Here is a 96,634-nt window from a genome sequence, read left to right on the forward strand (position 1 = left end):
TGTACTCACTTAGCCTCCTTCCTTTTAAAGTTCAACTAGCTTTGGGACGCAACATTGGTCGTTTAGCTATGCGACTCATGAGAAAACGTCAAGTTACGATCAGACGCAATCTTGAGCTTTGCTTCCCTCATATGGAAGAATGCCAACGCGAAGCAATTCTAAAAGACAACATCGACAATACTGGCATCGCACTTTTTGAGACCGCAATGGCATGGTTTTGGTCAGATAAACGGGTAAACAAACACGTCACGATAAAAGGCATGGAGCATCTAGAGGCTTTAGAGAAGTCAGGCAAAGGTGCATTAATGTTGGCCGTACACTCAATGAATCTAGAGTTAGGTGCTCGAGCTTTTGGCATTAAAAAGTCTGGAACCGGTGTTTATCGCCCAAACAATAATCCGTGCTTTGATTATTTTCAGTATAAGGGACGCTCTCGCTCTAATCGTACACTGATTGATCGTAAAAACGTCAAAGCCATGCTTGAAGCACTTAAAACGGGTGAGCGAGTTTGGTATGCACCGGACCACGATTATGGTAACCGACGCTCGACATTTGCACCGTTATTTGCCGTTAAAAATGCTTGTACTACGACAGGTACAAGTTTGTTGGTTGATTCTACAGATTGCGCCATTGTGCCTTTTACGATGGTAAGAGGAAAAGACGGACACTATACCCTAACCATTAGTGCGCCCGTCGAAGGTTTCCCGAAAGAGGATCATCAACGCGCCGCCGCATTCGTGAATCAAATAGTTGAAACATCAATCATGGCAAGTCCGAGCCAGTATATGTGGCTTCATCGTCGGTTTAAAACTAGACCAGAGGGTGAGGACTGTTTGTACAAGCCTAGGCTCATCCCTAGCTTGGCATAACACATAGATAGCCTACAAAAAGCCCAAGGAACATACGAACCTTGGGCTTTTACTTTCTATTCTTTTCGCTTTATAAGTAGCGATCTTTTAGGTGAGCTTGAAAGTGTTTAGCATTCAGTGTTTCACCCGTGGCTTGTTTTACCAACTCATCAGTGGTGAATAAGCTACCTTTACTCCAGATGTTTTCCGAGAGCCAATTGAATATCGGAGCTAAGTCGCCAGAACGAATAACCGCATCTACATCGACGGTTTGTTTCATTGCTGCCATAAATTGTGCAGCGTACATCGCACCGAGCGTGTAGGACGGGAAATAGCCAAAACTTCCGTCTGTCTGGCGAACGCTGATACTTGATTTTAGAGGGTTTTATCATATATTGATAAGGAATTCTATATGCAGTAGGTGTAAGGAGAATAGTGGTTCGGCAATAGTATGAATTTTTCGTGTTACCCTATAGTTAGGTTTCACTTGATAGCATATTCAAGCGAATCGGTTAAGGCAGTAATTCATGGAAGAACTCAGTGCAATAGAGCATAAAATCTCAGAGCTTAAATTAGAGTTAGCACAACTTGAAAGCAAGAAGCTGAAGTTGTTAGCTACAAAAGGAACAGTGTCTTCTGCATGTAACAATGTAATGCCGCCTGAGCAAAAGGTCGAACTATTTCAGCGTTATTTCCGAGGAAACACAAACTGCTATGCTGTTCGCTGGCAAAATAAGCAAGGAAGATCTGGGTACTCGATCGCCTGTCACAACGAGTGGCAACAGGGCTTATGCAATAAACCCAAAATTAAATGTTTGGAGTGTCCTAACCAATCATTCAAGCTTCTCGACAAGAATGCTGTCTATGATCACCTATCAGGAAAGTCTGTGGTTGGTATTTATCCAATGGATTCTGAAGATCAGTGTTGGTTCCTGGCTGTAGATTTTGACAAGAAGGATTGGCAGGCGGCATCACTGGCTTATGCTGAAGCCTGTAAACGTAATGGCATAGATTTTTTACTTGAGCGTTCTCGTTCAGGAAATGGGGCGCATGTTTGGATCTTTTTTGAGCAGAAAATTGATGCTGCCATTGCCAGAAAACTAGGTTTTCTGTTGCTTGACCAAGCAATGCAAATTCACGGGACATTGTCTTTTGAATCTTATGACCGTTTGTTTCCCAATCAGGACTATTTACCTGCAGTCGGTATCGGGAACTTGATTGCGTTACCTTTGCAGAAATCCTCAAGATCGCAAGGGAACACAGAATTTGTTGATACGACATTTACTGCGTATAAAGATCAATGGCAGGTACTTGCCTCAACTAAAAAATTGGCTGCTACTTACAATTTCAAGGAAGCACCTAATAGAGAAACACCTTCTTTGGCACCATGGGAAAGGAATCTACCAGAAATCGCATCTATTTCAGGATGCCCACAATGTATTGAGGTAGTTTTAGCGAATAGGATTTATATTCCGATTGAGTCAATGCCAAACGCTTTGGTCGCTAGATTAAAGAAATTAGCCTCATTTTCAAATCCCAAATTCTTCAAAGCGCAGGGACTACGTCTGTCAACAAACGGAATACCCAGATACATATCATTGGCTGAAATTGATAGCGGATACCTCGTGTTACCAAGAGGGTGTATTGATGATGTGTGTGAGTTACTAGAACAGTCGAATATTAAATTGCTTCTTGTCGATAAGAGAAGGACAGGAGTGTCTCTTAAAGATATAAGTTTTAACGGTGAATTGCGGATAGAGCAGAAGAAAGCAGTGGATGCGGTTTTTAAATTTGATATCGGTGTTTTACATGCGCCCACGGCATTTGGAAAGACGGTTACAGCAATAGGCCTGTTATGTAAAAGAAAGGTCAATACCTTAATTCTTGTTCACAATAAGCAACTCGTAGACCAATGGCAGGAAAGGCTGAAGGCATTTACGACGAATGTTGAGATAGGAGTGATCACAGGATCCAAGAAAAAGCCAACGAAGTCTGTTGACGTCGCAACCTATCAAACCTTGCTTAACCGAAGCGATAATACGGTCAATCCTGTTGTCCATGAATACGGGCAGATAATCATCGACGAATGCCATCACCTGTCAGCGCCACAGTATGAAAAATTATTAGGAGAGGTTCACGCAAAATACGTACTTGGTATTAGTGCGACTCTGGAACGTAGAGACGGTCACCAGCCAATTATTTTCATGCAGGCGGGGAGGGTAAGGCATACGATTTCTTCGTCCAGTTCAGTGAAGTTTATTCAGTCCCTTCAAAAGAAGGAGGTTCTTTTCGAACCACCGCTTCAACTGGCAGCTCAAGATCCTCGGCCACATATCGCTGATGTGTATAGGTGGTTGATCGAGCATGAAAAGAGAAATCAGCTAATCATCAGTGACATTGAAGCCGAAGTGAAACAAGAGCGTGTTCCTATCGTTCTTACGGAACGCCGAGAGCATACGAAATTGCTGAGTGAAATGCTAACCCAGAGAGCTATTCAGAACGAGGTGCTTGTTGGTGCAATGAAAAAGAAAGATCGAGACGAGGTTAATGAAAAGCTGGCAACGACCCAAGTGTTGGTAGCGACTGGACGTTTTATTGGTGAAGGATTTGACCTACCTCGACTTGATACCTTAGTCCTGGCTTTGCCTGTATCCTGGAAAGGAGCGCTTGTTCAGTATGTCGGAAGGATACAGCGAGAGTATGACGGTAAGACGGAAATTCGTGTTATTGATTATGTGGATATGAAAATCCCAATGTTGGCAAGAATGTATACCAAGCGCAATCGTGGATACAAGGCGTTGGGTTTCGATGAAGGTGTGTTTGATTTACAAGAGAAACTGTTTACTGAGTAAAGCACAGTTATTTTTAGGTTTATTACGGTTAGGTGGGAGTATTTGATCTGGGAAGTTTGAGTTTAAAAACCATCAGGGAAGTAAAAAATAATTCAAAGCCTATAGAAATATAAATCAGTTAGGAGAGCAGGGACATTTTCTATTGCTTCAACTCTGGGGAAACTCCGATTAAGAAAGCCGATCATCGTGATCGGTTTTTCTATTTTCAACTTTAGAGAAATAAACAAACTCTTTTTCAAGAATTCAGTATATGGCGTAGCATTGTTGTAGGCTAATCACTGTACAAAATAACACCTATAAATATACATCGACTCAATGTACATTGTATTGGTGTATATTTGATCAATTGGGTTTCAAAATGGAAAGCGGGCTTCAGAAGATCTACCTTCATCACAGTTACTTTAAAGGAAAATTTACAGAAGTAGAGTGTGTTGGGCATACCAATAACATGGGAACGAATGGTGCTGGTAAATCGACCATGCTTAGCCTTATTCCTTTCTTCTATGGTAAAGAACCGAGTTCACTGGTAAACCGAGCTGGTGAGAAAAAAGCATTTGCTGATTTCTTATTACCATCAGTACGTTCCATGCTGATTTTTGAGTATCAGCGTTTGGGTGAACTCAAGTGTGTTGTCATGTACAAGTCGAAGAAATCGGTAGCTTATCGGTTTGTTGACTGCGGTGCTGAAGGAGGCTTGTTTCAACAACATCTTATGGATCAGTTAGCTAGCACTAACGATGTGCATGACTGGTTGAGACACGTCGTGTCTAAACATTTCTATGTAAGCAATCAGATTGGAAGCTCAATTGATTATCGAGCAGTTCTATTAAATGATAAAAAGCGCCTGCAAAAGAAACGTAAATCCCACCAATCTTTATCCTCAATGGCTTACCAGTTTTCACTTTGTTCAAATGATACTCAGATGCAGCATATCGATTCTTTGACAGCAGTAATGTTGAGACACGATAAACTACTCGCTCAATTTAAAACTATGGTGGTAGACAGCTTTTTATCTGACCAGATAGATATCGGAGATGCGCCTTTCCACAAAGACGATGCGGAGTATATCAACAGCCTTAATGTATTGGTTGAGATTGAAAAGCATAGTACTACGTTTAATGGTGCTTTGGATAAAGATGTAGAGCTAAAAGAACAATGGTCTTTACTTCTCGCCTATAAAAAACAGCTAGACCAGGCAGCTTCTGAAGTGGAATCAAACTTGATGACTACAGAATCTTTAATAACAGACTTGAAGATTCAAACAGGTGATCTGGAAGATGACTATAAAAGTAAAACAGCCGCATTAAGAGAACGTTATAACAACGAATCCAACGCCCTAGTGAGCAAGAGTAGCCTAATTCAGACGATATATGATGAAAGAGAGCGATGGGATGGAAAGGAGAACATTACAACCAAGATATCCCAGTACGAACAGTTGTCTGACTATGAAGAAAAAATGAACTGCGACAACGAACACTATAAGAGCTTATTAGAAGCAGTATCACAGCAGGCGGATGTTCACCAAAAAAAAGTTGATCAACTGGAAACTGATACAACGAACAAGTTAAGTAAGGCAAAGGACGAGTTATCTACATTAGAAAAATCAATGTATGAGCATTTGAGGCTTTCTCAGCAAAAACAAAATGATCGATCTGACGAAATGCATGTTCAAATTCGAGAATTTTTGAAAAACCGAGCTTCAGAAAAACAACGCATTAATGATGACATTCAAGCGCTCTATGATGATAAAACAAAAGCTTCCTCGTATTCTGAAGACGAGAGCAAAGACATTCATTCATATGAAAACCAAATTACTGAAATTGAAGAACAATTAGCAAAGAAAGTTACAGAGATATCGGAGAAACGAGAAGAACTTGATAGTGATATAAAGCTTCGAGACGGCAAATTAGATGAATTGCAATTCAAAAAGGATGCATTGGCTAAGGCCGAAGTAGAAAGAGAGAAAATCACTAGGCAGTTAAATCCTGAACCTGATAGTTTGCATGAATTTTTGAATGATACGAAAGACTCTTGGAGAAACACTATAGGGAAAGTGATTCGACCTGAGCTTCTTAGCCAGAAAAACTTAAATCCTCAATTACTTGATGGTAACGGTTCGCAAGCTTTGTATGGACTCGAAATAAACCTCAATCTTGTTGAACCGAACGAGTTTACTAAGTCTGAGAATCAGTTAAAGCAACAAAGAGACGTCCTCAAAAAAGATATTTTTAACTATGAAGAAGATGTCACGCGTATAAAAACAGAACTCGGAAAACTCAACAATCAGGTTTCTCAGTCTAAAACGGAGCTATCTCAACTACGAAGAGAAGAGGAAAGTTTAAAGGTTGAAAGGAAAGAGATAGGTCTATCAATAAACTCGAGAAAAATTGAAATACAGAAGACCATCAATTACAGAGTTGGGGAAATTGATAAACGTATTCAGCAGAGTAAATTAGAGCTAAAAGCTTACGACCATGAAACGGATGGTGGTGCCGAAAAGTTAGAAGAAGCTACTAGACAAGAGATACTTACTTTAAAAGCCAACGCTTCAGTGGAAGAAGCAGCAATTCAAGAGCAAATTGATCTGAAGGGTCAACTGATTAAAGAGATAATAGATACTGCGGATAATCAACGCAAAGAGTTTGAGAAAACCTTTGAGGCGATATTGAAAAACAGAGGTATCGATCCTTTGACTGAGCAAATTGCTAAAGAAAGATCGGCCAAGTCTAAGAGTGAGTATGAACTGATAAAAAGCTACGCACAGTTAATCAACGACTATCGTAGCTGGGAAAAATCGCTGTGGGTGCATATAGATAAGTATGAAAAAGAGGCAACTGAGCTTTCAGCATCAGTTGATCATCTATCTAGTCAGCTTGAAGAAAAAAAGAAAAAGCACCAAGAGCGGTTGAAAGAACTAGAGGTCAAGACTAGAGAACAGAAGGCAAAGCTAGAGCGGTTAGATAAGGAGCAGAAAAGCGTAAATCACGCTTATGAAGATGTTAATGATGCGCTTGAGAAAGTTCCTACTACACATGAATCAACCGAAATAAGAGACAATTTATCTTTAGAGCTGCTACTTGAACGACTAACAAAGAATATTAATAGGATTAAAGTATTACGCCGAAGCATCGCTGATGCAGTAAAGAAAGTGGGGGAAGTTTTAACAAGTATAGGTTCAAAGAATAAAATTTATGTTCTGTGGGAAAACATGGAACAAGACAGGAGTCAGCGTTCTATCCATGCTAGTTATACGGAAGATTTCTTTATTGAAGGTATCGATGATGTAAGACGTTTATTAGAGGTAGCCATCCCCGACATCAGGGAAGTTACCCTAGAGTCACTCAAAACGGTAGGTGAACGGTATGTGCGTTTCTACCATTCATTGGACACATTAAATAGAAAAGTGAGATCAATTTCTTCAACACTTGGTGAAGAGATAAATACAACAAATCACTTTGAAGCACTAAGTGACATTAACGTCGAGTTGGTATCAAAAGTCGATGAGTTTGATATATGGAAAGATTTAAAGGCGTTTAGCGAAGTCTGGTCTAAGTGGGTGGAGAGCGGTCGGAATGTACTTCCTAGCAAAGAATTTGTCACGATATTCCAAAGTACGACAGACTCTTTGCGTAGTTGTCAGATAAGTAGTGATATTGAGTCTTTAGTCGATATTGATATATCGATGAGAGAAAATGGTCGATCTGTAAACATAAGAACCGATGCAGACCTTAAAGGGCTTAGTAGTGAAGGTATCTCTACTCTGGCAGTGATTGTTGTATTCTGCGGCATGACTCGTTATTTATGTAAAGACAGTAATGTAAGGATACATTGGCCATTAGATGAACTTGGTAAAATTTCAGATGAAAATGTGATGATTCTATTCGAGCTGATGGATGAACATAACATCTCGCTGTTTTGTGCTCAGCCTAACCCATCTCCTGTATTACTCCGCTACTTTAACACCAAGAATTATGTGGACAAAAACCTAGGTATTAAACGTTATGTTTCAGTAAAAGGTGATAAGAAAAATCCTTTATTACCTGAAGAAGAGGATAAGTAATCATGAGCACCAGATTTGAAATTACGGTTGAATATCTACTTGATGAAAAAGTGATATGTGAAGTTTCTTATCCCGAAGCTTTTCGATTTCTCCAAGACTCTATAAATTGTTCCGACGTTAATGCATTTCTGCATCGAATTTCCAGACAAGTTGGAAAGACTAATGACAGTAAAGGCTACTATTGCTCATATGAGACATTAGAAGATCCAAAGAGGCGAAAAAGAGCGACTAAACAGTTCTCCCATATGCTAGTCGATCTAGAACCATTGCTTGATTGGCTTAGATTAGTGAGAAATGTAGACGCGGAATCTCGTCCAATAGAAGCGGGTGCAAGAATTTCAGAGTCAGAGTTACTATCGGCAATAGAAGAGTCTTCCTCTATGTCTGAATTGTTGAGTCAGATCGCTTCTAAATTTAGAAAAGTTTCAAGATCTCTTGAAACAAAAACTAAGCTGAGGTCTGTTCTGACTTACTTATCTGACAATGGATATCTACTGTCGGTTGGTAGTTCTGGTGCTGTGTATATAGCGACAGCCAAATGGTCTTTATTATTTGATCAATTAGAATTCATTCACTCATTTGAAGGCTACGAGTTACCAGATGATGAACCAGAATCTCAGCAGGAGCTGTTCTGATGGGACGTAAAGAAGATTCAAAATCAGCGATTCGTGCTCTAAGCAAGCATATCGAGGTAGTTGATGAAAGTTGCTATGTCACTGCTGGTCAAATTGATGACACACCTGAAAATGAATCTGCAATAACAGCCTTAGAAAAAAATCGATTAGCTTATTATGTCGACGACAACCTTGGTGTACAGGTTCACAGCAAAGTTAGGAGTCTGTTGGATCATGTTACTAGCAGATATAGATTCAGAGAAAAAGTAGGAGCATATTCAAGCCTTATTGAGGATTTAGAATTTAGTATAGAGAGCTATAAGAAATCGAAGATCAGGACACATACTTCTCACGAGCAATACTTTGATGAAATCAGAGAGATAGTCATGGAAATAATGGACATGCTTACAGATGCCTTAAGTATGTATCACCATATTGTTTCTGATGAATTTAGCGTCGTATCTGATATTGATGAACGTATAAGACAGACAACCCGCTGTAAAGATGAATGCTTTAAGCTCAGAACGACAATCAGCCACTTAAGTGTAGTAAAGATAAGAGAATGGGTTGGAACTGATTTACTGCTTGAACGACTACTAATGAAAGTCTTTAAAGCTCATCTTGATCGTAGTTTGAAAGACCTGGCAGCTACCAATCGCAAACTAAATAGTATGGTGGAGAAACTACAAAGAGACAAAGCAGTTCGTCGGTTAAACATGCTGATTGACATCTTCTCGAACAAGTTCAAAGAGCAACCTGGTTATCGACCCGATATATCAGGGATCATGGAGCTGCCTACTTGCGCCTCTCTTGCCGAAAGGCAACGTTTAGGGGGATATGTTGATACCAGTAGTGCAAGAGATGAAGAACTCCTCATGGATATTGCGCTGGATACTTTGGAAAAAGTTCAGCTAGAGCCAAATACTGAGCAACCAGAAGAAAATAATGAGGAAATCGCCGATGCAAGAGGAGAGACTCTGGAAAATGTTCTCGATCCTTTAACAGAAAATGTAGAGCTACTATTTCAGGCTATTACCGATGCATCCTACAAAGAAGATATTTCAGCAATGAATGCTTATGGAGTCCTCGGTGTTGAAGCTTTGCCCGAAGATTGGATGATTATGGTGATGAGCTATTATGAAGCACAGAAAAAATCTATTTCCAGATACGTAGTAGTCGAAGAGGTCAGAGATATTGTCCAGCCTTTTGACGGTACTTTGTATATCAAGGATATAATTTTCAGGAAAGGTAATCGTGAATAAAAAGGTTCTTAAACTTGCACTCCAAATAGTTAAGTCATCGAAAAGACAGCTTCCAGACAAACCTACTTATAGACATATTTGTGATGAAGTAGGTATAGGTGATTATCGGAGTGGCAAAATTCATTTAAGTTCGCATGAGTTGAGAAAACTGGAAACCTTTCTTGATGAAATGTTTGGTAAATCAGTAATGGATTTATCTCTTGAATTTCATAACCGCATGGATGCATCAAAAACAGTACCTAATGAAAAGTGGGCAAGAGGAGACGTATTTAAATCAATGATAAATATGTCGAGTCTTACTTCATCGATTCCGTTGATAGGTAATGAGGAAGTATCAACACCAGTTGGTACGGTAGTATCGGTAAGAAAAGGTCATTTGGATGTCGAACGTATAAAGCAGTTGATAATCTTAGAAAACGGAGAAGCCTTGGTTTACTGGGAGGAAGTCATTGACCGTATACCTTCTGAATATGAGGAGGCGGTAATGATCTATAAAGGGCATGGTGATAACCAGTCAGTTGTAATGGAAGTGATAGGTAGCATAAGCAGCTCAGCAAAAGTTGCTGTTTTCTTTGACTACGATGCAGCAGGTTTCGATATGGCTTTAAAAGTAGCAGAGGTAAGACCTGTCGATCTAATAGTACCGACAAGCTTATCTCCAGAAATACTAAAATTGAGTAAGCTTGATGAATTCTACAAGCAGCAGCCTCAGCTATTAAGGCGACTAAAGGATCCGCGCACGCCAGAGGTAGTTAGAGAGCACTTGATAAAAATTGAATCGGAATATTTGGCAATTACACAAGAGCACCTAGTTGTTCATAAAGCGCAATTGAAAGTGATCGAGAATCTGGAGATTAAGCAATGATTGGTGGTGGTCTCAGTACAAAAGAAGCTCGTTTTAGAGTTATCGAATTACTGGCTTATTGGGAAGGTGTGGTCAATGCATCTAAGCTAGCTGTGTTGTTTCAGGTAACAGTAAACAACATTACTAAGAGCTTAGCTGAATATCGAAAAGAATACCCAGACTCACTTTTTTACAATAAGAGTGCGAAAAGATTCGAACCAACTAGTGAGTTTCATCTTCACTACACTGACGGCTCATGGGAGGAGTATACAGCGTTCCTGAGGTTAAATAACGTGAGCTATTCTTCAACGCTATGGGGTGAAAATACCATTGATTTTGGACCTGCTATTTCGAGTTATGTTGCCCCGAAAGTGAGTCGTATTCTGACACAAGCAATAGCAAAAAAGCTTTCTATTCAAGTGACTTACCACTCCCTTAATCATCCAGAAGGAATGAAAAGAACATTACACCCAATAGGTCTGGCAAACAGTGGACTCAGATGGCATTGCCGAGCTTACGATGATTACAGAAAAGAATTTAGAGATTTCAATGTAAGCCGTATGAAGGATGTAGTTATTGTTGGCAATTCGCCTTGGACTGCTAAAGATGATGATTGCTGGATGCAGACAGTTACATTGAGAATTTCACCTCAACCAGCGCTTACAGATGAGCAGAAACGTGTAATCATGATGGATAAAGGGGAAGGAGACTTCTATGAGGTAACTATACGAGCTGCTATGGCGGAGTACTACTTACAATTTCACCTTATTGATAAACATGAACGACCAGATGAACCTACAGTTCGGCCGTTATACCTTGAGAACTTAAATGAAGTTAGTAAGTGGTTGTTCTAACCTAATTGAACAAATAGCAGCACTTGTGCTGCTCTAAATCTAGTTTGACGCTACGCTTGTTTACTTTAAAGGCAATGACTTTTAAAGTGTCCTGCATATTTCGGAGCATTCCGAACAGTCGTTTCCGCTGTGTTTCAAGCAAGTTTTCGACTGGTAGATGGCCTTCATGTCCGTCGCGACCGCCTTGTAGTCTTTCTACTGCACATATTTCATCGAGTTTGCACTATATGGATGTGAAGTAGAGCTGACTTTAAGTGTTAGGGAAAGCGTGTTTATGGCGTTAGTAAATACTTTTGACCCATCGACACGGGCGATGAGAATGTCTTTTCTACTTACATTTTGCATTAAATTACGGGCAGTAACGATGTATTGGTAGTCTTTCGAGCAAAACAATCTACCTCTTATTTTTGATTAGGACCCACGTGTTAAAGTTCTGAGGAAATCGCTTCGAAGTAGCTGGTATATTATAGCTACGCTGTGTATGAAGCCCATGAGATGGCATAACTGAACTTCAGCGCCAGTCTTGCAGATCAGGAGTTACCCTTGATGGTGTTATTGGCCAATGATGAAAACGTGGCTGATCAATCGTTGTGGATTTGTTTAATAAAAGTATTGACAGTCCTATTTATATAAGATAATTTCTAATGGCTTCCCGAGATGCCTCTCAGAAAGCTCTGAATAATATAATAAAAGTCATAATAATAAAAAAAGATAATAACGATAAAAACTACAGGCAAAACAAGCCAAACCGTTATTACATTACGACTCAATATATTTTTTGGAGGACCCATGAGAGAGTCAAACGTCATATTTTTAGTTCTAGAAGTTATAGTAAGTTTGCGAATCGATCGAGCTTGTTTAAATGCTCAATTATTTGAATTATCACTTCGAACCAGCATTAATTTAACTTTAAGCACCCCTGTCTACTTGTTTCAGCATCCCTTCGTTCTAACCAAGACGAATATGGAGGCTGTATAATGTTTAGACCTAGTCCAAATCCAGAAGTCTACTCTTACAGACGCTTTTCAAACATTGAGCAAGAAAAGGGTACCTCGTTGGCGCGTCAGGATAAATATGCCTACGAAATTGCTGAAAAATACGGCTTAACAGTTAATGAGGATCTTATTCTAACTGATAAAGGGTTGTCTGCATTTCATGCTGAGCACAAAACAAAAGGTGCATTCGGAGTATTTTTAAGTCTAGTCAAGTCTAATCACATCAAACCAGGTTCATTTTTAATTATCGAATCTTTAGACAGGATGAGCCGAGAGCAGGTTATACAAGCTCAGTCAACTCTTAATGAACTGGTGATGGCTGGCATCACCGTGATAACAGCAAGAGGGGATAAAGTCTTTAATCGTAAAACATTCAGTGCTGATCCAGTTGGAACAATGTTGTATGCCATTATTGAAATGCAACGCTCTCATGAAGAGTCATTGCGTAAACAAGGCTTTAGCATAGACTTCATTCACGAACAGGTAGCAAACTTCCGTAAGGGTGAGATAGCTGATGTGTCAGGAAGTCTACCATTTTGGTTATCCCGTAAGCCAAAGTCACACCCAAAGGAAAAAGCGGGCTTTGAACTTAATGAGCACCAATCGACAGCACTATTGATTGTGGAACTCTACTTAAAAGAGAACATGGGCTTAAACTCTATTAGTCGAGAGCTAGGAACTCGAGGCATCAAATCTCCAACGGGAAGGGATGTTTGGGGTGTTTCGACTATTACTAGTATTTTAGCGAACCCTTCACTATGTGGTAGAAAAGTATTTGAGATTAAGTATTTGAAAGAAGGGGAAACAGTTAAAGAGAAGTTCGAGCTTGATAACTATTATCCCCAACTTATTTCAGAAGAAGAATTTGAAACAATTCAGGCAGTTAAAAAGCGAAAGCATCAAGCTATGAGTGGTGATAAATCCGTTTCTCAAAAAAATGCGATTGTGTATTTATTGACCGATTATGGTAAGAAGTCTATTTGTGCTAAGTGTGGTAAGAGTATTGGTTCGCAACCTCAAAGGCAAAAGTATCGCATCAGAAGGCGATTACATTGTAGTACTCAAAAAGAAACTAAAACCTGTTGCAAAAGTATCATCCAAGATTACCTAGAAGATGCCTTCTTGATGTCAGTCTCCCGTCATATTGACTACGACTTGATAAATCAAGATGTGGATAGCAACACCAAACTAACCATTGATGAGAAAATCAAAGAGATTGACCAGAAAATGGATAACATCTTAGATACTTTAACTATTATTTCAGATGGTGAGAAAAGGGCTTCAGAGAAGGCGAAATACCAAGTCTTGCAAAATAAAAAAGAAGAACTGAAAAAGCAATCAAGTGAGTATGAAACATACACAATCAGTGCTGACTCGATCAAAGAGTTTATTAGTAAAGTACAAGCTGCTCGTAATTACCGTAATCGAGAAGCTCGCCTGCTAGTAAAAGATGTATTGGTCAAAGCAATTAAGAAGTTATCAGTACATATGGAACCAAAACCACTTTCCTATTACGGCTACGGAAACATTCATGGCAATGCTTTAGTAAACGTGATCGATGTTGAATTTTACTCGAGTCGTAATCTCTCGATATTTGTTACTAGTGAGAAAGACGCAGGCGAATTGCTGTTTACTCGGATTGATGATGATTTTGCTAATGATGCGCGAGGCAGTTACACAGAAGAACAACTTGCATACTGGAACCAGCATGGTTTCGAGGCGTTGCTTGAAAAGTTAGCTATGGATGATTCCAAAAGTGACAGCAGTGCTCCTGATAATGTGTGGTTAGGCTATGACATAGCGAGTGCTTTATCTCAAATAGTAGTTGATGAGCTTGTTGAAGAGCAAATAATATAAGGTAAGTAGTATATGGTGACGTCTTTCCCACCATTTTTTAAGCAATGTTTGAATGTATGCGCAACAGAAGTCATCATTGTAATCGGGGAGCATATCCCCGATTTTTTACAAAGTAGTGCTAGGCGAGTTGTCCTATCTGAGCTGAAGGACCTTGTTGCTTCTGTTCGTTATCATCAAGAGGGATACCGACAAGGCTATGAAAGATGGTTAAGTTCAATTTGTATTACGTGCCAATTATCTAGCATAGTTATTGAGAAAATATCGCACTACTTTAAATGTGATCTTCTAGATGGTAATGGTAACATCATTATTTCTAAAAGTGCTTCTCGAACACTACATCTTCTAAAGGGTTACAATGTCACCTTTGACATCAACCTTTTTAGTCTCGCAAAAGCACAATATTTAGGCAGTGATATTAAACAAGATCAGGTAGATATTGACGATAAAATTAGACTGTTTCACGAAGAAGTAAATAGTATTAGTCATTTGAGCAAGAGAAAATTTTCCTCTTTGATGAAGAAGTCTAACAAGGCGTACCTAGACAGTGTGATTGATGCATCATTAGACTTCGAACCATCGAAACATGGAATTAGAACCTATTATGACAAGCGATTTTCAGGCTTTTACTTGGGGAGTTTTATTACTCATCCGCTAAAGTTTGAATACCATCTGTATGATGGAAAAAGCAACACCCGCAAGCCGTTTCCTATGCCTGATATAACTCTATTGAAGGCAGGGACAGGGACGGGAAAAACAGAACTTGCTATCCAAATTCTACATTCGTTTCATCGTCAAAAAAAACGTACAGTCTTGATTTCTAACCTAAAATCTGTCATTGGTTCATTTAAACATCGAGTAGAAGATAGTGTTGCTAATCATTTGTTAGAGCAAGATACTACTGGCCCTGATGAACGAATAAAACAACTTAGTTTAGTTACCTCAGACGCACCATTAATTGCTTTGGAAACGTCGAATCACGTTGTGTCCACTTTAAAATCGATAACGAAACAAGTTATACAACATCGTATAAAATATGCAGACTTAGTTATTATTGATGAGGCAGAAAAAGTACTTGAAGCAGTGTATGCAACTGGGGAGAAGTACCTGACAAAAGCAGAAAAAGATACGATAAAAAACCTGCTCAGCGTGATTTTCTCTGGTCAGCAAAAGGTTATTTTGATGGATGCTGATTTGACCGACCATTTGACGACAACTGTTGTGAAAAAAGACTGTGGAGATAGACGGGTAGTCGCGGGTATCTTACCTCCAACAGCCGTGTGTGATAACGTTAGTAAAACAAATATTCAGGCAAAAATAGGGGAGTGGGGTCGGTATCAAGAGCATTTGCTTTCGAATGGCTTAAAGCCGAATACCAAAAACTTCATTGTGTGTGATAGCAAAAAGAGTATTGAGTCGTGGCTTATTAGTAGTGGTTATTTCATTTTTAATGGACAGAGAAAGGTCGCTGACTTTAAAGCAGCAATTGAAAATAAGATCTTAGCAATAGTGAAAGGAGATGATGATAAAAACTACCTTTTAGAGGAGCAAGATGCGTTTTTGAATGATCCGTCTAATGAAATTCAAAAATACGATACTGTTATTGTCAGTCCAATTCTGAAAGAAGGTTTTGATATAAATACTAAACATGCTGAAATAGTGACGGTGTTCGCTTCAGGGGTATTAACGCCCAAAGAGTTGATTCAGTTTGCTTCCCGACTCAGAACCGCAAAAAGAATGATATTCGGGTTACTTCAACCACCACCATTTCATTCAATTAGTTTTTATCGTCACGCTTATACCGAAGATGAACGTTTTGAGGCACGTTTAGCGAAACATCGACAGATACTTCTGGATAATTTGCATTATGCTCTCTATGAAACATTGCGGCGAAGTGGTTTTAAGATTGATGATAGTGATGAAGTATTACCCAAAGGCGATGTTGAATACACCTATAACCTTTCCCTAAAGCATGACTTTGATGCGACAGTCAAATCGATGCTCAGAGGTGAAGCTGATATTAGTATGCATAGCCAAGATGCTCGTAAACAAGCAGAGGCAGTAGAGGTACTAAGAAGAATATTACATCTAGCTAGTTTCTCTTTTGAGCCTACTAAAATACCAATTAAGTCAACAGGAAAACTGGAAGTAAGCATTGAATCAATTTTTTATGAACTGCTTGATAATTCATCTGTTGTTAATTATATCTTGCCTAAATCGCTAAAAATCACGACAGCATGGAAGAAATTTGGGATGCGTGGTATGGCAGCAAAGGTAAATAAACTGTTTCGTTTATTGGGGTTTGACGTACAAAGAACAAATAAAGGCAAAATGGTGAATGTTATTAAACGTGAAGAGGGAAGTGGAACCTAGACCTTTGGACACTTGAGTTGAGTGGTGTTGTTGACCAATTTAGCCTTGGATATGCGTGAAGCCATTAACCTGCGGTATATTAGCTCAGTCTCTGACGAACAGGCATACCAAGCACAGTGAGTTTGTTCAACCCCTTAAAGTTAACCAAAATTTCACCTAGTTGGCCATTGTCTTTTCTCAGCGTCACTTTCCCACTGAGCAGTTGCTTGTAACGATACATCGCAGTCCCAACTAGTGAGCGTTGGTGGTAACGGCTGTCCATTTTCCATTGTTCTAGTTGGTCTGACTGCTGGGCAATAACATATTCGTTTCTTGGGTGTTCGTCATCCCAGAGGGCAACAATCTTTCGAGGAGGGAGCACCGCATTCGCTCCCTTTTTGCCTATCACTTCATAGCAACCTCGTGTGTCATAGGCTCCATCTGTCTATACTTGTTCTATTTTATTGTGTAAAGGATTCAAGAGACCAGGCTGTACCTAGCTATTATGGACGCTATCTAGAGAAACTACGGAAGAGATGATGTCGTGGCTATCTGCGTCAAAGTGGACTTTGCGCCATCCGCGTCGGCCTTCACTGCCATACTTACGAACCATCCATTCTCCTTCACCAAAAATTTTAACACCAGTTGCGTCAATGAGCAGGTGTGCCACTGGACCTTTAGGAGTTTGGCAATATTCACATCGACTGTTCGTGTTCGCTTGCGTACGTTGGTGTAATTTGGCGAATGTAAGTCTACATGCAGCAGACCAAACAGCGAATCAATGCTTCCGCGGAATAACTGAACTCATTAAAGCCCAGTAAAGCGCGGAGTGGCAGGTTGAAAAGCCCTGCCAGCATCGGGGCAGTATCTATTCCTCTGTGTCCAGACGGAGAATCACAGTACCAATTGGCGATAGCATCGTCGTCCATCCAAAACGTCAGCGAACTTCAGTTTATGAGCGCTTGGTTGGATTCTTTCCAGTTGGTGATTTTTTCTCTTCGATTTCCCCATCTGTTTTTTCCTATACTCTGGTATCAAGGGATCAGAACGCTGGTTTACGGAAAGGTTCCATCGGTTTAGATCAAGCTCTTTAAGGTATGCCCGAAAATTGGATGTCAGTTCTTTCTCTGATAATCTTCATGTGTCCTACTTGATTGATAGTGCGTATCAAATGTGTGCATTAACCTTGTTTTACATATATATAGTGATTAATGCACACAGCTTTATTACTGGCTTAATAGAATAGCAGTATGCGTTAGCATACTGCTTTTACTACTTAACGGCTTTGATATGATGGACACTGCTTCCTTCTGGTGTCGTTGTAACAAACTTATGGTGGAGCCAGTGATAACAGAAGTAACAATTATTTCTATAGAAGTTACCGTGGTTCGATATTGCTAAAAACCTGTTCCAAGTATCTATGTTAGGAACTAACTGCCAAATCCTGTCTAAGCGCCAAGTTAAGAGACAAACTTTCTGATAATGTCTTTTAACTACAAGAGATAACTGTTTTTGCTATGGAGTCGTACAGGAGCTACTTGCGGAGTATTTTCTAGACTGGGAAAGAGGACATTCTCGAATTTTAGCGTTAGGTCGCCACAAGTTGTGCGGCTCCAAATAATTGAAGATGCTGTATGGTTATCATAAGCGTTCGATATTAGAGACGATACAGTAGTTAGGTGGGAAAGTAAGCCTAAGAAATTACAACCAATAGGTGAATGAGACTTACACTATGATAAGGATAGAAAAGCTTTTGGTGTTAGATGTGCCTGAAACTCAGTATATTAATTAAGGATTAGTCACGATGTGTGGGAGCATTTCTTCTTTATGAATGAAGTAAAGCCGACTAAATAATCTGAAGGTAAGATTGATATTTTTGTTGGCAATATTTTTATTTTATAAAAATAATATAATAATACTCCCATGTAAACTGTAAATGAGTGAAAATTAAAATCGGATTTATACGCTGATACTACAAACTAGAACGGTTAAAGTACTTATAGCGCACTCGATACAAAGCACGAAGAGATAAATAAAACAAAGGGATTAATATTGCATATATTTATAAAATAAAACATTGACTCTTTACTAAGAAGTGATTAATGTATTTCATAAGTTGGCTGATAATTGGTCCCCTACCGCTAACTAGACACTAAATGTATCGTTCTGATATCGGTGTTCTCAATAGATAATAACAGTATTAAGAAAAATAAAATTGCTTACAGCAAAGTTTAAACTTACTTAATTCTAACTCTCTATGGAGGACATTATGTACAATAGTGATACTACTGACTTCGATCTATCCAATCACCCTTTAACCTCATCAAATCTTGATTTACACATATTTAATGTTATTAGTAATGTTGGTGTTATTAATAATATTAATCGTAAAGAATATATATGTGATATTCCATTGGTAAAAGCAGTGCAATTGGCTCTATCACGTAAAAACCCAGACATGGGCTTAGATTGGGAGATTAGTGACAGCCTCTCAAAATATACCTCAAACATAACCGAATATAATGAACTAGAAAGCTATATTAGGCAAATCTATCTTGATACGAATTACTTGTGTTTCCTAGGAAATGATCTTAGCGGAGAACTTTCTGCTGTAAATGAGATTAAGCATATCTTGCTATATCATGGTAACAAACTCATTGTTGATGATGATTGTTTTTCTGCGTTTAAGTTTGGGTTAATCACCAAGAGTGGTTCTCATTCTTCTTGCTTATTCATAAATAGAACCTCTGATTTACAAAGCCATCATGTTAGAGGTGTCGACTATATATTCTGTCAAGTTGATGATTTCCTTATCCCTTTGCCAGAAGAAATAACCAATTGGGAATATAAGCCACATCTAAAAGTTGTCACAACTGCCGCATTAGTTTCTTGGCACGAGAAGAAGCTGTGTTGCTAGGGAGGGGAGCCGCTATGTATGGATATTCAGAAGTGTACTACTTTTGTGCGCTTAGATTTGTTTATCAACTTACACCAACGGAGAGGGTGTTACTGAGACAAAACCCGAGAGGTTCGCAGTTTAATAAAGAGTTGATTAAATGTTGTTTAATGATAGTTGATGGAAGAAAGAAGGTGTCGGATATGAGAATAAGTGATGGAAATTTGGAGAAACTTCTTGAGCGATTTAGTAAGAAGTCTTTGAGTACAGAAATTGGTAACTACATAATCGAGCGCGATAATGGGCGAGACATTACGATTGATTACGATGTTTACCAACTATATTTTCAAGATATAAAAAGTGATTTTGATTATCAAAACAGAAACATGAGCCATGGTACTACTTTATTAAACGTGAATATACCTTCGTACGGTGTTATGTCAAAGTTGAAAGTGAATGATAGATTAGAGATGATCCCGCACTCCTCTGCGTCATTAGCAGTCACGTTTTTGAAATCAAAACCCTCTTGGATTTTGAAAAGCTTCGATGCAATAAGATTTTCAAATTCAGAAAAAAGTAGCGCTCTTATAGGAAAATTCCTGACTTCTGATGGTTGTGAGACCAGATTTATTTTTAGCATTTATGCATCTCACGTTAAGAGTAATCGAGAAAACTTGGATGTAATATGCTTAATCGATGACCGTGAATACGAGGTTTGTATTCACGGACAAAAGCAAATGAATGCAATCTCAATAATTGATTTGTTAGTTTAAAGGCGACTTGCTGCTTAAGGTAGACAGGGCAGTATGATTCATCATACTGCTTTTTCTAGAGTAGCTTTGCTCCCGAAGTAACTGGTGTCGTTCTCTGACTGATCTAGGGCGAAGGTTTTTCCACTAATATGCACAATGTTTATACTTTAATTATACATAAACGCAGTGAAAATGAAGTTCTGGAATTTTTTTTTTGCTTTATTAAATGGTTTTTTCTGTTGACTTTGTGTTGGATGTGGTGGTAGCTTTTATTACGTTCCAGTGAGGAAACTCTATGGACTCAATAATAATATAACAACTTAGATAATAAAATAATAAGTTCGATGTGTGTTTCTAAAAAGTTCTTGAAACAGCATTGAAAGATACGTGCCAAAGTGGCTAAAAATTATCCGCTAAGTTTGGCGTTTGAACTAAGTTATCAAGTTCAAAAATGAGCTTGTATTATTAATTGGAGTCCATCATGGATATTTTTAACACAGAAAAACAGTTCACTTCTTTCCACCTAAATCTTGATTGGGATAGATTAGGCTCTCTATTAGAGTCTTCCGACGCCCATCTCATAGTCACATCTTACGACGGTATTCCACTCGATGATGATGTATCAGGTCAGTACCAGATAAGACTCTTTATGGATTTAGAGCTAGTTGCTATTTGTAATGTTGATGAATATAACGGCATTAGCGACGTAGAGCTGCATCCGTCATTTGTTAGTCATAGACAACTTATTACTCAACTTTTTTCTGGGTACTTGAATGCTCCAGAGTTTTTGTTCGAAATCAGTGAATTTAATGTTATCTCATTGATAGTACGACAAGCATTGCGAGATGGTCAATACGCAGTCCACACTCTTAATGGTGATGAAGTTCTTCTTCTACACGATTATGGATACATCGCTGCATTGAGTTTTTCCGCCGAAGGCCAAAAGGTATCATTTACATCTGAATTAGTCATTGGCAGCCCAATTTATAGTGACAAACTAACATCTGAAATCCTCGATTCGTTTGGTACAAAGGTTCACGGACTGACCAAGCAAGTTAAAGCAGGCCTTATAGAAAAGGTTAAGACTCTGAATGAAGATCTTCGTTTCGATCGTGTTCCTCGTGCCATGTTGATGACTAAAGAACCATTATTTGTATCGTCAATTTTCAAAGACGGTGAGGTATAAGATGGTGATCAACGAGCAAAAACTTACTCTGGTGAGAGGTATTCCAGGCTCTGGGAAGTCAACGCACGCTAAAACTTTAGATGCAAAGTTGGTTGAGGCTGATCAGTTTTTCATCGATAAAGATGGCCTATATCAATACGATAATGCTCAGATTAAGGATGCACATAACTGGTGCAAGTTTGAAACTAAGCGTCTCTTGAAAGCTGGTTTCAATGTTGTTGTTGCCAACACGTTCGTGAAAAATTGGGAAATGAAATTCTATCAAAACCTAGCGAATGACATGGGGCTGGCCTTTGAGGTCGTTGAAATGAAGGGGAATTATCAGAATGTACATGGTGTTCCTGATTCCGTTGTTGCACGCATGGCTTCTCAGTTTGAAACGCTTGACTCAAGCTTTGTAATTACAAAAAGAGGTTACGCAGCATGAGTAAGATTGAAGTAAGACTCAGTATATATTGAAAAAATGAATACGAAAGCCACGAGGCATTGGTATGGGGTGAGTGTTGAGAGTAGTGCTATCAAGTGGCAAGGTGAGCTTACGGTTCAGTTAGTGGATGGTGAGTTTGATTGTTACTGTCAAATTCATTCTTCCGATATCAGTCATGATGACTGCCTTTGGGATAATTACAAAGATACTGATGAATTAGGTATCTTTGACGAAGAACAAATGACCAGATTCTTTGAAGAAGTCGTCGCTGAAGCCGAGCAAGGCTTTTCGGATGAATGCACTCTTGATGAACTGTTCGAGGAAAGTTGTGAGTTGAAACTAAATGAATCGTCTACAAGTGCTGCTGGCTGTGGAATCGTGGGCGGCTTCCATTTAGAAAAATACACCGAAGCCGATGGAGATAAGGTTTTGCTCGTAGCAATCGACTCTGAAGCAAACGGTGATCACATGAACAATCGTACTAAAGTGTTTGATAATGAAGAAGAGTACGATTCTTTATGACCATACTATATCTCCGATCAGTTTTGCTTTGTATATGATAGCTTGCATACTTTGATACAAGTGTGGGTTAGCAAAGAAAGATATGAGCTATACCTTGATGGACTACTATAATAGGCTTCGGACACACCAAGCAAGTTATGGGCTGTTGCTAGTTCATGCTGAAAATTTGTTTAAATTAGTGCCTGGAATCTGTAGGCCACATCAAATGAGGGATATAGATAAAATCGGATTGGTTACCGATAACGATAAGGTACTTTAAGGTCAATGATTTTAGACCTATTTTGTAGTATCTGAGTTTATACGACACAAAATGTCGCAAATGACTTTATACTGAGATCAAGTTATTCAAGAACAGCATGTTAGATTGCATTTGTTGCAATTGATGCATATGACTGTCTTATGTAGCATGACGTATGGGAGTTATTGATTGAATGGTAGCGAATACCCCTCCTTATTTCTATCTGTGTCTGCGCTGTAAGTATGAATTTACACGCAAACAGAAATTTGTGTTTTTATGCCCTAGGTGTAGATCTTTTAAAATTATTCCGAACCCAAGAATCGTTAAATAGATATGGCTAGACAAGCGAGAACCCAAGATGCACTTGCTTTCGCATTTGAGCGATTCAAATGCATACCTAAGGCACTTCAGGTGACCGTGTGTAAATTTCTTGAGCAACAATATTAAAAGAGATATCGGAAGTATCCAACGCAACTTAGAAGTGTTGAGCGAGCATTTTGATTCTCTCAGAGACAATCGAACCAGATTTTACGTTTACTCTTGGAGGAAACAGAGAAACGGAACCTGAATTTCCATTTAAATCCGCCAAGAATCGAAGTGCAACCTTCATCTCCAAGTTCAATATCACTATTGTTTACTGAACCTCGAATTTTACAAGGCTAGACGAAAGTAGCGAACAGCAATGGAAATGCCCCTTGGCCTAGCTCACCAGAGGGTAACGATCGACCTGACATGTCGCTTTGATGGGAATGACAATGAACGTATCCTAGCGCTATATCGCATAGTAAAAGCTTTAGTATAAACTTTTGACTTTTAAATAAACTTAGTCAACATTATGCGTATGGGCGCTTCAGTTTTGGGGAGGGAGTTAAGTGTTGGCTGGAGTTTAAGGTTTCAAAAAGTGCAGGATTTCATTTACAGGAAACTCTTCTCTCGGAAGAACAACAGTTGGTAGAGAATGACCAGTAGTATGAAGTTAAAACATTGGTTATTGATTCCAAACAGTGCCGTTCATGGTTCAAAAGTTTTGGAAATGACCTATCTAATGTGAACATAAGTGTGGCTAGTAATATAAATAATTAAAGGTTCAAAATGTCTGAGGTTAACTTAATTGTTATTGGGAAAACGGGAGTAGGGAAAAGTAGCTTCTGTAATTATATATTTGGTGAAGAGTTATTTGAAAGGGGAGATGGTGCTCCTGTTACTGGTTGGAGTGACCATTTTAAGTATTATGATGTAGGCTATGAAAGCTTTAACTTAAGAGTTTTTGATACAGTTGGTATTGAAACAAATAATTTGTCTAAATGGAAAATAGAGCTTGATAACTTTATTGAATCTAGGTCAGAAAAAAGTTCAACTCCTAATGATTGGATTCATGGAGCTTTTTACATCATCAATGCTGCTTCTGCTAGAATAGAAAACCCTGAACTCGATGTCATTGCAGGATTTATTGAAAAAGATATACCTATACAAGTCGTTTTATCAAAATCAGATATAGCGACAGCGGAACAAAAAGAATCGCTGATAAAGCAATTAAATTTACATTTTGGTCATAAAGTTAGCATATCAGAAGTTTGTTCCGTACAAATGCGAACAAGAAGAGGAAAAAAAGAAAAATACGGAAAAGAAAAAACGCTTGACTTTATGTTGGAAAATATTGATTCGAAACTACGCATCAAAGTTGGACGTTATTTCCTTGATAAGTACATCGATAGTATTAGATATTTGAAAACAAAAATATCTACAACAATCAATGAGTCAGATATTGGTTTCATTTCATTAATTAAAGGTTTAATACAAGACGGAAGTGATTTGGACATGGGGGAAGTTTTTAACGTTGATCTGGATAGTTTTGATGAACTACCAAGTGAGTACGAAGACTTTTTAGGTAACCTGGACGAGTTTCTTTTTGGAATGGGGTTTGAAAGTGCAGAACCGCTTAGAACGTATTTAGATGATATCCATTGGAAGGTTGAACAATCACTAGATGACTCTTCCGAAAAAATAACTGATAAGCTTGAAAGTATAACCAGTGACTTTGAGAGGGATGGTTTTTTCAACAAAGTTTCTGCGACTTGGAATGTGGTGGCGGTATTGTCTGATTTAAAAGGATTTATCCAGAACATGATGACAGAAGTATTGACACCAATAGAAAATTATTTATTAGAAGAAAAAAGTAAGTTAATGGCGAGAAAATAATGAAAAATAGTGATTTTGAACGTGAGTTTGACAAACAAGTTAACGAGATTAAAAAACCTAACATTATGATCGTTGGTGGTACAGGTGTTGGTAAAAGTAGTTTAATTAATCAGGTGTTTGGTGAAGAGTTTGCAAAGGTAGGCTCTGGAGAGCCAGTGACCCGAGGGTGCCATAAGTATGAAAAAAATGGCGTGCCTGTTACCGTCTTTGACACTGAAGGTTATGAAATAATTGATGGTAAAGAAGACAATGGGAACTTCGAAGAAAAAGTATTGGCTGAGATTATAAAAAGAAAAAGTCAGTCTTTGAATGAGCATATTCACCTATTTTGGTACTGCATATCAATTTCTAATCACAGAATTACTGACTATGACTTGAAAAATATAAGGCTTTTAAGTGATACCAAGATAGGCGCAAATCTAGCCATTGTATTTACCCAATGTGATAATGATGAACTTGATAGCAACAATAATGGAATCACTAGCGCTAAGTTTAGGTCTATTCTTTCTAAAGAGGGAATACAAGCGCCCTGTTTTGAAACAATGGTAGGTCATGACAATGATACTTTACAACTCGATGAACTTTTAATTTGGAGTGAAGAAAGCTTGCCTGAAGAGTCCCTTAAAGAATCTTTTGTTGGAGCGCAGAAATCTAATCTACCGTTAAAACATAATCGAGTGATGAAAATAATACTTGCAGCTTCTGGCGCTGCTACAGCAGCCGCTGGTGCGAACCCTATCCCTGCTTCCGACTCTGTTATATTGATGCCAATTCAGATGACTATGGCTGTATCAATTGCAAATACTTATGGTTTTTCAAACCTGAAGAGCGCTACGATGGCTTTGATGAAAAGCCAAATTATCAGCTTGCTGGGCAAACAATTGGCGAGCAGCTTCCTAAAATTGATTCCTGGATTTGGTCAAATCATTAATGCTGGTGTCGCTGGCAGCCTTACTTTAGCTTTAGGGTATGGGCTAAAAGAGCTGTATACCAAGGCCTATCAGCATGTTTTAGAAACAGGTGAAAACCCAGATTGGTTAGAGCTGTTTTCTAGTCTTGATTTAACAAGTTTTATTAAAAAATAGCCCCGATTTCAGATAAGTAAGTGCGACATTCATGGAAAGGCGTAGAAGAGGAAGCCAACTGCTGAAAGTGGTACGCTCTTCTTGCCAAAGAAACAAGCAGTACTACCATGAATTATCAGCAGTTGACCGAGGGCAGAAGATACCAGATTTCTGCTCTTTTGGAACGGGGAATATCGGTTTCTGAAATAGCTAAAACAGTTCAGTGCCACCGCTGGACAGTATATCGGGAGCTTAAGCGAGGTCGTAAAGGCAACATTTATTGCCCAAATGAAGCCCAGCTGTTGTCGATTAAAAAGCGCAGAACAGCGCGTAAATACCGCATACCAAAGAAGCGTGTGGATTTTATCCGCCTTCTTTTAGAAACAGATTGGAGTCCTGAGCAGATTTCCAATGTATTAACGAAAGTTGGTGCCGCTGTCAGCCACGAGTGGGTCTATCGCTTTGTCGCACAAGATAAACGCATGGACGGTAAGTTATATCGCCACTTGAGGCAAGGACACAAGCGGTATCGTCGCGGTAAAAAAGAGAAAGCGCCAGAGATAAAGAATGCCGTTTCGATTGATGATAGGCCAAGCATCGTTGACGGTAAAGAGCGTTTGGTGACTGGGAAATCGACACTGTGCTAGGTAAGCATGGTACAGGTGCGATGGTGACTATTTTAGAGCGTAAAACTCGATTTTACGTAGTAAAGAAAGTGCCATCTAAGTCAGCGGATGATGTCACCAAAGCCACAATAGAGTTACTGATGCCTTATAAGAAATATGTCCATACCATTACGGCAGATAACGGACGAGAGTTTGCAAGTCATGAAACCATCGCAAAAGAATTAGAGGCTGATGTGTACTTTGCTCATCCTTATAGCTCTTGGGAGCGTGGTGCTAATGAGAATGCGAACGCTCTTTTAAGGCAGTATGTGAAGAAAGGAACTGACCTAACGACGGTGACGGACATCGATATAGAGTTCGCTTTATCTCGGATAAATTATCGTCCAAGAAAGTGTTTAGGCTTCAAGCAGCCAGCCATTGTATTTGAAGAAATGGCTTTGGTTGCTTGATATTGGAGAGTGTCGCACTTCGCAGTTGAATTCGGGGCTAATCACTAACAGTGTTAGTTACTCTTTATACGGTTTCTCTAAAAATTGCTAAGGTCTTTGTATAAGTTGATATTGCAAGTCTCTTGGGATAGCCCCATTTTAAAATGTTCTACAACTTCGGAACACCTAAAGTAACCGACAAACATCAACTTAAAGTCAATGAAATCAAGCCTTTTTTTGTACGTAGTTGAGATTATCCATGGGATTCATACTATCTTTTATTTGGGTATGGTATGAAACATTTTGGGTTAGACATCGGTTTAAGATATGATTCATCTGCTTTTGGGCGGGCATAACTCACTAGCGTTAATCTATGCACTTTCCTCAGTATTATTATATAAAGTGAAAAGCGCACAGATAATGAAACTATCGCTGAGTAGATAGCAGAAGCAGTATGGTTCTGCCATACTGCATTCCTAATGTTCAATATTCGCTTAATTGACCTTGTGATTTACAATTTAAAAAATCATATTATAGAATATGAAGCGATTTGATTTCATGATTTGTGAACTGTTATAGATTACATTTTCAATAAATGAAGCTTTCATCTCTTACGTTATATAAGGAATACTAGGCGCCAATATGAATGTATTAGAAAAAATATTATTTAACATCCGCAGTCTGAGGGTGTTTTCTCGAGATCTCACGTTAGATCAGCTCGAAGAGGCTCACAGTAAGTTAACAACAATTGTCGAAGAACGACGTGAGGAAGAGGAAGCTTTAAGAGCCGAGCAAGCAGAGAAAGAAGCAAAGCTCGCTACAATAGCAAAACAGATTAAAGAGCAGGGCATTGATGTTAATGAACTTGTCTCGGCACTTTCATCGAAAAAGGTCAAGAGTAAGGGAAAACGTCAGGCTCGATCTGCTAAGTATAAATACGTTGATGACAATGGTGTAGAAAAAACATGGACTGGTCAAGGTCGTACGCCATCTGTTATCCAAAAAGCACTTGATGGTGGTAAAACATTGGATTACTTTGCTCTTTAAATATACACATCGCTTTACAGCCATGGTTTCAGTATTGATGTCGCTGACATCTTCGTCTCAAATTATTGAGTTAGGTCTCTTAGAACTATCAATATTGTTATATCTGGAATATGACAATATTTAGCCTTAAACACTCATTCCCAACACTGGAAATGAGTGTTTATAGTTATGCATAAGGCTTCGCTATTTTTGTTTGAAAAAGCCTGACTTAGCATCCTCTATCGTGTAGACGCCATATGAATACCTAATAACCTACCAACTTCAGATGTTTTGTACTTCATGTGGCCAGATACAATATTAGACATATCTACATTGTGTAAACGGCTTTGATAGCCCTGACTGATTGGGCTTAATCCAATAGGGCTGTCTTTTTTCAGTGTTCCTACTGGATATAGTGTTTTCAGAACAAGATCGTTGGTAGAGTAGCAGTTGAATATATTAATTTTACTATGTTTTTGAAGTATATGACCCCATGAGTTTTCCTTTCCTACTGCGCCACCAAATAGCATAGCTCCCATGACTTTGTTTCTTGTTTGCTGACTTTGTAGACAATGAAAAATTACCCTAGAACCTAAAGAGTGACCCAATAAAATAAAACGTCCTTCCTGCTTGTCTATATGTTTGGCTAATCTTTCACCTGCGAGCTTCGCATTTTTCATGGCTTTACGCCATTCATAGAAACCTACAGCCGCCGTTGTACCCACAATATCTGCGGTAAGATAGGGAGAAACAGTTTTCGTTATTCTCATGGCTGTTGTACTTATCGAAGAACGCAGTCCTAGATTTCCAGTTCCAACAGTTTTTAATATTTTTTTGCTATTGCACGCATCCCAATCGTAGTGGTGGACTGTTGTTGATTGAAAGTCCCAATCTAGTACATTAAGCCAGTCGGTTATATCCGTATTTTTCTCTGATAAAAAACCGTTGATAACAATTACGTTGAGTGAATTACCACTTCGCACCTTGCGTAGTCTAATTGTCATAGATCTATCTCATCTTGCCATTCGATCAAATATTAACTTCAAAATTGGTTACAAAATACCCTGCTTAAGCTGGCGAGGTGAAAGAATTAATTCGATTACAATCTTGTATAGCGATGTTGACTATAATAGAGAGAATCGGCTTTAGAAACAGTCTAATCGGAAGGATAGGACACCTGAGAAGACTAGTTTGTTTAATAGTGATAATTCTGCATAATTAAGCTCTTAAAGTGCATTTAAAATCACCCAAAATGCACCTTCGAGGTTATAAAAGCTTAATGTCCAATTTCTGGATACCCCAAAGAACTAAATATCCATTCAATATCAACAATTTTAATCACTTCTAACACCAAGTAAATAAGCTTACATCGAACCATCATGGCCGACACTTGAGTCCAATAATGTTAACACGAACTTAGTACTCATAGAGTACGAATTTTTAGTATATTATTGAGTAATATAAGGTTATAACTAACCTCTATCCCATGTGGTACTGTGATTTCGATGTTGCAGAATGCTAGTGAGTGGTTTTTACCGTACAATGAAACTTTGTGTCCAAATTTAGAAACTCGCGAGTCCAGTAATTCGTAAGAACGCGACGTTATCTGCTTAGGCATTTGAAAATTTAGAGAGTGGTATGTTTAACACAATTAGAGAGAAACATGGACACCATGTGGAGAATCTTGAGTTAGCTCTGGCCGAATCTGTATTATTGGGCTTGTCACCGTCAATACCTGATTATCGAGCACTTACTAGCCAAGATATGGAAGTACTGTTTCAAATCATTGATAGCGTACAACCTAAGTTAAATTATGATCTTATGTCGGGTGCCTGTTTATATGTGCATTCACATTTAAAAGAAGCATTTGCTCGGCATGGCTATAAATCTGAGTTAGTTTTCGGAGATGTACTTGTTAATGGTGAACCGCATATGGGATGCGATTTAGATATGCTTAAAAAACAATTAAGTAATGGTATTGCAACTGCATCCCAGAAAGTTCATTGTTGGTTATTACTTGAAAGTGGGCAATTTTTTGATGCATCACTATTTAGGGATATAACTAATGGCATATACGCAGCAGAGCTTTATGGTTTTGGGAACTCTAGGCTAGACGAATTTCGCTTTGAGTATGAACCAATGCTGCTAGGTGCAGATTTCATTGCAAAAACTAACCCAAACCCGCAAGTGCATGTATAAATGCTCAAAAGGGATTCACAACTCGTGGTATTTTTACTATGTGATATAGTCAACACTCTCCTAGGCAAATATCTCCCACTAAGTTGAGTATCCCTTGTAATGAAGTGTATAGGGGCTGCCCGTAAATTTACTCACAGCACGCGCTTCACATACTGCTTTGTCAAATGTGCTAGAAGCAACATGGACGTCGCGAATATTATAGCCAACTGATTTAATTCTCACGTATTTCCCTCATAAACACGTAACGTCGCATAATTTAGACAAGCAACGCTACCATCAAGCCTAAACTACTGCATGAACTGAAAGGCTAGGAGTTGGAACTCACTCTTCAACGTTTGTATGAATCTGTTATAGACAATATGAGAGTTTAACCCTGATACATTGATTTAAGATTCGCACAATGTGCTCATTTAGCACTCTGTTGTTAGATTTTGTTTTTATTGAACGATTTCATTTTATGATAGAGTACATACTCATTTCATGTTGTGATTTTTAATTAGAATCCATGAAACCTTATTAAGAAGCGTTCCAAAGGAGATTGAATGAGTAACAATGTAGGAATTTTTGATAAGATTGTGATTTCAATGGCAATATTGAGCTTCATCGTGGCGTTCTTTAAAGCAGGTATCATGGCTGCTATTGGTAAGTTTTTTTTTGTAATCGCCTTTTTCTACGTAGCAAAGGTTTTGTGGTTTTGGATCATGGACAATAGGTAACATAGCAGAAACGAAGTTCAGGTCATTCCATGCTCTATGGCAGGACTAACAGTAAGAATAAATTAACAAAAAAGTAGTGAAGAAAATCGATATTACATTTGGTCCAGGGCCATATCGCAATTTTAAAGTTGGCTTCCTTTCGGCAAATTTAAAGCCTCATCGTAGAGATTGACAGCTCTTTTTGCGCTAGTGGTTTGCTCGTCTGTCGTTGGTTGAACCGATTAAGTGCGTATTTCGGTGATTGCGTTCACTCGGTTCCGCTGTTTTTCAAGGAAGTTTCTCCACTTTTTACAATCACGGCACCAAGCTTGGTTAAAACCTCCTCTTTGCTGGCTCCCTCGCGTGGGAATAGGGCAGTTGACCAATGGTCTTGGTTACCATTAACTGTATTTTTAAATATTTATTTTGAACGGAGTTAAAGATGAGGACACATAAATGTGTTCCGATGCTCAATGATTCTGATTGTGAAGAAAAATAGGAGAAGGCTGTTATGAGCATGTTACGATATAACCACACTAAAATTACTGACTCGCTTGCTAAGTATTCAGACGTATTTTTGCTAAAGATCTTAGCAGGAAAACAAGGCAGTAATGACTCTATGACTCCCCCCAACTCTTTAAAAAACATTTATTATATGACGGCGGCATGGAAATATCATCCGTGATGGTATGTGTACAGAGGAGAGTATTATCGAGGCACTTTCGCAATACCCTAGTGATCATATGATAATTTATAGCGTCAGTGGTGATCCATTTAAACTTCCTTTACACCATGCTGTCAGCTACGTGATCCATACAATGCGCCAACCAATATTGACTCCGACAGAAGAGAAAGAGTTCAAGGAGGTGCTGAAACTCGCAGGGAAGGCGAAGCCATTACCTAACAGTAACGCTACAAGCTAAATTTTGTTCCGTCTTGCTGTGAATGGTCAAACCATTTTAGAGTTATTCAAAACGCTTGGTAATTTAGGCTCAAATTGGCTTCTGTGTTTGAAGTATAATGTTTAAGGAAAAACGAATGAAATTTAAAATTACGGAAACGGTTTTTTCATATCCACAATCGTTGCTGGACGATTGGAAAAGTGGATGTAAAGATTGGATTCCTGAGTCCTTGTTTGTGCCTCAAGATGTACACAATCAACCAAACTACCACTTCGGAGAATACTATGCTCTAAAACAGTATTTAGAGCTAGGCTGGCATGGTACCGCATTTTATGCGTTGGGAGATTGGGAACCAAATAACCATAAATATAATCAAGGTCGAGCTATCGTAGCTAAGTACACTGACCCTATACGTTTGGCAATGTTCAAAGCTCTAAGGAAGGGATTAACGTCGGGAGAGCCAGACTTAATGCTTTACAAAGAGGATGGATCGGTTTTGTTTGTAGAAGTGAAAAAACAGTCGGATCGTATATCTAAATCACAGCTAATATGTATGGCTCAAATTAAGTCAATTTTAGGGTGTGATGTTGCAGTTGCATATTTGGCGGAAGATAACCAAGTTTATAAACCCAAGAGCTATGTCCTAGATATAATTGAGTTTCCGCATTCGTGGATAAAACGCAACTAACTGTTTGGTAGTTTCAGTTAAAGTCAGCTTTAGCTTTATGGTTCAATGGAATGGGGTTAGGTGGCCAGCGCTGTTCACCATGCTGATAAGTTATTTAAAAGCAGTGCAGACTAAACTTGGGTTTGTTCTTGGAAGATACGGAGCAAAAAGCCAGAGTATCGGTGTCACCTCTAGAAAAAGAGTACAAAATATGGTTGCGTAACGTCTCATTAAACCTGTTACTGGTTACGAATCAAGTGATTAATGTATTTGTTACATACTCAGTTTTGAACCATATTATGTATATTACTTAGTTAGTTTCTATACAATACGGTTAACGAAATATAAGGTTTTAACTGCAACATGAACTCGAATCTTAAAGATATTTTTGATAAAAGCCGTCAAGAACTCCTTGATATGGGTCTTAGAGGAAATACATTACTTAATGTCGGTAAGGGAGCCAAAATTCTAGACATTGTTGACGAAAAGTCTGAACAAGTGTTTAAGCATTTGGTTGAGGACTCAAAGACAATGTCATTTCTCCCAGCTCCCGATTCTCTAGAGAAAGAGAATAGCAATTCGATATCTTTAACTGATTTGACAGCTCATCTTGAAGAAACAAATGGTGATAAAAGGCACGCTGATAACGCTCTGCAAACTCAGTTATTTAGAAAATCACTTGATACTCGCCTACTAAAGCTGAGCACGGAAGCTATGACCTTTGTCCAAGAACAGGGTGTTGATCTACTTTATCTTGCTCTTGGTTTCGTTAAGTGGTTTGAAGATGATAATTCTGACAAACCGAGACATGCTCCCTTAGTACTTATCCCTGTTGAAATTTTCCGAGCTGATGCGGGTGATGCATACAAAATTCGCTACACAGAATCAGAACTAGGAACAAACCTTACCCTTGCCGCTAAGCTTAAAATGGAGTTCGGTATTGTCTTACCTGATTTTGAAGAAGGAGAAGAGGGTTATGATTTCCAAGGATACTTAAATTCAGTTGCGATTGCCATTTCAGGTGAACAGCGTTGGTCGGTAGAAAGCAATAAAATAGTATTAAGTTTCTTCTCTTTTGGTAAGTTTCAGATGTATCAGGACTTATCAGATGAAGTGTGGCCTGAAGGTAAAAAACCATCGGAAAATAGCTTAATTAAAAAGCTGTTTACGGAAGGTTTTGAACATGATGCAACTTTGCTCGATTCAACACCAATGGACGTTAACCGTGTGGAAGAAGTTCAACTGGTTTTAGATTCGGACTCGAGCCAAACAGAAGCCGTATTAGCTGCAAAGTCAGGGGCTAATCTTGTTATTCAAGGTCCTCCTGGTACAGGTAAATCACAAACTATCACAAACATCATCTCTCAGGCTTTAGCTGATAATAAAAAAGTGCTGTTTGTTGCTGAAAAAATGGCAGCGCTTGATGTTGTTAAACGCCGACTAGATAACTGCCATATTGGTGATTCAGTATTAGAGTTACACTCCCACAAAGCTAACAAGAAATCAGTACTTTCTTCATTAGAAAGTACACTGATGCAGCATGCTCCTGTCACTCCAGAGAGAAGTGACGATATAGACCGCTTGGTGTCTCTTCGTAATAAGTTGGATGATTACTGTCTGTCGGTGAATGAAAGTATTGCCAATACCGAAGTGAGTTATCATGATGCTCTAGGTTATAGCTCACAGCTTGAGCGAATCGTTACTGACGCTTTAATCGACTTAGATGAACTACCAAGTACCAACTTTGATTTAAATGTCTGGGATAAGAGTTATTACTTATCTGCTCTGGCGAAGATAACTGAGACTGTTGACTATTTAAGTGAGCACGATGCGCCAAGCCTCAATCTGTTTTCATCAACTACTCTTAAAGATTATTCGCCGTCTGATGATAAGGTGGCTCAAAAACTCGTCTCTGAATTAGAAGAAACACAGCAAGAAATTATTAACCAGGTTAAAGGCCTTCATACCTGCGCTGGTTATGTTTCACCTATCTATAATTACACAGACTGTATCTCGGTTTTAGAGGGTCTTTCTCTTATTGCAGATAGACCCGAGCTTGAAAGCGTTGATGTGAATTCTTCCGCTTGGGAGTCTAAAGGTGATGCGATACTCGAGTTCGCTCTTCAAGGTGCAACTCTACAAGATCAAAAGGCAGAGTTATCAGAATACTTTGTCGATAATGCTTTAGATTACGATTGGATGCCTGTCCGTGGCTCATTGCTAACGACTGGTCAGAAATGGTGGCGATTCTTATCAGGTGATTATCGAAGAGCGAAAAGTACTTATGCTGGCATGTGTAAGAATGGACTTGCTGGTGGTGCAAGTGAATGGATTGAAAAAATTGATACCGTATTGGAATATCGCTCGACTCAAAAGCGCTTCATCGATTCTGCACAACTAGCAATAGATACTATCGGTAGTCATTTTAAAAATGAGAGTACTGACTGGATCGCGATCTTAAAACCGCTTCAATGGGTTCACCAGTGCCATTCAGGAATTAAGTCTGGCTCACTCGATGCGAGTGCTGCACAGTACTTAGACCCTTCAAAGGAAATTGGATTTACCACAACAGAGCTTAACCATGTAAAAGAGTTAATCAGTAAGCGTGAAGGTGTGCTGAACGAATTAGCTTCATTACTTCAGCTAGATCTGACGAACTTTACTGACTGTTGTGACTCTTTATCTATTGATGATGTTGAGTTGTTGGGTAAAGATATTCAAAAATTCTACCCTCTAACTCGCTTTAACCGCTTAGGAGCTGAGTTAGACCGAATCGGACTTTCAAAATGGAAACAGGAGGCATTTACTTGGGCTAATGCGACAACACTTTTCCGTGACTGCTTCAAATATACGTTTTATCGCTCACTTGTTGAACATCAGTATGATTCAAGAGATGAAATCCGTTATTTCGATCGAGTTGAGCATGAAAAACAGATTGAGCAGTTCAGCTTCATAGACGGGCGGCTGTTCCACTTTGCTCAAGAGTCATTGGTTAAGCGGCTCTACGATAATTTGCCAAACCCATCAGCAAGAGGTGAAGTTGAAACTTTAAGACGTGAGTTCAATAAGAAGCGCCGTCAAATGCCAATCAGACGACTGCTTAATAAATCAGGTCGTGTGATCCAGCAGATCAAGCCCGTATTTATGATGAGTCCAATGTCGATAGCGACTTATTTAGAGCCAGGTGTGGTTGATTTCGATTTGGTAATCTTCGATGAAGCCTCACAGGTTAAAGTTGCTGATGCACTTGGGGCTATTATGCGTGGTAAGCAGGTTATCGTGGTTGGTGATACCAAGCAGATGCCGCCAACAAGTTTCTTCGGCAAACAATTAGTCTTAGATGATGAAGACGCAGAAGAAAGCCTCACTGCGGATATGGAAAGTATTCTGGGCATGTTCTTAGCGTCAGGTACAACAGAAAAGATGCTTAAATGGCATTACCGTAGCCGTCATGAGTCATTGATTGCAGTGTCTAACCAAGAGTTTTATGACAATAAGCTGATGATTTTCCCCTCATCGGGCATTAACCCTCATGCGAAAGGTTTGAGTTTTAACTACTTGCCGAATACTACATACGATCGTGGTGGCTCACGAAGTAATGTGGGAGAGGCGGCAGAGGTTGCAGAAGCTGTAATTAAACATGCTAAGACAACGCCAAATCAAACACTAGGTGTTGTTGCATTCAGCACAGCTCAGCGGGATGCAATCCTTTTGGAAGTTGAACGACTAAGAAAAGCGAACCGAGATCTTGAGGACTTCTTTGGAGAGCATGAGGAAGGGGAAGATTTCTTTGTTAAGAACCTTGAAAACGTCCAGGGTGACGAGCGTGACACCATCTATATCAGTATCGGCTATGGTAAGACGAACGAAGGTCGCTTGCCAGTGAGTTTCGGTCCACTAAACAGTGATGGCGGAGAACGGAGACTCAACGTTCTTATCTCACGTGCTCGTATGTGCATGGAGGTATTCAGTAACTTCAAAGGTGATGAGATGCCAACGACTGATGCATCTCCGTTTGGTGTTCGTGCGCTGAAGAACTTCTTACATTATGCTGAAACAGGTGATCTCGTTAAGCGAGAAGAGACAGGCAAAGCACCTGATTCACCTTTTGAAGAGGACGTTATTTCTTCAATTCACTCTCTAGGTTATCAAGTTCAACCGCAAGTAGGTTGTGCAGGTTTCTATATTGATATTGCAGTGAGAGATCCAAATAAACCTGGTCGCTATATGCTTGCGGTAGAGTGTGATGGCGCGACATACCATAGTTCAAAGAGCGCACGTGATAGAGATCGTATTCGTCAGAGTGTCCTTGAAGGACTTGGTTGGCGTTTTCACCGTATTTGGAGTACTGATTGGTTCCGCAGCCATCATAAAGAAACGGAAAGGCTAAATGATGCTATCAAGTCAGCTATTGCTTATTATGAAGCCTATGATTCAGAGTCTATTGTTGAAAAGACTGTAAAATCAAAGCCAAAAGCGGCGATTGAAAGGGTGGAAGTTGAACATCAGGCATCTGCTGCCGTTTACCAAGTTTTCCCTACAGAGCAGTTATACCTTGGATATGGCGATACGATCCCAGAAGCAAGCACGACTGCCCTAGCAGAGGATATTCTCAAAGTTGTAGAGCTTGAATCTCCAATTCACGTCAAACATCTAACTATTCGTCTTTTGTCTGCGGTGGGTAGCTCTCGAAGTGGTGCTCGGATAAATCGCTCGGTTCTAGATGGTATCGGTTTACTCAATCGGCAAGGTAAAGTTGAATTAGACGGAGAATTCATTATTGCTAAAAGCCAAGGTGAAATTACGATTCGTAATCGAGTTGAACTCCCATCAAACGAGCGCAAGTATGATTTGATCTATGATGGTGAAATCGCAAAAGCCGCAATAGAGACTGTTAAGGATACTTTCTCTATATCTAGCGATGACCTAGTTAAGTCGATTACGGAAGTACTCGGTTTTTCTAGCACAAGTAAAGCGATGAAAGATAGAACAGAAACAATACTGTCTGAGCAAGTTCAATTAGGTCATTTGGAAATAAAAGGCGACACCTACCAAGTTGCTTAGTACGAACTTAGCCATATTCCACTGAGTCATTGCTCAGTGGAACCCTTTGACCGTGTTTCTTATGCATAACAGCATCTTATGTTCAGCAATAGACTATCGGATTCATATAGTATTTACGGTATACTGATGAAACGAAGACAAACTGAGCGAGCGCACGGAATGGTCACCAGTATCAACAAAGCCAAGTTATATGAAACCGATATTATAACTAGGTTCATTCTGCCTGCGTTTAAAGAGTTAGTGACACTAGGCGACCAACATAAAGCTCGCTTAAAAGAGTTTCAAGCTACTCAACTGTATCTAACTGAAGTTATTATTGAGCAGGTGGCGTAATTATGGCAATTGTCTTCAATCAACCTCAAACCATTGCGCAGTTGTTAGAGCATAAACTCACGATTCCTTAGTACCAACGCCCATACAAATGGCAGCCTAAGCACGTCAATCAACTGATTGATGACATTTTTAACCATCGTGCTAAGCCATGTTATCGGCTTGGTACGGTGGTACTGCATCAAGACAAAGGTTCAGAAAGTGAAAAAAAAGATGATGCTCTCAACATCGTTGATGGTCAGCAGCGCCTGCTCACTTTAACGCTACTTTGTACCATTCTTGATGGGGCAGATAAAAGCATTTCATCGACTCTTCTTGAGCATAAGTTTGAATCCTCAGTCAGTATCGAAAACCTCAAGAATAATGCACAGATTATCTCTGAACGAGTAGCAGGTCTGCCTGCTACCGAAAAGCAGGAACTACTCAACTTTGTTCTTACTAAGTGTGAGCTTATCCAAGTTACGCTAGATGATCTGAGCGAAGCGTTCCAGTTCTTCGATTCGCAAAACGCTCGTGGTAAAACGCTTGCCCCTCATGACTTGCTAAAGGCTTACCACTTACGTGAAATGATGGACTCAACAGAGCAAACCGAACGTCTGCACCATGTAAGTTTGTGGGAACAGGGCGTTAACCCTGATGATGAGTCAGCAAACTTGCACACCATCTTGGGGGAATTCCTGTTCAGAATGCGTCGGTGGATTGACGGAGACTACGGCATTCAATTTAGTCGCCATAACATTGATGTGTTCAAAGGTATCAACCTAGACAGCACTCAATACGCTTATGTCGATGCAATGCTTGCGCTTGATTATGCGATTGAAACCTTTAATGCCGATCCTGCGCGTAAATGGGATAAGCAAACCAAGGGCTATCCATTCCAAGTTGATCAAGTGATGATCAACGGAAAACGGTTCTTTGAGTACATTCAGCACTATATGACCATCCACTCAAGTTTGTTTGTGGGCAAGGATGCAACGCTCGCTTCATTTGTAGAGGAACACACTAAGTACAGTGGCAGCAACCGTAAAGGAGACAGCTATGTGCGAAATCTATTCCTGTGTGCGGTGATGTACTACTACGATAAGTTCGGTGATGTGGAATTAGATAAAGCAGCACAGATCTGCTATCGCTGGGCGTATTTCTTACGTCTTGATTTGCAACGCATTGGCATGGAGTCGGTAGACAATTACGCCAAAACTCGTAGCGGGCTGTTCAGAGCAATTAGAAAAGCCGTTCACCCTCAACAGGTGTTGAACTTTCAGCCTCCTAATATCAAAGAGCCTAAGTTCAATAACGCTAAGGACGTGCAGGTATCAATTGAATCAATGAAATCGGGAAGTGCAAATGAGTGATTCGAACCAAGTAGAGCAGTTATCAGTTAAAGATCTTTTCGATAGCAAAACTCAATACGTGATTCCTATCTATCAGCGTAACTACGCTTGGGGTGCGCCTGAGATTGAGTAGCTTATCCAAGATATTAGTGACGCCGCTGGGCTTATTACTCAATCAGATGAAGCTGCTACCGCCCAACAAGCTAAGTATTATCTGGGTAGCCTCGTTGTTTATCAGCGTACAACTCATTCACACCAACCTAATGTGGTATACGAAACCATTGATGGACAGCAAAGGCATACAACGCTTTCTATCTTATTGGCATATCTAAAACATCGAGAAGTACTGGATACCGACGAACTCGAAGGGCTAGATATTAATTTAACCTTTGATAGTCGCCCAAAATCATCCAGAGCCTTAAATGATATCTATACAGGTAAAACCAATGGCGAGTCAGAAGAACCTAACATCCATGCTGCCTTTAACATTATTCAGCGTTACTTCAAAACCAAAGGGTTAGACGCAGACGATAAAACTAAGCAGTTTTTCGATTACCTGTTAGAAAGCGTTACCATACTAAGAGTTGTTGTTCCACCGCAAACCGATCTTAACCACTACTTTGAGATCATGAACAACCGTGGTGAGCAGTTGGAAAAGCATGAAGTATTGAAAGCGAAGTTCATGGGTACACTTTCTACTGATGAGGAAAGAAGCTGCTTTTCTACAATTTGGGATGCTTGCTCGAATATGAAGCGCTATACGCAGATGGGCTTTCAATCTGACTTGCGAAAAGAAGTATTCGGTGACGACTGGCAAACCATGCCACATAGCTTTGAAGCTATACAAAATAAGCACACGAGCAAGCTGCAAAAGCAAGATGCAATGACGCTACGAGAAATTATCGCCAACAAGACATCCAGCTCAAACAGTGATGATGAAGATCGAGAGAAAGAAGAGCGTTTTGGCACTGTTATCGACTTCTCAAACTTCTTGCTTCATGTTTTAAAACTTATGAAGACAGAAGAAAACGTTTCGTTAGATGACAAGAAGCTGATCGATTCATTTATTTCTAAAGACGATGGTTTGAGGGTTGGTGCCAAAGACTTTGTGTATCAACTGCTTAAGTACCGAATTCTATTTGATAGCTACATAATTAAGCCTGATCAACACGATGAAAAACGTAAGTGGAGTTTGTTAAGGCTCAATGCTTATAAAAACGGTAATAGTTTAAGTCCTGAGTATCCAAATGCCTTTAGTGACCATAACGAAAAGATTCGCATGATATTGGCAATGTTCCATGTATCGAATCCAGCATTAGTCTATAAGCGTTGGTTAAATGATGCGTTAAGGATATTAAATATCCTAGCTACTGACAATGAAAGGTTGGAAGTCGATGGTAGTACGTACTTGATAGATCTTGAAGCTCTGAGTGATAGCTACTTTGATGAAATTTGTGGTGGTTCGAAACTTGAGTTTAGGGAGGATAATGTTGGCGTCTTGCATCAAGGGACGGGCGTCCAAAACTTCGTGTTTAATCGACTAGACTACCTATTGTGGAAGCGTCTATCTGACGATGAGTCGTTTGATGGTATAGGTAAAAAAGAACTTGGGAAGCACTTTGATGATTTCCAGTTTTCATTCCGAACCTCTGTTGAACATTACTTCCCGCAAACCGATCCATCTGGCGCACGTAAGATGGACGATGTGGATCGATTTGGCAATCTCTGTCTTATTTCGCCAAGCAGTAACTCAAGGCTTAGTAATTACTCTCCGCAAGATAAGAAGACGTTCTATCAAGAGAACAATCGTGCAGAGAGCTTAAAGCAAGCAATTATGATGAGCTACCATAAGTGGGGGCCTGATGGAGTAGGGCGAAAAAATATCCTTAACCATGAAACTCATATGATCAAGACTCTTTGTAATCAGTAGTGTAATTTGTAAGAGCTAATCTTGAATTGAATACAGTTAAGCGGACTTCGTAACTGTGACTCGGTTCCGCTTCCATATAAGTTAATTCATGTTTTACTAAATTAAAAAAGATAACTCGAATTGCCCTTATTCCGTGCTGGCAACTAGGAAGGAATCCTTCGTAGTTGCTTAAATCACCTTTGCCTCAAAATGCGCTAGCTCCAGATCTATGACTAATCTCTCGCGCCAGTTCTTGACCTACTTTTCCTAATAGCAGATTATAAAACAAGTTGATCAAATGAAATTATACAGACAAAGTCATGGAACGAATTGAACCATTCAATGCACAAACTTTAGAGGCAGCTTGCCGAGTGCTTGCTGACACTGAAAGAGGCTTAACAGGAGCAGAGTTAGGATATTTAATTCAGGATTGCAAAATCCTTGATATCAGCCCAACGATGACCAAATGGAAGAGGTTGTTTAACGCTTTAGTCAGTGCTCAAAATACGTATCAAGTTGGTAACCATCTAATTATGTTTATTAATCGTGCATTGAATCCTGTTAACTATGCTCGTGATAAAGAAAAATTTGAATGGCGTCGGTCTGAGCTGAATGTGGTTCTGTCTTTCTCTGGTTTTCATGTCCGAGAGGATGGAAAAACTATCCGAACAGACAAAGAGACGACCCTTAAAGGAGCAAGAGAGAGAGCTGGAGCGCTAAGAGTAAAGCTTGAAGATAGAGGTGCTCACACTGAAGTGTTTAAGTATTGCCGTGCTGAATTACTCGATGAAAACTACTTTCATGCAGTTCTAGAAGCCATAAAAGGTATAGCGCAAAGAATTCGGGATATGTCCCTATTAACAACTGATGGTGCTGAACTCGTAAATACAGCATTTTCTGTTAAAAATCCTGTACTAAAAATCAACTCTTTAACTACAGAAACAGAAATAAGCGAACAGAAAGGCTTTAGCAATATGCTTGTTGGACTTTTTGGGGCAGTGCGCAACCCAGTTGCTCATGCACCCAAAATGTACTGGGTAATGAGCGAACAAGATGCTTTAGATGTTTTGTCTACCACATCATTCATTCATACATAGGAAATTGGATATTGCTGTGAAAGCATAAATTCACTTTGGACTCATAGAACAAAAATCCCCCGCCCACTATTGATACATTATTCTCTAGCGCCTAAATTCCCTTTGTATAGGTTCTTGAGTGGAGAAAAAGCTCTAAGATCATGATATAGTGAATAAAAATATATTCGAGTGTATTATGACTGTACAAGCAATCAAAATTACTAATTTACTATCATTCGATGAACTGGTCGTCAATAACTTGAATGATATGAACTGTATTGTTGGTAGGAACAATGTAGGTAAATCTAATTTACTTAAAGTCTTAAAGTTTTTTTACAACAAATTAGAAGGAAAAGAAGAGTTGCCGCCCAAGCTCAACTCAAACTATTCATATAAAGGTTCGATATCAATAACCTTTGATATGACTAGAATCTTTAGAATCGCTAGGAAGCAACCAACCAACACGTATTTCGCATTCATCATTAGAAAACTCGTTCCATTGCATAAACGAAGTATGTTTACATTGATGCGATACGATAACGACCATACTACTTATACGTTAACGTTGAATATATATAACGATGGAAAGGTAAAGTGGTCAACAAATGATAAGCAGACGCTAAATCTGATTTTATACCTTTTCCCTTTTTTCCATATTGAACCTAGGCATATGGATCTACATGAATGGGATAGCTTATGGGATCTTATATCACGATTGAAGTCATTCAATCTGTCAAAAATAGATGATCAAACTATAATTGACTTTTTTGACAAGTCCATTAACGCTGATGGTGAAAGTTCATATAAAAACTATATATCCGAACTAAATAGCACGATTTCTACCAAACCGAGCACACAAAAAGAAAAATTATTAAGCTATATTAAGGCGGGCTTAAAAGGATATCGATTTGAGATAGATGAAAATGATCTTAAATATCACTCAGATGGTACAAATTCATTTCATTTCATTAAGACGTTTTTAAAAATATTAATTACAATTTCGCGAAGGGAGTATATAACACCGTTTGTATTTATTGACGAACCTGAGCTTGGGCTTCATCCAAAAATGAATGAGGTGTTAATTCACGATATCTATAACAGCTATAAGTACAATAACGGTCGTGATCATAAAGTAACAAGACCAAGAGTGTTTTTGACTACGCATTCACCAAATATTGTAAAAGAGATAATCAAGAAATTTCGTGATTATCAACGAGTATTTTGTTTTCAAAAGAGAAGTGACTCAACAACATCGATTCATACTCTAAATTCAACGTATGATAGTGAAAGCTTTATTAACACATTTAGCGATAATGAAGCTAGATTATTTTTTAGTGATTATATTCTATTTGTTGAGGGGGAAAGCGAATTAGAAGTATTTGGCAATATGATGCTATCAGAGCACTTTCCACATCTAAGAAATATCGATATATATAAGAGTAGTAGTAATGTCATTGGGGAGAGAGTTAACCCTTCTTACTCTAACTCCGCGATCCCCTACATGTTTCTCTTTGATGCTGATAAGGCTATATCAGTTAAAGGTCAACCGAATAGTTTTGAATTGAAACTACAAAAAAACGGTAATTATTTTAACTTCTGGAAGAAGACTTTAGAGGCTGAGTTTAATAAATACAAACTCGGATTTAGTAAAAAACAAAAAGACAAAATGAAGAATGTTAAATATTTATTGTCGTGTGATAAAAAGAATCTTAAGGTTGATCCTACAAAACAAGATTTCTTAAAGGAAAGTGATTTTGATAAAATTTTTTCCGCCGTAAAAAAACGCTTATTGGAAAAAAATATCTACATTAATAGAACAACTTTGGAAGGATGTCTAATTCAGAAAAGCAGTGCTGAGATTCTATATGGTTGGTTAGACAAAAAGTATGGCACTAATACTCAATCAATTATAACTAGGATTAATAATAGTAAGTTCATAACCGAAGATATGTTAATTGATTATATACGAGTTATTTTCAATGGAAAGTCTAAAGCTCTTACTGACTATAGTCACTTTAATGTTGAAGCGTACAAACAAACCATGCAAAAAGGTAATAAAGTAAACGGAAACCTAAGATACACATCTAGACACGCTAAATTGCTAATGGGTTTACTAGAGCAAGCCACTGTTAAAAATAAAGATCTCGAGAAAACAGACGGATGGACAACTAACTTTATTAACTATGCCGTTGAATATATAGAAACTCAATCTTTGCATAAGAATCAGACATTTGGAAGTACCTTCAAGGTTTACTTCCCTGAGCTTTATGATATTATTCGTATGCTTCAACCCGATAGTAGAGGGGAGATATGAGTTTTCACGAGTATCTGAGGGCTTGCCCCTCCCTCTCTTTGTTTCTGGGAGTTCGTCTTCCAGTAACTTTGAGTACAGTCCCAATAGTTACTAATCTGGTCGCGCTGATTAATGTGTCTGATAGTACACACCTACGGTGTAATAGTGTTCTTTTGTATCGGGTTGAAGCAATATAATGAATAAAAAAGTTAGTGATGAATTCTTTAATAACGCCATTCTAAAAGGTAATGTAGCACTATTAGATGATTTTTCTACCAGTGTCATTGAACGAAAGTCTGGGGCTGATATATTTTTCGAGATATTAAAAGATTCTGATCACAAAATCGTAAATGATAGAATTACAAGGTTTGTTCTATCCAAGATTCCTGTAAACTCTTCTGCTTGCGGTTTTGTCCCTGGTAAGTCTTATTATGACTTTCTAAGACCACACATCAGTGGTTATTACTTTTTAAGACTCGATATAAAGAAGTTTTTCCACTCCATATCTGTGTTGGAAGTTAAAAACCTCCTGAGTCAGTACTTCAGTGATGACAAAAAAGGTGCAAAATACTCGGCATTAGACATTGCTTATATGTCTATTACTCACAAAGTTAATAATAATTTCGACGATGATGACATAAAAAAAAAGAAATACTTCCTATTGGCTTTTCATCTTCCCCTGTCGTTTCTAATATAATTTTTAGAAGAATCGATATTTTGATCCAGAAACTGTGTGAAGATAAAGGGATTGTATACAGTAGATATGCAGATGATATGCTTTTTTCATCGAGCAAGAGTCGATACCTCCATTCTGAGCAGTTTGAAAGAGACATCTCTATATTTGTCTCCACTCTTTCTCTTAAGTTAAAAAAAAGAAAAAGAAAGGCAGTAGAGAATACTATATCGCTTAATGGGTATGTAATTCAGAATACCAAGTTAAAGAAAAACCTGTTCTTTAATGTTTACAAACAAGATCCCATTGGTTCAATTAGACTCTCTGATAAAAAACTAAAACACTTAAAAAAACTATCTGCACTTTTAAGAAAAAATAGAGATTCTGTCTATATCATGGAGAGTATTTTTCAGTTGAACTATAACAAATTTAAAAGAACATACGGCGAAAACATAAACTTCTACATCCAGTACTCTGATGACCAGTTACAAAATAAGATAAAAGGTTATCGGTCATATTTGGTTTCCTTGATTAAATACAATGAAAAATACGGATGTGTAGCCAATAACTGTATTGTCAAAGTAAAAGAGTTAGTTCGTGTTTTCGAGTCCAATATAAAATAGTTAAAGATAAAGGCGCTAGCTTAATAGCTAACGCCTGTTGCAGTCCTTGTAGTGGTTCCGTAACATTGAACATGAGTATAGATGTTATCCATATATTTTTTCATCCGAGTCGAATGCATATTGATCCTATTCGTAACACGAAAATGTCCAGTTGTGAACTACAATACCAGCAGAGTGATTTGTACGATCTAGCCATAACTTTTCAGAGTTAATATGACGATCAGATGTCTAATTGTATTCCCATGCATGGGAATGAGGTAGCTTGCTTAAAATCAGCGGCACTTTATTTCGTTGAACATGCCGATTTGGTTGATTCTCATTAGTTGGAATGGCTTTATTCACCATTTCTCTTCGCTCCCACTGTCGGCTTTCAGTTCGATACTTTCTCCTTTCGGCACTATATGCATTTCCAGATTTAGCGATGATAAGATGCGAAATAGAGTCTGAATCCTGGTGGTCTCTGGATTAATCTCAAACTTGGAAATAGTGTCTTGTTTTAGACCCACGGGGTCGGCAGCCTTAGCTTGAGACAGGTTCTTGTGTTTTCTTTCGTCACGCAGATGTATTGCTAACTGCCTAGATGATGTTATCAACATAATAATTCCTCGTATTTACCCGCGATAGAGGGTAGTTTGTGCTTTACCCGCAGTCAAGGGTAAAAAGGAAAAACAGCCCCATCGGGGCTGTTGGTTCTATTCTACTTTTTGTTTGAGTTCTTCGATTTTTCTTCTTAATGCTACTGCTTTTATATCAGTTTTTGATGAGTCACGGTCACGAAGCTTTAGAGGGGTTAGCTTAGAAAAGACTTTAACGAATCTCATAAGGCTAGCTTTGTCTTCAAGGTTAAACTTACGCTTACTGCGCATATGCTCAACAGATTCTTTATCATCTTCTTTAAAGAGAAACTCGTTATAGTAAGTATCAGGCATTCTTGCTGCTCTGAGTCTGTTTTTCACTCTGTACAAAGCCTGATGGATTTCTTGTGCTTCAAGAACATCAATCTCATCTTCACCCTCTAGCTCGTCAAAAGCATCTGATGCTTGATGTATCAATGCAGCAATCTTGCAGACTTGCTCTTCTTTTGAATTAATAACAACGCTTTGCTTTTCATGCAGTTCTTCTTTTCTGTACTTTTTATATAACTCGTTAGCTGGTCTAAAGTGAGACATGATCTCGTCAAAGTTGTGCTCAGTAATTTCGTACTTTCCAGATTTCGCTTCTTCAGTGCCATATTTGGCAATGAGGTGTTTTATAGAACGCGGAGAGGAGGGGGCAGTGATCGGTAGCTTTATTAATGTTATATGTGTTGCGTTGCCGCTACTATTTATTAACTCAGGATCTCGGACAATAATGTAAAGTATCTTGCCACTTTTGTTTTTTTGAAATCGCGGTAGGGGAGATTTCTTTTGTTTTGGTGTTACTGTAACGTTATCAGTTAATTCATTATTTATTTTTTTAAAAATACTCATATTATTATCTTTTTATTATTATTTGTTGTTATATTTTAATTATAGCATTTAAATTTATAATATAAACTGTAATGTTATTGTTTGTATTAAATTCATCAGTTAATTTTTTATTTTTAAATGATGGTGAGTTTTTCTATTTATATTACAAAAATAAAAAAGAGAGCTTCAGCCCTCTTTTTTGCATTAATATGTATTTTCAGCGATATCTTTTGGTTTCTTCTTGATGTTGCGTCTTCTGTTCTGCTTTTTGTTGTCAGAAAAGATACCTTCGTTTTTATATGTTTTTTCTATTTGTTCAATGGCTTGGTTAATTGCTAGGTCTTGATCTTCATGTGCCGCGACAGGGGTTATTTTCAATTCCCAGTGGTTCTTCTTGCTTAGTTCGAAAAAGATTAGAAGCAGATGATAGAAGAATTTACTTAGCGATTTAGATGCCGAGTATATGCCTTGTTCCTGCTCATAAATTGCGTGAACGAAAGCTTTGTCGCGTTTTTTGATGCGCTTACCGTGATAGAGCCAGAAATCTATCGCATCTTCCATAGCTTTTTGATGTTGCTTTTTACACGAGGTAATGAAGAAGTTAAACATGTGTTTATCCCATTCCTCCATTTGTTTTTTACTTTATCAGCATGTGCCTCAGCATCTCTTCTTACTGTTTCAAATCTTTGCTCTGCAAAATCTTTTTGCGATTCAAACAATTCTCTAACTTCGTAATTTTCAATTTGTGACTCGTCATAGTTACTTATAATGTTTGCATCACTTGCTAGAACACCAGATTTTATCAAGCCGCCGAGGGTGAACTTGTTACCGCTCCTGAGCTTAGAAGCGGGTATGATGAAGTCATTGTATTTGTAAACAAGACCAACGAATTTTTCGTTGCTTCTGTCTTCTTTAAGTATTGTTTCGACGCCATTTCTTAACAGTGCTATTTGATAAAGAGCTAAGCTCGCTTTAGTAGTGTGCTCATCGCTTACACCTAGTTTCTCTAGATTTTTGGCTCTAGCTCGTACTAGCGCTGGCAGCTCTTTAATGCTTGACTCAACTAAGCGTCTCATCATCAACTTCACTGAGTGAGAGTACTTGTCAGAAACGACTGCTTCGCCCCTTGCTAGTATCTCTGATGAGTTTTCTAGCTGTATTAATCCAAACTCTTTTTCTTGTTCGCGCATGATTTCTTGTGCAGCTTCAACAGACATCCAGTTGCTGATGACTTTGTTTGTTTCCAAGTCTTGTGTTGATACAGTTATGTGTACGTGCTGAGAATCAGTATCTTCGTGTCTAAACGCGATGTAGCGTGCGTTTTCGTAACCTAGGTGATTCATAGTCTTTTTTACTGTTTTACGCCACTGCTTGTCTGTAAGTCGCTCTCCTTCGTCTATAGATATGACGAAGTGGCGGAAAGGGTGTTTGACTGTAGGGTTGTGCTTATAGCTGCTTTGCAGTTCAGTGATAGCATCGTGCCAGTCAGCGCCAGTAGCCAGTTCGCTCATCTCAACTGGAATGGATTCGATTTCATTAGCGCAGATGAAGAAGGAGTGTCCTTGGGATACTGGAGCATGTTTTGTTTTACCAGCTCCGTACTTCACTAGGTTGTCGGCGTCTTTTTGTTTAGCGCCATATTCCACGAGGTTCTGAGCGTCCTTAGCGGTTTGCTGACTTCTTGTGCATTCTAGTTCTGTAAATATCATTTTATTGTCTCTTTATTATTATCGTTAGTGAGAAAGTAATAAGAAATGGTAGATAAATCCGCCTTAAAAATAAGGCGGGAGTTTAGGCTTTATAATTCAGCTTCTTCTAGTATCTTTTGTTTGCATATCTCATCTAACTGACGCGAAGATAAGTACTTTAAAGCTAGTATTTTAGCTGTTGCTGATGAGTGAGAATCTATTGCTAGCTTGCGTATAATATTAACGATCTTCTCAAGTTCTTTAATGCCTCTACTCAGTTCAGCTATCTCAGCGCTGTCAGCATCCTCAAGATCTTCTGCAAGCACTTGCAGGGCTTTTGATAGCTCCTTGGTTTCTTTAAAGTAGTTTGAATACGCTTCGTCATTGTTTGGTCGTGGTTCGACTTGATTTAAAGCTACGTCTCTAAGAAAAGCAGCGTTAGAGCGGTAGTTGTAACTTTTCTTGTTAGCGATGAAGCGCTCGTGCTGTTCTGCTGTTATATGTGTTTTTAATGCAATATTGTATAAGTCTTTAGTTTCTTTGCGCTCTTCTTTGAATCCGTTTTTCACTGCATCGAGGATGCGAAATGATTCAGTAACAACATCATCGTTAAAGCTATCTGCATTATTTTTAGCGTAAATACTTTTTAAAATGCAATTACAAAAATGCGCATGAGAACTTAGCGTAAGTTTAGATGTGTTTGAAAAAGGTGGAAGTAGGGAAGGTACAACAACTTGTAATTCTTCTAAGCTGTAATCTGTTTTCTCAATAAGCGATCTTAGCTTATCTTTATTTTCTCTTTTAGTGTTGGATACTATTTCTCTTATTGCGTCATCTAGTTCTTCTTTTAATGATAAGTTCATTTTATTATTTCTCTTTTTATTATTATTTTATTTTTATTATCTATAGAGCAACAGCGTGCGACTTAGCGATAACTGCGAAGCATGTTAGCGCAACCGACTAGCGGGAGGCTAAAGCTACAAACGACCTATTTGGAACAAATAGGGAAGAGCAGTATCCGCTTGTTAATTTCTTTTTTCTTATATTATAACCATAAATACTATGAAATTATAGTTTATTTTTATTCTTTACTTTATATAATCAGGTTTAATTTGTTGGTTGTTTTAAAAGCTATCGCACTAATAAATATAAATATTTAGATTATTTAAAATGATAAAAGGTGATTTATTTTAAATTTTCAAATAACAAAGTAAATGCTATTTATATTTTTCATGCACTATTTATTATGCTATTTATTTTTTTGTAAATTAAATTGTTTTTCTTATGGGTGTCTATATTTTATGGTTTAACTTTTGGTTGAATGTAGGTATAAAAACCATAATTTTTAATGTTATCTTGATAAGATAATAATAAGTTTATTAACCGAGGGCTAATATGTTATTGGTTTGTTTATATGTTAAATCGTCTGTGTTGTTGGAGTTCTTTTCCTTATTGTAAACTTTTCTCGTTTAGACACATACATAGAAGAATCAGCCAGTTCAATCATATCCTGACTGGTTTTAGTTGGGTTATCAGAGTGCTTGTCGTATAAATAATATCCTGTTGAAACTGTAACTTTGATTTTTTGTGCATTGAAGCTCAGTGGGTTGGTTTGTTTAAGTAATTCATCTAGTGCCAAGCACCATTCATGTACTTGACTTTCTGTGTAATTTGGTAAGATCGCAATAAATTCGTCTCCTCCTAGACGGGATATGCAGTGTGCAGGCTTTTCCAATAATTTTAAAGTTGAACCAAAGAGTTTCAACGCCTCATCACCTAAGATATGACCACCATAATCATTGATTAATTTTAAATTATCCATATCCATAAATACTACAGCTATAGTATGAATCTCATTGTTTTTCAAAGACGAATCTATAGCGTTCAGGGCAGCTTCACGGCTCTTAAGCTTTGTTAGATAATCATGATTAAGTCGTGATTCAAGTTGCGTGATTTTTTGCATAAGTTCTTTGTTTTTTTGCTCTAAATGAAAAATCGTTTCTTGCAGCGTTTTCTCGTAGCGAGAGTTAACTCTGTCTTCGTGTCTCTCAATAGAATCAAATACCATCATTCACCCAACATCAGTTTTAACACAGGCGTTGAGAATACATAGTACTACGTCGTAATGTGTCGTATTTGTTTTGCTTATTATCCAACAGAAGTATCAATAACAGATTTTAATTTGCATAGAGAGCTGATCTAAACCTGAGCTATGTGGAGGTGATTCTTATTGTAATCCATATCGAGATATTGATTGATTTGCGTTCATGTGACTTTTTCTGTCTTCGTTTGTTGACCATTACGCCTAATGATAGTTCAAGAGGTAAATTCGCTTGTGGTTTAATAACGTATTGATACGTGTTGAATACTGAAGAATAGACAGTTTATCTGCTTAGAAAGGGCGATATCTTTTAGGGGAACTTTATCAACCTTGAGCTTGTCATCTGCGGCCAGTACTTTGGGTGGAGAGCAATCTTCGGGGCTTCAGCATCTAGCAGTTTCTCAACCAGCAACTTTTTGAGTCTGGCATTTCTTCTTTTAGTGTTTTTAGACGAGCTTCAGAGGGCATCCAGTGCAGCGTATGTAAACCATCCTAGATTCAAAGCTTGCCGCAAAGCGCTCGGGCTGAAATACCTTCTTTCGCTCCCTCTAAAATGGCAATGGTTTGCTTTTCATTGAGCGTTTTTTTTGGATATATGCACATTGCTCGATATTAACTGAATTAGATTAAGGGGACCTAGCCAGGTTATATACGACACATTATGTCAGAAGTTGATGTACTCTTCATTTTGTTGAATTGCCAGGCGAAGTGACGAACTCATAGTTGCATAAAAAGAACAAAAAGCGTATTAATATTTAGAATTATAAATAAAAAAATCAATGTGTTGTATGAAATTTATCCGTTTCACGCGTAGTGTTCACGAACCTCACAATGAGTCGGATATCTTTTGAATCATCATATTCTATACAAGTTGGATCAGATGGCTAAGCGAGCAAGCACCCAAGAATCTTTAGTAATTGCGTTTGAAATTTTGAAACGTATTCCTAAATTTCATCAAACTACAGCAAAAGAACTACATGAACAACTGTGTCAAATAGGTTTAGTACGTGATTTGCGAAGTGTCCAACGGACGTTGGAGATGCTTTGCGAACATTTTGATATTGTGCGCGATGATCGTAGTAAGCCATATGGTTATCGGTGGGATAGAAACAGTCAAAGTCTGGCGTTACAAAACCTAACACCTCAAGAAGCGCTACTGTTGGCATTGTCCCAAGAGTATTTGACGCATCTTCTACCTGCTAACTTACTTTCGTCACTTGATGGGTTCTTCCAAGAAGCTAAATACCAGCTTAATCCTAGCTTAATCAATAGTAAGGAGCGTCAGTGGTTAAAAAAAGTTGCTGTTGTTAGTGAAACTCAACCTTTACTTCCACCTAAAATTGACTCCTGTGTTTTTCAAGAAATTAGCAACGCGCTTTATCATAATCGTCTATTAAACATCGAGTACTATAATGCTCGACAAGAACATAAGTCAGGAATAGTGATGCCCTTGGGGTTAGCGCAACAAGGGCATAGACTTTACCTTGTTTGTCGTTTTGATGGATATGATAATGAGCGTAGTTTAGCCATTCATAGAATTACAAAAGCAGCTAGTTCGACGTTCACATTTGAGCGCCCCAAAACATTCAAGCTAAGTCAGTATGATGCTGATGGCAGATTTCGTTTTGGTGAAGGGGAGAAGTGCTCTCTGTCGTTCTCTATCACAAAGGAAGCTGGTTTCCATCTTACCGAAACACCATTGTCAACAGATCAAACTATTACTGAGTCAGACAAACATTATAACGTGTTTGCGACAGTAGTTCGTTCTAAGCAACTCCAGCATTGGTTAGATGGCTTCAAAGAAAATATTTGGGATGTGAATTTGGCAAGCATCGAAAATTAACATGTTATCCCAGAGCCTAAGCCTTATAAAAAACTGCGCAATAGCAGATGATTAGGTTTCGTTTTTAAAAACAACAATGTAAGAGTCGAAGCTTATCAATAGGCGGAATTGTTAAGTATTAGAAAAGAGAACAATATGTATACTAAACTAATATCTAAATGGAAAATTCCATCTGAATTGTCAGAAAAAGTCGGATTATTCGTGGAACCCAACAAAACATTTGACACTATTCTAGCGAGAGATGTGGAGCTGTTTAAAAAAGAAGCTAGTTCGTTTAGTCCTATACTTGAGCTACTAAATAGTTGCTATAGCACAGTTCAGAACGTCTTGTCAGCAGAACGTTGGGTCAGTTTAGATAATGAAATATATTTTGATAAGCGGGTAGTTGGCTTTTGGTTGATTAAGTCGCAGCCGAATTGCTTTAAAGATTATCACTCAGGAACAGAGTTAAGTTATGTCGAAGATGATATAAATAATATAATCCTTGATCCAGTTAATGAATGGTCAATTCCAAATTTAGCTGAACTAGACTCTTTGACTGAGTTAAGTAATGCTCCATTTAATACGTATAGTAAGCGACCTGTAAACTACCAGCATGCACTTTTTGATTACAATGACCTAGTGACTGGTTTTCATTTTGATAAAGAAAAAAGACATGATTGTTCCACTGGGAAAGCTTTACCATTTTTATCTTCAGATTTGAAAGAGATGTCAGATAGAGATCTGTTTATAGAAATTCTCCAGCGCGGTTTTAGGCTAGTAGAGCTAAAAAATAACGAAGATTATGAAACGCTATTAAAAATTTTCCATCTTGGGGATAAGAGCCTTTTCAACAAATATACAAATATTGCTGATGAAGTAATAGACAGGGCAGTAACACAGAAGGTAGTTAATTCGCTTCTTATTGAAGATACAATACGGGCCGATATTAGCCCTTACCATAAGAAAATCCTTGATGATACCGAGTTGGGTCATTGGTCATTGTGGCAAGATGAGCTAGATACTGATGCTTCTATTACCATCGATCTACCAACCAAACTCGTTGCACGAGATCCAAAGACAAGCATCAATGATGGTGTGGTATCAATTGACTTCGGTACAAAAAGCACAGTTGTTGTATATCAGAAAGATAACGTCAACATTCACCCGATGCGTATTGGTACTGGTGACCTTAGTAAAGAGATTGCTTCTCATCACTATGAAAACCCAACCATCATGGAGTTTATCAATCTAGAGTCATTTACGAGTGCCTATAATGCTAAAGCAAACAAACCTTATACTCGTTGGAAAGATCTAACAATATCTCACACTGCACAAAACTCAATGCAAGGTAGTGAGTCAAGCAAATTCAACACTTTCTTAGATGAAATTAAGCAGTGGGCGGGTGATAAAAACAGAAAGCTTAAGATCGTAGATCAGCATGGAAAGGTTATCGATTTACCTCCATTTCTTGAGTTGAAAGATGATGATTTCAATCCAATTGAAATCTATGCCTATTACTTAGGTTTGTATATTAATAACCTCAATAACGGTATCTTTATGGATTACATTCTCTCTTTCCCTGTTACGTATGAAATGCCAATTCGTGACAAGATTATCGAGAGTTTTGAAAAAGGTCTTAAGAAGTCGCTTCCTGCTGAACTTGGCGAAAAAACGATTAACCAGATCACGGTGACCAAAGGTGCAAGCGAACCTGCTGCTTATGCATTGACTGCTTTACAGCAGTACGGTTTTGATCCAGAAGGTGATGAGCGTGTGTTTTATGGCGTATTTGATTTCGGTGGTGGTACTACAGACTTTGATTTTGGCATCTACAGTGAACCAACAGATCCCAAAGATAAAAGACGCTTTGACTACGTGATTGAACACTTTGGTGCGGGTGGTGACAAGTTCTTAGGTGGTGAAAATCTATTGGAGCTTCTTGCTTTTGAAGTATTTAAAAAGAATAAGAGTGCTTTGCTTGAAAAAAGCATTCAGTTTGAAAAACATCCAGAGAGAGATGCGTTTGCAGGGAGTGAGCAGCTCCTAAGTAACTCCCAAGAAGCAAGAGTGAACACCAAGCAACTTTGTATTGCTTTACGTCCATTCTGGGAAGAGCATGAGGACTTTTCATTCGATGCGTCTGGTGAGCTTTCAGTGACTTTGACAGATATTAATGGTGTTCGACACTCTGCTTTTGCTCTAGATATTGATTTAGAAGAGCTGAATCAAATCTTGTCAGATCGTATTGAACGAGGAGTTGAGAATTTCTTTGATGCGTTACGTTTGGCATTTAGTAATAGTCGGTTAACATTAACAGATATCGATAATGTGAAAATTTTCCTTGCTGGTAATTCTAGTCAATCAAGCTTTGTAAATACTCTATTTAACAAACATATAGCTATACAGCACCAAGACATGGGTGTGTCTGAAGGTGAAAGCCGTTTTGAGCTGTTTGCTCCTTTAGGGACTGATAAGAGTGATGTTGAGAAGCCTACGGGTAAAACTGGCGTTGCATTTGGCCTTATCGAGTCTCGTGATGGTGGCAGCGTAAAAGTTGTCGATCATAATATTGCAGATGAAGATGTTCGCTTCAAATACTACCTAGGTGAAAGTCGTAAGAAAAAATTCAAGCCTCTAATCGATAGAGAGATGAAGTTAAATCAGTGGTATGACTTCATAGATGCTTATTATGACACGTTTGAAATCTTCTTTACGGAACAGCCAAGTTCAAGCACTGGTCAGATGTCGATAGGTGACAGTAGCATTAAAAAGAAAGTAGTTAAGCTTGATGTAACGAATGAAGAAGCTCTTGTTTATATTAAGTTAGTATCACCAACCGCAATCGAGTATGTCGTGGCAAATGAAGCAGATATTGTTAACGAGCAATACATAAACGAAATTCAACGTATTGAACTATAAGGTAAAAGAATGATTGTTCCTCCGACCCTGATCCCAAGTATTATTACAACAATTACCAAGATCGCATCTAGCATTGGTCCCATGATTGCCAAGTATGCCCCGATGGTCATTGAGGTTGTTGGTAAAAACTTGCCGAAAGTTGTCAATACAGTAGAGGCCATCAGCCTGGTAGCTGATGTATTAAAACCTAACGAACGTGCTGACGAGCTTGGCGCGAAGGCAATGGCAGCGGAAAAGACACCAGAAGATTTCGAACAGATCAATGATTACATCGATTATTTGCGAAATGATGTAATCATTGATGAAGAAAACCTTAGCACTGATGCTGTTGATGTAATAACACGTCAAGCTGTTGGTGTTGCAATTGCCGTAAAAGGTATGGGGCAAGCTTTGGAAGCAGATGTTTCGATTCCATTCTTAAACGCTATCAGTGAGCTTGATATCGATCCGAAAGTCGTTATTGCCCTTGTGAAATCTTATGAATCAAGTGGTTTAAATTCAGATGATGTTCAAAAGTATTTGGGTGATTCTTTGAGTATTGAGGATACTCACCGACATAGTAATGTATTCGTTAATGCTTATCAGACTGCCAATCCAACGATGAGTGTGGAAGAAGCAGAAGATGCTGTAATGGATTTACGCTAAGGATTTATGATGTCAGACAAAGCGTTAGCAGAACTAATTCGAACAGCAGAGCATAAAGTTGAATCCAGAGAATACTTAGAGAAACCAACCTGGCTTAATGACCATGACTTTACTTTATATCACATAAAAGAAGTCACTTTTGATGAAGACTCGCCGAGAAAAGAAGCGTTTGAGAATGTATTGAGTTCACTCAGCATTGAAGGGGTTGTATTCATCTATGTGCTATTAAGTGATGGTAAAAAGGTCAATTTCTTATTTGGTATAGCTAAGGATAAAAAATACAAAGGTGAATTAGTTCTTGATGTTGACGATATAGGCGAATCAATTCTAAAGCCCTCACTCGAAGGTAACTTTAGAGGTAGTGTTGTAAGGCGCCTAGATAAAGTAGAGCGTGTCGTAGTAAAAAGCACCATAGAGTCATATGCTCATATAGCAAAGTTAGACGGAGTACCGAGTGTTCATGAAGATAATGAACAATTTCAAGGGGTTGACCGCCTAGTTGATATTATGAATGGTGATAATTTCTGCTTGATGGTAATGGCAGATCCTCTATCTCTACGAGAAATCAATCAGATAGAGAGCCAGTTATATAGTATTTACAACAAGCTTTTGCCTCTATCGAAAAAAAGTGTTCAGGATGGCGATAATTTTTCAACGACTCAAGGCACGTCGGAAGGATCAACTGACACTACCTCAACAGGGGAAAATGACGGAATTAGTATTACTAAGAATACAGGGAAATCAGTAACAATAACTACTGGAACAAACAAAACTGGTAGCAGCGAGCAAACCTCACGAAGCGCTGCTGAAATTGACCATCATAAACATCAAAATGGTTCTGAAGCGAAAACTAAAGGGACAACGACTTCAAAATCAATTGCTAAAAATGTGGGTAGCAATACATCAAATCAAAAAGGCAGGTCATCAAGCGAGTCACGAGAGTATGGTGATAAATCAATACAAGAATGGCTTACCTATATTGATGAGGTATTATTGAAACGCGTACAGGTTGGAAAAAATAAAGGTCTTTATTTATCTAATGTTTACCTTTTTTCTGACTCGATAGCAAGTGTACTAAAACTTGGGAATACAGCTCGATCTATATTTTCTGGTGAGGACATAAATAAATCACCTTTAACGTTTAAGAACGTAGCCAATCCAAATGAGCTAAATGCGGTAAAGAATTTCCAATTCCCCATGCTTAAAAAAAATTATAAGGATTCGCTTGATGGAAGTATTAGCAATGAACAGCAACTAGATTTACTTTTTTCTAGAAAGCCATTTAATCGTTATTTGTGTAATTGGTTGTCGACTAATGAGTTGAGTGTAGTTGCAGGTTTGCCTCAAAAAGAGATAGTCGGCTTAACACTGAAAGAAGAAGTCGAGTTTGGTTTGAATGTGAGTTCAGATATCGAAAATGAAAACCAACTCTATCTAGGTAATCTAGTGAAAAGTGGTTTACATCAAAATATCGATGTCAATATAGACAAGAGAGATCTTGATAAGCACACCTTTATCGCTGGAGTTACGGGTAGTGGTAAGACAACGACTTGTCATCGTTTACTTGAGTCAGCAAAAATGCCATTCTTGGTAATAGAACCTGCAAAAACAGAGTATCGGGTATTAACCAAGAAGAACAAAAACATTCTTATTTTTACTCTTGGTAACGATAATATTGCCCCCTTCAGGTTGAATCCTTTTGAGTTCTTTCCGCACGAAAACATTACTTCTCGTGTTGATATGATCAAAGCAAGTATCGAATCTGCTTTTGATATGGAAGCGGCAATACCTCAGTTAATAGAAGCTTCAATCTATAGAAGCTACGAGAATAAAGGTTGGAATATTGCGACGTCTAAGAACAAGCGATTTGAAGATCCGTTCGCTCCAGGTGTTTATGCGTTCCCTACCTTGAGTGACCTGATTGCTATGACTGAACAAGTCGTTATGGAACAGGGATTTGATGACAGGCTGAAACAAGATTATATAGGCTCCATTAAGGCTAGATTGCAAGGTTTACTTATTGGTTCAAAAGGGCTAATGCTAGATACCCCTCGCTCTATTAACTTTAAAGACTTAGCGACTAAAAATGTGATTTTAGAGCTTGAAGAAATTCGCAATCCAAGTGAAAAGTCGCTTGTTATGGGCTTTGTGCTAGCTAACTTAAATGAAGCGATTAGAGCTAATTATTATGAGTATCAGAGTGAAGGAAAGAAGTTCCGTCACATTACTTTGATCGAAGAAGCGCACCGATTGCTATCGAAATTTGAACCAGGAGATAGCCAGAATAAGAAACAAGGTGTTGAAGCGTTTGCCGATATGTTGGCAGAGGTTCGTAAGTATGGCGAGTCACTCATTATCGTAGACCAAATTCCAAATAAACTCACACCAGAAGTGTTAAAAAATACCAACACAAAGATCATTCATAAGCTTTTCGCAAAAGATGACAAAGAAGCTGTGGGTAATACGATGGCTCTTTCTGATGAACAGAAAGACTTTCTATCCAACCTTGAACCTGGCCGAGTGATATTATCCAGTTCAGGTATGAGCAAACCGCTTCAAGTTCAGATCAAAGAACTTGTTAGTACGACCAATGAAAAAGATGTGTCTCCTAGCGACATTAGTCAACTTGCTCTTGCTTACTATGCAAAGAATTATAAGTCAGGTTTAATTCAGGGCTTAGAGCTATTAGAAGAGGAGCCTTCTATCGATGACGTGGAAAAGTTTCTTCATGGTGAAATTGCAGAAGCCTGGTATGACACGTTAGGCAAAGAAAAAGATAGACGCAGACTTATTCAATGTTTGGAGAAGTTTGGTTGGGAGTTTATGTATCAATATATTTCTTTATGTTGCTACAACCCAAGTAGTGCAAAAGATAAAGAGACCCGAGAAGGTACATTGTATGACTTCCTCTCATGCTTAAATGAAGATAGCGAAACTCGCATTTCAATATATCAGCGAGATGAATTCAGAAAAGATATCAAAGTGAGAGGCTAGGAATTATGGGTTTTTGGAGTAGCGTGAGCAGTTTTGTAAGTAGTGCCTGTAGTGCAATTGGTGGTGCTGTATCGAAAATAGGCTCAGGGATTGCCAATGTTGCGGCATCTATTGCTAGCTTAGGGATCAACCTAGCTGAAAAAGTAGGAGAGGCGGTAAAAAATGTGGGTATTTCTCTAGGTATTATCCGTCCTGAAGAGAACATGGAAGAACTTGGTGCGAAAGCAATGCTGAGTGAGAAGACTCCCGATGATTTTGCCTCAATAAGTGAATATATCGACCACTTAAGAAATGATGTGGTGATTGACAAAGAAAAATTCGACAACCTTAGTGATGCCGAGAAATTGGCGAGATCATCTATTGGTGCTTCTATCACCTTAAAAGGTATTAATGAGAAACTTGATACTGTTGTAAGTCCATCATTTATGGCAACAGTTGCCGCACTGGATTTAGAAACGAAAGAAATTATTGGTACGATTAAGGCGTATAAAGAGAAAAACCTCAATACTGATGACTACAGCTTGTATTTAAAAGATGAGTTGAGCATTGATGAGAGCCATAAGCATGCCAGCGCCCTAGTTGAAGCATATCAAAAACTTGAGCCTGAGCTTACGACTGAACAAATCGAAGACAAGGTTATGGAGTTAAAATTTTAAATGTCTGACTTTATCATTCAGGCAAAGAAGAATCGAGTTCAAGCAAACCGAGTAATTGGCGGTGAGCTTGAACCTATCTTATTTGCTGGTGAAATGACTGCTTCTCAAGAAAACTTCTGGGATATTTTCAAGCATAAGATTGAGTACGTTGATAATGAAACCTTAGCTTTAGTGATTATTTCGGACGATAAGAGCTTCCAGGTTGACTCTGATATAAGTATTTCAGATAGCTTTGTTAACTCTGTAAAAGAAATTGGTTGGCTTACAGAAGAGTTAATCTTTCCTGGGGCTTCTATAGCAAGTTATCCCCAAATTGAAACACCAATTCCATATACTGATCCTTCTTTTTCGTCTGTCGCATCTAGCATAAAAGCTATTGACACATCGGAGATGGAGGAACTCTCAGATGGAACGAGCCTCCAAGCTTTCTATCGAAAAAAAACCAGAGATTATGGACGTAGGTAAGTGCTATGGATATTAATATTCAAACCTTATTAAATGCTCTGGATGATGAAAAAGTACGAGCAAAGGTGCGAGAGATAGTTGTTGAAAAAAATGATTGCGTAGAGCCACCGTTAGAAACTGAGCAAGTATCCAGTTTTGATAATTCTGAATTAGAGTGTGTGAAAGATAGCCTACAAAAGGTTGAGAGTGAGAACGAAGACTTGAAACAATTTATTGATAAGTTAAAGTCTTTGCTTTGTATGGAGAAAGAAAAAGCTGGGGTTAGGGTTGAGCAACTTTCTGAACAAAATGGGGATAAGGATCTGTTGGTTGCGAAACTACAGGCTGATCTTAAACTACTAGCAGAGATGAAGGATCAGTTACAGAATGATGTGACCGAGTTAAACCAGAATCTTGAGTATTACAGAAATAATTTCCGTGATGATCTACAAGTTCTCGAGTTATATAGCCGATTGTCAGAGCAAACACTTCAGTCTTTATCTGGAATCTTTAAAGATACAACAGTTCAAGGTTTGATTTCTTGTGGGATTCAAGAGAAAAATATTTCTAATCTATGGGATTATGCGAAGAGTGAAACAGTCAACGGAAATAATGGTGATATAGCTAATGTGATTTCGCTATTCAATCTGTTATTTAAGCGTTTTACCTTAGCTTATCCTATGTTCGCACTTCAAGAGGTTAGCTCTGGGGACTCGTTTGACACTCAGTGTCACATAAAACATAGCTCTAGCCACAACACAAGTGGCTCTATCACCCAGATCATGCTTCATGGTTACGTTAATACCAAAACAGGTAAAGTTATTAAACCATCTGTCGTGAAGTTGTAGCTGGATGTTCAGAAATAGAAAAGCGACATTCATAGAATGTCGCTTCGATCTATATTATTGCTCAGTAATAAACGGATAAACAGGGTCACCCCATAGCTCACTACTACCATCCATCATAATCTTGATGATAACTGGTAGAACCTTTTCCAAGAGCACGGTGCAATCTCTTAATTGCTGTCTATTTGCAGAACTGCTATAAGTCGCACCACCGTGAATTATTTGATTACGCAGCGTGTAAAGGCGTGAGAATACGATAGAAAGCACTGACGCTGTGTTGTTATGCCCAAGTGCTGTATTAGCTGCGACCTTAGCTTTACTGCGAGCTTCTTTCCATTCTTGTTCACTAATGCGTCCCGCATGGTAGCTCCAATAGCTTTCAAGAATAAACTCGTTATCGAGCAGTGCTCGTATTACACCTGAGTAGTTTTGCCAGACAATTTCAGCTAACAAGTTATCAGAATCTAGTTCAACAAGGCGAGATAAAAACTCTTGGTACAAGCCACGCTCACCGTAGTTTGCTCTTTGTTCAAAATCTTGAGCGTAAGCTGAGTTGAAAGCTATCCAAAGGAAAGTAAATGTAGAATCATCATCTTCACATGCTTCCGCTTTCTTTAGCCAACTTAGAGAGCGATGCACACGAGTAGAAAGTGATTGCGAATAGCTATTTCGCTCACGACGGTGACGTTCTTTTAACGTATTAAAAGTAAGCATTTTGCCCTCTTTCTATTATTGTTTGTTGTTATTTTGTGAGTGTATTACTTTTACAAGTAGCGGCTTCTTAGGTGATCCTTATAGTGCTGTATATTAAGTGTTTCCCCTGTAGCTTGCTTGACTAGTTCATCTGTACTTAACAAGCTACCTTTACTCCAGATATTATCAGATAGCCAGATAAAAATTGGCGTAAGATCTCCTCTAAGGATTGCTCCATCTACATCTACTGATTGTTTCATAGCTGCCATAAATTGAGCAGCGTACATGGCTCCCAGCGTGTAGCTTGGAAAGTACCCAAAACTTCCATCTGTCCAATGGATATCTTGCATACAGCCATTTTTGAAGTTTCCTTCGGTTGATAGCCCCAAGTACGCTTTCATCTTTTCGTTCCAGAGTTCTGGTACATCTGTATGTTTGATGACGCCGTTCATGAGATCTCGCTCAATTTCATATCGAAGAATAACGTGAGCAGGATATGTTAGTTCGTCAGCATCTACGCGAATAAAGCCTTTTTCTACGCGAGTGTAAATTTTGGCTAAATTGTCTTTTTCGAATTCACTACCAGAAAAATGGTTAGAAGCCAGTCGAGCGAGGTGATCGATAAACGCGCTGCTTCGTCCTATTTGCATTTCAAAGAAGAGTGATTGTGATTCATGAATACCCATAGAGCGAGCTTCTCCCGCGGGTGTTCCTGATAAATCTTTTGGTAGCCCTTGTTCGTATCGAGCATGGCCAGTTTCGTGGACAATCCCCATCAATGATTGGACAAACTCGTTTTCATTGTAACGTGTCGTAATACGCACATCTGACGGTACACCGCCACAAAATGGGTGGGTACTCTCATCAAGTCGACCGTGTTCAAAATCGAATTGAAGCAGTTTCATGACTTCCAAACCGAGCGCTTTTTGCTTTTCCGCAGGGTAGTGCGCAGTTGGCAATAAGATGTTGTCTGATTGTTGTTTTTCAAGCGCTTCATCGATCAAAGTAGGAAGCCAGGTTTTCACGTCAGCAAAAAGAATGTCTAACGACGCAGACGTTGTGCCAGGTTCATAAACATCGAGCATGGCATCATAAGGAGTCGTGCCGTTTGCTTCGGCTCTAATTTGCGCTTCTTCCTGCGATAGCTTTACGACTTCAGCCCAGTTCTTTTCAAAACCAGCCCAGTCATTTTCTCCACGTTGCGTACGCCATGCATGTTCACATTTGGAGCCAGCAAGAGATTGAGCTTGAACTAATGATTCTGGTAGTAAGTTAGCTTGCTGCCACCCACGCTTCATTTCTCTTAGGATAGATTCTTCTTTTGTAGACAGCGTCTCTTCTTCTGCCTGAGCGAAAAGCTCTCCCAAGTGCGGTTGAGTCATTAAAGAATGGATATGTACATCGAGCTCTGCCGTGGCATTCGAGCGTGCTTCAGCGCCACCAGGTGGCATGACCGCTGCTTGATCCCAATCTATGATGGCAGATAGATGCTCAAAATTTGCCACTTTTTTGGAATGTTCAACGAGTTTTGTAAATGCGTTCATGTGACTACTCTTATTCTTTTGTTCTTTCCCTAAACACCCGATAACGGGTCCTTCATATGGTGTTGCACTAAGCAACCTGCGTTAATTTACTAATAATTAACAATTAACTCCAACCCATTGTCCATAAACTCACCCAGTTGTATAGCTCTCTTCAAAAAGAAGCTTGCGAATCTTGTGGATTGGCGGTATTGATGAAGGATTGACAATTAATTATCACGATAATATGGATATTTTGAATTTCGAGGCATTTATTATTGCCATTACGATTTTAACGTTAACGCCAGGTTTAGATACTGCACTTGTTATCCGTAACACTAGCCGATCGGGCCTAAAAGATGGATGTACAACCAGTCTAGGGATTTGCTTTGGCTTATTCGTACATGCTTTTTTTTCTGCGGTTGGTATCTCGGCGATTCTTGCGCAATCAGCAGAGTTGTTCCAAATCGTAAAAATGATTGGTGCGGCTTATCTTATCTGGCTTGGTTTGAGCAGTTTAAAAGCGCTAATGTCGTCGAAAGATGGATTGACCGTGACCGAGCAGATTCACGAAGTGTTTAATGGTAAGCGCTCTTTTAGAGAGGGCTTTCTTTCTAACGTCTTGAACCCGAAAACGGCGGTCTTCTATTTGGCTTTCTTGCCACAGTTTGTGAATCCAGAAGGTTCACCCTTGCTTCAATCAATGATGATGGCATCTGTACACTTTGCTATTGCGATGGTTTGGCAGTGTGGTTTAGCTGGCGCGCTTAACTCGGCTAAAAATCTACTAAAGAATGCAAGTTTTATGAAGTGGATGGAAGGCGCGACGGGCGCAGTATTAGTCGCACTTGGTGTGAAGTTATTAATTGAAAAACCCGTTTAATGCGTAATATTTATCGATTGTTAATACTACTCGCTGTATTTATTGTGGGGATAGGTGCCGCTGTTGCTTGGCATACGTGGCCACAAGTACAGTTTGCGCAACGCGGCATGATCTGGTCTTGGCACTGGGGCTACTTCGAGCCTTTTGCTAATGGAATACAACAAACGCGAACTCAAGACACTAAACAGTTATTGCTCAGGCGTGTGTATTTGCATGACGCTATTGTCGTTTTTGTTTCGACAACTATGGACAATAAATTTGAGGTCGACGTTGTAAAAGAGCAAACCTGTGAACCTAAAACGACGACTTGGGCTTCGGTCTCTGTCAATCATCAACGTGTCAGGCATGTACCTATGGTGTGCGATGCGTTTGGGCAAGGCTACTTTTATCGCTACATCGGGAAACATCTGGAATCGATTGAGGTTGGTGTCGGCGACTCGTTTGTAACAGAAGCATTTTTAGACTGGCCGCTATCAGAGTTGAAAGCGGATCAATTCAAGCAAAAAAATGCGAAGTTTTTTGAAGAACGTGGAGAAAACGTTGAGCATCAATGGTTGAGAGATTAACCATTTAACCGAAGATAAATAAAGCCCGCTAAATAATAGCGGGCTTTGTGTTTTTACCATTTCTAATGTGTTTTGCTCTCTGTGACTGACAGTTTATGACCGCAAACCTGCCGTTTCACTAAGCTTTCACTGCTTCAACTTCACCTGATTGCGATGTTGAGCTAAAGAACAGTTTGGTTTCTGCCAGTACGACGTGACGCAGTGCGATCAAACCAATTAGGTTAGGAATTGCCATCAGACCGTTTACGATATCAGCCAGTAGCCAAATCATATCGAGGTGAAGGAATGCACCAGATGCCACCAAGCCAACGAAAATCAGTTTGTATGGAAGCACAGCTTTAGTTCCGAACAGGAACACAACGCAACGCTCACCGTAGTAGTTCCAACCAAGAATGGTGGTAAAAGCGAAGAACATCAAACCGATTGAGACGAGCATAGGGCCAAATGTATCTGCATTTAAACCCACCGCAAAAGCATGAGTCGTCATCGCGGCACCAGCAAGGTCACTTTGCCATGCACCGGTCAGGATTAGAGCAAGGCCTGTCATGGTACAAATAATGATGGTATCGAAAAAGGTACCCGTCATTGAAATTAGGCCTTGTTTAACACAAGAGTCTGTCTTCGCTGCTGCTGCTGCCATAGGCGCGCTACCCAAACCAGATTCATTTGAGAACACACCGCGAGCGATACCTGATTGGATTGCCAACATGATGCTTGCACCTAGAAAACCACCAGTCGCTGCTGTTGATGTAAAGGCTGAAACCAGCACTAATTCAACGGCATTGAACAATTGGTCTGCATTCATGATGATCACGCTTAAACACGCCAACACATAAAATACAGCCATGGTAGGAACCACTTTTCCTGCAACGTTAGCAATGGATTTGATGCCACCCAAAGTTACGAAAGCAACCAAAAGAGTTAGTACGAAGGCAGATAGCTCACGGTTAACACCAAGAGATATCTCACTTGCATCCAGAATCGCGTTTACTTGTGGAAACGTACCGATACCAAAACAAGCAACACCCAAAGCAAACACTGCAAACATGATCGCGAGAGCTTTTGAGCCAACACCGTATTGCAAGTAATACATTGGGCCACCAATCATTTGGCCTTTATCATCGACTCTTCGGTACTTAACCGCCAACAAACATTCGGCGTATTTAGTCGCCATTCCGAAAAGGGCAGCGAGCCACATCCAGAATAGAGCGCCTGGTCCACCGAGTTTGATTGCTGTGGCAACACCAACAATGTTACCAGTACCAATTGTTGCTGAGAGCGCAGTACAAAGAGCTGCAAAGCTAGAAACGTCACCTTGAGTATTAGATGACTTATCTTTACTGAATACCATCGCTAGCGCTGTTGGGAGGTGTTTAAACTGGATCAAGCCAAGGCTAAAAGTGAAGTAAACACCTGTACCTACTAGCAAAATAAGCAGCGGTGGACCCCAGACAAAATTATCGATGGTTTGTAGTAAAGATTGTAGGTTGTTCATGATTTCCCCTTAATAAAACAACTAATAAGGAGAAGAGGGAAAGGACGAGATCAACGATCTCTAAAAGAACTAAGCTATTGGTTGTAGGCGGGAAGGCCAAGCAAAATAGTTAGGTTGTAACTTTCCACTCCTCTGTCCTTTTGCCTGAGAGTTTCACCTTGCGTGAGTGCAAGACTTGCTCCTTCGGCGACCGATTTAACGGTTCTCTCCAGAGGTTCCTCCAACTACAGTCCCCGCTACCTAGGTAGCACCTGAAATAGTTAATTCTTCGGCGAGTTATGCTAATCAAATGTTAAAATTTGATTAATAACCACTCTCCTGCAGTCTTCATCGGAACAATTACTCAATTAAATGAGTAAAGGTTAGTTAATGATGCTGGTCATCATTAACGTGTGAACTCTATCATGTTTTTGGTCCATTTCAACACCCTATGTCAATTTATTTTTAATGAAATAACCTCATCAATTTTCATGAAGGTATGTTTGCCAATCTTTTTGTGCGAGTCACGGCATAAATAAAATTTATTGGGTTAGGGAATGGAACCCAAAAACACTTCAGAACGATAAATGTGTTTCGATTGTTACGACATAAGTTATTCAATTAAGGACACAAAATTGATTAAAATCGGAGCACTTATTTTAAAATCTACGCTAAGTTGACCTTATGGTACGTATAAATGGGTTACAATGAACCTTTGTGAAACAGTCTACGGACCTAGGCAGTTTTTCATGAGTGGACAAGGAGGCGGTATGACCAGATTATTAGCCATTGCGGTGTTGATTGCAGTAGCATTTGTGCTGTTTCGTTATCGAACCAATGAAAAAGTCCAAAAAGCGACCGTTATAACATTAATTGGCGCATTTCTGATTTATACAGCATCAATTATGTTTGCGGAATTGATCCGCTAGCAAAGTAAAAGAGTCCTTGGAGTAGTATACGGTGAGTTCTCAGAACAAAATGGAAGAGCAAGACGACGTAGTTGTCATTGAAGAGCGTGACAAACGTACGCATATCTATATCGCAATCGCTGCGGTGTTAGGCTTGGCATTTGGTGGCCTTGTTGGATCGGTTGTCACTGCGAACAAGTGGGAATCGACTTACCACGTATTAGAAGAAAAGTATCAAGCACTAACGCAAGATAAAACCCAGTTGGCATCTCAAGTAAAAGTGCGTGAAGAGGCGCTCGACCAAGAAATACAAAACCAAGTTAGTGAGTTACTCGCCGCGAAAGATGAAGCTCATCAGAAAGCACTTAAGAAGTTGCAAAAGCAATTGACTGAGGTCGAGAAGGTCAACTTGTCACTAGAGTCTCAATTGAAGCAGCAGGCAGATAAGATCAACACGACGAAGTCAGAAAATGAGAAGTTGAGTCGTCAAGCGGATATGCAAGCGACTATGTTTGAGCGGTCCCGCGAAGTATTCCAGAAAGAGCTGAAAATTTCGCAAGAATTAGAGTCTCTCGAGAAAGAACGGTCGAAATTATTACCTAAGATTGAGAAACTCAAGAAAGAGTGTGACGTATTTTTAGAAGGCAAATCTTGGGACGTGAAGTCGGACGCGTGTGATAAACATGATGAAGCTAATTCACGACTAAGTCAGGTCGATCAAATGATTGAAGTCTATAAAATGGACCTCAAACAAATCAAAGCAATAACGGAAGATATCGGCCTTTAAGTCTTTTGTATCCGATTTTTGAAAAGCAAAAGGAGCTCTTTAAGAGCTCCTTTTTCGTTGTTAGCTATGACTTTTAGCCTGTCGCGTATATTAGATTCGTGAGGCGTCATAGCCTGAGGCGAGCAGGAGCTCTCGTTCGTGTTTAATCAGCTGAGCTCGATCTTCAATTAGTTCATTGAGTGCTTGAGATGGCTTACCTGCTAATGCTTTGAACGAAGCAAAAGATTCCGCGGTGTCGATTTTATCAATCATCTGACTGATGACATTACGAGCCTCACACGGGTTACTCGTCGTTGTAAAGTATTCTACTTGCTTTGCTGCCGATTTCATCTCAGTTAATAGCTCAAGCGGGCTACTTTCTTTGGCTACTGCCATGTAGTTATCCAGCACGCGCTTTGCATAAAGCAGTTCTTTGAGGGGGATATCTCTTCCGCTCTCGATTAGGGATTCGCTAAGGATCATACTTGAGCTCATGGGCATTCCTTCTTATTACTACGCCGCTTTTGATGTTTCCTTGAGTCTAATTTATTGAAGTCACATTGGGAATGGGTAAAAAGCATTTTCAACGCATTTTTATTCATTTATGAAAACACGAATGCGATGCTTATCTGGATCGATAGCCATAAAATTTAACCCATACACTGATGTCGCTGGTGGTTGAACAAACTCAACACCTAGGTCTTTCCAGCGCTTGTAAATGCGCTCTAGCATATGACTATTGGGCACCGATAAAGACAACTCGGTACCACCACCTCTAATTCCGCTGTAGGGTGAAAGATTATCTCTTTGCTTGAGTGTCAACGTTAAGCCTTCGGTCAGTGGAATAGCGGCAAAGGTTGGAGACAACTGCGTGACTTTGCGTTCGAACAGTTTCGAATAAAAAACTTGGCTTATGTGGATGTCCTCAACGTAGAGAACGAATGAATTGATAGTCAGCATGGTTTGTTCCTTAATCAATTAGAAATAGTAGGGGCAATCTAACGGAAAGGAACGACAGGAGTTGTCAGTAGAACATTTTCGAAGGTAAGTGACAGAATAAGAAAAAGGAGCCGTTTAGCTCCTTTTTATCAGCGGAATCATTGGTATTAATGAGTGTGTTTGGAAGAATACCAGTTGTTTTGATACGCTTTAGATGCAAATAATGCGTTTGCTTTTGCACGCTCGATAATAGACTCGTCCACCTCTAGCGGCTTCATGGTTTGGTCTTTAAAGTCGTACGCCAGGGTCGATATCTTTTCACCAGGGGAAAGCACAACGAGATTGTCGCGCGTTAAATAACCAAAGTTTTTGTCGTATTGCATCATTGCGCGTTCATCTTCGCGAGCCAGTGGCTTCGTTAAATCACGACCAATCATCGGTGTTTTAGCATCTACCCCAATCAGAGATAACAGTGTAGGCGGCATGTCTATGTTGTTTGCTATGCGGTCATCTTTACGTGGTTGAATGCCTTTACCAAGGATCAATGCTGGAATGTGAAAGTGCTTAACTGGAACAAGGTTAGCGCCAGAAACACGTGCATCATGATCTGCAATTACAATGAAAATGGTATCATCCCAATAAGATGATTTTTTCGCCTTTTCAAAGAAAGTGCCCAAAGCGTAATCGGAATATTTAACGGCGTTGTTACGCGTCATATATTCTGAATCGTATGGCTCAATTTTGCCTTTTGGATATTCATAAGGGCTATGATTACTTGACGTAAAAACTAAGCTAAAAAAAGGTTTGTCGCTTTTTGAAAGGCGTTCAAACTCTTCGTTTGCTTTGTTATATAGATCTTCATCACTAACACCCCAAGAGCCAACAAAGCTTGGGTTGTTATAATCATCTTCTTCTACTATTTGATCAAAACCGTTACCAAAGAAGAAAGTTTTCATGTTGTCAAAGTTGGCTTCACCGCCGTAAATAAATTGCGTGTGATAGCCTTGAGCTTTCAGTAAGTCCGCGATGGTAAAGAAACCCGTTTGGCTTTTACTCAGCTTCACTACCGCGCGAGACGGAGATGGAGGAAAGCCCGTGGTTACGGCTTCAATTCCACGAACAGAACGAGTACCAGTGGCGTACATTTGTGTGAACTGCCAACCTTCCTTCATGAGTTCATCAAGGTTTGGTGTTAGAGGCAAACCACCCAAAGCACCGACAAATTGGGCGCCTAAGCTTTCTTGTAGCAAAATCACTAAGTTTTTATGTTTACCTTGGTAAGTCGCGGGGTTACTGTTCATGGTTGGGAGTAATGAAGGGGTGAAGTCGGACTTTGTTGATGAAGTGCGAACTAATTCCAACATCTTTTGAGTGTCCATTTTTCCGTAGAACTGCTCCGCGCTCTTTTCTGACTTCATGCTATTAACCGCAAACAACAATGAGTAAGATGAGTTCAGTGCTAAGTCGTTAAGCAGTGGATCGTTAGAAAAGGCGACCATAGCAGGATTTAGCGGGCGGTGACCTAAAGATGAGCGAGCACCTGCAACCCCAAAAAGAACAACGAAAAGTGCCAATAGTGGTCGCCATTTCCAGTTCACCTGCTGCGCCTTATCGGTCAGTTTCTTACTCCACTTCCAACCTAAAGTGATGGTTAAAACTGTACCTAACGCACCAATAAACAGTTCTAATGTGTAGCCAGTCCAGAGCATACTCAAGACTTCTTTTGGGTAGATTAAATATTCCACAAACAGACGGTTTGGACGTAGGTCGTATTCCTGAATGAATGGCGCTGTTGCTAGCTCCATGTATACAAGCACCCAAAGCCCTAAAACCATCCATATGCGTAATATTCGCTTCCAACACTCTCCCATCTTACCGGTTAATGGCATGAAGGTTGAAAACAGTGCTGGAAGAATAAATAACCAGCAAAGCGTTGCAATATCTACGCGCAAACCTTGGCCTAGGATGTAAATTAAGTCGTTTAGAGAGTCAATACGGTCAATCTGCCAAAAGGCTAGCAAAACTCTTGAAATAGACAGAAATAGAAGCGAAAACAAAGAAAAGGCAGCAATTGGCTGCAAAGGCCCCCACACAGAGCTCTTTGATAAGTTTTTCATATTTATTCGAATAGTTTAATTGTTATGTTGTGTTGTTTTTAGCAAAGCAAGCGTGAAATAAACGTGAATTATAATGTGGGTTTATGGTCGAGTAGTGTAAGTGTTGGTATGTCTATGTAAGGGGGAGGGGCGTTTGTGTAAAAAAAGAGCCAGTTGATAACACCAACTGGCTCTAGAGGTTGATAAAGGCATGATTACATTGCGGCTTTCTTCGCTTCTTCGACCCATGCGTCGAACTTTTTCTGGTTCGCTTTGATCCAACCATTTACATGAGACTCGATGTCCGCTGAGCTGTTCTTACCTTGGCTCATCATCATATTCTGAGCACTAACATCATTGATATTTAGTTTGATGATTTCAAATAGCTTCGCAGCAGCAGGGTTTTTTTCCGTAAACTCTTTATTGGCAACGATGCGCATAGAGTTCATCTCGAAGCCGTAGTTCTTACCGTTCTCTAGTGTCGTATCAATGTCCTTACGCTCACCAGGAAGTGAAGAGAATGGCACTTCTAACCACACAACATCTTTCCCTGGAACTAAAACGCCACTTACCCAGTACGGTGTCCAAGTGTAGTAAAGAATCGGATCGCCTTTTTTGTAACGTGAGATCGTATCAGCGATAATCGCCGCGTAGTTACCTTGGTTGTGTGTTACTGTGTCACGAAGTTTGAAAGCATCCAACTGATGCTCAACAACCATTTCACACCCCCAACCTGGGTTACAACCAGTTAAGTCCGCTTTGCCATCGCCGTTTGCATCGAATAGCTTCGCCAATTTTGGATCTTTTAACTGACCAATGTTAGTGATGTTATATTTTTCCGCGGTTTTCTTATCGATCAAATAACCTTGCGCAGCACCACTTACGTATTGGCCTTTACGGAAGAACTTATCATCACCGCCAGACATCGTGTACTTATCGGCGTGAAGAGGGAACCAACCAACCGCTAAGAAAGTAGCATCACCTTTAGCAATAGAGGTGTAGCCTACGTTGTAGTCCACTTCTTTGGTCGGTTTAACATCGTAACCAAGCTCTTCAAGTGCGCGGTTTACGATCAACGTTTGAAATGTTTCTTCTGCAACGGTTGATTGAACAGGCTGAACAGTGACACCTTCACCCGGTAGTTCACTTGCCACACCATAAGTTGAAAATGCGATAGTACTTAGAGCTCCAACAGAGAGCGCTTTCTTCCATGAATTATTCATTGATGTTTCTCCTAAGTTTTAGATCGTCTTGGTTCGTCTTTGTTTTCAGTTTTAATAGGTATGAAACAGGACCTGTGTGATACCAGCGAAGTTTAGTGTTGCCCGCATTAACCCCTAACACCTGGGTGATACGGTCTAACAAAATCGCAAGAATAACGATGCCTAAGCCACCAACGGCAGCAAGACCCATATCAAGTCGGCCAATACCACGAAGTACCATTTGGCCTAAGCCGCCAACAGCAATCATTGAAGCAATCACTACCATAGAAAGTGACAGCATTAAGGTTTGGTTTACACCTGCCATGATGGTTGGTAACGCCAACGGTAACTGGATGCGATAAAGCATCTGTTTTTTGTTTGCCCCGAAAGAGTGGCCAGCTTCGATAAGCTCTTCAGGTACTTGCTGAATACCCAAAATAGTCAGGCGCACAACGGGAGGCAGGGCGAAAATGATCGTTACTACTACGCCAGGAACGTTACCAATACCAAACAACATAACAATTGGCACAAGGTAAACGAACGCGGGAGTCGTTTGCATTGCATCTAATATTGGCCTAACAAATTTGGCAGCGGTTTGGCTCCTTGCCAACCATATCCCCATTGGTAGCCCTATAAGCAAACAGAAGAAAACGGCGGTTAACACCAGTGCTAGCGTTGTCATCGCTTGTGACCACGCACCAATTAGGCCGATGAAAACAAGGGATACAAGAGTAGAAAAACCAAGTTTTACATTGGAAAACTGCCACGCTAGCAAAAATAAAATGAGTACCATTATAGGCGCAGGTGTAGACACCAAAGCAGTTTCAAACGACGTTAGAATAAAGTCGATTGGAACTCGTATTGCTTGGAAAACAGGTCGACCATGTTCCACCAGCCAGTTCAAACCGGACTCTACCCAGCTATCGAGGGGTAAAACCGCATCTTGGAATGGGTTCATAATATCGAATGGTGCTTGCTCTACAGTTTCTGAGTTGAGCCAATCATTACTTGGCGCGGCCTCTGTACCTTGCGACCAAGGATCATCTTGCGCAGGAGCAGTATTTGACCAGGGATCATTGTTAGTTTGCTCTGAAGACATCGTGTTAATCCTTATCTAGTGTTTGTAGAAGACGTGATTTAGTCACGACACCAAAGTAAGTTCCTTTCTCATCTACGACAGGCACGGCATAAGGAACACCAGCAACCAGACCCAAAATGTCATTAATTGACTGATCAGGCTGAAGAGTAACTTCATCCGGTAATTGAGCACTGGCTAACGAACGGTTTTCTTTATGAGCCAAACGTAGTGAATCAAGAGATACGATGCCGGAATATCGGCTAGATTTATCGACGACAATACCGTAATCACGGTCGTGATCCATCAGAATCTGCATCGCAGAGCCTGGACCGTCATTTTCCGATTTCTTAAAAACAGCCGCTGGCTTCTTGCGCGCGATATCTTTTGCTGTCAAGACACTTGCGATGTTTACGCCGCGGAAAAACGCTTCGACATAATCATTTGCTGGACTGTGTAATATTTCATCAGGTGTACCAACCTGAACAACCTCACCGTTTTGCATGATGGCGATACGGTCGCCAATGCGCATTGCTTCATCCAAATCATGAGAAATGAAGACAATTGTGCGTTTGTCATCGTTCTGTAGACGAATAAGCTCATCTTGCATCTCAGAACGGATCAATGGGTCTAAAGCGGAAAACGCCTCGTCCATTAATAGGATGTCTGGATCACAGGCTAACGCTCTCGCTAAACCAACGCGCTGTTTCATACCACCGGATAATTCGTCAGGGAAAGATTCTGCATAAGGGTCTAAACCCACTCTTTCTAAGGCGGAAAGGGCACTTTTCTGACGCTCATTAACATCGATGCCGGCAAGTTCTAAACCAAAGGCGGCATTTTCAATCACCGTCATGTGTGGCATGAGTGCGAAACTTTGAAACACCATTGAGATATTATTACGACGAACTTCTCGAAGTTCATTCTCGGAGATGTGGGCGATATCTCTTCCTTTGAGATAAACACTACCTTTAGTCGGCTCAATGAGCCGGTTAAGAAGTCGAACAAGGGTGGATTTCCCGGAGCCAGAAAGGCCCATGATTACGAAAATTTCCCCTTCATTTATGGTGAGAGATACATCGTTTACGCCGACTGTTAAACCTGTCTGTTCAAAAATACCGTCTTTATCGACGCCTTTGTCGATAAGCGAGAAGGCTCTCTCTGGGTCTTCTCCAAACACTTTATACAGTCCCTTAACTTCCAGTATGGGATCCATGTTATCTGTCCTTTTTCGTGTGTTTATAACTGTTTAACGATTTGTACTCTAATTAATTTTAGTTCAACTTTCAATGAAAGGGGGGTGGTTAACTAGTTATGCTGTGCATAGAGAATTAGTTGAGCAAGGTCTGTTTAACTCTTGTTTTTTATATTTAAAACAATTGCTTGAGATGTGTTTTTATCCGCCATAACGTTGCCCTGACGTAGGGTTGAATTTATTTTGAATTTTTTTGTACATTTCAACTCAACTCACTTGCATAGATATAAGCCGTGATAGCTTAGAGCTCTACATATAAAAAGGTTAGAGCTCTAATTTTTGGTTAAGGCTTGGTCCTGTGAAATCGGTTAGGTACTGTTATCCTTAGATTTATTTATTGCATGATTTCACTCAGGGTGATATTTATCGCTGTAGTTTAGGCAACGTATGGAATAAAAAATGGAAGCCGAACAGTTAGAAGTGCTCAATTTCATTAGCCAGTACCCACCTTTTGATGACCTACCTGAAGAGCAGCTTAGAAAAATTGCTCTCAATGCCGAGGTTGCATACTTTCGGCAAGGAACAAAAATCCTTAACTTCGGAGATACGATCCGCGACTTGTATATGGTGAGAAGTGGGGCGGTAGAGATTTATCGACGTAAAGGTGAACTTTACAACAGGATTGATGCTGGTGGACTGTTTGGTCAGATGGGGTTGTTGATGAACAACCGCGTACGTATGCCAGCCAAAGCGATAGAAGACACTCTCGTTTACTGTATTCCGGAAAACATCTTCAATGAACTTTGTGATGAGTTTGAAAACTTTGCGGACTACATGGAACTGGAAGATAGCGCGCGTTTGCGAAGCGCAATATCTAGCCGCTCCGAAAGCAATGACTTTACCACCGCTAAGGCACGTAAAATCTTAGCAAGAGATCCAGTAACTCTGGAGGCAACGGCTTCAATTCAGGAAGCTGCGATACTAATGGCAGAGGAAAATGTCACCTCTCTGCTCATTATTCGCCCGACAGAGGAGCTCACAGAAGAAGATGATGAACAGCTGCTTGGAATATTGACTGATCGCGATCTTTGCATTCGCGTACTAGCTCAAGGTATTGATACCAATATTCCAGTGAGTGAGGTCATGAGTTATGACGTGGTTTCATTGGATTATAACGCCTATGTGTTTGAGGCCATGTTAACCATGTTGCGTTACAACGTGCATCATTTACCAATTTTAAAAGATAAAAAGCCGATAGGAATTATTGGCATGACGGACATCGTTCGTTACGAATCTCAGAACAGCCTATTGCTAGTGAGCTCTATTTTTCAGCAAACCAGTGTCGAGGATCTCAAGCAGGTTTCTGAACAAGTAAAAGACTGTTTCGTAAGAATGGTCAATGAAGATGCCAACGCGCACATGATTGGTCGAGCCATGTCGGTTATAGGCAGTAGTTTCAAACAACGCCTCGCTGAATTAGCTGAGCAAGAGTTCGGCCCAGCGCCCATTCCTTATTGTTTAGTCGCAATGGGTTCAATGGCGAGGGATGAGCAGCTAATTGTAACGGATCAAGATAACGCGCTTATTCTCGATAACAGTTATGACGTTGAGATTCACGGAGAGTACTTTGAAAAGTTTGCTAAATTTGTTTGTGATGGTTTAGCGGCATGCGGCTATGCTTATTGTACTGGAGACATTATGGCTACCAACCCAGAATGGCGAAAAACTCGTGCAGAATGGGAAGAATGCTTTGGAAACTGGATAGACAATCCAACCCCTGAGAGGTTGTTAAATAGTAATATCTTTTTTGATCTCCTCGGTGTGCATGGGCGAGTGAAATGGGCGGAGCAATTAAGCAGCTTTATTGTGAGACGAGCGAAAAGAAATAACCGCTTTCTTGCTTGTATGGCGTACAACGCAATACGTAGGACGCCTCCACTGGGCTTTTTCAAAGACTTTGTGATGGAGAAAGATGGTCGTCATCGCAACTCGATTAACTTGAAGCGAAGGGGGACGGCTCCGTTGGCCGATTTAATACGGGTGCATTCTCTGGCAATCGGTTCCCGATCGCAAAACTCTTTCGACCGTTTAGATGACATTAATGATGCTGGCATTTTACCGAAAGGTCGAGGTTTGGATTTAAGGGATGCGATGGAGCTAATCTACATGGTTCGAATTCGTCACCAAGCCCTTGATATAGAAAATGGAGAAGAGCCAGACAACAATATTGAGCCGGAGAACATGTCTGAATTTGAACGTCGAAACTTAAAAGCAGCATTTCAAATTCTAAGTAACGCTCAGAACTTCATTAAGTTTCGATATCAGAGAAGTAGCAAATAATGTGGTTCTCAAAAAAAGTAGAAAAAGAACATCCGTTGTTGGATACATCCCAGACGCCAGAGTGGTCAATGTTGTTCAAGCAACTCGCTAAAGAAGCGAAAGACGAGAGGCTCAAACGCTATTATTCGACACCGATGGTTAATGGGGAAACACCAATTGAACAAGTGCCATTTGTCTCGGTAGACTTTGAGACAACAGGATTGAACTCGGAAGAGGATGTCATTCTCACGATCGGACTTGTGCCGTTCACTATTGATCGTGTTCAATGTAATGGTTCTGCTCATTGGGTCGTTAACCCAAACAGAGAGTTAAACCACGAGTCTGTCATTATTCACGGTATCACTGACTCTGAGGTTAAAAACGCGCCGCAGCTGTCTCAGATCTTGGGTGAAATATTGGATGCGTTGTCAGGCAAAGTGGTACTTGTTCACTACAAGAACATTGAAAGGCAGTTCTTTAATAACGCCTTGCTAAATAGCATCGGAGAGGGGATACAGTTTCCTGTTGTTGATACGTTAGATATTGAGTATGCGATACAGCGCCGTGAATGCAGAGGTTTTATCAATAAGTTGAAAGGCAAGAAACCCGGTTCTGTACGATTAGGGCACGCTCGTGAAAGATATGGCCTCCCTGCTTATCAACCTCACCATGCTCTGACGGATGCGTTGGCAACTGCGGAGCTGTTTCAAGCACAACTGCAGTATCACTTTAATCGAAACATGCCAATATCTTCGGTTTGGCAATAGGCGTTATTTATGGTGAAAACAATAAAATGCAATGAGAGATAGGGGGCTTTAAGATTATGATGGCGGATTGAGTAACCGCTTATAAGAACAATGTTTTATGAACATGTGCTTGGTAGTGATGAAGACGTTTCATTACTCGAACTCCGACGAAAGTAATTTAAACTTGGTCACGTATTTTTAAGGAGATTATCCGTGAGCACCGATAATAACGGTGGCATTCAACGCCCCGATGGAAAAGTAAACGCAATAGATACTGACTATCAAATTGGTCAGGATAACGTTGCGCTAAAGGTAGGCCCATTTGGCCTTGATATTCACAACCGTGTTTTTGCAATTTCTGGCTTAGCAATCGTCATGTTTGTTGTGATAACACTATTATTCCGAGAACAGGTAGAGCCGTTTTTTGCAGACCTACGAGCGGGTTTGTTACACAATTTAGACTGGTTTTTTCTCGCTTCAGGTAATATTTTTGTCATTGTCTGTGTCGGATTGATCTTCACACCATTGGGCCGTGTGCGAATCGGTGGTACTGAAGCAACACCGGATTACTCCTATGCCGGATGGTTGGCAATGCTATTTGCTGCAGGTATGGGCATTGGTCTCGTGTTCTTCGGTGTATCAGAACCGATGTCCCATTTTAGTTCTGCGATTGGTGGCGTGAGCGTTGAGAATGGTGTACGTACTGACTGGGCACCGCTAGGTGGTGCAGAGGGCGATGCAACTGCAGCTTCGGCATTAGGGATGGCTGCGACGATTTACCACTGGGCACTTCATCCGTGGTCAATATACGCGCTCTTGGCTCTTGGGCTGGCTATCTTTTCATTTAACAAAGGTTTGCCACTCACCATGCGCTCAATTTTTTACCCTTTGTTTGGTGAGCGTGTATGGGGTTGGACTGGTCATATTATCGATATTCTTGCAGTGGTAGCGACGGTTTTTGGTTTAGCAACATCGCTAGGCTACGGTGCATCTCAAGCCGCAACGGGTTTGAACTTCCTGTTTGATGTCCCAATGACCAATACGACGCAGGTTATATTGATTATTGGTATTACTGCGCTCGCTTTAATCTCTGTTGTGGCTGGACTCGATAAGGGCGTGAAGATCTTATCTGAAATCAATATGGGTCTTGCAGCACTGCTATTGCTATTTGTTATTGTTGTTGGCCCGACGATTGCGATTTTAACTGGTTTCTTCGAGAACATCGTTTCCTATGTGGCTAATATCCCTGCCTTATCTATGCCATTTGGACGAGAGGATGTGAATTACTCTCAAGGCTGGACGGCGTTTTACTGGGCGTGGTGGATTTCTTGGTCACCATTTGTGGGTATGTTCATCGCACGTGTGTCTCGCGGTCGTTCGGTTCGTGAGTTTATTATTTGCGTTATTCTTATCCCATCTTCAGTTTGTGTGTTATGGATGACGGCTTTTGGCGGTAACGCAATTAGCCAATACGTTAATGATGGCTATGAGGCGGTGTTTAACGCAGAACTGCCTTTAAAACTTTTTGCCATGTTAGATGTTATGCCATTGGCTGAGATAACATCTTTTGTCGGCATTATCTTAGTCGTGGTGTTCTTCATTACCTCTTCTGACTCAGGATCACTGGTTATTGATACTATTGCTGCGGGCGGTAAGGTCGATGCACCAACGCCACAACGCGTGTTCTGGTGTACGTTTGAAGGTTTGGTTGCGATTGCATTGATGTTGGGTGGTGGTCTAGCTGCTGCTCAAGCAATGGCGGTGACGACTGGTTTACCATTTACTATTGTTTTGCTTGTTGCAACGGTATCTTTGATAAAAGGTTTGATGGATGAACCTCGTCCAAAGGCGGTTTCTAAGAAATCAAAATAACTAGTATCAGCAGTTAAATTATTGATAAAAGCGGTATGCGAAAGCATGCCGCTTTTTTTTGGATTTCTATTTTTCTCTGAGAAATGAACAGCATGGAAAATGGTCTTATTCTGGTTGTTTTTTGTACTGTGCATTTAGGTGACTATTTAATAAATTAGACCTCGAACTATTTTAACTTTTGGTTAATAGGTTTATTTTTGTGATCCACATCACAAAAATACCGATAAAAAGGCGGATTATTTGATTTTTAGTCGCGAGGGATGCCCATAATAAAAAGGAAATTTAATTAGACCTCAAAGGATATGTATTTTCACATGATCACATCAGCACCTTGGGTCCTTTATCCAGAGATTGGAGAAGACTCAAGTAAAAAATGGATTTTTCGTGAGCCTAAAATCTCTGATGGTGACGACATTTACAGCTTGATTGCAGACTGTCCTCCATTGGACATGAACTCATCTTATTGCAATTTCCTACAGTCTACGCATTTCAGCAAAACCAGTATTTTGGTTGAGCAAAAAGGCGAAATCGCAGGTTTCATTTCCGGTTATCAGAAACCAGACGAGCAAGACGTTTTATTTGTCTGGCAAGTTGCAGTCTCACCTCGCTTTAGAGGTCATGGTTTAGCATTCCGCATGTTGAAAGAACTTCTCACCCGAGAGGAATTAGGCGGTGTTAAATCGGTAGAAACTACCATCACGGAAGATAATAAAGCCTCTTGGGCACTATTCAAAAAGTTAGATGCGATGAACGGCAATTCTGGCCAAGTAAGCACATTTTTGGATGAAGAAGCCCACTTTAAAGGCAAACACGATACAGAATATTTGTATCGCATTCCTCTCAAATAATCCTCAAACAATAGGAATTAAAAACGGTCTCATCATGGATATTTTCAAAAAGCAGGAATCCAACGTACGCTCATATTCAAACAATTTCCCGGTCGTTTTTCGTAAAGCGAAAGGCTGCTGGCTAGAAACAGAACAAGGTGAACGATACTTAGACTTCCTTGCTGGAGCGGGATCTCTAAATTACGGCCATAACAATCCAGTACTAAAACAAGCGTTGCTTGAGTACATTGAAATGGACGGTATTACTCACGGTTTGGATATGCACTCAGAAGCGAAAGCATCGTTTCTGGAAGCGTTGGATACTTACATCCTTAAACCAAGAAACTTGGATTACAAGGTTCAGTTTACGGGCCCAACAGGGACTAATGCTGTTGAGGCGGCATTGAAGCTGGCTAAAAAAGTAAAAGGCCGCGACAGCGTCGTTGCGTTTACTAACGGCTTCCATGGTTGTACTGCTGGCGCACTGGCTGCAACGGGTAACCAGCATCACAGACAAGGTAACGGTTCTAGTCTAAGTAACGTCACTCGTATTCCATTTGAAGGTTACGCTGGCGTAGATGGTCTCGCGCTGTTCGAAACCATGCTAAATGATAACTCTGCAGGTATGGATAAACCAGCCGCTGTACTTCTTGAAACTGTGCAGGGTGAAGGTGGTTTAAATGCTGCTTCAAACGAGTGGTTACAACGTTTGAGCAAAATCTGTAAAGCCAATGACATTCTTGTGATTGTCGATGACATTCAAGCAGGTTGCGGACGTACCGGTACTTTCTTTAGTTTCGAGCCGTCTGGTATCCAACCGGATATCGTGACGCTATCGAAGTCGATCGGTGGTTACGGTTTGCCGATGGCTGTCGTGTTACTTAAGCCTGAGCTTGACCAGTGGAAGCCAGGCGAGCATAACGGTACGTTCCGTGGCAATAATCACGCCTTTATTACTGCTGCAAAAGCACTAGAAATTTACTGGGCAAACGATGATTTTGAAACACACATCAAGCAGTGTTCAGACAAGGTAAGTGCAGTTATTGACCGTTGTGTTCGTCGCTTTCCTCAAATGTTTGTGCAGAAAAAAGGCCGCGGCATGATGGTTGGTATTGAATGTATCAATGGTGACATGGCATCTGAAATTGCGAAAAACTGTTTCGAGAATGGAATGGTGATAGAGACAGCGGGTCCAGAAGATGAAGTTGTGAAGTTCTTCTGTCCACTAACCATCAGCGAATCAGAGCTAGATCAAGGACTAAGCATCTTTGAAAATGCAGTAGAGACTATCGCTGCGAAACATTTCAAACAAGCATCTTAATAAGGATTTTAATTATGATCGTCAGAACTCTAGATGAATGCCGCAACAGTGAACGACGTGTTGTTTCAGATAACTGGGAAAGTGTCCGCATGTTGTTGAAAGACGACAACATGGGTTTCTCTTTCCACATCACAACGATTTATGAAGATACAGAAACTCATATTCACTATCAAAACCACCTTGAATCGGTGTTTTGTATGAGTGGTGAAGGTGAGATTGAAGTTGTAGGTGGAGAAACGTACCCAATCAAACCAGGTACATTATACATCCTTGATAAACACGATGAGCACTACTTGAGAGCTTATAAGAATAAAGAAATGGTAATGGCGTGTGTGTTTAACCCACCGATTACTGGCGCTGAAGTGCACGATGAAAACGGTGTTTATCCTCTCGTTGACTAAAAGATGATGGTGGGGTGCTTTGCCACCCCACACTTTACTATCTCTTCTTTTTTCTTTTTAAAGTTACCAATCAAAAAAGGCTTATCATGACATTTACCGTAGAAAAAATCGGCGGTACATCAATGACAGCATTTGATGCTGTTCTCGACAATATTATTCTTCGTCCCAAAACACCATACAATCGTATTTTTGTCGTATCTGCATACGGTGGTATGACCGATGCGCTGCTCGAGTGTAAAAAAACCAGTAAACCAGGCGTTTATCAGCTTATCGCGAAACGCGACGACAAATGGGAAGAAGCGTTAGCGTACGTTGAAAGCCGTATGTTGCTGACCAATGAAAATATTTTTGCGGACCCAATGAATCGTATCCGTGCGGATAAATTCATTCGCTCCCGCATTGCTGAAGCGAAAAACTGTATCGCGAATATTTTAGAAACCTGTCAGTACGGTCAATTTTCGTTGCGCCAGTACTTGCCTCAAATTCGAGAGTTTCTCTCGTCTATCGGTGAGGCACATAGTGCTTACAACACAGCACTAAAACTAAAAAATATGGGTATTAACGCTAAGTTCGTTGACCTGTCTGGTTGGGATAATCAAGCGCCAAGAAGCCTTGATGAGTCGATCAGTGACGCGTTTGCTGATATCGATGTATCAAAAGAACTGCCAATCGTGACAGGTTATGCTTACTGTAAAGAGGGCCTAATGCACACTTATGACCGAGGTTATAGTGAGATGACATTTAGCCGAATTGCAGCAATAACAAAAGCGGATTTAGCAGTAATTCACAAAGAGTACCACTTGAGCTCAGCAGACCCACGCGTTGTTGGCCCTGAAAAAGTATTACCAATTGGTAGTACAAACTATGACGTAGCAGACCAACTTGCTAACCTTGGCATGGAAGCGATTCACCCAAATGCCGCTGCGGGTTTACGTGAAAGTGGTATTGAGCTACAGATTAAAAATACATTCGAACCTGAACACGAAGGTACTTTGATCTCTTCAAGCTACCGCCCAGAAGAAGACAAAGTCGAGATCATCGCAGGTAAAGAGAAAGTATTTGCACTGCATTTGTTTGACCAAGCAATGGTAGGAAAAGCCGATAACGTTAGTTACGAATTGATGGAAATCATCTCCGATGCTCGTGTAAGTTTGGTTGGTAAAGAGATGAACGCTAACTCTATTACTTACTATCTAGGTGGCAGTACTGATAGCTTAAACAAAGTATTGTATAAAGCCGAGAAACGTTATCCGAATGCCTCGATTAAAGGTCGTATGGTCGCGCTTATCTCAGCCATCGGTTCTCAAATTGATACCAACAAGACGTTGGCGAAAGGTGTGCTTGCATTGATGAATAATGGCGTTACGCCAGTTGCACTGCACTCATCATTGAGAAATGTAAATGTTCAATTTGTTGTCGGTGATAAGGAATACCAGCACGCGATTTGCGCATTGCATGATGAGTTTTTCCAAAGTAGCAGTTTAGCTAAATCGGTTAATGTGGCTTAGTTTATCCACGGTTAAAATACAAAGGAGAGCAGGTTAGCTCTCCTTTTTTTGTTTTTCAGTTTGTACTCACAATGCCCACTTTGTATAGGCTAAACAGGCGATTTAAGTAAGTTCCTATGTGGCGATACACATAAGCCAGCAGAATGGTCTGCTGGCTTATGTTACTGATTAACTAACGTTAACTTAGTTTACTTAAACTTGCTGATTTCTTGTTCAACTTTGTCTAGTTGTTGCAGCTTCTCTTGCATTTTTAGAGAGTCGTAGTTTAGTGAAGCAGGGTTCATCGCTGTGCCACGCTGCATTGGGTATTCTGGAAGTGTTTTAAAGAACTCTCCCACAACGTCTTGTACAGGTACAAATAGCCACATGTTGTCAGCCATCCAACGCAAGTACATTTGTGATTCGCTTGGGCCTTTTTCGAATGGGTCAGCGCGTAGGTGGATGATTTTAGGCCAGTTCGGAGCAAAACGAACTGCGTTACTTAGGTTCCCTTCAAGCGTTGCAAAGTGAAGTTTCCAGTCATTCCAGCGGACAGCGTTTAATTCACCATTAGACGTAAAGTAAAGCAGCGACTCACGAGGGCCTTTTTCTTCCTTACCTTCAAAGTATGGCATGAAGTTATAACCATCTAAATGTACACGCCACTCTTTGCCATTTGCTTTGTAGCCTTCTGCCAGTTTTTCTTTTACATCAGGTACGCCAGCAGCTGCCAATAATGTAGGCAACCAGTCTTGGTGTGCCATCATTTCATTGATCTTGGTTCCTGGCTTAATTACGCCTGGCCAACGAACCAGTTGAGGAACACGCATACCGCCTTCCCAAGTTGTACCTTTTTCACCATGGAATGGTGTTGCGCCACCATCTGGCCAAGTCATGGTTTCTGCGCCGTTGTCCGTTGAGTAGATAACGATAGTGTTGTCTGCAACACCTAGCTCATCCAGCTTGTCGAGTAAAACACCTACATGATCATCATGTTCCAGCATACCATCGGCATAAATGCTTACACCTGATTTACCTTGGTATTTTTCCTGCAAGCGAGTCCAAACGTGCATACGAGTGGCGTTATGCCAAATAAAGAAGGGTTTATCCGCCTTAACTGCTTTTTCCATAAATGCCAAAGAGCTCTCTAGGAACTCTTCATCTGCGTGCTCCATACGTTTTCGTGTCATCGGGCCAGTGTCTTCAATCTTACCGTCGGCATAAGACTTAATGACACCACGAGGGCCATAGTTTTTACGAAACTCTGGGTCTTTAGGGTAGTAATAAGTTTCAGGCTCTTCTTCTGCGTTTAGGTGATATAAGTTACCGAAGAATTCGTCAAAGCCGTGTTTTGTCGGTAAGTGCTTATCTTGGTCACCTAAGTGGTTTTTACCAAATTGACCCGTCATGTAACCTTGTTCTTTTAACAGGTCTGCAATGGTTGGCGCCCAATCAGGTATGCCGTGGTCAGAGCCTGGCATACCAATTGTTAACAAACCCGTACGAAATGGCTCTTCACCTGTAATAAAGGCAGCGCGACCAGCAGTACAAGACTGTTGTCCGTAGTGATCTGTGAACAACGCACCTTCATTCGCGATACGGTCGATGTTTGGCGTTTTGTAACTCATCATACCTTGGTTGTATGCGCTGATATTCCAGTAGCCGATATCGTCACCAAAAATTGCCAGAATATTCGGTTTGTCGGCTGCCATAGCAGCACTGGACGCCGCTAACAGTCCTGCGCCTACAGCGATTTTGCTCAATTGATTTGCCATAAAAACTCCAGATTGTTGAGAGTAAAGATAAGCACAAGTGAGCCTTATGCTTAGTTGCTGCATAAGTTAATGATGTATATAGAAAAATCCTCTTATACTCGATATAACCATAAGTTATTGCTAGGTAGTAACCATTTGTTAATTAAGAAGAAATAGGGTTGTCCTGTTAGTTTGTAGAGATTCGTAAAGTAGATTTAGATCACTGAAGAGCCTTATTTTTATTGCGTAGTAGAAGAGGGGATGGAAATGAAAAACAATAGGATGCTCGCTTGTTTTACGGTCCTAAAGCAATACTAAAGTCGTTATGTATTGCTTGTAATTATTTGTATAACCAGTGATTTAGTGTCTATATTGATTTAGGTTGTACATTATAAATATAAGGATATCTATGAGTCAGTGGGCAGGCCGGTTTCGCATTTTATTGCTGGTCAACGTTGTTGTCAGTTTTATGGCTTTTTCTCAAGAGTTATTAACAGAGAAACCAAATATTCCTTCAGGCTTAAATCCGGAATATGCTGGCACACAAGCTTGTATAGATTGCCACCAAAACGAGGTAGCGGCCTGGAAAGGGTCACATCACGATATGGCCATGAAGCATGCAAGTACAACCTCTGTACGCGGTGATTTTGATAACCATGTTGTAACGCACAAAGGAATGCCTAATCGTTTTTTTAAAAAAGGCGACGAATTTTGGGTCAATATTCAAGGTGCTGACGGGCAATGGCATGACTATAAGATCAGCTATACATTTGGCTGGGAGCCATTACAGCAGTACATGGTCGAGTTTGAAGATGGACGCGTGCAGCTTATTCCTTTTGCTTGGGACACAAGAGCTAAAGTTGAAGGGGGACAGCGTTGGTTTCATCTTTATCCAGAAACGACAACAACGGATGAATTCTATTGGACCAATACCGGGCAAAATTGGAACTTCATGTGTGCTGATTGCCATTCAACGAACCTAAAGAAGAATTACGACGCAGACAAAAACACTTACAACAGCTCATGGTCAGAGATTAATGTGGGATGCGAAGCATGCCATGGTCCTGCTAGTCAGCACATAGAACTGGCCAAGAAATACAAAAATGCTGGCACGTCTTTTGAGCATGACAGCCATTATGGCTTTGATCGAAATTTGTCTAAAGCAGTGTCGGATTGGGTGTTTGAGGAAGGCCATAGTACGTTACAGCCGAAATCAATTGAAGCAACCAATCAAGTGCAAACATGCGCTCAATGCCATAGTCGCCGAACCCAGTTAAATGAAACAGGTGATCATGTTAAAGGTTCCTTTTTTGATAAATATCGCTTAAGTCTTATAACACCTGAACTCTACTATCATGATGGACAGATTTACGACGAAGATTATGTTTATGGTTCGTTTCTTCAATCTGAAATGGCGGAGAAGGGGGTCACGTGCACTAATTGCCATGATCCACACACGGCAGAGTTAACGATCCCAGAAGAGGCAGTATGTTCGCAATGCCATATTGCATCGGAATATACACCTGAAAAGCATACCTTTCATAAGGCTGGATCTGAAGCATCGCAATGTACGACTTGTCACATGCCAGAAACGACTTACATGCAAGTCGATCCTCGTAGAGACCACAGTTGGCATATTCCACGACCGGATTTGAGCAAACATATTGGAACGCCCAATGTTTGCATGTCATGCCATGAAGATAAAAGCAATCAATGGGCCGATGAACAGATAGCAGAATGGTACCCGAATTCGAAGTATCGTAATCAACAACATTTTGCTGTCGCATTTTATGCGGATTCAATTGGTCATCAAGGAGCAGCAAATGCGTTGGCATACTCTGCTCAGGATTCGTCTTTAAAAGACATTATTCGCGCCTCAGCCCTGGAGAGAATGGGGGGCAACACTGACCAAAATACAACAGTATCTTTGGCTAGGGCCGTTAAGAATGAGAATGAAATGGTTCGATTAGGGGCAATTTCAGGCTCGTCTGGTTATGAATTTCATGATCGGTGGCGGATTCTAGAGCCATTGCTTGGTGACCCGGTGCTTTCAGTGAGAGCGGAAGCTGCCTCGGTGCTGGTAGCGAACTACGCACAAATGACCCCTTTACAAAAAGATATCATTAAATCACCTTTAGAAGAGTACATGGAAATTCAAGAGTTTAATGCCGATCGTGGTTTCGGAAGAACCAATTTGGCGAATGTGTACCGCAGCTTAGGTGAAATCGACAAAGCGGCCGAGCTGTATAAACAAGCGATCAGCATCGAACCCTATTTCGAAAATAGCTACGTTAACCTAGCAGATTTGTATCGTCACCTAGGTAAAGAAGAAGCTGCGCTCACGGTGCTACAACAAGGGATGAAAGCTCAACCTAGATCCAGCACGTTACCATACAGCGCAGGTCTTTCTTTGTTGCGTCAAGGCAAAGCTGATGATGCGAAAAAGCTACTTAGACGCGCCGCAGAAATTGGTGAAACTAATGCTCATTATTGGTACGTGTACGGTCTAGCCCTAGAAAAAAGCGATGTTCTAGAAGCCAGTAAAGCGTTGCAAGCAGCATTTGAAGTCGGTGGCAATCCACAGCACTTGTATGCTCAATGCGAGGTTCTAGCGAGAAATCATAAAAAAGGTGCTGTCGCTTTTGCTTTCGATAGGTGCATACAAGAGCTTAGTCACTATGCACCTAAACAAGCTATTGATCAGCTTAAAGCCTCTATTGTCGGGGTCAATAGGAGCTAATTACCAAAAGTGGAGCTTTTATCGCTCCACTTTTTTCTTGCTTAGTTTAATCAGCGTCTTTCGCTAATCTCAGCCCCATGTCGGACATGATGACTGACTGGCTAGCAAAATCGCGACGATAGTTTTCGGATTCGTCAGCATCATAGGCAAAGCTACCACCTCGTACAGACTTGTGTGCAAGGCTTTCTTTTTCATCTTTTGCGTTTACCGGATTATCACTTGGTGCTGATTTGTAATAGCCTTCATCAAACGCATCAATAACAAACTCACCAACATTACCCGTCATATCGTATAAGCCAAGCTCATTCGGTTTTTTCTGACCTACCTTGTGTGCCTTATTGTTTGAGTTACTGGCATACCAGGCAACGTCGTTAATATCATCAGACCCCGCGTAAGTGAATCCTCGACTTAGATTCCCCCCTTTCGCTGCAAACTCCCATTCTGCTTCGGTGGGTAAACGATAGTGCTCTCCCGTTTTTTCATTCAATTTCTTTATAAAATAATTGGCTTGTTGCCAGCTAATGTTATTCACGGGCGTATTTGGGTTTCTAAAATAACTCAGAGAAGAGCCTGTAACCGATTCGAATAACTCTTGGGTTACCTCAAATTTTGCCAAATAGAAATCATCCACGCGAACGGTGCGAGCCGGGCGCTCGGATTTATTTGCTGATGGATTATCCGAGCCCATCATAAATTGTCCACCTTCAATAAGAACCATATCTTGATCGATTTTTTGAGCAAGAGGGCTAGGTTGTGTTGTTGCACATCCAGTCATAATTAGCGAAATCGAAATAGCGGCACCAAGGTAAAGAGTATTACTTTTGGAATGCTTCATAGGGGAGCTCCATCAACATTTATGATCAAAGAATTTTATCAGGCAAGTCTATGAAAAACAGTTATACACACTATAACAAGCGCCACGAATAATTGAACATTATCATCACACTAGGCGATTAACTTAATGATTAGTCTTAACGCCGTTGGGCACAGGCTAGCAACTAAGAAGGTGATGAATGCACATAACTCAAGGTCCGCAGTTCAATGGAAAAGCATCCAAGCGATTACATGTCATGGCGAAACCTATCGGTGCAGTGTGCAATATCGATTGCACCTATTGTTACTACCTAAGCAAACAAGATTTACTTGAGTACAAGCCAGGCTGCTCACCAGTCATGGATGAGGAAACGCTCGAGACCTATATCCGTCAATATATAGCGGGACAAAATACACCTGAAATTATTTTCTCTTGGCAGGGTGGTGAGCCGACAATGCTAGGTTTGGATTATTTCAAGACAATTGTTGAGCTACAGAATAAATACCGTCCCGATGGCATTACGATCTCCAATGATCTCCAGACTAATGGCACACTGCTTAACGATGAATGGTGTGAGTTTTTAAAGGCGAACAACTTTCTCGTCGGTTTAAGCATTGATGGTCCAGAAATGATGCATAACGCTTATCGAACAAACCGAGCTGGTAGAGGCACATTCCGGCAAGTCATGAATGCGGTTGAACTATTACATAAGCACGAAGTAAAGTTTGCTACGCTCACTTGTGTTAACAACTTGACCAGCCGTAACCCACTTGAAGTGTACCGATTCTTGCGAGATGAAGTACGCTCCCCTCAAATGCAGTTTATTCCAATAGTTGAGCAGAAAACATTCAGAACAACCGCCCCTCAAACTTGGGAGCCAAACGAGCAACTAAAGCAAGGAGATAAACGGTTGATCCCAGGTCATAAAGATGCCGTTGTTGAGCCTTTTTGCGTTGCGGATGAAGCATGGGGAAATTTTCTGATCGCGATTTTCAATGAATGGGTTTTACACGATATCGGCAACGTGTTTGTTCAGTACTTTGAAGCCAGTATCGAAACCTGGATGGGCAGAAAAAACCCACTGTGTACGTTAGGTGAAATCTGCGGGAAAGGCTTAGCAATGGAGCCTAATGGTGATGTGTTTGCGTGTGATCATTACGTGTACCCAGAATATAAGGTTGGAAACATTCATCACGAAAAGCTCGATACGCTCGCTTATAGCTCTGAGCAGCAGAAATTTGGGTTTGCTAAAAGTCGTACGCTGCCCCAACAGTGCCTTCAATGTGATTATCAATTTGCATGTTTTGGAGAATGTCCCAAAAACCGTTTTATCCGTACTAGGCAAGGTGAGCCTGGTCTTAATTATCTCTGCGCGGGTTGGAAGAAGTTTTTTACCCATGTTGATCAGTCGATGGCGTACATCTTACGAGCGACAGGTAACCCAGTGGTTCACGGTAAATACAGTGACCAGATTCTACGCCAGCAAGCTACTCAAACACAGACTGTGTTTGAAATGAAGTTTTAAGATAGTCACTACGCCTGCTACAGGCCCGGAAATGAAAGAATATAGGTTATTGAATGCAAAAAATTAAGCTGCTCTCTAAATCATTACTCGTGATCTCGATCGGCATTGCTACGAGTCAAGCCGTGGTGGCACAAGAAACAACATTGCTAGACCCAGATCAAGTATCGCCGACAACGGTTGTCACTCCACAAGAAGCTCAAATGACACCGGCGCAACGAGTCGAAAAGCTGTCTTATGATGCGCAAAATAAAAAGTTGTCTTCAGAAAAACGTATTGATGCTTTACGTGAGTTAGCCAACTATCCAAGCCAAAATGCATTGGTTGCAGTTGCGCGTGGGTTGCAGGATGAAGATGCAGGTATTCGCGAAGCTGCGATCGTGGGAGCACAACCATATATGATTGAGCACCGTTGGCGTTTGATTTCACCATTATTGAGTGATGACGCCGCCATGGTGCGAATTACAGCAGCGATTAACCTCGTTCGAGATTACGCCAATTTGAGTTCAGAGCAACAGCAGTCACTTGAAGGGCCTGTTTCAGAGCTGACAGCACACTTGTCCAGTAAGAACGATAATGTTTCCAAGTTATTACTTGCAGACGTTTACCGTTGGCATCGTGATTGGGATAAAGCGGCGCTGATATACCCAGAGTTAACTAAGCTTGAGCCAAACAACCCTCAAGTTTGGTTAAGCTATGCAGACAACTTCCGAGCGCAACAGCTAGACCAAAAAGCTATCAACGTGCTTGACGAGGGCATCAAGCTAAATTCAGAAGATGCCTCGCTGCATTATTCTAAATCTCTCGCTTTGGTTAGATTAGACAAAAAGAAAGAAGCGGCGTTTGAAATAGACAAAGCTGCGACGATGGCAAAGACGAACAGTTACTTTTGGTACTTAAATGGTGTTCTGCAAGAAGAGTTAGACTTGAAGAAGTCTGTCAACGCTTTTGAGCAAGCGTATTTGATATCCGGTGCTCCAGAACAATTGTATGCCGTGTGTGACATCTATGTTAGATACGGCAACCCTAAAACGGATGACTGTTTAACAGAGCTAACGAAGGTCGCTCCCGACTATGTTATTGAAGAGCTCAATCAGAAAAAGGGACGTAAAAGTGCCCCTACATCAGTTGAAGCCAATGAATTTAAACTCTAATCGGTAAATTCCATGTTTCTATTTTAATAAAATAGTGGACTAGATTGGTGACATTGTCACTTTTTGGTGGCCATTGCATATTTCAGTTCAATATGCGCCTGTTTCAATTGAACTATACTTTTGATTGGATTCGCACCTAGCACCTCAATATAAGGAATTAAGATGGCTATAAAGTTAAAGGCGATTGTCTTAGCAACAGGTTTTGCTCTGTCTAGTTACGCTGTTGCTGCTGATATGCAAGATCCACTTCCGTCATGGAACAACACTGACGCTAAGCAAGCTATTATGGCGTTTGTTACGAAAACAACGACCCAAGGTTCGGATTCCTATGTTCCTGAAAGCCAACGAATCGCGACGTTTGATAATGATGGAACACTTTGGGCAGAAAAGCCTGTTTATCTACAGTTGTTTTTTGCGATCGATAGAGTAAAAGAAATGGCCTCTGAGCATCCTGATTGGAAGACAACCGAACCCTTTGCTTCCGCATTAAAAGGTGACATGGAGGGGATTGGTAAACAAGGACTCGAAGGTGTAATGAAGCTTGTTATGGCAACCCATTCTGGAATGTCTACTGAACAGTTTCATCAAGAAGTTAAGGAATGGTTGAAAACGGCTGTCCATCCAACAACGGGTAGACCATACACTGAAATGGTCTATCAACCTATGCTCGAACTGCTCGACTATTTAAGAGCTAACGACTATCAGACCTACATCGTTTCTGGAGGCGGAATTGAATTTATGCGCGTTTGGGCGCCGGAAGTATACGGCATTCCAACGCAAAACATCGTGGGAACGACGTTAAAGGCGGAATATCAAAGTGTTGATGGAAAACCTACCATCCAACGTATACCGGAAATAGACTTTGTCAATGACAAAGCAGTAAAGCCTGTGACGATCCAAAACTTCATTGGCAAACGTCCGGTCATGGCGTTTGGTAATTCTGATGGTGATTTACAGATGTTAGAGTGGACGAAAGCAGGTTCAGGTCCAAGATTTTCTGCGATTATCCATCACACGGATGACAAGCGCGAATGGGCGTATGATAAAGATTCTCATGTTGGTAAGTTAGATAAATCGTTTAAAGTAGGTGAAGAGCAAGGTTGGCTATTTGTCGATATGAAACAAGATTGGAATCAAGTGTTTAAAGAGAGCACTAAATGATAATCTTTGTTTGACCATAAATTGCTGCAACCAAACAATTGCAACGAAATAAAAGGCCTCACAATTGAGGCCTTAGTTAATTCCACAGTAGCTTCGATACCTAGGGTCTAGTTTCTAGGTTGCTGTGTCATTGTTTCTACCACTTTTTCAATACTTAACGAGCTACCTTTCGTTGCAGGGAACTCCTTAAATGTCTCTAGGAACTTACGCACGATAGCTTGAGCAGGAACGAACATCCACATTTGATCAGCGTAAAAATGTCTGACGTAAAGTGCTGCATCTGGACCGACCTCAAATGGATCCATACGAAGGTTTACAATCAAAGGCCAACTAGGTGTTTTGCGGTATGCCTCATTAATGGCACCCTCCATAATACTGAAGTGGATCTTCCAGTCTTTATAACGAACGGCGTTTAAATTACCACCAGCATCGAAGTAAAAGATTTCTTTGCGTGCGCCTTCATCAGCTTTACCAGTCAGCAGATCAAGTTGGTTGTAGCCATCTAAATGTGCTTTAAAGGTTTTGCCCGCTGCTTTATGACCCTTCAATAGTTTTTCTTTCACATCAGGTTCGCCCACAGCTGCTAGTAGAGTTGGCATCCAGTCTTCTTGTGAAAAGATATCGTTGATAACCGTTCCTGGTTTAATGTTTCCAGGCCAGCGTACCATCATCGGAACGCGGAATCCGCCTTCCCAAGTCGTACCTTTTTCGCCCTTGAACGGTGTAGTACCACCATCTGGCCAGGTAAATTTCTCAGCGCCATTATCAGTACTAAAAACAACAATGGTGTTATCTGCTACGCCTAGCTCTTCAAGTTTATCAAGCATGACACCTACTTGATCATCTAGGTCCATCATGCCATCGGCGTATAAGCCGTAACCTGACTTCCCTTGATATTCTTCACTCAAATGTGTCCAGACGTGCATACGGGTTGAGTTATGCCAAATAAAGAATGGTTTGTCTTCTTTTACTGCTTTTTCCATAAATGCCAAGCTAGCATCCATGAACTCTCGGTCTACGTTTTCCATACGCTTACGAGTAAGGGGACCTGTGTCCTCGATTTTGCCATCCGCAGTCGCCTTCAACACGCCTCGAGGTCCGAATTTTTTACGAAACTCTGGATCTTTTGGATAAAACTCAGACTCAGGCTCTTCTTCCGCGTTTAAATGGTATAGGTTACCAAAGAACTCATCAAACCCATGGTTAGTTGGTAGGTGCTCATCTTGATCACCAAGGTGGTTTTTACCAAACTGACCAGACACATAGCCGTGATTTTTAAGTAACTCTGCGATAGTAGGATCTTTCGATTGAATACCCTCTTTTGCGCCGGGCATACCAATAGTCAATAGACCGGTACGAAACGGATGTTGACCCAGAATAAATGAGGCTCGTCCGGCAGTACAACTCTGTTGTGCGTAAGCGTCTGTGAAAATGGCACCTTCATTGGCGATTTTATCAATGTTAGGAGTCTTCCCTCCCATCATACCATTGTGATACGCACTAATGTTGTATACACCTACATCGTCACCCCAGAACACAAGGATGTTGGGCTTATCGGCAGCAAAGGCTGTGGACGCAGCTAATGTACCGACCAATGCCATTACCTTTTTAATCGAGTTTCGCATGAAAATCCTCCGCGATAAATGAATCCATTATCGTTATATAACGTTACTAATTGTGTTCATCATGGCGAAGTCGAGTGAGATGACACCAAATGAGACAATGTAGTCAGTTGAATATAGTAGAGGTTTTTTGTTGCTTCCAAGTAATCCCTGTTTTTCAAAAATGTTAACTAACATGGACTAGACTTTAGTGTGTTTTAAGTGTGATAAGACGCACTTACAGGATTGAATTTCAATGAAAGGCGACACTATGAAAAATAAACTAGCAACTATCCTGTTTCTATGTATCCCGTTAGAAGTGGTTGCGGAAGAGACACCAAATGTCGTGGTAATGTTGGTTGATAACCTTGGGTGGGGGGAACTAAGTTCCTATGGGAGTACCAGAGGTGTTGAAACTAAAAACTTAGATCAACTTGCTAGAGAAGGTGTACGCCTTACTAATTTTAATGTGGAACCGCAATGCACGCCAACTCGCTCCTCATTCATGACGGGGAGGCGAGCGCTTAGATCTGGGACAGATAAGGTTGTTTGGGGAGTGCCTTACGGTATGGTGAACTGGGAGATAACCATTGCAGAGAAGTTTAAGGAACAAGGATATAACACGAGCCTTTACGGGAAATGGCATTTGGGAGACCAAAAAGGGCGCTTTCCAACGGATCAAGGCTTTGATGAATGGTATGGCATTGCAAATACGACGGATGAGTCAGAATATAGCTCTCAACCCGGTTATAAAGCTATATTACCTAAACCTCAAATCCTTTCAGCTAGAGCAGGGCAGGATCCTAAAGGGGTCAAAGAATATAATTTGGACTCACGTAGAACGATTGACAGTGAGCTAGTTGAACATGCCACAGATTTTATAAATCGAAATGTGAAAGAGAATAAGCCATTTTTCTCTGTAATTACTTTTACTCAACCACATTTACCGACGCTACCTCATCCTGATTTTATTGGTAAAACAGGCAAAGGAAATTACTCAGATGTGTTAGCTGAGATAGATTTTCGAGCTGGGCAAGTTATTGGTGCAATAGAAAAAGCAGGAATTAAAGACAATACACTAGTGATTTGGTTTTCTGACAACGGTCCAGAGTGGCATATGCCATACCAAGGCTCTAGCGGACCATGGCGTGGTGCGTACTTTACGGCTCTTGAAGGCTCTCTCCGAACACCATTTATTGCCTCTTGGCCTAACCACATCAAACCGGGCAGAGTGAGTGATGAAATTATCCATGTTGTGGATCTATTTGCCTCACTTTCTCATGTCGGTGGATACAAATTACCAAGCGATAGAACAATAGATAGTATTGATCAGTGGGCCTTTTTAAAGGGAGATAGTGAAAAGTCTAATCGAGATGGTTTTATCGTTAACAATGGCTCTGAAACCTACGCTTATAAGTGGGAAAATTACAAGATGCACTTTATTGATCAAGATATCATGCCGGAGAAAGGGCGCCCATTACAGATCCCTGAAATATACAATTTGATTGATGACCCTAAAGAGGAGTTTGATTTAAGAAATAATGCCACATGGTTATTTCCTATCATGATAGGAAAGAGAGTAAAGTTTGAATCTTCCGTTGCAACAAGCTGCGATACGATTCCTTTCCCTGCTCCATTTGGATATAAGCCCGATTGTAGCAAGGGGAATTTCAATCAATTTCCAGTGGATGGGTTACGCCAGAAGTAGTTTACCCCAATGGCTCTTTCTCGCATACATGAGGTATGTTTTTGGTTCAATATCTCATTAGAGCCATTTAGGGCCATGTTTTTTCTAGTTTCATTTGAACAGTCACATTCGTCGACCATACTTAAAGTTCGTTGTTTCATATGGGGCGAATTATGCAGCCAATACTCTACATTCAAGTCGGTAATGTTCTTTGGGCGGTTTTAAGTGACGGTTCTTGGATCCAAATGTTGCCTAACGAACAATTAGTTCCAGAAGTAGAGGTGGTTGTTCTTAATACTGACATTCTCGATATTGCATTTAATGAAGATACAACAAGTGAGGATGAATCGAGTTCGAATGATCTTTTAATTGCTTCTCAAAACGGTATTGAATCCACTTTTAATCAGAGCGTTCGAGATTTTAGTGAGTCTTCTGGTGGGTTAAGTTTTGTTGCCTATATTCGCGCTGTTTTACCTGAGCAACTCGTTTCTAATGGCTATGTTACCAGGCCAGCAGTGCAAGAAAGAGAAAACCCAACTTCTGAGACTCAGGCTCCTGAGCGGTTGAATCCCGATGCTATATTAACGGTGGATATTCTTGATGGCGGCGATGGATACGAAAACCAGTTTGAAGTTCCTAGTGTCACGATTCAAGGTGACGCACTCAAGATAAGCGATGAGTGGCT

Annotated in this window: 71 protein-coding genes, 4 pseudogenes and 1 riboswitch (1 of these 76 cut by a window edge); of the genes and pseudogenes, 54 read left to right on the plus strand and 21 right to left on the minus strand. The window is 40.1% G+C overall.

Features of this window, described 5'->3' with window-relative positions; genetic code table 11:
• Positions 1-869 carry the 3' portion of an LpxL/LpxP family Kdo(2)-lipid IV(A) lauroyl/palmitoleoyl acyltransferase gene (locus R8N46_RS09505; RefSeq protein ID WP_213966580.1) on the plus strand. 82 nt of this gene lie to the left of the window's left edge, so only the last 869 of its 951 coding nucleotides appear in the window; its start codon lies beyond the left edge, outside the window; the stop codon is at positions 867-869.
• 70 nt (positions 870-939) lie between these two features.
• On the opposite strand, the pseudogene R8N46_RS09510 reads toward R8N46_RS09505, so the two are convergent.
• A pseudogene (locus R8N46_RS09510) lies at positions 940-1,209 on the minus strand (carboxypeptidase M32); the annotation flags it as partial.
• Between the two features lie 166 nt (positions 1,210-1,375).
• Here R8N46_RS09510 and R8N46_RS09515 point away from each other — a divergent pair.
• The 8 genes from R8N46_RS09515 (at position 1,376) to R8N46_RS09550 (ending at position 16,556) form a co-directional block, all read left to right on the plus strand.
• The gene (locus tag R8N46_RS09515) at positions 1,376-3,700 is read left to right on the plus strand and encodes a TOTE conflict system archaeo-eukaryotic primase domain-containing protein (protein WP_213972322.1); all 2,325 of its coding nucleotides are present in this window, start codon (positions 1,376-1,378) and stop codon (positions 3,698-3,700) included.
• 358 nt (positions 3,701-4,058) lie between these two features.
• Positions 4,059-7,760, plus strand: a complete 3,702-nt coding sequence (locus R8N46_RS09520; RefSeq protein ID WP_115385924.1) for an ATP-binding protein — start codon at positions 4,059-4,061, stop codon at positions 7,758-7,760.
• A gap of 2 nt (positions 7,761-7,762) precedes the next feature.
• Positions 7,763-8,395 (plus strand): hypothetical protein, encoded by a 633-nt coding sequence (locus R8N46_RS09525; protein ID WP_050550470.1) that lies wholly within the window; start codon positions 7,763-7,765, stop codon positions 8,393-8,395.
• Positions 8,395-9,636, plus strand: a complete 1,242-nt coding sequence (locus tag R8N46_RS09530) for a hypothetical protein (protein ID WP_029809413.1) — start codon at positions 8,395-8,397, stop codon at positions 9,634-9,636. The genes R8N46_RS09525 and R8N46_RS09530 overlap by 1 nt, the downstream gene beginning before the upstream one ends.
• Positions 9,629-10,501, plus strand: a complete 873-nt coding sequence (locus tag R8N46_RS09535; protein WP_025499151.1) for a hypothetical protein — start codon at positions 9,629-9,631, stop codon at positions 10,499-10,501. The genes R8N46_RS09530 and R8N46_RS09535 overlap by 8 nt, the downstream gene beginning before the upstream one ends.
• Complete coding sequence (locus tag R8N46_RS09540; RefSeq protein WP_029809412.1) at positions 10,498-11,334, plus strand: helix-turn-helix transcriptional regulator; 837 nt, start codon at positions 10,498-10,500, stop codon at positions 11,332-11,334. Before R8N46_RS09535 ends, R8N46_RS09540 begins: the two co-directional genes overlap by 4 nt.
• 977 nt (positions 11,335-12,311) lie before the next feature.
• Complete coding sequence (locus R8N46_RS09545) at positions 12,312-14,186, plus strand: recombinase family protein (RefSeq protein ID WP_029809411.1); 1,875 nt, start codon at positions 12,312-12,314, stop codon at positions 14,184-14,186.
• 12 nt (positions 14,187-14,198) lie between these two features.
• Complete coding sequence (locus R8N46_RS09550) at positions 14,199-16,556, plus strand: DEAD/DEAH box helicase family protein (protein WP_213972324.1); 2,358 nt, start codon at positions 14,199-14,201, stop codon at positions 16,554-16,556.
• Between the two features lie 79 nt (positions 16,557-16,635).
• Here R8N46_RS09550 and R8N46_RS09555 read toward each other — a convergent pair.
• Positions 16,636-17,560: pseudogene (locus R8N46_RS09555) on the minus strand (IS5 family transposase).
• Between the two features lie 1,244 nt (positions 17,561-18,804).
• Here R8N46_RS09555 and R8N46_RS09560 point away from each other — a divergent pair.
• The 9 genes and pseudogenes from R8N46_RS09560 (at position 18,805) to R8N46_RS09600 (ending at position 27,920) form a co-directional block, all read left to right on the plus strand.
• Positions 18,805-19,452, plus strand: a complete 648-nt coding sequence (locus R8N46_RS09560) for a hypothetical protein (protein ID WP_115385927.1) — start codon at positions 18,805-18,807, stop codon at positions 19,450-19,452.
• Positions 19,453-19,466: 14 nt separating this feature from the next.
• On the plus strand, positions 19,467-20,204 hold the full coding sequence (locus R8N46_RS09565) for a hypothetical protein (RefSeq protein WP_029809408.1): 738 nt from the start codon (positions 19,467-19,469) through the stop codon (positions 20,202-20,204).
• 460 nt (positions 20,205-20,664) lie between these two features.
• Positions 20,665-21,369 carry a hypothetical protein gene (locus tag R8N46_RS09570; protein ID WP_029809407.1) on the plus strand — a complete coding sequence of 235 codons (705 nt, stop codon included), beginning with the start codon at positions 20,665-20,667 and terminating at the stop codon, positions 21,367-21,369.
• Between the two features lie 7 nt (positions 21,370-21,376).
• Positions 21,377-21,796 (plus strand): AAA family ATPase, encoded by a 420-nt coding sequence (locus tag R8N46_RS09575; RefSeq protein ID WP_029809406.1) that lies wholly within the window; start codon positions 21,377-21,379, stop codon positions 21,794-21,796.
• A gap of 36 nt (positions 21,797-21,832) precedes the next feature.
• Positions 21,833-22,318: a hypothetical protein gene (locus R8N46_RS09580; RefSeq protein WP_115385929.1), complete on the plus strand. Its 486-nt coding sequence runs from the start codon at positions 21,833-21,835 to the stop codon at positions 22,316-22,318.
• Between the two features lie 1,330 nt (positions 22,319-23,648).
• Positions 23,649-24,755, plus strand: coding sequence for a GTPase (locus R8N46_RS09585; RefSeq protein ID WP_029809403.1), 1,107 nt, complete (start codon positions 23,649-23,651; stop codon positions 24,753-24,755).
• A complete protein-coding gene (locus R8N46_RS09590) occupies positions 24,755-25,840 on the plus strand; it encodes a GTPase (protein ID WP_029809401.1) in 1,086 nt (361 codons plus the stop codon). The genes R8N46_RS09585 and R8N46_RS09590 overlap by 1 nt, the downstream gene beginning before the upstream one ends.
• A 107-nt stretch (positions 25,841-25,947) precedes the next feature.
• A pseudogene (locus tag R8N46_RS09595) lies at positions 25,948-26,894 on the plus strand (IS30 family transposase).
• Between the two features lie 621 nt (positions 26,895-27,515).
• The gene (locus R8N46_RS09600) at positions 27,516-27,920 is read left to right on the plus strand and encodes an H-NS family nucleoid-associated regulatory protein (protein WP_029809400.1); all 405 of its coding nucleotides are present in this window, start codon (positions 27,516-27,518) and stop codon (positions 27,918-27,920) included.
• Between the two features lie 218 nt (positions 27,921-28,138).
• On the opposite strand, the gene R8N46_RS09605 is transcribed toward R8N46_RS09600, so the two are convergent.
• Positions 28,139-28,903 (minus strand): DUF726 domain-containing protein, encoded by a 765-nt coding sequence (locus tag R8N46_RS09605; RefSeq protein ID WP_115385930.1) that lies wholly within the window; start codon positions 28,901-28,903, stop codon positions 28,139-28,141.
• Positions 28,904-29,537: 634 nt separating this feature from the next.
• Here R8N46_RS09605 and R8N46_RS09610 point away from each other — a divergent pair.
• From R8N46_RS09610 to R8N46_RS09665, 12 genes and pseudogenes are all read left to right on the plus strand, one after another.
• Positions 29,538-30,098, plus strand: coding sequence for a hypothetical protein (locus R8N46_RS09610; protein WP_029809398.1), 561 nt, complete (start codon positions 29,538-29,540; stop codon positions 30,096-30,098).
• 542 nt (positions 30,099-30,640) lie between these two features.
• The gene (locus tag R8N46_RS09615) at positions 30,641-30,814 is read left to right on the plus strand and encodes a hypothetical protein (RefSeq protein WP_154219024.1); all 174 of its coding nucleotides are present in this window, start codon (positions 30,641-30,643) and stop codon (positions 30,812-30,814) included.
• A 1,017-nt stretch (positions 30,815-31,831) separates the two neighbouring features.
• Positions 31,832-32,383 carry a VRR-NUC domain-containing protein gene (locus R8N46_RS09620; RefSeq protein WP_029809396.1) on the plus strand — a complete coding sequence of 184 codons (552 nt, stop codon included), beginning with the start codon at positions 31,832-31,834 and terminating at the stop codon, positions 32,381-32,383.
• A 342-nt stretch (positions 32,384-32,725) separates the two neighbouring features.
• Positions 32,726-37,426 carry a DUF3320 domain-containing protein gene (locus R8N46_RS09625; RefSeq protein ID WP_318098377.1) on the plus strand — a complete coding sequence of 1,567 codons (4,701 nt, stop codon included), beginning with the start codon at positions 32,726-32,728 and terminating at the stop codon, positions 37,424-37,426.
• 126 nt (positions 37,427-37,552) lie between these two features.
• Positions 37,553-37,759, plus strand: coding sequence for a hypothetical protein (locus tag R8N46_RS09630; protein WP_029809394.1), 207 nt, complete (start codon positions 37,553-37,555; stop codon positions 37,757-37,759).
• An 83-nt stretch (positions 37,760-37,842) separates the two neighbouring features.
• Positions 37,843-39,108: pseudogene (locus R8N46_RS09635) on the plus strand (DUF262 domain-containing protein); the annotation flags it as partial.
• Positions 39,101-39,220: a DUF262 domain-containing protein gene (locus tag R8N46_RS09640; RefSeq protein WP_250156715.1), complete on the plus strand. Its 120-nt coding sequence runs from the start codon at positions 39,101-39,103 to the stop codon at positions 39,218-39,220. The pseudogene R8N46_RS09635 and the gene R8N46_RS09640, both read left to right, overlap by 8 nt.
• A gap of 12 nt (positions 39,221-39,232) precedes the next feature.
• Positions 39,233-41,017 (plus strand): DUF262 domain-containing protein, encoded by a 1,785-nt coding sequence (locus tag R8N46_RS09645; RefSeq protein ID WP_258870105.1) that lies wholly within the window; start codon positions 39,233-39,235, stop codon positions 41,015-41,017.
• Between the two features lie 299 nt (positions 41,018-41,316).
• Positions 41,317-42,093, plus strand: coding sequence for a TIGR02391 family protein (locus R8N46_RS09650; RefSeq protein ID WP_115385932.1), 777 nt, complete (start codon positions 41,317-41,319; stop codon positions 42,091-42,093).
• A gap of 175 nt (positions 42,094-42,268) precedes the next feature.
• On the plus strand, positions 42,269-44,386 hold the full coding sequence (locus R8N46_RS09655) for a retron Eco8 family effector endonuclease (RefSeq protein WP_029809391.1): 2,118 nt from the start codon (positions 42,269-42,271) through the stop codon (positions 44,384-44,386).
• 175 nt (positions 44,387-44,561) lie between these two features.
• Positions 44,562-45,062 carry a hypothetical protein gene (locus R8N46_RS09660; RefSeq protein WP_250156718.1) on the plus strand — a complete coding sequence of 167 codons (501 nt, stop codon included), beginning with the start codon at positions 44,562-44,564 and terminating at the stop codon, positions 45,060-45,062.
• On the plus strand, positions 45,062-45,661 hold the full coding sequence (locus tag R8N46_RS09665) for a hypothetical protein (RefSeq protein ID WP_318189651.1): 600 nt from the start codon (positions 45,062-45,064) through the stop codon (positions 45,659-45,661). The genes R8N46_RS09660 and R8N46_RS09665 overlap by 1 nt, the downstream gene beginning before the upstream one ends.
• Before the next feature lie 338 nt (positions 45,662-45,999).
• On the opposite strand, the gene R8N46_RS09670 is transcribed toward R8N46_RS09665, so the two are convergent.
• From R8N46_RS09670 to R8N46_RS09695, 6 genes are all read right to left on the minus strand, one after another.
• The gene (locus R8N46_RS09670) at positions 46,000-46,257 is read right to left on the minus strand and encodes a helix-turn-helix domain-containing protein (protein ID WP_025593110.1); all 258 of its coding nucleotides are present in this window, start codon (positions 46,255-46,257) and stop codon (positions 46,000-46,002) included.
• Between the two features lie 96 nt (positions 46,258-46,353).
• On the minus strand, positions 46,354-47,130 hold the full coding sequence (locus tag R8N46_RS09675) for a hypothetical protein (RefSeq protein WP_025591604.1): 777 nt from the start codon (positions 47,128-47,130) through the stop codon (positions 46,354-46,356).
• A 183-nt stretch (positions 47,131-47,313) separates the two neighbouring features.
• Positions 47,314-47,670 (minus strand): hypothetical protein, encoded by a 357-nt coding sequence (locus R8N46_RS09680; protein ID WP_318098376.1) that lies wholly within the window; start codon positions 47,668-47,670, stop codon positions 47,314-47,316.
• A complete protein-coding gene (locus tag R8N46_RS09685; RefSeq protein ID WP_318098375.1) occupies positions 47,655-48,818 on the minus strand; it encodes a relaxase/mobilization nuclease domain-containing protein in 1,164 nt (387 codons plus the stop codon). The genes R8N46_RS09680 and R8N46_RS09685 overlap by 16 nt, the downstream gene beginning before the upstream one ends.
• An 89-nt stretch (positions 48,819-48,907) precedes the next feature.
• Complete coding sequence (locus R8N46_RS09690; protein ID WP_115385934.1) at positions 48,908-49,660, minus strand: chromosome partitioning protein ParA; 753 nt, start codon at positions 49,658-49,660, stop codon at positions 48,908-48,910.
• Between the two features lie 554 nt (positions 49,661-50,214).
• Entirely contained in the window at positions 50,215-50,868 is a 654-nt protein-coding gene (locus R8N46_RS09695; protein WP_049879076.1) for a GGDEF domain-containing protein, read from the minus strand.
• A 910-nt stretch (positions 50,869-51,778) separates the two neighbouring features.
• Between R8N46_RS09695 and R8N46_RS09700 the strand changes: the two genes are divergently transcribed.
• The 7 genes from R8N46_RS09700 (at position 51,779) to R8N46_RS09730 (ending at position 61,229) form a co-directional block, all read left to right on the plus strand.
• On the plus strand, positions 51,779-52,741 hold the full coding sequence (locus R8N46_RS09700; RefSeq protein ID WP_115385935.1) for a helix-turn-helix transcriptional regulator: 963 nt from the start codon (positions 51,779-51,781) through the stop codon (positions 52,739-52,741).
• A gap of 135 nt (positions 52,742-52,876) precedes the next feature.
• Entirely contained in the window at positions 52,877-55,642 is a 2,766-nt protein-coding gene (locus tag R8N46_RS09705) for a hypothetical protein (protein WP_029809386.1), read from the plus strand.
• 9 nt (positions 55,643-55,651) lie between these two features.
• Positions 55,652-56,287: a hypothetical protein gene (locus tag R8N46_RS09710; protein ID WP_079856076.1), complete on the plus strand. Its 636-nt coding sequence runs from the start codon at positions 55,652-55,654 to the stop codon at positions 56,285-56,287.
• 9 nt (positions 56,288-56,296) lie between these two features.
• Positions 56,297-59,281 carry an ATP-binding protein gene (locus tag R8N46_RS09715; protein ID WP_115385936.1) on the plus strand — a complete coding sequence of 995 codons (2,985 nt, stop codon included), beginning with the start codon at positions 56,297-56,299 and terminating at the stop codon, positions 59,279-59,281.
• A gap of 23 nt (positions 59,282-59,304) precedes the next feature.
• On the plus strand, positions 59,305-59,937 hold the full coding sequence (locus tag R8N46_RS09720; RefSeq protein WP_229651893.1) for a hypothetical protein: 633 nt from the start codon (positions 59,305-59,307) through the stop codon (positions 59,935-59,937).
• Complete coding sequence (locus R8N46_RS09725) at positions 59,938-60,402, plus strand: hypothetical protein (RefSeq protein ID WP_213972325.1); 465 nt, start codon at positions 59,938-59,940, stop codon at positions 60,400-60,402.
• Positions 60,403-60,407: 5 nt separating this feature from the next.
• The gene (locus R8N46_RS09730; RefSeq protein ID WP_250156719.1) at positions 60,408-61,229 is read left to right on the plus strand and encodes a hypothetical protein; all 822 of its coding nucleotides are present in this window, start codon (positions 60,408-60,410) and stop codon (positions 61,227-61,229) included.
• 54 nt (positions 61,230-61,283) lie between these two features.
• Here R8N46_RS09730 and R8N46_RS09735 read toward each other — a convergent pair whose 3' ends face one another.
• Together R8N46_RS09735 and R8N46_RS09740 are read right to left on the minus strand one after the other, a co-directional pair.
• Complete coding sequence (locus tag R8N46_RS09735; RefSeq protein ID WP_029809381.1) at positions 61,284-61,940, minus strand: HEPN domain-containing protein; 657 nt, start codon at positions 61,938-61,940, stop codon at positions 61,284-61,286.
• Between the two features lie 50 nt (positions 61,941-61,990).
• Positions 61,991-63,463: a carboxypeptidase M32 gene (locus R8N46_RS09740; protein ID WP_115385937.1), complete on the minus strand. Its 1,473-nt coding sequence runs from the start codon at positions 63,461-63,463 to the stop codon at positions 61,991-61,993.
• A 223-nt stretch (positions 63,464-63,686) separates the two neighbouring features.
• On the opposite strand from R8N46_RS09740, the gene R8N46_RS09745 reads away from it, so the two are divergent.
• On the plus strand, positions 63,687-64,322 hold the full coding sequence (locus R8N46_RS09745; protein ID WP_017820932.1) for a LysE family translocator: 636 nt from the start codon (positions 63,687-63,689) through the stop codon (positions 64,320-64,322).
• A complete protein-coding gene (locus R8N46_RS09750; protein WP_005385713.1) occupies positions 64,322-64,888 on the plus strand; it encodes a hypothetical protein in 567 nt (188 codons plus the stop codon). The genes R8N46_RS09745 and R8N46_RS09750 overlap by 1 nt, the downstream gene beginning before the upstream one ends.
• Before the next feature lie 118 nt (positions 64,889-65,006).
• Here the strand turns inward: R8N46_RS09750 and R8N46_RS09755 are convergent, their stop codons facing one another.
• On the minus strand, positions 65,007-66,383 hold the full coding sequence (locus R8N46_RS09755; RefSeq protein WP_005377785.1) for an alanine/glycine:cation symporter family protein: 1,377 nt from the start codon (positions 66,381-66,383) through the stop codon (positions 65,007-65,009).
• Between the two features lie 122 nt (positions 66,384-66,505).
• Positions 66,506-66,605, minus strand: a riboswitch (glycine riboswitch).
• Positions 66,606-67,132: 527 nt separating this feature from the next.
• On the opposite strand from R8N46_RS09755, the gene R8N46_RS09760 reads away from it, so the two are divergent.
• Both R8N46_RS09760 and R8N46_RS09765 read left to right on the plus strand, forming a co-directional pair.
• Positions 67,133-67,291 carry a hypothetical protein gene (locus R8N46_RS09760; protein ID WP_005377784.1) on the plus strand — a complete coding sequence of 53 codons (159 nt, stop codon included), beginning with the start codon at positions 67,133-67,135 and terminating at the stop codon, positions 67,289-67,291.
• Between the two features lie 31 nt (positions 67,292-67,322).
• A complete protein-coding gene (locus R8N46_RS09765) occupies positions 67,323-68,057 on the plus strand; it encodes a chromosome segregation ATPase (RefSeq protein ID WP_017820934.1) in 735 nt (244 codons plus the stop codon).
• A 90-nt stretch (positions 68,058-68,147) separates the two neighbouring features.
• Here the strand turns inward: R8N46_RS09765 and R8N46_RS09770 are convergent, their stop codons facing one another.
• The 6 genes from R8N46_RS09770 to proV all read right to left on the minus strand — a co-directional run bounded on the left by R8N46_RS09770 (position 68,148) and on the right by proV (position 74,564).
• Complete coding sequence (locus R8N46_RS09770) at positions 68,148-68,531, minus strand: hypothetical protein (protein WP_005377782.1); 384 nt, start codon at positions 68,529-68,531, stop codon at positions 68,148-68,150.
• Between the two features lie 99 nt (positions 68,532-68,630).
• The gene (locus R8N46_RS09775; protein ID WP_005377781.1) at positions 68,631-68,996 is read right to left on the minus strand and encodes a VOC family protein; all 366 of its coding nucleotides are present in this window, start codon (positions 68,994-68,996) and stop codon (positions 68,631-68,633) included.
• 146 nt (positions 68,997-69,142) lie between these two features.
• Positions 69,143-71,092: an LTA synthase family protein gene (locus tag R8N46_RS09780; protein ID WP_213972326.1), complete on the minus strand. Its 1,950-nt coding sequence runs from the start codon at positions 71,090-71,092 to the stop codon at positions 69,143-69,145.
• A 194-nt stretch (positions 71,093-71,286) separates the two neighbouring features.
• Positions 71,287-72,294, minus strand: a complete 1,008-nt coding sequence (proX, locus tag R8N46_RS09785; RefSeq protein ID WP_054865582.1) for a glycine betaine/L-proline ABC transporter substrate-binding protein ProX — start codon at positions 72,292-72,294, stop codon at positions 71,287-71,289.
• A complete protein-coding gene (proW, locus tag R8N46_RS09790; protein WP_005377778.1) occupies positions 72,287-73,372 on the minus strand; it encodes a glycine betaine/L-proline ABC transporter permease ProW in 1,086 nt (361 codons plus the stop codon). The genes proX and proW overlap by 8 nt, the downstream gene beginning before the upstream one ends.
• Positions 73,373-73,376: 4 nt before the next feature.
• The gene (proV, locus tag R8N46_RS09795; RefSeq protein WP_005377777.1) at positions 73,377-74,564 is read right to left on the minus strand and encodes a glycine betaine/L-proline ABC transporter ATP-binding protein ProV; all 1,188 of its coding nucleotides are present in this window, start codon (positions 74,562-74,564) and stop codon (positions 73,377-73,379) included.
• 438 nt (positions 74,565-75,002) lie between these two features.
• On the opposite strand from proV, the gene R8N46_RS09800 reads away from it, so the two are divergent.
• From R8N46_RS09800 to R8N46_RS09830, 7 genes are all read left to right on the plus strand, one after another.
• Positions 75,003-76,883 carry a DUF294 nucleotidyltransferase-like domain-containing protein gene (locus R8N46_RS09800; RefSeq protein ID WP_005377775.1) on the plus strand — a complete coding sequence of 627 codons (1,881 nt, stop codon included), beginning with the start codon at positions 75,003-75,005 and terminating at the stop codon, positions 76,881-76,883.
• The gene (locus R8N46_RS09805; protein ID WP_104975280.1) at positions 76,883-77,629 is read left to right on the plus strand and encodes a 3'-5' exonuclease; all 747 of its coding nucleotides are present in this window, start codon (positions 76,883-76,885) and stop codon (positions 77,627-77,629) included. The genes R8N46_RS09800 and R8N46_RS09805 overlap by 1 nt, the downstream gene beginning before the upstream one ends.
• Before the next feature lie 192 nt (positions 77,630-77,821).
• Positions 77,822-79,480 (plus strand): BCCT family transporter, encoded by a 1,659-nt coding sequence (locus tag R8N46_RS09810; protein ID WP_005377772.1) that lies wholly within the window; start codon positions 77,822-77,824, stop codon positions 79,478-79,480.
• Between the two features lie 314 nt (positions 79,481-79,794).
• Positions 79,795-80,328 carry a diaminobutyrate acetyltransferase gene (ectA, locus tag R8N46_RS09815; protein ID WP_005393379.1) on the plus strand — a complete coding sequence of 178 codons (534 nt, stop codon included), beginning with the start codon at positions 79,795-79,797 and terminating at the stop codon, positions 80,326-80,328.
• Between the two features lie 34 nt (positions 80,329-80,362).
• Positions 80,363-81,628 (plus strand): diaminobutyrate--2-oxoglutarate transaminase, encoded by a 1,266-nt coding sequence (ectB, locus tag R8N46_RS09820; protein WP_025766718.1) that lies wholly within the window; start codon positions 80,363-80,365, stop codon positions 81,626-81,628.
• Positions 81,629-81,642: 14 nt separating this feature from the next.
• On the plus strand, positions 81,643-82,029 hold the full coding sequence (locus R8N46_RS09825; protein ID WP_005377769.1) for an ectoine synthase: 387 nt from the start codon (positions 81,643-81,645) through the stop codon (positions 82,027-82,029).
• Between the two features lie 86 nt (positions 82,030-82,115).
• Positions 82,116-83,537: an aspartate kinase gene (locus R8N46_RS09830; protein WP_005377768.1), complete on the plus strand. Its 1,422-nt coding sequence runs from the start codon at positions 82,116-82,118 to the stop codon at positions 83,535-83,537.
• 188 nt (positions 83,538-83,725) lie between these two features.
• On the opposite strand, the gene R8N46_RS09835 is transcribed toward R8N46_RS09830, so the two are convergent.
• Positions 83,726-85,291, minus strand: coding sequence for an arylsulfatase (locus tag R8N46_RS09835; protein ID WP_005377767.1), 1,566 nt, complete (start codon positions 85,289-85,291; stop codon positions 83,726-83,728).
• A 388-nt stretch (positions 85,292-85,679) separates the two neighbouring features.
• Here R8N46_RS09835 and R8N46_RS09840 point away from each other — a divergent pair, with 388 nt between their 5' ends.
• Positions 85,680-88,010: a tetratricopeptide repeat protein gene (locus tag R8N46_RS09840; protein WP_213972327.1), complete on the plus strand. Its 2,331-nt coding sequence runs from the start codon at positions 85,680-85,682 to the stop codon at positions 88,008-88,010.
• A 46-nt stretch (positions 88,011-88,056) separates the two neighbouring features.
• Here R8N46_RS09840 and R8N46_RS09845 read toward each other — a convergent pair whose 3' ends face one another.
• Positions 88,057-88,785: a formylglycine-generating enzyme family protein gene (locus R8N46_RS09845; protein ID WP_395231604.1), complete on the minus strand. Its 729-nt coding sequence runs from the start codon at positions 88,783-88,785 to the stop codon at positions 88,057-88,059.
• 238 nt (positions 88,786-89,023) lie between these two features.
• Between R8N46_RS09845 and R8N46_RS09850 the strand changes: the two genes are divergently transcribed.
• The 3 genes from R8N46_RS09850 to R8N46_RS09860 all read left to right on the plus strand — a co-directional run bounded on the left by R8N46_RS09850 (position 89,024) and on the right by R8N46_RS09860 (position 92,661).
• Positions 89,024-90,349: an anaerobic sulfatase maturase gene (locus R8N46_RS09850; RefSeq protein WP_213885335.1), complete on the plus strand. Its 1,326-nt coding sequence runs from the start codon at positions 89,024-89,026 to the stop codon at positions 90,347-90,349.
• 53 nt (positions 90,350-90,402) lie between these two features.
• Positions 90,403-91,500, plus strand: a complete 1,098-nt coding sequence (locus R8N46_RS09855) for a hypothetical protein (RefSeq protein ID WP_213966586.1) — start codon at positions 90,403-90,405, stop codon at positions 91,498-91,500.
• A gap of 162 nt (positions 91,501-91,662) precedes the next feature.
• Positions 91,663-92,661, plus strand: coding sequence for an HAD family hydrolase (locus tag R8N46_RS09860; RefSeq protein ID WP_213972329.1), 999 nt, complete (start codon positions 91,663-91,665; stop codon positions 92,659-92,661).
• A 107-nt stretch (positions 92,662-92,768) separates the two neighbouring features.
• Here R8N46_RS09860 and R8N46_RS09865 read toward each other — a convergent pair whose 3' ends face one another.
• The gene (locus R8N46_RS09865; protein ID WP_005377761.1) at positions 92,769-94,286 is read right to left on the minus strand and encodes an arylsulfatase; all 1,518 of its coding nucleotides are present in this window, start codon (positions 94,284-94,286) and stop codon (positions 92,769-92,771) included.
• 247 nt (positions 94,287-94,533) lie between these two features.
• Here R8N46_RS09865 and R8N46_RS09870 point away from each other — a divergent pair, with 247 nt between their 5' ends.
• Together R8N46_RS09870 and R8N46_RS09875 are read left to right on the plus strand one after the other, a co-directional pair.
• Positions 94,534-95,970, plus strand: coding sequence for an arylsulfatase (locus R8N46_RS09870; RefSeq protein ID WP_225455402.1), 1,437 nt, complete (start codon positions 94,534-94,536; stop codon positions 95,968-95,970).
• A gap of 152 nt (positions 95,971-96,122) precedes the next feature.
• A partial coding sequence (locus R8N46_RS09875) for a hypothetical protein (protein ID WP_225466633.1) occupies positions 96,123-96,634 on the plus strand: 512 nt, incomplete at its 3' end.

This window comes from Vibrio sp. 1874 (assembly GCF_033344395.1).
Lineage (GTDB): Bacteria > Pseudomonadota > Gammaproteobacteria > Enterobacterales > Vibrionaceae > Vibrio > Vibrio alginolyticus.

Excerpts from the sequence above, each read along its gene's own strand:
- R8N46_RS09655 (WP_029809391.1), top strand. The coding sequence starts at position 42,269 with ATGACTGTACAAGCAATCAAAATTACTAATTTACTATCATTCGATGAA.
- R8N46_RS09725 (WP_213972325.1), top strand. The coding sequence starts at position 59,938 with ATGTCTGACTTTATCATTCAGGCAAAGAAGAATCGAGTTCAAGCAAAC.
- R8N46_RS09700 (WP_115385935.1), top strand. The coding sequence starts at position 51,779 with ATGGCTAAGCGAGCAAGCACCCAAGAATCTTTAGTAATTGCGTTTGAA.
- R8N46_RS09565 (WP_029809408.1), top strand. The coding sequence starts at position 19,467 with ATGTATGGATATTCAGAAGTGTACTACTTTTGTGCGCTTAGATTTGTT.
- R8N46_RS09760 (WP_005377784.1), top strand. The coding sequence starts at position 67,133 with ATGACCAGATTATTAGCCATTGCGGTGTTGATTGCAGTAGCATTTGTG.
- R8N46_RS09805 (WP_104975280.1), top strand. The coding sequence starts at position 76,883 with ATGTGGTTCTCAAAAAAAGTAGAAAAAGAACATCCGTTGTTGGATACA.
- R8N46_RS09860 (WP_213972329.1), top strand. The coding sequence starts at position 91,663 with ATGGCTATAAAGTTAAAGGCGATTGTCTTAGCAACAGGTTTTGCTCTG.
- R8N46_RS09650 (WP_115385932.1), top strand. The coding sequence starts at position 41,317 with ATGGAACGAATTGAACCATTCAATGCACAAACTTTAGAGGCAGCTTGC.
- R8N46_RS09590 (WP_029809401.1), top strand. The coding sequence starts at position 24,755 with ATGAAAAATAGTGATTTTGAACGTGAGTTTGACAAACAAGTTAACGAG.
- R8N46_RS09840 (WP_213972327.1), top strand. The coding sequence starts at position 85,680 with ATGAGTCAGTGGGCAGGCCGGTTTCGCATTTTATTGCTGGTCAACGTT.
- R8N46_RS09585 (WP_029809403.1), top strand. The coding sequence starts at position 23,649 with ATGTCTGAGGTTAACTTAATTGTTATTGGGAAAACGGGAGTAGGGAAA.
- proX (WP_054865582.1), bottom strand. The coding sequence starts at position 72,294 with ATGAATAATTCATGGAAGAAAGCGCTCTCTGTTGGAGCTCTAAGTACT.
- R8N46_RS09730 (WP_250156719.1), top strand. The coding sequence starts at position 60,408 with ATGGATATTAATATTCAAACCTTATTAAATGCTCTGGATGATGAAAAA.
- R8N46_RS09835 (WP_005377767.1), bottom strand. The coding sequence starts at position 85,291 with ATGGCAAATCAATTGAGCAAAATCGCTGTAGGCGCAGGACTGTTAGCG.
- R8N46_RS09865 (WP_005377761.1), bottom strand. The coding sequence starts at position 94,286 with ATGCGAAACTCGATTAAAAAGGTAATGGCATTGGTCGGTACATTAGCT.
- R8N46_RS09550 (WP_213972324.1), top strand. The coding sequence starts at position 14,199 with ATGGTGACGTCTTTCCCACCATTTTTTAAGCAATGTTTGAATGTATGC.
- R8N46_RS09660 (WP_250156718.1), top strand. The coding sequence starts at position 44,562 with ATGAATAAAAAAGTTAGTGATGAATTCTTTAATAACGCCATTCTAAAA.
- R8N46_RS09560 (WP_115385927.1), top strand. The coding sequence starts at position 18,805 with ATGTACAATAGTGATACTACTGACTTCGATCTATCCAATCACCCTTTA.
- proV (WP_005377777.1), bottom strand. The coding sequence starts at position 74,564 with ATGGATCCCATACTGGAAGTTAAGGGACTGTATAAAGTGTTTGGAGAA.
- R8N46_RS09745 (WP_017820932.1), top strand. The coding sequence starts at position 63,687 with ATGGATATTTTGAATTTCGAGGCATTTATTATTGCCATTACGATTTTA.
- R8N46_RS09675 (WP_025591604.1), bottom strand. The coding sequence starts at position 47,130 with ATGAGTATTTTTAAAAAAATAAATAATGAATTAACTGATAACGTTACA.
- R8N46_RS09775 (WP_005377781.1), bottom strand. The coding sequence starts at position 68,996 with ATGCTGACTATCAATTCATTCGTTCTCTACGTTGAGGACATCCACATA.
- R8N46_RS09695 (WP_049879076.1), bottom strand. The coding sequence starts at position 50,868 with ATGATGGTATTTGATTCTATTGAGAGACACGAAGACAGAGTTAACTCT.
- R8N46_RS09715 (WP_115385936.1), top strand. The coding sequence starts at position 56,297 with ATGTCAGACAAAGCGTTAGCAGAACTAATTCGAACAGCAGAGCATAAA.
- R8N46_RS09755 (WP_005377785.1), bottom strand. The coding sequence starts at position 66,383 with ATGAACAACCTACAATCTTTACTACAAACCATCGATAATTTTGTCTGG.
- R8N46_RS09520 (WP_115385924.1), top strand. The coding sequence starts at position 4,059 with ATGGAAAGCGGGCTTCAGAAGATCTACCTTCATCACAGTTACTTTAAA.
- R8N46_RS09855 (WP_213966586.1), top strand. The coding sequence starts at position 90,403 with ATGCAAAAAATTAAGCTGCTCTCTAAATCATTACTCGTGATCTCGATC.
- R8N46_RS09610 (WP_029809398.1), top strand. The coding sequence starts at position 29,538 with ATGTTTAACACAATTAGAGAGAAACATGGACACCATGTGGAGAATCTT.
- R8N46_RS09625 (WP_318098377.1), top strand. The coding sequence starts at position 32,726 with ATGAACTCGAATCTTAAAGATATTTTTGATAAAAGCCGTCAAGAACTC.
- R8N46_RS09530 (WP_029809413.1), top strand. The coding sequence starts at position 8,395 with ATGGGACGTAAAGAAGATTCAAAATCAGCGATTCGTGCTCTAAGCAAG.
- R8N46_RS09525 (WP_050550470.1), top strand. The coding sequence starts at position 7,763 with ATGAGCACCAGATTTGAAATTACGGTTGAATATCTACTTGATGAAAAA.
- R8N46_RS09735 (WP_029809381.1), bottom strand. The coding sequence starts at position 61,940 with ATGCTTACTTTTAATACGTTAAAAGAACGTCACCGTCGTGAGCGAAAT.
- R8N46_RS09750 (WP_005385713.1), top strand. The coding sequence starts at position 64,322 with ATGCGTAATATTTATCGATTGTTAATACTACTCGCTGTATTTATTGTG.
- R8N46_RS09570 (WP_029809407.1), top strand. The coding sequence starts at position 20,665 with ATGGATATTTTTAACACAGAAAAACAGTTCACTTCTTTCCACCTAAAT.
- R8N46_RS09540 (WP_029809412.1), top strand. The coding sequence starts at position 10,498 with ATGATTGGTGGTGGTCTCAGTACAAAAGAAGCTCGTTTTAGAGTTATC.
- R8N46_RS09630 (WP_029809394.1), top strand. The coding sequence starts at position 37,553 with ATGAAACGAAGACAAACTGAGCGAGCGCACGGAATGGTCACCAGTATC.
- R8N46_RS09825 (WP_005377769.1), top strand. The coding sequence starts at position 81,643 with ATGATCGTCAGAACTCTAGATGAATGCCGCAACAGTGAACGACGTGTT.
- proW (WP_005377778.1), bottom strand. The coding sequence starts at position 73,372 with ATGTCTTCAGAGCAAACTAACAATGATCCCTGGTCAAATACTGCTCCT.
- R8N46_RS09690 (WP_115385934.1), bottom strand. The coding sequence starts at position 49,660 with ATGAACTTATCATTAAAAGAAGAACTAGATGACGCAATAAGAGAAATA.
- R8N46_RS09705 (WP_029809386.1), top strand. The coding sequence starts at position 52,877 with ATGTATACTAAACTAATATCTAAATGGAAAATTCCATCTGAATTGTCA.
- R8N46_RS09845 (WP_395231604.1), bottom strand. The coding sequence starts at position 88,785 with ATGACTGGATGTGCAACAACACAACCTAGCCCTCTTGCTCAAAAAATC.
- R8N46_RS09740 (WP_115385937.1), bottom strand. The coding sequence starts at position 63,463 with ATGAACGCATTTACAAAACTCGTTGAACATTCCAAAAAAGTGGCAAAT.
- R8N46_RS09615 (WP_154219024.1), top strand. The coding sequence starts at position 30,641 with ATGAGTAACAATGTAGGAATTTTTGATAAGATTGTGATTTCAATGGCA.
- R8N46_RS09545 (WP_029809411.1), top strand. The coding sequence starts at position 12,312 with ATGTTTAGACCTAGTCCAAATCCAGAAGTCTACTCTTACAGACGCTTT.
- R8N46_RS09680 (WP_318098376.1), bottom strand. The coding sequence starts at position 47,670 with ATGGAAGATGCGATAGATTTCTGGCTCTATCACGGTAAGCGCATCAAA.
- R8N46_RS09830 (WP_005377768.1), top strand. The coding sequence starts at position 82,116 with ATGACATTTACCGTAGAAAAAATCGGCGGTACATCAATGACAGCATTT.
- R8N46_RS09640 (WP_250156715.1), top strand. The coding sequence starts at position 39,101 with ATGAGTGATTCGAACCAAGTAGAGCAGTTATCAGTTAAAGATCTTTTC.
- ectB (WP_025766718.1), top strand. The coding sequence starts at position 80,363 with ATGGATATTTTCAAAAAGCAGGAATCCAACGTACGCTCATATTCAAAC.
- R8N46_RS09580 (WP_115385929.1), top strand. The coding sequence starts at position 21,833 with ATGAATACGAAAGCCACGAGGCATTGGTATGGGGTGAGTGTTGAGAGT.
- R8N46_RS09600 (WP_029809400.1), top strand. The coding sequence starts at position 27,516 with ATGAATGTATTAGAAAAAATATTATTTAACATCCGCAGTCTGAGGGTG.
- R8N46_RS09850 (WP_213885335.1), top strand. The coding sequence starts at position 89,024 with ATGCACATAACTCAAGGTCCGCAGTTCAATGGAAAAGCATCCAAGCGA.
- R8N46_RS09515 (WP_213972322.1), top strand. The coding sequence starts at position 1,376 with ATGGAAGAACTCAGTGCAATAGAGCATAAAATCTCAGAGCTTAAATTA.
- R8N46_RS09685 (WP_318098375.1), bottom strand. The coding sequence starts at position 48,818 with ATGATATTTACAGAACTAGAATGCACAAGAAGTCAGCAAACCGCTAAG.
- R8N46_RS09870 (WP_225455402.1), top strand. The coding sequence starts at position 94,534 with ATGAAAAATAAACTAGCAACTATCCTGTTTCTATGTATCCCGTTAGAA.
- R8N46_RS09770 (WP_005377782.1), bottom strand. The coding sequence starts at position 68,531 with ATGAGCTCAAGTATGATCCTTAGCGAATCCCTAATCGAGAGCGGAAGA.
- ectA (WP_005393379.1), top strand. The coding sequence starts at position 79,795 with ATGATCACATCAGCACCTTGGGTCCTTTATCCAGAGATTGGAGAAGAC.
- R8N46_RS09710 (WP_079856076.1), top strand. The coding sequence starts at position 55,652 with ATGATTGTTCCTCCGACCCTGATCCCAAGTATTATTACAACAATTACC.
- R8N46_RS09670 (WP_025593110.1), bottom strand. The coding sequence starts at position 46,257 with ATGTTGATAACATCATCTAGGCAGTTAGCAATACATCTGCGTGACGAA.
- R8N46_RS09620 (WP_029809396.1), top strand. The coding sequence starts at position 31,832 with ATGAAATTTAAAATTACGGAAACGGTTTTTTCATATCCACAATCGTTG.
- R8N46_RS09800 (WP_005377775.1), top strand. The coding sequence starts at position 75,003 with ATGGAAGCCGAACAGTTAGAAGTGCTCAATTTCATTAGCCAGTACCCA.
- R8N46_RS09605 (WP_115385930.1), bottom strand. The coding sequence starts at position 28,903 with ATGACAATTAGACTACGCAAGGTGCGAAGTGGTAATTCACTCAACGTA.
- R8N46_RS09780 (WP_213972326.1), bottom strand. The coding sequence starts at position 71,092 with ATGAAAAACTTATCAAAGAGCTCTGTGTGGGGGCCTTTGCAGCCAATT.